The sequence below is a fragment of the Rhizobium sp. 007 genome, assembly GCF_015353075.1.
Taxonomy (GTDB): domain Bacteria; phylum Pseudomonadota; class Alphaproteobacteria; order Rhizobiales; family Rhizobiaceae; genus Rhizobium.
In genome coordinates this window covers 1,883,444-1,996,405 of the sequence record NZ_CP064188.1, presented here as the reverse complement: position 1 = coordinate 1,996,405, position 112,962 = coordinate 1,883,444, and the positions used below count along the sequence as shown (strand labels likewise).

The following is a 112,962-nucleotide window of genomic DNA, read 5'->3' as shown; positions in this document are numbered from 1 at the left end:
TCCGCCGAGCGATCTACATTCGCGCCACCCTGAGCTGATAACGCTTCCGGACGGAACCGATCTCCATCGGTTCTATACAACCGCATATGATCCTATCTATTTCGATCGGTCCGTCTTTGGCCGCTTCAATGCGCCAGACGGATCATACGGTGTGCTCTACGTGGCGCAGGAAATCCACGGAGCCTTCGCAGAGACATTCCTCCGCTCGCCAGGACACTCTTTGATCGATCCTGCCTTCCTGCATCGCAAGGCCTATGTCCGCATCCGTTTGGAGAAGGCCCTGAGGCTGATCAGGATGACCGGTCCTGGACTTGCAATCCTCGGCGCGACGGCTGAAGTGACTCATGCGGGTTTGCCATATGACGCGCGCGATGACATCGTCGATATTCGCTGACGAGGCCGGTGAGGTTCTCGTTAGAGCCAAGGTTTGCAACGTCGCCGACGTGGTATTTCGCCCGCACGTCAGTCCGGCATTGTAAGGAGAGATCGAGCGAATTTCCTCAAGGATAGGGCTTGAAGGGTTCGCCATTTACAGTCTCCATGGGTGCGTTTGCTACGCGACATTCATAAGTCGGGATTCATGATCTGCATAATGTATGGACATGTCGTCGGGAACGAGAACAAGGAGCCATCATGACCCACCCGAATTTTGATCTTTCTGGCCGCCGCGCCCTCGTCACCGGAGCAAGCCGCGGCATAGGTCAGGCAATCGCGATTGCATTGGCTGAGGCCGGTGCGGATGTGGCGATCACAGCGCGGGCGGTCGAGGGGCTCGCCGAAACCCGGGAACTGATCGAGAAGTCCGGCAGGCGCTCGGTGACGCTTGCCCAGGACGTGCGCGACGTCGAGGCGTGCAGAAGCGTCACGAGAGCGGCGGCCGAGGCGCTGGGCGGCCTCGACATTCTCGTCAACAATGCCGGGTTCGAGAATGTCCGGCCGTCCTTCGACGTGGACGAGGCGCTTTGGGAATCGATCCTGTCGACCAATTTGAAGGGGGCCTTCTTCTGCGCCCAGGCGGCCGGCCGGGTTATGGCGGAGGCCGGCGGTGGAGCTATCGTCAATCTCTGCTCGTTGACCTCCTATGTCGGAATTCCGACGGCCGCACCCTATGGCGCCTCGAAGTCCGGCCTTCTCGGCGTGACGCGGGCGCTGGCCACCGAATGGGCAGCGCACAACATCCGTGTCAACGCCATTGCGCCCGGCTATTTTCGCACGGCCATGACCGAGGTCTTCTACGAGAACGAGGACTGGCAGTCGCGCATGCTGGCCAAGATCCCGCAGCGCCGTTTTGGCAAGGAGAGCGACATCGGCGGCGTCGCGGTCTTCCTTTGCAGTGATGCTGCGGCTTACGTCACCGGCCACTGCATTCCAGTCGACGGCGGCTATCTCGCCTCGATCTGAGAGGGGCGCCAAGCGTCGCACGATGGTTCGTCCGATGGTGCAATCCCTCCCGGACACTCGTCGGGCGTGCTTGCCTTTCTGTTTGCGGACGACAAGACTGTCGGTGGATTTGAGCGTGCTTTTCGCACCTGCACAAATATTGGTCAGGCGACTTTATGGCGTAAAAAATACGCAAGCTTGATTGACGGTACTTGTACAAATATGTATAGACAACTTAACGCAAAACTCGGTCGGTTGCCTGTCGACCGGGACGGTAGAATGAAGCTTCGCGTCGGCCTCGTTCGTCGAACGGAGCAAGACAGGGGAATGTCATGGGCGTTGTTGCTGCCGAACTCCGTCCGGCTGAATCAACCGGTCAGATCGCTGTTTCCGTCAAGGATGTCGGCATGGTCTTCGGTGATGTCCATGCCGTCAGGAATGCCGTCTTCGACCTGCCGAAGGGACGGTTCTTAACCATTCTCGGCCCGTCTGGTTCCGGCAAGACGACTCTTCTGCGCATGATCGCCGGTTTCGACCGACCAACCAGCGGCGAAATCTTCATCAACGGCCAGCCGGTCAGTGCCGTGCCGCCCCACAGGCGCGCGATCGGCATGGTGTTCCAAAAGCTCGCACTCTTCCCGCACATGACGGCGGCCGAAAACGTCGCCTTTCCGCTCAAGATGCGCCGCCATGATGCGCGCACGATCCCGGAAAAGGTGGAGCGCTATCTCGATCTCGTCCGACTGGGTGGCTATGGCAGCAGGCGCATCAATGAGTTGTCCGGCGGCCAGCAGCAGCGTGTCGCCATCGCCCGCGCCCTGGTGTTCGAGCCGGACCTGCTCCTGCTTGATGAACCGCTTGCCGCGCTCGACCGCAAGCTGCGCGAGGAGATGCAGCTCGAGTTCCGCCGCATCCAGAAGGAACTCGGGGTGACGACGATCAATGTCACCCATGACCAACGCGAGGCCCTGGTGGTGTCCGACGAGGTCATCGTCATGAGCGGCGGCGAGATCCAGCAGAAGGCCCGTCCAGTCGACGCTTATCGTGCGCCGTGCAATGCCTTCGTCGCCAACTTCATCGGTGTCACCAATTTTATTGACGGCAAGGTCGTCGACCTGACTTCTTCACGCGTCGTGTTCGAGGCGAACGGCCTGCGCCTTGCCGGCGTGGTTGCCGATGCCGCGCTTGTTGCCGGTGCGCCCTGCAACGCTGCCGTTCGTGCCGAGCAGATCCGCATCGCACAAAAGCGCGGGAGCCTCGACGGTCTCGAAACGGTGGTGGACGGCCAGGTGGTCGACTGCATCTTTGAAGGCGAGCGCGTCGTCTACGAAATTCGGGTTCCGGGGCTGGCCGGCGTGCTGATGCGCGTCTTCGACCACGATCGCGAATCCCACTTGCAGTTCGGTCCTGGCGAAGAGGTTCGTCTCGGCTGGAATGCCAGAGATATGCATGTCTTTCAAAAATAACCCCGAGAAGGTCTAGCCAGAGGAGAATGTGTAATGTCGCATGAAAAGTTCCTGTCCGCGCAGATCCGCCGCCGGACGCTGCTTGCGTCCATGGCCGCAGCCGGCGCCTCGGCCGGCCTCTCGACGCTCGGCGTCAGCCGCGCCTTTGCCCAGGAGCCGGAAAAGCCGGCCGAAATCATCGTTCGCGCCTGGGGTGGTAGCTGGGTCGATGCGCTCAAGGCCGGCGTGTCCGACAGCTTCACCAAGATGACCGGCATCGCCGTTCGCCACGACCTGACAGAGGACAACGAGATCCAGCCGAAGGTCTGGGCCGCTGTTGCTCAGAAGCGTGTCCCGCCGATCCACATCAACTGGGACACGACGACGAACGCGACCAAGTCGGCGCTGCGCGGGGTGACCGAGGACCTGTCGGACTTGCCGAACCTCAAGAACGCTACCGATCTTGCCAAGCCGGTCGGTCTCGAGGGCTATCCGATCGTCAACACATACGGCTATGTCTACGTGCTCGCCTATCGCCCGTCTGCCTTCCCGAACGGTGCGCCGAAGTCCTGGAAGGACCTGCTCGATCCCAAGCTCAAGGGTCGCATCGCGCTCTACAATGATGGCATCGGCTTCCACTTCCCGGCCCAGGTTGCCGGCGGCGGCAAGCTCGAGGACATTCCGGGCAACATGCAGCCGGCCTGGGACTTCATTTCCAAGATCAAGGAGCAGCAGCCGCTGCTCGGCGAGGACCCGGATTTTACCACCTGGTTCCAGAAGGGCGAGATCGACGCCGCCTGCACCATCTCGACCAACGCTCGCGAAGCCAAGAAAAACGGCATCGAGATCGCGTGGGTCGTGCCGGAGGAAGGCGCCAAGTTCGATACTGACGGCCTGTGGATCCCAAAAGGCCTGCCGGAGAACGAGCTTTACTGGGCCAAGCAGTACATCAACCACGCCCTCACCAAGGAAGCCCAGCAGATCTGGCTCGACGGTCTCGGTCTGCCAGGCGTCGTCCCCGGCGTCAATCCGCCGGCCGATCTCGTGGGCGATCCGTCCTATCCGACCAAGGAAGAGGACTTCAAGCACCTGATCCGCATCTCGTCCAAGGTGCAGGTCGAGAACGAGAGCCAGTGGTTCGCCAAGTTCAAGGAAATCATGCAGGGCTGAAGCCTTGTCGGCCCGCCGCGTCCCCTCTGGCGGCGGGCACTCCTTCTTTCGTGAAACAGGATCGGTATCATGCGCGCTCCCCGTGCCGCATATCCTCTGACATGGCGCGTCATGGATGTGCTTGAAGGCCTTGCGGCCATCGTCTGGCCATCGAGTTTCCGGCGAGGCCTGCCTTATCTCTTGTTGATGCCGGCGGTTGTGCTCGTGGGGCTGCTCGTGCTCGGTCTCGTCCAGATCGGCGACACGAGCCTGAGAACACTCGATACCAATACCTTCCTAATGTCGGAGAACTACACGCTCGCCAACTACCAGCGCGTTCTGACGGAGAAATTCTTCGCGACGGTGGCCGGTCGCAGCCTCATGGGCGCGGTGATTGTCACGGCAATCACGCTGCTGTTCGCCTTCCCATACGCCTACCTGATGGTGCGCACGCCGTCGTCGGCGCTTCGCAGGTTCCTACTCGTGGCGCTCTTCTTGCCCTTCTTCATCGGCCAGGTGGTGCGCGCCTATGGCTGGCTCATCATTCTCGGCAACCAGGGAATGGTCAACGAGGCGCTCGGTCTCGTCGGTGTGCCGCCTATGCGACTGCTCTACAACTACCCTGCAGTTCTGTTCGGCCTTGTGCAATACATGCTGCCCTTCGCCGTCCTGATGCTGGCGCCTGCTCTGACCGCGATCCCGAGTGAGCTCGAGGCGGCGGCGGCCTCCCTCGGCGCCGACTGGGTTCGCACCTTCCGCCATATCGTCCTGCCGCTCTCCCGGCCAGGGCTCGTCGGCGCGGGGCTCGTGGTCGTCACGCTTTCCCTCACCGATTTTGCCATTCCCGCCATCCTCGGCGGCGGCACGCAGGACTTCATCGCCAACGCGATCTACGACCAGTTCTTCCGCACCTCCGACCAGGGTCTAGGGGCGACGCTGTCGCTTATGCTTGTCGCGGTGGGCTCCATCCTCGTCGGCGTCGTGTTCATGCTCTTCGGCGCGGGCACGCTCGCCATCGGGGGAGACCGCAAATGACCGGCAGCCGAAGCAAGTTCATCGTCATCTGGGCATTCGTCGCAACTGCGCTCGTCATGCTTTCAGCGCCCACTATTGTGGTGCTCGGGGCCTCCTTCACGGCCGGAAACATCATCACCTTCCCACCGGACGGATTGTCGCTGAAATGGTATGGCGCAATCGCGCAAGCGAGTGATCTCCGGCAGGCCTTCGTGCGTTCGCTGATCGTCGCCGCGATATGCACGGTGACCGCCATCCCCGTCGGCACGCTCGCCGGCATCGCACTCGCGAAGTACCAGGTACGGTTTGCTCGCTCCATCCAGATCTACCTACTGCTGCCCTTCACCATTCCGCTGATCGGCTCCGGCATCGGCATGATGCTCGTCTTCGGACAGATGAACGTCCTAGGCAGGCTGTGGCCGGTGGGTATTGCGTGCTGCGTCATCAACCTGCCCTTCATGATCTGGGCCGTAACGGCGAGTGCCAGCAACCTGTCGCCGGATCTCGAGCTGGCAGCGGCCAATTGCGGGGCCCCGCCGCTGCAGCGCTTCCTCTACATTACCCTTCCAGCAGTGCTGCCGGGCGTGATCACCGGGTCGCTGCTGATGTTCATCCTCGCGCTCAACGAGTTCCTGGTCAGCCTGCTGCTCGTCGATGCCCGAAGTGTGACGCTGCCGGTGCAGATCTACAATTCCATCCGCTCGATCATCACGCCCGATTTGGCTGCCATCTCGGTGGTATTCATCGCCTGCGCCGGACTTGCGATCGCGTTGCTCGACCGCCTGGTCGGTCTCGACATCTTCCTCAAATCGAAATGACCTCTTCGGCCCCCGCGGCCGGCCAGACATCAAGGACAAGACGATGACCAACGTGTCTTTCTACGATTATTCCAAGCTAAACGTCGAGGAAAAGGCGGCGCTGCTGCGCCGCTCGGAAACCGACATCTCGAGCTTCGTCGAAAAGGTCGCGCCGATCCTCGAAGCCGTTCGCACAGAGGGTGACAAGGCGCTTGCCCGGTTCGGCCGCGAATTCGACAAGGCGGATATCACCGAGGCCAATCTCAAGGTCACCGAGGCGGAGTTCGATGCGGCCTTCAAGCTGGTCGATGCGAGCGTCATCGAGTCCATAAAGTTCGGCATCGACAATATCCGCAAGTTCCATGAGGAGCAGAAGCCGGAAGCCATGTGGCTGAAGGAAATCCGTCCCGGAGCCTTTGCCGGCGACCGCTTTACGCCCATCCAGTCGGTCGCGCTCTACGTGCCGCGTGGCAAGGGTTCCTTCCCGTCGGTGACGATGATGACTTCGGTTCCGGCCGCGGTTGCAGGCGTCCCGAACCTCGCCATCGTCACACCACCCGCGCCGGACGGCTCCGTCGATGGCGCAACCCTCGTTGCAGCACGACTTGCCGGCGTCGAGACCGTCTACAAGGTCGGCGGTGCCCAGGCCGTAGCGGCGGTTGCCTACGGAACCGAAACCGTCAAGCCGGCGCTGAAGATCGTCGGCCCCGGCAGCCCTTGGGTTGTCGCTGCCAAGCGCTCGCTCTCCGGCGTCATCGATACCGGCCTTCCGGCGGGCCCGTCCGAGGTGATGATCCTTGCCGACGATACGGTCCATGGTGGACTTGCCGCACTCGACCTTTTGATTGAGGCGGAACACGGCGCGGATTCGTCGGCCTATCTCGTCACCCACAGCCGCCGGGTCGCCGAAGAGGCGCTCGCAGCGCTTCCCGAGCACTGGACGAAGATGACCGAGCAGCGCGTCGCTTTCTCCAAGGCCGTGCTCACCGGCAAGACGGGCGGCGTAGTGCTCACCTCCTCGATCGAGGAGAGCTACGAGTTCGTCAACGCCTATGCGCCTGAGCATCTGGAACTTCTGTCGGAAGAGCCATTTATCCATCTCGGCCATATCACCGAGGCTTCCGAAATCCTGATGGGCACCCATACGCCGGTCAGCATCGCCAATTTCTCCCTCGGCCCAAATGCCGTGCTGCCAACCAGCCGCTGGGCGCGCACCTTCGGCCCGCTGTCGGTTGCGGATTTCGTCAAGCGTAGCTCCGTCGGCTTTGTAACGGCATCCGCCTATCCGGAATTTGCCCGGCACTCGCACAATCTGGCAATCTACGAGGGCTTCTCTTCGCACGCTCTGGCCGTCTCGCCGGTGCGCGATGCTTACCTGAAGAAGGGCGCCTGAACATGAAGGCCGTGCGGCTTTACGATGCCAAGGTCCTGCGGGTGGAGGAAGTGGCCGAGCCATCGGCCCCGCCACCGGGCTTCGTCAATCTCCGGATCAGGGCCGCCGGTATCTGCGGCTCCGACCTTCACAACTACCGCACCGGTCAGTGGATCTCGCGTCGTCCCTCCACGGCGGGGCATGAATTCTGCGGCCGCGTGACGGCTGTCGGAGAAGGCGTCAACCATGTTGCGGTTGGGGATGTCGTCTCCGCGGATTCGCGCATGTGGTGCGGCACCTGCCCAGCCTGTATGAGCGGCCGCAGCAACGTCTGCGAGACGCTCGGCTTCGTGGGCGAGGTCTGCGACGGCGGCTTTGCCGAGGCGGTGCAACTACCAGCCCGGCTGGTCGTCCGTCACGATCCGCAGCTTTCGCCGCATATCGCCGCCATGGCCGAGCCGCTGGCAGTAGCGCTGCACGCCGTGCGTCGTCTCGCCGTCCCGGCCGGGGAACCGGTTCTCGTGATCGGTTGCGGCACGATCGGCGGGTTGAGCGCCCTTCTTCTCTGCCGGCTGCATGACGGCCCGCTGCTGCTGGCCGATCTCAATGCTGAAAGGTCGGCTCTCGTTGCCGAGGTGACCGGCGGCACGGTCGTTTCTCTTGACAAGGCGGAGATCGAAGCAGCACTTTCCGGCGGACGGCTGCGTCATGCCCTCGATGCCACCGGCAGCATCCAGGCGATTAAACTGGCGCTTGACATCATGTCGAGCGGTGGAGCGCTTGCGCTCGTCGGCATCGGCCACGGCAAGCTCGACTTCGACCCGAACATCCTAGTCGAGCGGGAGATATCGCTCATCGGCAGCCATGCCTTCGCCGGCGAGCTGCCCGAGGCCGTCGGGCTGCTCGTCGAGCTCGCGCCCGCGCTTCAACGCTTCATCGAAGTGCTGCCGGCGCTCGACGACGTGCCCGAGGCTTACGAACAGCTGTTGCGGGGCGAGGGCAAGGCCCTGAAGACGATCATCGAGGTGGCGGGCTAGTCCGGTCCGTCACATGATTCCGGATGCCAGCCTGTCAAGGCGGCGGTGGAGGCAGTGAACCATGAATGCACTTTCAGATTCCGCATCGCCGCTTTACGAGAAGGTGAAGGCATTTGTCCTCGGCAATATTGGCAGCGGCAAATGGGCCCGCAACAGCCGCCTTCCGTCGGAGAACGAACTCGTCTCGACGCTGGGCGTCTCCCGCATGACCGTCCACCGGGCGCTGCGCGAACTCACCTCCGAGGGGCATCTGCGCCGCATCCAGGGCGTCGGCACCTTCATCGCTCCGCCCAGGCCGCAATCGACGCTGATCGAGATCAGCAACATCATCACCGAGATCAAGGCGCGCGGCAGCCGGCACCGGGCCGAGGTGGTCGTGCTCGAGCGTATCGAACGACCGGAAGCCGAGCTTCTGCTCGCCTTCGAGTTCGAAACCGTGAAACCCGTCGACCATTCGGTCGTGATCCATTTCGAGAACGACCTGCCGGTCCAACTCGAGGAACGCTATATCAATCCCGACCTCGTTTCCGGCTATATCGACCAGGATTTCAGCACCCTCGCCACCTATGACTACCTGCAGAACGCCACCCCGCTGACCGAGGTGGAGCATCTCATCAGTGCCCTGCCGGCCGGCGAGAATCAGGCGCGCCTGCTGCACATTCGTCCCGCCGACTGCTGCCTGGTTCTGCATCGCAAGACCTGGACCGGGCCGGTCGTCGCTACCGTCAACACGTTCACCTATGTCGGCAGCCGCTATTCGCTCGGCAGCCGCTATCTGCACGGCGGCAAGTGACCGCCGATCCCCATACTTAGAACGACCCATCCGGAAGAATGTCATGAGCCAGACCATGAGCCGCACCGCGGAAATCAGGAAGATAGCCAAAGCCGGGGACCACAAGGCGGAACGATTGCTGGCCGAACTGCTGCGCGACCTTTTCGAGATCGAGCCGAAGAATGTCGTGATCAATCACGATCAGTACAGCCTCAATTCGCTCAACGGCTTCTTCGAGACCGCCGATGGTGCATTCTTCTTCAAGTTCCACCAGGAAGAGGGCGAGGAGGCCATGAGCGGCGAATATTACCGCGCCGACATCTTGGCTCGGGCTGGCTTGCCGGTGGACCAGCCTCTGCTGATGTCGGCGCTTCCGGGGGATCAGATCCTCGTCTATCGCCGTCGGACCGATCCGCGCTTCTCCGATGTGCTGCGGACGCTGGACCTGAAGGATGATGCCGCGGCGCGGAAAAGGGCTGTGGACGCCGAACGCAGGCTAAACGAAGCCGTGTTGAGGGTCTATCTCGACACGCTCCATCCGGTGAGCGCCGATGAGGTTGCGGCCGAGCCGATCCACCGGCTATTCTCCGAGCGGCTGATCGATCCGCCCGCCGGCACCTATCCGGGCGGGCGCATGGCGAGCTTTTATGTCGGCAAGGACTTCGTCTTTCCCAACTTGACGCTCGACTGGGAGACGTTTTCACGCTGCCGCATTTCGGTCAACGGCATCGAATACCGGGACAGCATCGGTGCCCTCTTCCATGCAGCGCACGAGCGGCTCGACCCGTCGCGGCTGGCGGATGCGGGCGGTGTTACTGCACATGGCGATGCCCATAACGCGAATGTCTGGTACGAGGAGCACGACGGGGAGGCGCGTTTGTCCTTCTTCGACCCCGCATTCGCCGGCGAGAACATTCCAACGCTGCTCGCCGAGGTGAAGACGACCTTCCACAATATCCTCGCCCATCCGCTGTGGCTCTATGATCCTGCCATGGCAGCCCATCACCACAAGGCCAGCGTGGTGCTTGACGGCGATCTGCTGCGGGTCACGACCGATTTCGAGCCGAGCCCGGTCCGACGCTCCCTTCTGGACGTAAAGGCCGAAGCTCTTTGGCGTCCCCTGCTTGGCGAACTGAAGGCGCGGGGCATGCTTCCGGCCGACTGGCGCCGGGTCATCCGGCTGGGCCTTTTCCTCTGCCCGACGTTGGTGATGAACCTGCGGGCCGGCGCCACGACCCATAACCCCGTTTCCTCGCTCATCGGCTTTTCCGTCGCGGTGATGGCCGGCAGCGAGCCAGTGGCAGGCGAGGATGCAGTTTCCCGCCTCCTGGATATGATCGATCCCGACAGAGGCTGACATGATCCTACCATCCTGGCCGTTCCGAGATGTAACCGAGATCAACTTGTCGCCCCCGGAATACCGCGGACCGGTCGGTCTGCGCTGCCTCAGTGCTCGAGAATGCATGTGCCGATCGAGGCGCCTGCTCGAAGGGCCGCAACGTGCAGGATAAATGAACACAACGCTTGAGCGCGATCGCCTATATGGTCGTTCGGTCGCATCCAGTCGGTCAGCCGATCGTGACTGACCGGCGCCCGGTGGTCTTCTCCAGGTCGTCATCGTACTCCGTCCTTACCCGCTCGAGTCGGGCGTCTTCCTGGTCCAGACCCCATCGGCGATCGAGAAAGAATTCGAGAGCTTTTCGTGTCTCGACGCAGAGCAATTCACCTTCGAAGCCGTATTCGGTCCGCACGACGGCCGCCTGCTCCGGTGTGAGGCCGGTTTTTGGCCCGAGCCATATCCTTGCCCGCGTGTTCCAATCCGTGTCGTCGGGGAATTGCTCTGGCGGCGCACGCGTCTGAAAACTACTGCCGGTGCTGACGCGAATGGGCAGATAGGTTCGATACGCCTCATGCTTGAAGCTGAAGGCTCTCACGTGAACTTTTTCGCCGTCTGACACGAAATGTGTGGGGACAATCCATTGTCCGGCATCCGCACCAGACGTCATCGACGTATACTGGACGTGAATCGCCCACCTGTTCCTCATCGCTTGATAAAGACGCGACACCACAGAAGCATCAGCGCGACGTTCCGGCTGGGGTAGGGCGACAGAGAGGGGCAGGTTGCTTTCAGCCAGCACGGCCGCAAAAGCCTCGTTCAATGTGGAAGGGACAAGAGGCTTGTGGTCGAGGGCTGCCAGATATGCCTTCCGCACAGGATCGTAGGTGGGAGGCGTATGCCTGGCGCGCTCAAGATAAAGGCGGAAGTCGAGGGCTGCCTGAGCGGTAGAGATGTCAAAGCGGTCGATCAGATCGCGCCGGTTGGCCATGCCACGCCACGTCAGACACTGATCGAGAAAGATCAGTCGCTCGCGCTGAGCATGTTTCAGGTCGTCGAATTCCATAGCGGGAAAAGTAGCTTGACTCGCGAGCGACTGTCCATCTAAAAATTATACATGTAAAAAATAGACGGATCTACTCATGCGACTGCTTCACACTGCGGACTTGCATCTCGGGCGTCAGTTCCATGGCATGTCGCTTGAGGATGACCATGCGGCGATCCTCGACCAGATCCTGCAAGCGATAAACACGCACCGACCCGATGTCTTCATAATCGCCGGCGACATTTTCGATCGCGCATCTCCTCCCGCAACCTCGGTGCGGCAATTCAATGACTTTCTCGGCCGAGTGGCGCGAGAGACGGAAGCGGCCGTGGTCATGATTGCCGGCAATCATGATTCTGGTGACAGGATCGGCGCCATGTCAGTCCTGACGGACGTACGGCGAGCATTGATCCGCGGACCGCTCTTGGCGGACGAAACACCTCTGATCCTGCATGACGCAGCTGGTCCGGTTGCCATTTCCGCCCTGCCATACGGCTACGAATTCGCCGCACGTGACTGCTTCGGCGATGAGACGATCGCAATGCCCGAACATGTCATTCGGGCTCAGGTCACTGCGGCGCGGCGGCATGTTCCGGAAGGAGCGCGCTGGGTCGTGGTTGCCCACGCCTTTGTAGAGGGCGGCAGTTCGAGTGAAGGAGAGCGGCCGCTGGCGCGGGTCGGTGGCATTGAGACGGTTCGCCACGACATGTTCGATGGCGCCCACTACGTGGCGCTTGGTCACCTGCATCTGCCGCATTCGGTTGGCATGCCGCACATCCGCTATGCCGGTGCGCCGCTGGCTTTCGGTTTTGACGAGGCTGGAAGCGTAAAGTCGATGAGCCTCGTCGATCTCGATGAACAGGGCAGGGAAGCGATCACCGCACTCCCATTCGCGCCTACGCGGGGCGTTAGGGTCTTGCGCGGCAAGTTCGCTGACCTGCTGCACGGGGAACCATCGACCGATTTCATCAAGGCAGTGCTGACGGATGATGCGCCGCTGATCGATCCGATGAAGCGTCTTCGCGAGCTATACCCGAATGCTTGTCAGCTGACTTATGCACGAGATGAGCGTGCGCTCGACATCATGTCCGAAATCAAGGTGCAAGCCACTCTGCATGATCCGGCAAAGGTCATTCGGGAGTTCCTGACGCAGGTTCGCAGCGAAGACCCGGTCGACGCGGAGCTGGCGTTGATCGGGTCTGCCCTTTCTGATCTTCGAAGCGTGGAGACGGAGGTATGAGGCCGGTCAGACTGACGATGCAGGCATTCGGTCCTTATGCCGGCAGGGTCGTGGTGGACTTCCGTGACGCAATTGCCTCGGGCCTTTTCGGCATCTACGGGCCGACAGGGTCCGGCAAGTCATCGATCTTCAGTGCCATGACCTTCGCGCTGTTCGGGGAGGCGGCTAAAGCTGAACAAGAGACAGCGTCGCTTCGCTCCGATCATGCTGATCCCGGCGTTCCGACCGAAGTCGAGTTCGTATTCGATATCGCTGACAAGCGCTATGTTCTGCGTCGGCGGCCGGAGCAGACCCGGCCCAAACAGCGTGGTGACGGTGAGACCCGGGATACCCATGAAGCCTGGCTTTTTGACGCGACCGGACTTTCACTCGAGGACATGACCGACGCGAACCCCGGCCAGGTCATTGCGGAAAAGAAGACCGGTCCAGTCAAAGAGGCTGTGTTCCAGCTCCTCGGCTACGGTGCTGAACAATTCCGGCAGATCGTGCTGTTGCCACAGGGCAAGTTCGAGACGTTCATGGCGGCAAAGACCGATAAGCGGCTCGAGATCCTGCGTGAGCTCTTTGATGTTTCCATGTATCGGCGCATGGCGGCAAAGTTCAAGGAGGATGCGGCGGCAGCTGAGCGGCGGGTTCGGCAAGAACGTGAAGTGTGCGCAGGGCGACTTTCGGCCGAGGGTTTTGAGAGTCCCGACGCGCTTGCGGCCGGTATTGGCGAGGCGCAAGTCGTCCATGACGCGGAAACCCTGAAGGAGATGGCGGCCGCACAGACGTTCGATGCTTCACGGACGGCACTTGCTGCAGCCCGTCAGCTCGAGGACCAGTTTCGAGCCGCCGAGAAAGCCAGGTCGGATGTCGAAGCCCTCATTGGAAAGGCTGAGCATATCCGTGAACTGCAGGAGCGCGTCGACAATGCCAAGCGTGCCCAGGCGCTCCTGGACGTCGAGCGCCACGCGAAAGGTGCCGGGACGGAAAGTCTCGAAGCTGAGGAAACAATGAGAGCGGCCGCGGAGGCAAACAACGCAGCGGCGGAAAAAGCTGGAGCCGCCGCCAGAATGCACGAAGAGGAACGGGAAAGATCGGGAGAAATTGAGGCCCTGCGGCAAGCGGTCGGTAGGATTGGACGCCATCAACTGACCCTTTCCGATGCAAGCCTTTATGCCCAAAAGGCGGATGCAGCCTTAAAGGCCGTTCAGCAGGCGAAGAAGGCTTTCGATCGCGTCGAGGCGCGTATCGAGGAAATGCGTGGCCGGAAACTCGAAAAGGAGCGGGCACTCGGATCCACTCGGGAGAATGATGCCGCGCGCCAGCGGCTAGTCCATCAGCGATTGCTCGTTGAAAATGAGCTTAAAACAGCCGAGCTCCATCAGACTGCTCTCGACGTCGCCGACAGGGCGCGCGTCGAAATGCAGGGGTTGAAAGCGGGGAACGAAGAGGCGGTCCAGTGGGCACAGGCCGCGCGGTCGCGCTTTGCCGCTGCAGAGGCTGCCCTTGCTGAGGCCCAAGCTATTCATTTGGCTGCCAAGCTTGCAGCGGGCGGGGCCTGCCCTGTCTGCGGATCGACCGAGCACCCTCTTCCCGCTGTCGGCAGGGCCGAGCATGCCGGTCTCGATCAGTCGTTTAGAGATGCGAAGGCCCAATGGGAGGCAGCGCAAAGGTCCGAGCAGGACGCTTCTCGCCTTTTCGCATCCGCGCAAGCGAAATGGCAGGAACGCCAGGAAAGACTGGGTGCACTCCCTAAGCCTGAACAGCCGGCCGCCGATCTGCGCACCGCGATTGCTGGCTTGGGCCGGCAGATCGAAGAGCTCGGCCCGGCGATCGATCTCGTCCAGGCTGAGGCCGCACTGACCACATTAGCGACCGAGATTGGCTCAACGGAACAGGAGCGCGACAGCCTCCGCACGGCGTTCGAGAGATCGAAAACCAATGAAGCGCTCGCGCGCGATAGGTTCGAGCAGGCGATCGCAACAGTTCCCCAGGACCTGCGGACGCCGGACGCTCTGATTGCCATGCTCGCCGAACATGAACGCCAGCTCGCAGCTCGAATGGATGCGGCAAGAGTTGCGGAGGATGCTGCACGCCGATCCCGTGAAGCCGCGATCATTGCCAATACGGCAGCAGACGCGGCCAGGCAGGCGTATGAGAATGCAATTGTTCGCCGAGATAAGGCCCAAGCGGAGTTCAAGGCCCGTCTGGCGAAGAGCGGCTTGACGGAACCTCAATTCAACGGTTTCAAGCAGCTGATTGGCACGATCGAGGCTGATGCTCAGGAGATCGCAGATTACCGCAATGCATTGGCGATAGCGCATAGCAACGAAGACACTTCGAGACGCGCGGTGGAGGGCCGCGAACGGCCAGATACCCGTATTTTGCAAGAGGCTTATGACACAGCAGACGAGATGCTCGATCTTGCCAAGACGGCGCGTGCCCAGGCGCAGGCGCGGCTACGGCAACTCGAGAAGCTTCAGCTCGATATCGCCGGTCAACTGAAGCGCCTCGACGAGATCGAAACTGAGACGGCCTCGCTCCGAACACTTGCAGCCCTGTTCAATGCTGAAAATCCGCTGCGGCTGGACCTTGAGACCTATGCGATCGGTGCGATGTTCGACCAGGTGCTGGTCGCAGCAAACCAACGGCTTGGTCCTATGAGCGGTGGCCGCTTCAGCCTCGAACGTGAAATCGAAGGTGGAGCAGGCCGCTCGCGCCGCGGCCTTGGAATCCGGGTGTTTGACGTACACACCGGTAAGGCACGTCCCACGTCGACACTGTCAGGTGGAGAGACGTTCATGGCCGCCTTGGCCTTGGCGCTTGGTCTTTCTGATATCGTCGAGAGCGTGAGCGGGCAGGTGCGGCTCGACACCATTTTCATCGACGAAGGTTTTGGGAGTCTCGATACCCAAAATGAGTCCGGCACGCTCGATCAGGTCCTGCAGGTGCTTACCAATCTCGTTGGTCAGAGGCGCGTGGTGGGTCTGATTTCTCACGTGCCATTGGTGCAGGAGACAATTCCGAACGGATTCTATGTGCGAAAAGAACCGCGGGGAAGTTTCGTCGAGGCACGAGGAATGAATTGAAACATGGCCGTGGCAGATGGTTGACCGCTTGTTCCGGGAGAGGAGAGACGACGTCTACGGTTTCCTTCTGACCCACCGGGACCTCAGCCAAGCTGTGTCATGGGCCGATGTGCTAGGCTTTAAACAGGTGATTCTAGTTTCATTTCCGTGGATGTGTGCCTATTAGCTCCTTCAAATGCAATTGCGGTTAGCATCAGGGTATTCTTTCGCAAAGCTTTCTTGCGACTTCCGCCACTCCGGCGGTTCTTTCTGGGATGAACTCCGCCTCGCAAAGATCATTGATCGTCTGACGCCGGCGGATGAGCCGGGACGCCGCGCCGTCGAAGAGATATTCGGCGGCATACATGCGGCTGTTGTAATTCGACGACATTGACGCCCCGTAGGCCCCAGCATTGTGGAACACCAGGAAATCGCCGACCTGGGCGGAAGCGCGATATCGGGAAGGGAATGACGAATCCATCTGACCCAGTTCAGCAGGTGTGGTTGCGCAAGCGTGACTTCGCTGCCTATCGTTAGCACCGCTCGGTGGCCTGCCGGCACGGCGACCTGTTGACGAGTGCGCTGCCATAACTGGACGAACGCCGGTGCGTGGCGCAGGAACTGCTCGCCAGCCGGCGTGAGAGACGCTCCGCCTTATTCCGAACGAAGAGCGGTCGGCCAAGCAGTTGCTCGAGGTTGCGAATACGCGCGCTGACGGTGGTCTGGGCAACATTCAAGCGTTCAGCGGCGCGAATAAAACTTCCCGTTGAAACTATTTCCAAGAACGTACGGGCGAGTTCAATGTCCATTGAAGAATAGCATAAACGTTGCGCTCAAATGTCAATCAAATTCGTTTGCTAAATACTGGTCGCCCGGTAAGCTTTGGTAATTCCAAGCGCTCCGTGCTGCACGCGTCAGTTGTCTTGGCCTGAACTCGTCTTCAAGCCCGCGCAGCATTGACACGCAGCACGACAGGACAAACCATGTCGATCAGAGAAGAGAGCGAGGGCGACCTCCTCACGACGCTTGGCGCGGTTGGCAGCAGATACTTCGTCTATCGCCGCGGCGGTAGTTTCGGACGAGCCAGTTGCGCGACCGGCACAACCCATATCGCGTGGCCGCCACCGACATCCACGCCAGTCGTCGGAAACACTCGCGCTATCGACAGGCGGTTTTTATCGATGCGCCAGCAAGATCTCCCCGAGTACGACGGCATCGTTGTGGATCGCGTCGTTCGCTCCGTAAGCAAGCGTGACGGGACCTTTCAGCGCCAGGTCGCGCAATCGATCGAATTCGTCGCGATGCTCCCGGATCTCCGTGGAATATCGGCTGCGAAATTCCTCCCAACCGGCTCGGTCGTGTCCGAACCATTTCCGCAAGTGAGTGCTTGGCGCCAGTTCCTTGGCCCAATAGTCAATTGCCGCATCGGTCTTCTTCACCGCGGGGCCACAAGGCGATTCTGTAAACTTGCTGATCGGTGCTTGAACGAAACATCCAGCAACAAAATTGCACGCAACAAGCTATTAAATTCGTTTGCTTAACGCGTCCAATGACAACAAGCTGCCGGGCAGAGATGGCGACCGGCAGCCGCAACATTGAGATCAAAGGCACCGCGAAACAGAGTTCGCCCTTCGCGCCGCCGAGGAGACCTCTAAAGCCAAGGGAGAAGACGAATGACTCCTAAGCAGACAAACACAACTGGGCCGGATTTGGTGCGAGGTATCGGACTTGCCGATCTTCCCGACGGCAGTAAGCTTGTCGGCCATTGCGGCGATGCGCAGGTGCTGCTCATGCGTCGCGGGCCGCAGATATTCGCCGTGGACGCACATTGTACGCACTACAACGGTCCCCTCGTCGACGGTCTGGTCTCCGGCGACACCGTTCGCTGCCCTTGGCATCACGCATGTTTCGACTTGAGGACTGGCGAGGCTCTGCGCGCACCGGCTTTCAGGCCGCTGGCATGCTGGTCGGTGGAGCAACGCGACGGCAAGATCTTCGTAGTCGGAAAGCGCAAGCGTGCAGAACCAACAACACGCGAGCCGTCTGCGGAAGCAATGCCGGGGAAGATCGTCATCGTCGGCGGCGGTGCGGCCGGCTTTGCCGCGGCCGAGAGGCTGCGGCGCGAGCAGTATCCTGGGAGCATTGTCATGCTCAGCGACGACGAAGCGCCACCTGTCGACCGACCGAACCTTTCAAAGGACTACCTGTCCGGTAAGGCGCCGGAGGACTGGGTCCCACTGCGGGGAGAGGGCTACTATTCGAAAAACCAGATTGACCTTCGTCTCGGTACGCAAGCGGTTCGCATCGATCCGCACACCCGTGAGGTCATCCTCGCTGGCGGAGGCTCGATTCCCTATGACAGGTTGCTACTTGCGACCGGTGCAGAACCCGTTCACCTGACCATTCCAGGCGCCGACCAGCCCCATGTTCATACGCTACGCTCGCTTGCCGATTGTCGGGCCATAATTGAGCAGGCCAAGACTGCCAAGCGCGTCGTCGTGCTTGGCGCCAGTTTTATCGGCCTCGAGGTCGCCGCCGCCCTGCGCTCTCGCGGAATGGACGTCCAAGTCGTTGCACCCCACAAGCAGCCACTGGGGCGGGTTATGGGTCCACAGATGGGCGATTTTATCCGGGCCCTTCACGAGAAGAACGGCGTCGTTTTTCACATGGAGGACATCGCGAGCAGTATCAATGGCAACGAGGTGGAACTTCGCAGCGGCAAAACGCTGCCCGCTGATCTCGTTGTCGCCGGCATCGGCGTACGACCGCGGACCAGCCTCGCAGAAATGGCAGGGCTGACTGTTGATCGCGGTGTCGCCGTGAATAGCTTTTTGCAAACCAGCGCCCCTGGAATTTTCGCGGCCGGTGACATTGCGCGATGGCCCGATCCCTATAGCGGAGAGGACATTCGCGTCGAACATTGGGTGGTCGCCGAGAGGCAGGGGCAAACCGCGGCGCTTAATATGCTCGGTCAGAATGAAAAGTTCGCAGCCGTGCCGTTCTTCTGGAGCCAGCACTACGACGTCAGGATCAATTATGTCGGCCACGCCGAACGATGGGATAAGATCACGGTCGAAGGGGACATCACTGGCAGGGACTGTCTGCTGCGCTTCAAGCGTGACGGACATTTATTGGCTGCCGCTTCGATTTCCCGTGACATCGACAATCTGACGATCGAGGTGGCGATGGAGCGTGAAATGGCGGCCCGCTGACGATGCACAGCCGCAACGGTTCGCACCGCCGCAGTGATGGAAATGGAGCTGACTATGTCGAGCTTACTTCACAATCTCGGTTCTGGCGTGCAAGTTGCACCCGCCAAGCACTACTCAAGGCTAATTAAGTTTATCGACGAGATCGCCAAGCATGAGCCTCACGAGACATCTACCTCGGTCGATATCTTCTCGAACGACAATAAGTGGTACTGCCAGATCCGCTGCGGCGAACAAAGGACTCAGCCAATGGGGCCTTACACCAAACGGCAGGCAGAGCGGGTTCAAGACGCTCGCAGGACACGAATCGCAGAAAAGGGCACCGCCTGGCTCATCTTCGAGCAAACCGATGGGGACTGAAGATGACGCATCCATCCAATTCGCTGCTGTGCGCGACAATCTGCGAAGTCGCACTTCAGGCACTGGAACTCTCCACGTCGTAAAAGACCATTTGCGAATATCTTTCAATTGAGAAAGATCAAGCTAGCGGCGCCCACCAAACCGGCATGCCTGCCGAGCTGCGCCGGCACAACCGGCACGTCGCGATAAGCGGGCATCGCTCGCTCCTGAATGGTGGCCTCGATGGGTTTTCGAAGGAGATCATAGCCATAGGAAATTCCACCGCCCATGACGATCATGTCGGGAGAGTAGAGATGGAGCAGATTGGTAAAGCCGATACCCAACCAGCGGGCTTCCCTGTCAATCAGCCCAAGTGCTGTTTCGTCACCGCTGCGCGCCGCCTCGACGACGTGTCGGCCCGTCACGTCGCCGTCGTGGGACAGCGTTCGCAGCGCCGAGCCGTCGCCTGGCTTTGTTAAAGCAGTAGCACGCCGGCCGAGCGCAGTACCCGACGCTACCGCCTCGAAGCAGCCCACCGCCCCGCAAAGGCATCGTTCGCTCTCGCTCGTGATGGTCATATGGCCGATTTCGCCTGCGAGCCCACGGCGCCCATGCACGATCCGGCCATCGGAGATCACCCCGCCGCCAATGCCGGTAGACACGGTGACGAAAACCAGCGAGGCCGCGCCGCGGCCGGCCCCGAAACGCCATTCGCCGAGAGCGGCGGCGTTCGCATCGTTCTCCAGCCGCACAGGCAGGTTTAAGCGGTCCTGAAGACGGCTCGCGAGGGGTACTTCGCGCCAGCCCGAGAGGGTCGGTGGTGCGGTAAGGATGCCCGCGACTGGATCGAGCGGGCCGGGCGCTCCGATGCCGATACCAAGCGGCTGGGCGTCGGGAACTTCCGAGCAGGTTTTCTCCGCGAGCATCGCGATCTGCTCGATGACCGCATCCGGTCCATCCTTCGCAAGCGTTGGCATGGACGCGAACGCCAGCAAATTGCCGCCGTCGCCAACCAGCGCGGCGCGCAGCTCCGTTCCACCCAGATCGAATGCAAGTGCAATCCTGCTCATCAGGGCTGGGTCTCCAAAGCATGCAGCCAAGCGATACGGCCCGGCAGATCCTTGTCGCCGAACGCCAGCGATCCGAGCACGACCGTCTCCGCCCCAGCTGCCCGCAACAGTGGAACGGTCTGTTCACGAATGCCGCCGTCTGCCGCAAGAACAATCGCCTTTTCGCGTCCGACACGCTTGATCAACGACCGCGCTTCGCGCAGTCGGTCGCAGGCTTTGTCCGAAAGGCTTTGTCCCTTGACGCCGATCGAGGTCCCGAGCAGCGTGAAGAAGGCGACCTTAGCGAGGAACGGTTCTGCCTCGGCGACCGAAGTTTCCAGCCGCAGTACGACGCCGGCTTCGGCCCCAAGCTGTCTTGCGAGTTCGACCGCGCGCAAACCGGCTTCGCCGGTCTCGGCATGAACACTAACGAGATCGGCACCCGCCTCGATGAACTGGCGTGTTTGCTCCTCGACAATCTCGGCCTCGACCATCAGATGCACATGAATAGGTTTTGCCGTCAGCTTGGCAATGCGGGCGACGAAATCGGGAAAGAACAGGAAGCCGGGCGTGAAGCGCGCGTCGGCAACGTCGATATGGTGAAGATCGACATAAGGCTCGATGCGGTGAAGGTCGCGCTCCATGTTGGCAAGATCTGCGGACCAGAGCGAAAACTCGCCGAGCAGTCTGTGCCGGGGCAATGCGGCGATGGCGCCGCCCGAGAGAGATTTCGCCGTCATAGGTGAGCAACGCTCCGATGTTTGAATTCTGTGTTGAGGAATTGCAGAATGACTGTTCGGACCGCGGCGAAATGAGCTTCGGTCGCCGCCGCCTTCGCAGGCACTTCGAGGAAATGCGCATTTGGAAGCGTGTCAGCCATCAATTGTGCGACGGCGAGAGGGTGAATGGCATCCTGCCGGTTGCCGAGGACGAGGGCGGGAATAGCGAGATTTGCCGCGTCCTCTTGCGAAACGCCGGTTCCATCCGAAGCGATGTCGCCCAGCACGTCAGCGAAGGCTGAGGCATCCGGGCGTTCGAAATAGCCGAGCAGGGAAGCAAGATTGTCCGGCGCTTCCACACGCAGATGTTGCGCCGTCGCCGACTTTGCAAAAAGCGCCTGCCCATCGGCAAGCGAACGGGATCGAAGCAATGCCGCGATCTCGCGGATCGGTGCGAGGTTGTCGGGGGCGCGGGCAAACGACCAGGCCGGGCGTACCAGGATGAGGCCCTTGACGCGTTCGGGATGTGTTTTTGCCAAATGCAGCGCGATGGCTGCGCCCAGGGAGATGCCGCCGGCGATGAACCGGCCTATCCCCTTTTCGTCTGCAGCGGCGACGACGTCGGCTGCAAACATCGCAATCGAGAAGGGGCGTCGCGTGCCAAGCGTCGAGCTGCCATGCCCGCGGCACTCAGTGGTGATCCGCCGCCAGTCGAGTCCCTGAGGGAGAGCCTGTGCGACCTGCGCCTCGCTGCCTCCGAGCCCGTGTTGAAAGACCAAGGCGCTGCCTGTCCCGCAGTCGTGGATTGAAAGGTCGGTATCGTCTCGTCTGAAGGTGATGTGCGTCTTCATCGGATCAGATCCGAAAGGAATCTGGCGACGGCGGGTGCTTCCACTGCCGCAAGGCCGTGCGTGACGAGCGGACCGTCGAAACCGGTCACGCGCAGACCGTCGACAAAGGCAGGGAAATCGACGATGCCCTGACCCGCTGTCGCGAAGCGGCCATCGGCATGGCGGTCCTTCGCATGGGCCATCGTCACATGACCAGCCGAGATATCGATCGCCCTTTCGACGATGTCGGACACTTCGGCTGGCGACGCCCGCTCGAAGAGATTTGCCGGATCGAGCACGATGCGCAGCCGCTTCGAACCCATCTCTCCGATCAGCCGCACTGCATCAGCGGCAGACGTGACGATGTTTGCTTGTTCCGGCTCGATGCCAAGAGCGATGTCGTGCCGCTCGGCGAACCCCAGCGCCTTTTCCATTTCGGCCGCCATATCGGCCCAGGCAGATGGAAGCGCATTGTCCGGATGATACATCCATTGATCCTGGGCATTGCGGCTGCCGGTGCAAAGCGTCACCAGCGGGATCTGCAAGGCTGCTGCTGTTTCGATCACTATCTTGAGCTGTTTAGACCCCATATCCCGCACGGATTTGTCCGGGTGGGCCATGTTATATGTGCCTGAAAGGGCCGCGAGCGAAACACCGGTTTCTCTGGATGCCGCCCGGATCGCGGCAATCGTTTCCGGTGCCACTGCATCCGGCATCGACGGCAGGCCGACACAGGCGAGATTGAACTGTGTCGTCGCAAAGCCACTTTCACGCACGGCTGACAGTACTCGCTGGGGATCGGTGCCGGGGAAGGTCTTTGCAAAGATGCCGAGCTGCATCAGACCGATCCCGTGACGGTTGCGAGTTCCACACGTTCGCCCGTTTCTACCGAGCGGGCGATGGCGACCATGGCGCGGATGGAGGCGATGCCGTCCTGGATATCGGCACCGCGCATCGGTGCGCCGTTCAGCACGGTATCGGCAAGCCCTTCCAGCTGCCTGCGGAAGAAGTGCCCATCGGCTCCCAGCGGCTTGCGGGTCGTGGCGTCCTTCTCGTGGAAGATCTCGACCTCACTCGCCCTGAGGTACCAGGGATTGAAGGTCTTGGCGATTACTGAACCATTTTCGCCATAGAGGTGGAAGCCCTCATGCCAGTCCATGCGCACCGCGACCGTCAGATCGAGATGACCGAGCGCGCCGTTGGCGAACTCGGTTTCCACGAACCAGCAATAGGCGTTGGCGCGCTCGAGAAGGCGGGCTCGGACCGCGACGATCCCGCCACACAGGAAACGGGCGGTATCGACGAGATGCGAGCCATGCGCCAGCATGAAATACTGGCGCAGGTCAGCCTTGGGATTTCCGGCGGGTTTTCTGGCGAACTTGCTGGTGATCGGCAGTGGCTGGACCGCGTCGGTATTTGTGTAGCGGTGGGTGGAGTCGCAGTACCAGGCTTTCAGCGCGAAAATCTCGCCGATATCGTCACGGACAAAATCCCGTGCAGCCTCCAGCGCTGGGTCGAAACGCTTCATGTGACCGACCTGCAGCACTTTGCCGGATCGCTTGACGGCGTCGGCGAGCGCCTGGCCTTCCTCGATCGTCAAACCCGTGGGCTTCTCGCAAAGCACATGTTTCCCAGCATCGAGCGCCTTGATCGACATCGGCACATGATAGGCGTCTGATGTGGCGATGATGACGGCTTCGAGCTCCGCGTCGGCAAGCATTGCGTCATAATCGGCATACATCTTCTGAGGCTCGTATGTCGCGCCCATGCGCGCAAGCAGGTCGGGCGCTGCGTCACATATTGCATAAAGGTCGGCATTCCTGGCCTTCGCGCAGGATTCGAGATGGGCGAACTGTGCGATCGGGCCGCAGCCGAGCACGCCCACACGCAGCCGACGGTCTTCCTTGCGGATCATGACTTCTTCCTCAGGCGCCGTAGCGGCGCATCGTTTCACGGTTCGTCCTGACGGCAGTCGCAGGGTCAGCGGCGGCTGTGTCCGATTCCTCTTCCAGTACCAGCCAGCCATTGAAGCGCGGCCCCGCAGCGACGATGTCGATCACGGCGGGCGTATCGCAGACCCCCTTGCCAAGCATGGCCCATTTGCCGTTCGCATCGACATCCTTCAGATGCAGATAGCGGATGCGGTCCTGATAGGTCCGCAGCGTATCGATCACATCCCCATGGCCGCGCAGGATATGGCCGGTATCCGGCACCCAGCCGACCAGGTTCTTGTCGATAAGCGAGAAGATCCGGTCATAATCGGCACGGTCGAACAGAAGCGTGTTGTGGTGCGAACTGGGATGCAGGGCGATATCCACGCCCGAAGCTTTGCCCAGTTCGCCAGCCCGATTGTAGAACTCCGCGGCGATCTCGAATTTCGCCTTCCGTGGTCCTTCGGAGACCACTGTCGCCGAGCCGATCGAAACGAGGGCGCCGGAAAAGACGGCCGCGAAATCGATCCAGCGCTGTGTGGTCCTGAGGTCGTTCTCGATCTCTTCCTTGACGGTAAAGCCGCTTTTCGAGCCCATCGCGAAAGCCACCAGCGTCAGGCCATGTTTCTGAAGGCTCGCGGCGAAATCATTGGGACTATCTGCGTAGTGGCCGATCATCGTGTCGGTAATCTCGATGCCCGCATAGCCGCCCTCGGCAATGGCTTCCAGCAGTTCGTCCGGACCGCCATTCCAGTTTTTCCCAAGCATTTCCCACGTGAATGTCTGGCAGCCAACTTTCAGGTCTTTGCTACTCATGCCAATTCCTTGATATCGTCCGGCGTCAGGCTTTCGATCATATGCCGCTGAACCGGGATGATCGGCGCCGTTGGCATGATGGGTGAGACGGGGGGCGAAACCCCACGCTCTGAAAGTGAGATCTGATGTGTCCACCATGCCAGCAGAGATCGCCTGGCGCCGCTGTTGAAACCCAAAACCACAAAGAGCAAGATGTTCACTGAAAAAGCACTGCCCCGCGATTCTCCTCCCCGCGCTCGCTAAGCGACGTTCGTTGCCCGTCTCAATTTAGTAACGTCTACCTCCCTGGCGAGCCACGCACCGCTGCCGGGTCTCTATTTCCGCATGTTTTATAAAAAATTATCGCGCGTCAAGAAATAAAATGTTTCTATGGCGCCTGTTCGTGGCAGCGATGCCCATCGATAATCGAAATATCTGAATTGGCGGGGGAGGCCAATTTATGAAAGCATATTTGGGAACCAGGCTGGGCATCGGCGTTGTCGGCTGCGGCAATATCTCGATGACATATCTGCGCAACGCTGCCCTGTTTGCCGGAGTCGAATTGAGGGTATGTGCCGACATCTCATCCGACATGTCGGCGCTGAGGGCGAAGGAATACGGCATCCGGGCAATGGAGGTCGATGCGCTGTTGGCCGACCCCGAAGTCGACCTTGTCGTGAACCTCACGATCCCGGCCGTCCATTTCGACGTTACGATGTCGGCGCTTTCTGCGGGCAAGCACGTCTTCACCGAAAAGCCGCTCGCCACGTCGGCTGCCGAGGGCCGCAAGCTTGTGGCCGAAGCCAGAAGTCGCGGTCGTTTGTTGGGTTCCGCTCCCGATACATTCCTCGGCGCTGCCGGCCGCCGTGCGCGAAGCCTGATGGATGCAGGTGCGATTGGCCGCCCGGTCAGCGGCACCGCCTTCATGTTTGGCCGCGGAATGGAGCATTGGCACCCCAATCCGCAATTCTACTATCAGCCCGGCGGCGGCCCGCTCTTTGACATGGGCCCCTATTATCTGACGATGCTCGTCAATCTGCTCGGCCCGGTGAAAAGCGTCATGGCGATGGCGACGAAAGGCCAAGAAGAGCGGTTGATCACCGCTGACGGCCCCTTCAAGAACACCACGTTCAAGGTCGGGACGCCGACCAGCGTGCTCTCGCTTCTCGAGTTTCAGTCGGGTGCGACGGTGAATTTCGGTGCGTCGTGGGATGTCTTTCGACACTCCAATCATCCGATCGAATTGCACGGCACGGAAGGTTCGTTGCGCCTGCCCGATCCTGATACCTTCGGCGGAACAGTTTCGCTTTCCGAGCGCGGTGCCGAATGGAAGAATTTCAAAAGCGAGGGGGAGCTGTATGGCGCGCCGAACTGGCCGTATAACGCTCCCGACCGCGCCAATTATCGCATGCTGGGCGTTGCCGATCTCGTCCGCGCGCTTGGCGAGGGCAGGGCGCCGCGCGCCTCCGGCGATTTAGCGCTTCATGTTCTCGAGATCATGGAAGCGACCCTGGCATCCAGCGAGAGCCGGAGCGCGGTCGCGGTTGCGGGCACAGTTGCGCGACCACCGTTGCTCGGCGAAGATGAGGCCCGCAGCCTGCTTGCTTGAGGTGAAGCGATGAAACATCGAGTGGATCCCGGCGCCGCGCATGTCCTGGCACTCGGTCGCGCCGCCAACCAGTCACCCTTTGAACTCGGGACAGCCAACGAGGCGCGCGCTGCCTATGACGCCGGTTGCCCGACATTGCAGGGCGATCGCGAACTGGTTGCCGCCATCGAGGACAGGACCATCGTTGGCACGGGCGGCCCGATCCCGCTCCGGATCTATCGCGGCGTGGGTGCTCCGATCGCGGACGCGCCGGCGCTTCTCTACCTTCATGGTGGCGGCTGGGTTGTCGGCACGCTTGAATCGCATGACGAGATTTGCCGGTGGTTTGCAAATATCGGTGCCTGTATTGTATTTTGCCCCGACTATCGGCTGGCGCCGGAGCACAAGTTCCCGGCGGGCTTGGAGGACTGCGTATCGGCTCTTGCCCATGTGGTGGAGCAGGCAAGTTGGCTTGGTATCGATCCTGACCGGATCGCGGTCGCGGGCGATAGCGCCGGCGGCAACCTGGCCGCTGTCTTATCACTTCTGTCGCGAGATGGCGCTGCGCGGAAAATCTCGGCGCAACTTCTGCTCTATCCCAACACCGATGCCCGACAGACAGCCGACAGCTATGTCAGGTTTTCGGAAGGATACGGTTTGACCACCTCGACGATGCGTTGGTTCCGGGATCATTACGTCCGCGATGCGGCTGATATCGTTGATTGGCGCGTCTCTCCCCTGATCGTCGACAATGTCGCGGGTGTGCCGCCGGCCTTCATCGCGATTGCGGGCCATGATATCCTCGCAGACGAAGGGGAGGCCTATGCCCGCCGGCTTGCCGAGGCGGGTATCCCCGTAATTCTGCGGCGTTGGCAGGATCAGATTCATGGCTTCGTTTCCATGGGGCGGCACATTCCGGCGGCGCGGCGGGCGGTGGAAGAGGCAGTTGCCGGATGGCGCAGCCTTGTCGATCACGCCGACTGACGCATCACCAATGTACCGTCGAATATGATTTTTCGGGCAATGACCTGTGCGGAATCATCGGATTCGTCCAGCATGGAAAGCAGCGTGTCGACGCTGCTGCGCGCCATGGCCGTGAAGTCCTGTGCCATTGTCGTCAATGGCGGGCAAGTATAGCGGCTGAGGGGGTGGTCGTCATGGGCGGCGATGCGAAGATCACTATCGCTCCTGCGGCCGACGCGTAGGCCGCGCGCATGGGCGGCTGCCATCGCGCCGAAGGCGAGGCGATCGTTCGCGCAAAGAATTGTCGTGCCCGGGAGCGTACCAGCCGTGATCAGTGCATCGGTCTGCTCATACCCCATATGTTCGAAATTCCAGCTGTAACTCTCAGTGTCGCCAAACACGACCGGTTCAAATCCGAGCGACTCCATCGTGGCGATATAGCTTGCCAGCCGCTCCCCGGAATTGTGATTGACATGCGGAATGTCGAAATATGTAGGCGGCTCGCCCGATCGACAAAGATAGTCGACAATTGTCGCAACGCTTTGGGCGTTGTTGTTGCCAATGAACGGCGTGTTGCCTTCGATGAACGTATCGAAGTAGACAATGGGAATGCTCTCCCGAAGTTTTTCGAAGATGCCAGGCTCGGAAGCGAGGCCTAGAGGTGCGATGATCGCGCCAGCAGCCTTCAATGACAACAGCGTGTTCACAGCCTCGGCTTCAAGATCTGGCAAGCCGTGGGACGAGATTACGATTGGCCAGTAACCTTCGCCGCGAACGAGTAATTCCAGACGGTTGACCATTTCGGCATAGAATGGATCCGTTATGACAGGCACGAGAATGCCAATGTTCCGCGTCCTCTTGCGATTGAGGTTGCGGGCATAGAGATTGGGACGGTAGTCGGATGCCGACAGCGCGTCCTCGATGCGTTTGCGCGTCATCGGCTTTACGCTGCTCGGGCTATCGAAATACCTCGAAAGCGTTGGACGAGAAACGCCGCAGGACCGTGCGAAATCGTCCATGGTTTTGATCGTCATCTTATCCATTGGCAATTCTGGTTGCACTGCGCCAAGGAACGTCTGCGTCAGCTGATGTCGCAAAGGCAATCAGTGTGAGGGCTTTCAAACGGCGTTTGTAGCCTGACAATATCGCATGCGCAAAATTTTTTGTTACATAAAGCACAATCGACAGCGTAGTGCCGCCTCTATACATAGCGCACTTCGACTCCCAGCTTGTCCAATCGACTGCGAATCCCATGCGGCATGCCCGTATCGGTAATAATCAAATCGACCCGTGAAAGCGAAAATGCCTTGGATGAGGCGCCAATATCCCACTTGCTGGAATCCGCCACAAGGATCACGCGCCTCGCCATGCGCACCAGATTTCGTTTGGTCCGTGCAATGTCTTCCGAGACATCGACGACATCGAATGAGTGATCGATTGCATGAGCGCTGAGAAACGCCTGGTGGGCAACGAGACCGCCCACGGCCTTGTCTGAATCCGAGACAATCGTGCTGACAGTGCTGGGAAAGACTCGACCGCCTATCATGTGCACGTCCAAGCCTGGCCGATACATCAGATGCTGCGCAATATTCATGGCGGTTGTGGCCACCACGACATTGTTGACCGGCGGCATTTGCATGGCCACCTGCAGCAGCGTCGAGCCGCTGTCAAACACCACGGACTGGTTGTCGATGATCTGGCGTGCCGCCATCTGAGCGATGCGTCGTTTGGCATCGAAATTGCGGTTCATACGTTCTTCGAAGGCTGCCGCGGGCGAACTGGCCGGCAAAGCTATCGCACCGCCATGTGTCTTGATGAGCAGCTTCTTGGCATCCAGAATTTCCAGGTCGGATCGGATGGTCACTTCGGATACGCCGAAATTTTCCGCCAGCTGGCTGGTGCGCGCTTGGCCGGTCCGCTGAAGTTCCAGCATAATCTGATGTCGCCGTTGTTCTGCAAGCATGTGTGATCCCGAATTGGCTTCCGAACAGGTTGCGGTGCCGATCTTTCGAAAATCGAAAATATGTGGTCGACCGTACTGTTCAAAGGACGAGCGAAAGGCCGAAGTTGGCATACGTTAGCGCGCGCAATCGTAAACTTAAATTAAAACGAAAGAAATCGAAATATTGAATATTCGTTTACTTTCGAGTTAGGGTCTCCCGCGAAATCGAACCTTATAAAGGACAGCATTGATATGGGCCTTGGAACCAAAATTCGCCTGTCACGGCTGTTTTCTCATCCGTCGGGGCATTTATTCGGTGGCGCCGTCGACCACTTCGTTGGCTATGGCAACGTCCGCGAGGGCGGTCTTGCGGATCTGCCGGGCGCCCTGAAGCGGGTGATGGCTGGAGAGCCGGACTATATCAGCATTCAGCCGGGGGCGGCGCGTCACTTGTGGCCGGCCTATGCCGGCAAGGCGGCGCTGGTTATTCAAGCCGGCTGCTTTACGCCGGACGATCGAATCCGTCAGTTGATCGCGACCCCTGAGGATGCGGTGCGCTACGGTGCCGATGCTTTGGCCGTTGCCATTCCGGTGCGCGGCAATACCGAAGGCGAATACATTCGCTGGCTTACCGATACGGTCAACGCCGCTGCTCGCTTTGAAATGCCGGTCGTTGCGCATGTCTATCCCCGCGACTATTCAGACGGCGGCAAGATCGTATTCACCCCCGACGAAATCGCCTATGCCGTGCGGATAGGGTTTGAAACCGGCGTCGACGTGATCAAGGTCGGATACACCGGGGACTTCGCTTCATTCCAAGAGACTGTCGCCACTTGCCCAGTTCCCATCGTTATCGCGGGCGGTCCGAAGGCGGATAATCTGCTCGGAGCCCTGACACAGACCTCCGATGCCTTGCGCGCGGGGGCAAAGGGTGCAGTGGTGGGGCGAAACCTTTGGGGGCACGGCGACACGACGATGGCGGCGCGCGCCTTCAAGCTGGTCATTCACGGTGGTATGGCGCCGCAAGAGGCGCTCGCGGCCGCGGGCGGTTGACAGGTGACACGCAACCTTCAGGTTCTGGGCTTTGGGGCCCTGGCGATCGACGATATCATCTACGTCGACCGACCGCTGAGTGCCGGCAAAGGGAAGGTGATAAATCGCACTCAGGACCACGGCGGCAATGTAGCGACGGCCCTTGTTGCGGTCGCAAAGCTGGGAGGGCGGGCCGGTTTCATCGGCTGGTTGAATGATCAGCCCCTCGCCGATGTCAGCGCCCGCGAGCTTGAGCGGCACGGAGTCGATATATCCTTTGCGCCGCGTCGCCCAGATGCCAGGCCCATACGTTCGGTGATCACGGTCGGACCTGAAGGCGACAGGTTTATCGCCTATGACGATGATGTGCCGCACGGAACCTCCGAGGCGCTGGCCGATAGCACCCTTGCGCAAGCCCAGGTGCTTTTGATCGACGGCTATGCCGTCAACGCCGATATGGTTGTTGCGCGCGCCCGTAAGCTGGGCTTGGCGGTGGTGGCAGACATTGAATGGGCGATCGGGCCGGCAACCGAACGATTAGTGAGCTTATCCAATCACCTGGTATTGCCATTGAAATTTGCGCAGATTTATTCTTGTGAAACCGACCCGAGGTTGATCCTGCGCAAGCTGTGGTCTGATGACCGGACAGCAGTCGTTCTGACCGACGGCGAACGAGGATCTTATATCATGCAGACGGGAGATGACGTTTTGTGGCATGTCCCGGCCTATAAGGTCAAAGCGGTCGACACGACCGGCGCCGGAGATTGCTTTCACGGCGCCTATGCCTTTGCCCTTACACAGGGAAAGCAGCCTGTCGCCTGCGCCGTTTACGCAACTGCCGCAGCGGCGATTTCCGTGACCGGCCCGGGTGGCCGTATGGCTCTGCCGGATCAAAGCGCCTGTCTCGCGTGGATGGCGAAGGATAATGCGCCCGTGCCCAGACCGATTGCGCCGCCAGACTGAGCGTTCATTACGCTGGTGCCCTGGAGATCGGAATAGCGCTGCGCAGATGACGGTTCGGTTCGATCTGCGCTCGCGCCGGGAGGGCTGTCCAGATGGATGGCGGTGATAGTGGGAGGAAGTGCCGTGGCTGTTGTTGTACTGGACAAGATTTGCAAGACCTTCGGAACGAAATTCCACGCAATCAAGGATCTTAGCCTGACGATAAATGATGGCGAGTTCCTTATCCTCGTGGGCCCTTCGGGATGCGGAAAATCGACGGCGTTGCGCATGATCGCGGGGCTGGAGGAGATCAGCAGCGGAACCCTGAGCATCGGTGGGGAGAATGTCGAGGATCTCGCGCCGAAGGACCGGGATATAGCGATGGTCTTCCAGAACTATGCCCTGTATCCGCATATGACAGTGTTCGACAACATTGCCTTCTCGATGAAGCTTGCGGGGAAAAGCAAGGAGGAGCGCACGAAGCGGGTCCATGAAATAGCAAAGACGCTTCAGTTGCATACGCTGCTCGACAGCAAACCGGCGGCGCTGTCCGGCGGCCAACGCCAGCGGGTCGCCATGGGACGCGCAATGGTGCGGGAACCGGCGGCCTTTCTCATGGACGAGCCCCTGTCAAATCTCGACGCCAAGCTGCGCGTGCAAATGCGGGCCGAAATCGTCAGCCTGCAAAGACAGCTGGGCGTGACGACAATCTATGTGACGCACGATCAGACCGAAGCCTTGACCATGGGCGACCGGGTTGCGGTCTTGAAGGGCGGCGTCCTTCAGCAGGTCGACACGCCAAAGACATTGTATAGTCGGCCAGTCAATGCCTTCGTCGCGGGTTTCATCGGCTCACCGTCCATGAACCTGTTCGAAGGCCGTTTGCAGAACGGCAGGATCAATCTTCCCACCTTTTCGATACCGGTGCCGACGACCGCATTCGAGCGCTCTCCCGGTTTGACGACGTTCGAGGGCAAGACGATCATCTTCGGCATCCGCCCAGAAGACCTTTACGACAGCAGCCTGGAATCCGGATCACGCTACGCGACGATTCCGGCAGCTGTAAGATCGATCGAGGAATTGGGCTCCGAACTGATCGTTCATTTGAATATCGAAGCGGTGCGTATCGACTCCGGCGACCCCGATGCCGTCGAGGACTTAAGCGGTGCAGCAAACGCCGTAGCGAAATTCGAAGCGGTCAGCTCGGTCCAGCCGGGCGCAATGATTGATCTGGCGATCGATGCGGCCAAGTTACACTTCTTCGACCCACAAACGCATTTGGCAATCTAAGCATGATCCGCGATAGCGGACCTGATTGGTGGGAGCCGCAAGACCGCATGCTTGCTTTGATGCTCACAACTGTTGCCGCCAAGCTCTTCGCTCTTCGCTCTTCGCTCTTCGCTCTTCGCTCAGCGGCTTGGCGTGTCCCGTATAGAGAGCCCAAGATTTCACGCCGTCTTGGAACCCTGTGACTTTGCAGCCGGAGGTCGGGTCCTTCTGTACTGCTCGATGGTAACCCGAGCGCATCTGATCGCAATCAGCTGGTCGAAGGCATTTTTGCGAGGTCTATGGCGCGCACGGTCCCGCTGAACCCCGCTTTTCTTCGATCAACGAGCCTTTCATTTGTTTTCCTTTGGGCGGGGTGGCTTTCATTTGTTTACGAAAGTAAAGAAATAATGCGACACGAGGAAGGTGTAGGTTAGAAAAAAAGCGTCTCGGGTTCCATGGACAAAGCCTAGAGTATTCAATGCCTTGCTGGCTTTTTGTTCCTCCCTGGGGCCCGCCAGCTTTTTCCGATGACAGTTCTTCATTGACAGCTAGACCCCGAAAGGAACCTACTTTGGTCTCGATCGGGAGGATCGGGCAAAATATCGTTTCTATGGGAGGGAAACATGAACGTCAGAAGATATATCATGGCGGCTCAGTCCGCTGTGGCGGTCTGGGCATTATGCGCCACCTGCGCCTTTGCTCAGACCAATCTAGAGTTCATTCAATGGTGGGAGCCCGAAATGCCCGCCGGTGCTCTGCGCAGCATCATGGACGATTTCGAGGCCGCAAACCCCGGCATTAAAGTGACGCTCGTCAGCGGCCCCTATTCCGCCACCCATGATCAGATCGTCGTTGGTGCCGCGTCGGGGACACTCAGCGATGTCGTTGGCCTCGACGGAGCATGGGTCAACGGCTTGGCAAAGCAGGGCGCAATCGCTTCGATGGACAGCCTGATGGCTGACGCCAAATATGATCAGAGCCAGATCGCCGACATTATCAAGGTCAACGGGCAAAGCGTCATGTTCCCGCTTGCCTCGTTCGTCTACCCGGTCTTCGTCAATCTCGATCTGGCAAAGGCCGCCGGCCTCGAGAAGGCGCCGACGAACCGCACAGAATTCGCCGATGCGGCGAAGAAGATGACCAATGCGGACAAGAACCAATACGGTTGGGTGCTACCGCTTTCGTTGCAAAATCCCGGCGGCATCCAGAATGACGTGATGTCCTGGGTCTGGGCATCCGGAGCATCCATGCTGAAGGATGGCAAGCCCGATCTGGAAAACGCCTCCGTGGTCGGGACACTTGAATATATCAAGTCGCTGCAGGACGCCGGCGTCATCGCGCCTGGTATTTTTGCCAAGAAGGAACAGGACAAGGTCGAAGAATTCGTCAATGGCCGCGTGGGTATGATGATCGATTCACTCGCTCACATCAATCTCATCCGCCAGCGAAACCCCAATCTCAAGTTCGGCATCTCCGCCCTTCCAGCTGTCGACGGTTATACCGGCAAACGCGGACTGCCGTATGCTTCCTGGGGTATCGGCATCAGCGACAAAAGCGAACACAAGGCAGAAGCCTGGAAGCTCGTTGAATATTTGATGAGCCCCGAAGTGAACAGCCGTCTCGTGTCGGTCGCCAATGCCTTCCCGGGAAATATCCACGCCAAACCCGATTTCTCGAAATCGGACCCGCTGTTTGAAGAAGCCTTCAAGATATTTCAAAGTGGGAAGCTGGCCAACGAATTCGTCGGACTGCCGGTGGCCGAAGATCTCATGCGGCAGATGAACGTTGAAGTTCAAAAAATGTTCGACGGTCAGCAAACCGCGAAGGAGGCGGCCGCCAACACGCAAAAGCAGTGGTTGGTCGAGTTCGACAAGTAAGGACGCCACCGACAATTTCGGCAGCGTGACAGAGTTTATCGCGCTGCCGATGCATCAGGACGAATTGATGCGTTTTACGATAGGCGGAAATCACATCTCATGAGCCTCGCCACAGAAACTATGATCCGGACGCCAGCCAAAACGCGCAAGCGTGGCATGCTGTCTTACAAAACGAGAAAGAGGCTTGTTCCCTTCTTCTATGTTGCCCCGGCGACGTTTCTGTTCTGCCTTCTGATGCTGTTTCCCATGATCACCGTCCTGCGCTATTCGCTGATGGACGGCGCGATCACGAAAAAGGACGCGGCTTTCGTCGGCTTGCAGAACTATGTGACGATCTTCAAAGATCCGGTTTTCTGGCAGTCGGTCGGGCAGACACTCTACTTCACGGTGATGAGCGTCATCTTCCATCTTCTGATCGGTTTGGCCTTCGCCCTTTTGCTAAACAGCCAGCGTGTCGATCCGTTGATCAGAAGCATCCTGCGGGTTCTCTACATTATGCCGTGGCTATTCACTGCGGTGATCATCGCCATCATCTGGCGACTGCTCCTGGATCCCAATGGGGTCATCAACAGCATACTGATGACGCTGCATATCATTAACTTCAAGGTCGAGTGGTTCTCTTCGACGAAAACCGCGCTGCACGCCTTGACCTTTGCGAATATCTGGGCGGGATATCCGCTCTATATGGTGAGCCTTCTCGCTGGTCTTCAGGGCATCCCCAAGGATCTCTACGAGGCCGCCGGCATTGATGGTGCTAACGAGTTCCAGAAATTCCGCTACATCACGATCCCGCAACTGATGCCGATTATCATCAGCATTGCCTTGCTGGATTTCATCTGGACAATGCAGGTCTTTCCCCTCGTATGGATGACGACGGGAGGCGGTCCGATCTACGCGACCGAGGTGCTTAGCACCTACACCTACAAACTTGCGTTTTCGAGTTACGAATTCTCCCGCGCGTCGGCGAGCGCAATCTTCATTCTGATCATCTCGATGGGCGCCACATACTTCTACATCAAACATCAGAAGGCCAGGTGACCGGCAATGGCAAAGCGTTCTCTCAGTCGCACCATATTACCGACCCTGCTGACATATCTCGGGCTCGCGGTTGGTCTGGTCTTCGCGGGCTTTCCGATACTGTGGATGTTTTTCACTTCTTTGAAGTCAAACACCGAGATCTTTGCCCTGCCGCCGCGGCTGCTTCCCGACCATTTCACGAACGTCGCCTACCTGTCGATCTTCAACGACCCAGCGAAGATTCGTTTCTTCCTCAACAGCTATCTCGTCGCGGGAGTGGTAACACTCCTGACGTTGCTGATCGCCATTCTGACGGCCTATGGCTTCAGCCGGTATTCCTTTCGGTTCAAAAATACGCTGAACGTGTTCATCATCAGCACGCAGACCGTCCCGCCGATCACGCTTTTGATCCCGTATTTCGGGATGGTGGTCGCCTTCGGCATTTTCAATACCTATTTTGCGCTGATTTTGACGTACATGGTCTTCACCCTGCCTTATGCGATCCTTCTGATGACCGGCTATCTCAATACCCTGCCAAGGGAGCTTGATGAGGCTGTGCTTGTCGATGGCGGGTCAAGTTGGACGGCGCTGTGGCGAGTGATCATCCCACTGTCAGTGCCTGGCATCGTCGCGACCGCGGTCTATACGTTTCTGTTGGCATGGAACGAATTCCTCTTTGCTCTGACTTTGACGAAGTCGATGGATATGCGGACTGTTCCCATTGGGATCGAGTTGCTTATGGGCCAGCATGCCTTCGAATGGAACGAGATGATGGCGATGAGCGTGCTAGGATCGCTCCCGCTTTTGCTCCTGTATCTGATCGCCCAGCGCTACTTCCTTGCGGGCATGGCAGCTGGGTCGGTAAAGAGCTAGCAGGCGTGCAGCCGGGCGGGAGCAATGTTTCACTGTTTGTGAATCGGCATGGGGTCCCGGCGCCGGTTCGAATATGAAACAATTGGTTTTGCTGAGGTGACGGGGGCATTGCACGACGCCTATTCACAACTACCGCTTGATGGCGTGATTCTCAGGCGGAAGGATGACTGTTCGGTTTGAGTGTGGTATCGACGGCCGGTGGTAGCGCTGCCCGAAAAAATCTCGCCGTCTTAAACATCGTCAATCAAACCGGGTGGGCAGCCCGCGCTGCCCCACATTCGCGTGTTGTTTTAATCTCCGACCGGACGCTCGCGCATGTCAGCGTGTTGAGTTCCGCTGTGATCTGAAACGCTTTTCCGTTCCGGACCAATCATGGGGTACACCGCCAAATGGCAGACGGGGTGAATTTCGAATGGAATTCCACATGATTGCGCTTCACCGAGCGAGACATCTGACCTGGTTGGAACAATTACGCAGCGGTTTCAAAACCAACATTCCCGTCAGGCCCGCGGCGCCCGTCCTGCGACCGCCCCAGCCGCAATGGTCAGGACGAATTCATCGAGTTCGCGTCCTAGCCGATCAGACGGCAAGCCGACGAAGCGCGCTTCCAGGCTGATGCTGATCACCCCATGCACCGCCCCGAACAACGTGCGAGCACGAATTGCTCTATCCTCTGCAGGCATGTCCGGCTGCAGTTCCGCGAGGGGCTCAGCGATCACGTCCATCAGGAACAGATGTTCATCGAGATGCCACTGGGGCGTTGGACTGCCTTCGGGCGGATAGTGATCGAACAGGGCTTTCCACAGATTGCGATGGGCAAGCGCAAACCTAAGATATCCCTGTGCCAAATTGCGCAGTCGATCGGTCGGGGTGCGGTTTTTGACTTCGGTGAGAGCCAACGATTCCTCCAGAGCTTTAAGCGTTGAGGAGTTGACCTGGATAATGAGCTCATTGAGGTCAGCAAAGACCGTATAAAGACCTCCCAACGCACAACCGGCCTCCTGGGTGACGTCGCGTGCGCGCAAGTTTGCTAGCCCTTCGTTGGCTATCCTGTTGCGTGCGGCGTCAATTAACCGGGCCTTCAGGTCCTCGCGTTTTTCTTCTCTTCGACTGGCCATTAACCACTCCAATTTGATTAGTGAACGTCGTTCAAAAAAAGCTTGAACAACGTTCACGATTATGGCAAAACCACTTCGTGAACAACGTTCATAAATGGGAGACTCCAAATGTTCAACTTAATTGTCACACTGCTGCGGGGCAGGGCGCATGACGCCGAACGTGCTTTTGCCGACCGTAACGCCATGCCTCTGCTTAGTCAGCAAACTCGCGATGCGGCCCACGCCATCCAGTCTGCCCGCCGCGTAGTGGCGGTGGCAATTGCACAAAATGAGCAGGAAAAGAGCCAACACACCATGATCCTGTCCCGGATCGCTGATCTCGAAACACGCACTCTTGTCGCATTGGAAAAAGGCAGCGAGGGTCTTGCCCGCGAAGCGGCCGACGCGATCGCCTATCTAGAAGCCGAGCGGGATGCGTCGGAAAAGGCCCAAGCCCAGTTCACAACGGCGATTGCCAAGCTGAAGGGGATCGTCCGTACCGCAGAAGCGCGATTGCAGGATCTGCAGCGCGGCGAGCGGCTGGCCCGTGCAACGGAACAAGCCCAGAAACTTGATCTCGCGGCTACCGGATCTGGTCTTGCTGCACTCGACGAGGCTGAGGAGACCCTTGCGCGCCTTCGCGCTCGCCAAAGCCAGAACGATACGATTGCCTCCTTGCTTAAGGAGATGGACAGCGCGCCTCGCTCTGCCGGGATCATCGAGAAGCTTGCCAATGCCGGCTGCGGTGCGCCGTTGCGGTCATCCTCTGACGATGTGTTGGCGAGGCTCCGCACGCGTATCAACAACGCTGCCTGATACGTACTTCACTTAACAGAAGGACCACGACGATGAACGACAGTTTTCAGAAGCATTCCTCCAGCTGGGTCAGCTTTTCATACATCTCCTTCGGCACGGCAGGTTTCATGCTTGCAGCCGGCCTTTACATGATGCCGCTCGACCTCTGGGGCAAAGGCTATCTCGCCATGGGCATACTGATGCTGGTAAAACGACGGTGAACATCACCAAGACGCTGCGCGATAACGCTGAGTCGGAGAAGTTGATCCGCAAGATCGAGGACGCCAAGACTGAAAAGCTCCTCGTCAATTTCAATCGTGGCAACGAAAGCTAAGACTTCTTGACCACACCACAGAGTTGTTTCTGTCTGCAACTTTTGCGTAACAACTCTGTGGCTTTCTCTTGCGATCTAACAGGGAAACAGCCATGCACGGCAATCTTATGACATCGAGGAAGTTCGCGCCGTTATTCTGGACGCAGTTTCTCTCGGCCTTCAACGATAATTTCCTGAAGCAGACGCTAATCTTCCTGATCCTTGCGCAGATGGCTGCCGAGGGGGCTTGGCTCGTAACGCTCGCTGGCGGAATCTTTATCATTCCGTTCCTGCTGCTTTCGGCGCTGGGCGGCGAGCTTGCCGACAAATATGACAAGGCGCAGATGGCCGAAATCCTCAAGCGTTGCGAGATCGCAGTCGCGGCGATCTCCGTCATTGGTATCGCGCTGTCGTCGATCTGGGTCCTTATGCTGGCTCTTTTCGGATTCGGGGTTATCTCGTCGCTCTTCGGCCCGATAAAGTACGGCATTCTTCCCGATCATCTCGAACGCAAGGACTTGCCAAAGGCCAACGCCTGGATCGAGGGCGGCACCTTCATCGCCATCTTGACGGGCACGATCGTTGCAGCGCTTGCCTTCACGAATGGCGAGAATGTCTGGGTGTTCGGACCGATGATGATGGGGCTTTCGGTGCTTTGCTGGTTCGCCGCTCGCATGATCCCTGCGACCGGTTCAAAAGCGCCCGATCTCGTTATCGACAGGAGTGTCTTCCGCTCGAGCGTCACACTCGTCAATGAACTGCGCGAAGACAAGCGAGTCTGGCGCTCGGCGCTCATGAATTGCTGGTTCTGGTTCGTGGGCGCATTCGTCATGTCGATGCTGCCCTTCATGGTTACGGAAATCCTTGGTGGTTCGGAGATCGTCGTCCCCGCCTATCTTGCCGTTTTCGCGATCTCCATTGCGGTCGGTTCAGCGATCGCCGGCTGGATGTCGGCAGGCCGCGTCGTCTTGCTGCCGGCGCCAGTCGGCACCGTCATAGTTGCACTCTTCGGAATAGATCTCGCTTGGAATCTGTGGGGCCTGCAGTCCGTCTCTCATGCTGAAACCATCACCGCCTTCTTTGCCGGCGCAAACACCTTGCGTGTGGCGATCGATCTCGCCGGTATGGCCATTGGGGGCGCATTCATGGCCGTGCCGACGTTCGCGGCGATGCAGGCCTGGGCAAACGAAGCCCGCCGTGCCCGTGTGATCGGAGCTGCGAACGTTTTGTCCGCGTTATTTATCACAACCGGGCTTGCGCTGGTCGCGATCTTGCAAGCCGTCGGTGTCTCCGTTCCGATGATCATTCTAGGTCTTTCGCTCATCAATGTCGGCGTTGCCTGGATGATGTTGAAGACGCTGCCTACCAATCCGTTCCGTGATTTCATTTCCATATTGTTCCGTGCCTTCCTGCGCCTTGAGGTGGAAGGTTTGGAGAACATCAAGAAGGCTGGTCGGGCACCGATCATCGCGCTCAATCATGTGAGCTTTCTTGATGGAGCTCTGGCGCTTGCAATAACGGAGGAAGAGCCTGTTTTCGCCGTCGATTACAAGATAGCTCAGGCTTGGTGGGTTCGTCCTTTCCTGAAGATGTGCAAATTCCTTCCGCTCGATCCGACGAAGCCGATGGCGACACGTTCTCTCATCAAGATTGTCAACGAGGGCAATGCGATCGGCATCTTTCCCGAGGGCCGCCTGACGGTGACCGGGACGCTGATGAAGGTCTACGACGGCGCGGCTATGGTTGCCGACAAGACAGGATCGATGATCGTGCCCGTCCGTATCGACGGGCTTGAGAAGAGCTACTTCTCGCGCCTTTCGGCTGGCCAAGTTCGCCGTCGCCTCTTTCCTAAGGTCAAAGTGACGATCCTCGAGCCGGTGAAGCTCGACGTTCCCGCAGACATCAAGGGCCGCAAGCGCCGTATCGCCGCAGGCGCGGCCCTGTACCAGGTCATGTCGATGTTGATGTTCCGTACGACGAACACCAATCTGACGGTCCTGGACCGTATCATCGAAACGGCTTTGGAAGGAGGTGGGGGAAAACTTGCAGTCGAGGATCCGATTAGCGGCCAGCTCTCCTATGCCAAGCTTCTCACCGGCGCTTCGGTTCTGGGTGCCAAGTTCAAGGCGTTGTTCCCCGATGAACAGACGCTTGGCGTCCTGCTTCCAAACGCCAATGGCACTGCTGCGACCGTTCTCGCTGTGATGTCAGCGGGCAAGGTTCCGGCGATGCTGAATTTCACCGCCGGCGCCGCCAATATCTTGTCAGCGTGCAGGGCGGCAGAGGTAAAGCAGGTTCTTTCCTCACGTGCCTTCGTCGAGCAGGGCAAGCTTGGTCCCGTGATCACCGAGCTCGAAAAAGAGATGAAGATCGTCTGGCTCGACGAACTGCGCACGACAGTTACCGTCGTGGACAAAGTTCGGGGCTTCCTCAACAGGTACACGCCGCTGGTCAAGCGCAGGGCCGATGATGCCGCCGTGATCCTGTTCACATCCGGTTCGGAGGGAACGCCGAAGGGTGTTGTTCTCACCCATCGCAATATTTTGTCAAACGCCGCCCAGGCGGCCTCGCGCATCGACTTCCATTCCGGGGATAAAGTCTTCAATATCTTGCCGGTGTTTCATTCCTTTGGTCTGACGACGGGAACCGTTCTGCCATTGGTCTCGGGCGTGCCGGTATATTTCTATCCGTCGCCACTTCACTACCGCATCGTGCCGGAACTGATCTACACTTCCAACGCGACCATCATATTCGGGACCGATACTTTCCTGAACGGCTATGCCCGAACTGCGCATCCTTATGACTTCCGATCGATCCGATACATCTTTTCGGGTGCCGAGCCCGTCAAACCATCGACCCGCGAGACCTATATGGAGAAGTTCGGCCTGCGTATCCTTGAAGGCTACGGTGTTACTGAGACGGCACCCGTGATCTCCCTCAATACGCCAATGTTCAACCGCTCAGGCACCGTCGGCAAGATCATGCCCGGCATGCAGTGGAAGCTCGAGCCGGTTCCGGGTATCGATGAGGGTGGTCGCCTTTTCATCCGCGGCGCCAATGTCATGGCCGGCTATCTCCGCGCTGAGAACCCTGGCGTGATCGAGTCGCTCCCTGATGGCTGGCATGACACGGGCGACATTGTCACAATCGACGATGATGGCTTCGTCAGGATCCGTGGCCGTGCCAAGCGCTTCGCCAAGATCGGCGGCGAGATGATTTCGCTCGCTGCCGTCGAGGCGCTTGCCGGCCAGTTGTGGGCCGGGGCCCTTTCGGTCGTTTCATCTATTCCGGATGCAAAGAAGGGTGAGCGACTGGTGCTGCTGACAGATGCGCCAAACGCTACTCGCGCCGAATTCGCGGCCTTTGCCAAATCCAGGGGAGCGATGGATATGATGGTTCCGGCGGAAATCAAAATCGGCAAAGTGCCAGTGCTGGGTTCGGGAAAGGTGGATTTTGTTGCAGCGAGCAAGATTGTCCAAAATTTGGAGCCATCGCACGCCGCGTGAAGCCTCACACAAGGCGTGTAAAAATTGCTGCTTCAGCATGCAAGGAATTGTAGGGGTGGGCGCTATGCAAAGCGGATTTTTGCGCTGATGGTCCTATTTGCGTAAGCGATGGGGTGGACGCCCCCAGTCGACGGCATCCGACGTGCCAGAATGGTTGCGTTGGAGCCGTGAGGGAAGCGTCCATGGAAGGGATTTGCATAATCGGCGGGGATTTGGCGAAGAGAACCATCCAGGTCCATGCAGGCGAGGCAGATGGCGCGGCGATTTTTCACCGGAAGGTCTCGAGTGGCAAGCTGCTGCAATTCTTGCCATCCATCGAACCCTGCACGGTCGCGATGGAGGCTTGCGCCGGCAGCCATCAATGGGGTCGCGATTTCGCAAAGCTTGCGCACGACGTCAAATTGATCGCGCCGATCTATGTCACAGTTAGCGCTCGCACCCTTCCTCAAGGATCGCCGCCCTCACGGAGAGCGGCGATAAATGAATCGTCTTGGGCGTTAGGCCGGCAGTTGGAAGATCCAGTTCGCGATCAGGACTATCGCCAGACCGCCGGCAAGTGCGACATAGGGAAGGATGCCCGCCTTTTTCGTGCCAAGGTCCTGACCTGTCAGGCCCAGATCGTCCATCGCTCCTGCAGGGAATTTGCCGCCGTCCCGCACATAATGGCGATAGGCAAAGACCGGGAGGATGACGGCGGCGAAGGCGAAGCCGACCCAAAGTGCGTTGGCATAACCCCAGACCTTTGCGCCGGCGCCTAGGAAGAGGGCATTGACGAAGGCGAGAACCGTGTTAAGGCCGATCAGCCAGCTCGGCGCCTTCCAGGGACGTTCGATGTGGCCGGAATCCATGCGATGGATCCAACCGGAGTTCAGGTTGAGGAAGTTGAAGATAATGTAGCCGACATTCGAGACGGCGAGCACGAAGAAGTAGCCGCCGACATCCGATGCGATCGCCAGAAGGAAGAGGTTGAAGGCGAAGTCCGTCCACATGGCACGGGTCGGCGCGCCGTTCTCATTCACATGGTCGAGGTATTTCGGCAGCCAGCCGTCTTTGGCGCCCTGATAGAGCGTGCGTGAGGATCCCGCCATCGCCGTCATGATCGCCAGGAAGAGTGCCATGATCATCAGGACGACGAGAAGCTGGGTGATAATGCGGCCCGCGCCGATCAACCCACCGAGGGCTTCCGCTACACCGGTACCGTCGATGATTCCAGGTGCCAGCATGCCGGCATGGCCGAGCACACCCTGGAAGGCGAAGGGCACGAGGAAGAAGAACAAGCAGCATGCCAGTCCGGAATAGAAGATCGCCTTGAAAGTATCGGTCTTCGGGTTCTTCAGTTCCCGGGTATAGCAGACGGCCGTTTCGAAGCCGTAAGTAGACCAAGCGGCGATATAGAGGCCGCCAAGGAAGAGTGTCCAGCCGCCGATGCTCCATGTACCGTCCACATCTGAATATGCCGCCGTCGGCGGAAGGAGGCCCGTGACGTTCGCAGCAACGATCTGACCGCTGAGGATAGGGTAGATGCCGATCAAAAGCAGCGGCACGAGCACGATGATCGCCAGCCACTTCTGCACGCTTGCGGTTTCCGAGATGCCGCGATGCTGGATGGCGAAGATGATCAGCATCAGGATGCCGCCGATGAAGAAAGTGGCGTTGATGTTGGCGGTAGCGAGGAACGGAATGCCGAAGCTTGCGAGTGACCAATTGCGGACCGCCGGCGTCAGCGCCGCTACCGCATCCGTGCTCAGCAAGGCTTTGATGGCATCGTCCGGCGTCGTGCCGGCATGGGCTGTTATGTATTCTGCGACGCGCGGGCTATCGGCCGTGATCGAAGCGGCATGCGCGGCAATCCAGTCGAGGGCTGCTTGCGAGTCAGCTGCCGGAATCGGAAAAAATGCATTGAGAATATAACCGGCGGCGATGGCGCAACCGAGCGAAAGCACCGGCGACCAGGCAAACCAGTTGCACCAGACCGAAAGCGGCGCAATGAACTTCGAATATCGCAGCCAGGCGGTCGCGCCATAAACGGAGGCGCCGCCGGATTTATTGCCGAACATGCCGGCAATCTCTGCATAGGTGAAGGATTGCAGGAAGCCCATGATCATGGAAATGATCCAGACGACAAAGGCGAGCTTGCCTGTCGTGCCTGCAATGCCGCCGATGGAGAAAAGGACGAGTGGCGGCACTCCCGCAGCCACCCAGAATGCACCCTTCCAGTCGAGGGCACGTATAAGCTTACCTTCGGTGCCGGCCGAAATCCCGGCGTCCACTACGTCTGTCATTGCTGAAGTTCCCCATTCGATTGTTCCGGACGTCTCTTCGTGCGTCTCCCTGAACGTGCCTCTCCCGGTATTTCCGGGGCCAGCCTGGTTTTTTGGCGATCCGCGTTCCCGCACGGATTCTGAGCTTTGACCCTTGATGCATAGTGAAGATATTTTCTTTTTAGTCAATATGGGTTTACTTTCCGACGGCATTTTGTAACGTTCTTTGGCGGGCGAAAGCGCGCTTCCAACCCCATGAGGGTCAAATGCGAGATCTCCATCCGGCGATGACCGGGGTGCGGCCGGCGTCCCCGAGCATCGTCCGCTATCGGGGCATTCAAGCGCTGCCGCAGGGCACGGAGCGCTACCGCGTCAAGGGCGGCGGCTCGTTGGTCGTGCGCGTCGAGGTCGCTGACCACGTGACCGTCACCGACATGGAAGGCGGTCAGCCTTGTGAGCTTTCCTTCGTCGATGAGGCTGGGCGCTTCTTGTCGGCAGGTCTCGGCGCGACGTTCACCAATGCCGTCGAGGGACTGAAGGCCATCCTGTCGACGGGGGAAGACAGTGCTATCCGTACCCGCGCTGCGCTTGCCCGTCGCGGCGCTGATCTTGCGGCGGCCGGTGCGCTACGTCTCTTCGGAGCGGCAGCGACGCCGGGAAGCTCCGCGGAATTCACCATCGCCCTGAAAGGTCTCTTGATTATCGCTGCTCCCGCAGGCGTAATGTTGCCGCAGGCGCAGGATACGGCGACGCCGATCGAGATTAGGATCAGGCGGAGCCAGCACATTCACGATTATTCCTCGGCCTTGCCCGAGCCGATGGCCGATCCGATCGAGGATATCCGCATCAAGGCGGCAACAGCCTCAGCCTATTTCGTCCGCGCTGGCGAATTCATTCAGATCATCGACGTCTATGGGCGGCAATGCACGGATTTTCAGGCTTTCGCCGCCCGCAAGGTGGATAAAGGCCTCGATCTGGCCCTGGATTCGACGGTCACCCGCACGCTGCTCGGCCGCAGCTACCCGATGCCCGGCCTGCCGTCAAAGGCGTTCGATCGCGATTTCGAACCTCTCGTGGAGATCGTCCAGGACACGGTCGGTCGTCACGACGCCTTCGCAACCGCCTGCAACTCTCGCTATTATGACGATATGGGCTATCCCGGCCACGTCAATTGCACAGACAATTTCAACGCCGCGTTGGCGCCCTACGGGATTGCGCCTCGCAAGGGCTGGGAAGCGCTCAACTATTTCTACAATACGAACATCGATCACAATAACCAGCTCTACCTCGACGAGCCTTGGTCGCGCCCGGGCGATTATGTGATGATGCGGGCGCTGACCGATCTCGTCTGTGTCTCCTCCTCATGTCCAGACGATATCGATGCCGCGAACGGCTGGGATCCGACGGATATCCATGTCCGAACCTTTTCCGGAAAAGAAAAATTCTCACGAGCGGTAGCCTATCGCATGACACCTGACTCCGACGCTGAACTGACGCGCGAAACCGCCTTCCACCCACGCCTTTCGGCACTCACGAGGGATTACGCGGAATATCGCGGCTACTGGCTGCCGAACCGCTTTTCCTCCGAAGGCCCCGTCGAAGAATATTGGGCCTGCCGGGAGAGGGCAGTCGTCATCGACCTCTCGCCGCTGCGAAAATTCGAAGTGACCGGTCCCGATGCCGAGGAACTGCTGCAATATTGCCTGACGCGCGACGTGCGTAAGCTGTCGACCGGACAGGTCGTCTATTCGGCCATGTGCTACGAAAACGGTGGCATGATCGATGACGGTACGCTTTTCCGTCTTGGCGACAAAAACTTCCGCTGGATCGGTGGTGATGATGCAAGCGGCATCTGGCTGCGCGAGCAAGCGGAAAAGAAAGGCTTTAAGGCCTGGGTCCGCGCCTCAACCGACCACATGCACAATATCGCTGTGCAGGGACCGAAGAGCCGCAACATCCTGAAGGAAATCCTCTGGACGGCGCCGCGCCAGCCGGCGATCGGCGAACTCGAGTGGTTCCGGTTCACGGTTGGGCGCATCGGGGACTTCGAAGGCGCGCCTGTCGTCGTCTCGCGCACCGGCTATACGGGCGAGCTCGGTTACGAGATCTTCTGTCATCCGAAGGACGCGCTTAAAGTGTTTGACGCGGTTTGGAAGGCAGGTGAGCCGCATGGCTTGAAGCCTATGGGTCTCGAAGCGTTGGACATGGTGCGCATCGAGGCGGGGCTGATATTCGCCCATCACGAGTTCACCGACCAAACCGATCCATTCGAGGCCGGCATTGGTTTCACCGTGCCGCTGAAATCCAAGGCGGATGATTTCATCGGCCGCGAAGCGCTGATTCGGCGCAAGGAGCATCCGCGTCATCTGCTGGTTGGGCTCGACGTGCAGGCCAATGAGGCGGTTGGCCATGGAGATTGCGTCCACATCGGCCGCGCTCAGGTGGGTGTGATCACCAGCGCTACCCGCTCACCTATCCTCGGCAAGACCATCGCTCTCGCCCGTATCGACGTCACGCATGCGTCTGTTGGAACGGCGGTGGAAATCGGCAAGCTGGACGGCCACCAGAAACGCTTGCCGGCGGTCATAGTACCGCTCTCGCATTATGATCCTCAGAAGACGCGGCCGCGCTCTTAAGCTTCAGCCCGACTTGAGCTGGGCGTTTGAGATCGCGCGGGCGGCCTCCTCAGAGGCGTTGGCAAGCGCGCGCATTTCGGCTGCAAGCACGGCAAAGCCTGACCCTGCCATACCGGCACGTGCCGCCTCGATGCCGGCATTGACGGCAAGCAGTTTCAAGTAGCGCAGTGATTGCAGGATCTCATTGGTTTTCGATGCCGTGACGCGCATATCTGCCGTTTGCTCGTCGATACGCTGGTAAAGGGACTCAATGTTTATGATGCTGCCTTCGAGGTAGAGCAATTCGCCTTTTTCGTCCCAAACACCGCCGCCGGTTTCCGTCACCCAGATGAAATTCCCGTCCCGATGGCGGATCCGGTACTCCATCGTCCAGTCGGTACGCCGTTCGAGCGCCAGGCCGACGACCTGGTCCATGATCGGCACATCCTCTTCACACATGATGGAGGTGAAGGTCCGCGTCCGGTTGCCGATGATCTCGTCAGCGGGATGGCCGAAGATGCGCTCGATGCCGTTCGTCATCTCCAGCATAGTGTAGTTTTCGTCGGCACGGCAGCGGTAGAGAAATCCGCTCATGCGGCTAAGAATGCTCGTTTGAAAATCCATCACGGCCAGGTTCGAAGTGAGTGCAGGTGAAATTGCTTCGTCTCATTTCAAAAACCCACGAAAGGGTCGCGATGAACGACCTTTTCGCGGTTAAGGGAGGACTTGGAATGCGTCAGTTGCGCAGATACTCTTCCATCGAATCGTCGAGAGCTTCAACCCAGGGCGTATGGTGCCTCGGCGACATATTTCCGGTCATCAGTGATCGATAGGCGTGATCACGAAAGCCCATGATACTTTCCGCCTTATGGTGTTCCCATTCCATGAAGGTTCTATTCGTGCCTTCGATGTCGAAGCTCGGGTAGTCGGTCTCGGCGAGCAACTCCTTCACGTAGTCTCCCTGATACCAGATCATCTGCTCGGCATCTTCGAGCGTCTCCTCGCGGGCACGCCACATGTCGAAATTCGCCTTCAGTTCTGCTTCCGGCGGCAGCTTGATGCGGCCCATCATGACGTCGCGCGCCCACCAGGCTTGTACGTCGAACATGTTGAAGGTGTAAAATTGGTCCTGCATGCCGATGTAGAAGAGCTGTGGGTTCTTGTCGAAAACAACGCCCTTGTAGAGGCCGTCTGCCCAGAGCCGGTTGGCAGTCTTCAGTCGTAATTCGTCCGGCAGAAACGGAAAGTGGTGCTGGTAGCCGGTGCAGAGGATCAGCGCATCGACTTCCTTCATGGAGCCGTCGAGAAAATGCGCAGTCTTGTTTTCGAGCCGGGTCAAGAGCGGCCGCTCCTCGAAATTCTCCGGCCAATTGAAGCCCATAGGCTTCGACCGGTAGCTCGTCGTTACCGACCTGGCGCCGTATTTCCAGCATTGCGAACCAATATCCTCGGCCGAATAGCTACGGCCGACGATAAGGATGTCCTTGCCCTTGAATTCCAGCGCGTCACGAAAGTCGTGCGCATGTAAAACACGGCCGTTAAAGGTCCTGACACCCTCAAAATAGGGAACGTTCGGCGTCGAGAAATGACCGGTCGCAACCACGACATAATCGAATTCCTCGTCATACATGCGGTCCTCGATGCGGTTGTGGGCCGTCACCGTGAATTTCTTCGTCTCCTCGTCGAAGCGCACCATGCGCACGGGCGTGCTGAAGCGCACCCAATGGCGGACATTCGCCTTTTCGACACGGCCCTTGATGTAATCCCAAAGCACCGCGCGTGGAGGATAGGAGGCGATTGGTTTGCCGAAATGCTCCTCAAAGGAATAATCGGCGAATTCCAGGCACTCCTTCGGTCCGTTCGACCAGAGGTAGCGATACATGCTTCCGTGGACCGGCTCGCCATATTCGTCAAGCCCCGTGCGCCAGGTGTAATTCCAAAGCCCGCCCCAATCTGCCTGCTTTTCATAGCAGACGATCTCCGGGATTTCAGCCCCGTTCTGGGCAGCCGATTGGAAGGCGCGCAACTGTGCCAGCCCGGAGGGACCGGCGCCGATAACGGCAACTTTTGTCATGAAGCATTCCCCTCTTGGTATATTGCATTGCTTCGGCGCATCGTTGCGCGTCAATCCGGGAAGATGCCGGGGCTGGTGGGCGCCCCGTCATCATATTTCGCAAGCCAGTTGATCGTGTCGTCGCGGTAGCGGGTGAGCCCCTTGTAATCGATGAGTTCCGGCGGCAGGGTTCTCAGCACGCGTGGCATGCGTCGCGCCCATTTCGGCACGGTGACCAGCTCGCCCATGCTCATGAGGTAGCAGCGGATGACAAAGAGGATGGCGTTCGAACGCGGCAGGCGCCACAGGCTCTGCAGCTCGACGCGCAGATGTACCTTCTCGCCAACATTCTCTGGTGTCACGGTCGTGCGATCCGGCCCCCATTTGTGGTAGTTTTCTGGGCTGGTATCAAGCCGTGGATTGATCGTCATCGTCCAGTTGAAGCGGCGCGTCGGCTTGCCCTGCTGCAGGTTCAGGAGGAATTTTAATGCGCGCTCGAAGACGCCGATCTGGTGGGCGAGTGGCACGGGTCCGTGCCACTCCATGAAATTCATGCCGATGTCGAAATCGAGCGACCAGTCGGCCTGGGTCGTCACCATCCCTGCATCCATCCAAAGATTGCCGTCGCGCTGGTCTACGATGCAGAAATCACCCTGCGCCTGCCGCGTGATATATTCGAAGGGCTCGTATGGCAGCGTCGAGGCATCGCCGAAGGTGAAGGTGTCGTCGATGCCGAGCGGCCGGTTGATCCAGCGCCACTGGTCGCCATTCCTCGTGAGGGAGAAGTGCTCGGGATAGCCAGCTGCCTGCTCTTCCATCAGAAGCTCGAGCGTATCCCACTGCGCACTCATCATATGGGGGAGGGCCTGATAGCGGAGCGGATCCTCCTTCAGCACCAACGTCCGGTCATGCATCTCGGCGACATAGTGCTCATCGACGTCGATCAGGTTTTCGAAGACGGTACCCGGTCTGCCGAGCACGTGCGGCTCCATGTTGACGGAATACATGTACTCGTCGCGATCGAAGGGGAACGGGAAACGGCTGATGTTCTCCGGGCTGTTCCGGTAGCTGAAATCGTCGCGGAAACTTTCCTGCTTGAAGGCGATTGCCATGTCGTTCTCCTTGTTCCGCTTTCAGGGCCGCTAGAGGTCGAGATGCAGCGTTTTCCCCTCGAAGCGGGAGACGCAGATCATCACCTTGCGGCCGGCCGCTTTTTCCTCATCGTTCAGATAGACGTCGTGATGCAGCAGCTTGCCATCGCAGGTGACGACCCCCGTCTCGCACTGACCACAGGCACCACCTCGACATAGGAAAGACGCATCGACGCCCGCCGCTTCGATGGCCTCCAACATGCTTTCGTGATGGCCAACCCTCACGGTCTTGCCGGAGCGCACGAGCTCGACGGTGAAAGGCTTGCCCGGCAACGAGGAAAGGAAGCGCTCCGAATGCAGGTTCTGCTCCGGCCAGCCGGCCTCGATCCCGGCCCTTAAAACGCCGTCGATCATTCCCGATGGGCCGCAGACATAAAGATGCGTGCCGAGCGGCTGGCTGTCGAGCAGACGGCCGAGCGGCATCGTTATGCCTTCGGCGTCGCAATAGATCTTGATCCGTTGCGAGCCGTAGCGCTCGGCCAATTCCTTCCAATAGGCACCGCGATCGCGCGTGCGCACGGCATAATGCAGCTCGAAATTGGCGCCTTCGCGGGTGAATTGCTCCATCATGGCGATGAAGGGGGTGATGCCGATACCGCCGGCGATCAGCAGATGCTTGCGGGCCCGCCAATCCGGCTGGAAAAGGTTGACCGGATAGCTGACCTTCAGCTCGTCGCCTTCCTTGACCCTTTCATGCATGAAGGTGGAGCCGCCGCGCGAATCCTCGACATGCAGCACACTGATCTCATAGGCCGCGCAATCATGCGGTGGCGACATCAGCGAATAGGCGTTGCGGCGCACATGGCCGTCATCATGCATCGAGACAATGATATGCGCACCGCCTGAGAAATATGGCATCGGCTTACCGTCCAGCCGCTCGAAGCGGAAGCGCTTGATGCGCTCGGCAACCGGCGTCACCTTCGTCACGCGGACGGGGACTTCAGTGCCACCACTCAAAGGAACAACTCCTCTGGATCGGGCGCGCTGCCCCGGTCTTCCGCATCGATGTTGACGCCCTGAAAGGCACCGAGCCGTCGCGAATAATGATCACGCACGAGAAGTGTCAGTCCGCAATGGCTGCAGGTGAAGGGGCTCGCAGTCACGTCGTCAGTGATCCCTTTGCAATGCACGCACTGGACACGCCGCGCCAGCGAGCCGCGATGTTCGGTGATGATCGAGGCGTAATCCATGCCATGTTCGAGCCCCACCGTCATTGCCTGCCCGATGAAACCTTCCGTTCCAGCGATATAGAGGCGAATGCCCATGTGGGCGGTTGCCAGCAATCCCTTCAGCCGGAACAGGAGCGTCGCAATCGTCGGCGCCGTCCAAAAGACATCTGTGCCAAGGCCGAGTAGCGCCGTGTCATGGCCTTTGCCCTTCGACCCGCACGCGACATAGAGGATTTCGCTCCGTGACAGGATCGTTTCGTCGAAGGCCGGTTTCTGGTCGATGAGCGCGGTCGCACCCTCACCTTCGAGCGCGAAGATATGCCGCTTGGCATGCGGCTCGATGGTCAGACCTTTGTAGACCGGACGGCTCTTGATGCCTGCAACGAGCATGGCGCGCTCCCTAACCTAAGGCGGTCCGCTTCTTCTTTTCAGGATCGTCAAAGGGAAGCGTATGCGCGCTGGCCATGGCCTTCACGCTCTTGCCGCGCACTTCGAGCTTCGTGTCATGAACAGCCTTGTCGACATCGAGGCGAGCGATCGCCATGGATTTCTTCGTCAGCGACGAATAGCTCGGGCAGGTGATGACGCCGACCTTTTTGCCGTCGGCCCACACCTCATCGCCGAGATCGGCCGGGCCATCGGCATCAATCAGCATGCCGAAGATCTTGAAACGTTCCTTGCCTTTGAGGCGCGCGTGCTCCTCGGCACCGCGGAAGCCGGTCTTGCCGGGACTGACGGTGAAATCGAGGCCAAGTTCCCAGAGGCTGTCGCCGGGGGGCTGATCGGCAAAGGGATACATCTGCGAATTGTCATAGGGATAGAAGAGCAGATAGCTTTCGACCCGCAGCATGTCGAGCACGCTGAAGCAGCAGGGAATAATGCCCATATCCTTGCCCTCTTCGACGACCCGGTCCCAGACCATGACAGCATCCTGGCCGCGCACGAAGATCTCGTAGCCGCGCTCACCGGTATAGCCGGTGCGCGAGATCATTACCGGAGCGCCGAAGAGCGTCGCTTGCAGGTGATGGAAATATTTGAGGTCGCGGATGCCGGGCACATATTTGGCGAGGTAGTCGACCGCCAAAGGTCCCTGGAGCGAGAGATCATGTAGATCGTCGTCGAAGAGCACCGCACAATTGCGGCCAGCCGCCTGCTTGACGACCTCCTCGTGACCGGACCCGGAGCCATGCACCAGCATCCAGGAATTCGGGCCCGTGCGGTAGACGATGCAATCGTCGGTGAAATGACCGCGATCATTTAGCATCGTGGCATAGACCGAGCGACCGGGATAGATCTTCGTCATGTCGCGGGTGGTGACGTAGTCAAGCACAGCGATGGCATGGGGGCCGACCAGATGCACCTTCCTCAAGCCGGAAACATCCATGATGCCCGCCTTGGTGCGGACGGCGACGTGCTCTTCCGACATGTCCTTCTCATAGGTCCAGGCGGTTCCCATTCCGCTCCAGTCCTCAAGCTTCGATCCGAGAGCGCGATGCCGATCCGCCAAGGCGGAGAAACGCCAAGATAAAGCCATTCCCGTTCCCTCTTTTTTCTTCTACGGAATATTTGTTTCCTGACTATATTCGTCTTTTGCGTCGTGGCAAGCCTGCCTGAGCACGGATTCCTTCAAATCTTCAGCGGCCGTCTGCCCGGCGGTGCGTTGGGCGGAGATGACGATGTTGGCAATCGGACGCCGCCCGGAACCGGGATGATGGTGCTTGCGACGGTTGAGGGAATTCCTCGACGGTGAGCTCACCGCCGAGCTCGGGCCTCGCCCTTGTCCGGTGCGCCAATAGGGTTGATGCCGGCTTCGACAACCGCGGCGACCGGCTTGACTCGTAGCTGCTAGGGCTTGCCCGGAAGACCGGATTTCGTTCGCGTTCGGAAAAGGACCAGCGGGTCTTTGTGGTCAACTTGTAAGAATAGTTTGTTCTTTTGGAGCAATCTATCCCGTCTTGCCCCGCTGGGGATAACAGATGATTGAGAGGTAGCGGCTCGGCAGTTTGACCAGCACTTCCGGCCCGTGCGGCGCATCGGCGTCAAAGAACAGGCTGTCGCCCGGCTGCATCGGAAAAAGCTGGTCGCCGTGGCGATAGACGACTTCGCCTTCCAGCATGTAGAGAAATTCCATGCCCTCATGCTGAAAGGTCGGGAAGACGTCGGAATCGGCCGTCAGCGTGATGAGATAGGGTTCGACGATGACGCCGCTGGAATTGTTGTCGATATGTCCGAGCAGATTATATTGATGTCCCGCCCGCGTGCCGCGCCGCTCGAGCTCGATGCCTTGGCCGGCTTTGACGAAGACGGCATTATGCGGCTCCTCGTAACGCCGGAAGAAGGCGGTGAGGGGCACGCCGAGGGCGCGGGAAAGCGATTGCAGCGTAGTGAGCGATGCCGAGATATTGCCGTTTTCGATCTTCGAGAGCATGCCGAGCGAAATACCGGTTGCGGCGGCAAGATCGGTGACCGTGATGCCGAGCCTCTTGCGATAGGCGCGAACCTCGTGGCCGATCGCCATTTCGAGGTTGTTTTCCTTCGGTTCGCGGACAGCATGCGGATCCTGGGAAAGAGCGATCCGATTCCCGTGCGGCTGCTCCGCTTGGCTCAATTTGTCATCGGGCTTGGCCTTCATGCACCGTCCTTTCGCGTTTTCCTCTCCCCGGAAATCCTATCGCCGTAGTGAAATTTTCTCAACCGTGAAGAAAGTCAGGATCTGCGATTATGGCTGGCCCCATACCAATGGAGTGCGATAGGCGGCGCTGACATGCTGTTTAACTTCTGTGCTTCGCCATGGAACGATCGAGATGGAGCGGGCGGCAGTCGATGCAATAGGCGGCGCGGGCCGGCGCCACTAGATTCAGCCGCATTCGCCGCAGAGAAGCGGCACGATGGCGCTCGATCCTTTGCGGTTGTTTCGAAGTCAGTTAGTCTCTCTACATGAGGACACCGATCAAACGAGACGATCTCGAAAGCCTTCTTGCAACGGCGGTTGGCTGGTTCAAGAGAGAGCAGGACGTCGTGGGTATTTTCCTCGGAGGGTCGGTCGCTGCTGGAAGCGCCGACGCCTATTCCGATATCGACTTGCGCATAGTCGTGCAACCCGAGCACCATTTGCACTATGTGGAGAGGCGCAGGGAAATTCCAACGCAGTGGCCGGGTTTTCTCTTCAACGAATGGCTTCCCAACACGCAGCATTGCGTGTCGCATTTTCAGCCATTCGGGAAGATCGACATCTTTTATTATGATGCCGCCAAGCTGACACCTTCGCCCTGGTATCGGCTGCCGATCAGGATTTTGCACGACCCCAAAGGCATCGTTACCGATCTCGTGAAGCGATCGGAAGAGCTGCCGTTCTTGGTCGGAGAGAGCGACGTGGACCTTTCAATTAGCAAGGGCTTGGCGGCGGCTCATGAGACATATCGGCGGGCGAAGCGTGGCGAACTGTTTTACGCGCAGACGCTCTTGGACGAACTGCGTCACCACGTGATGCAGGCCGACGATTGGCTGCATGATCGAACTCCTGAGACGACAGTGATGGCGAATTTCGACAATCGAGCGAGTGGGGAGGTACTTAGCAGTCTCGCGACGTCCTATTGCCCATGCCTAGACGAGGCGATTTTGGCGGCATTGTCCTCGCTCGCTCGCGCCTATCGCAATCAGGTGCTGGCGCTGCATGAGAAGTTTCAACTTTCCCGACCGCTGAGAAATGATGTCGTGGCTCTTGATATGGTCGCGTAACTGCATCCGCTTTAGAGCACTGCAGGCCCGCGTTCGTGCTCTATCGGACCATCAAACACTTTCACGGTCCCGTTCGGACTTAATTATGTGGATGAGAGGATCCTCGGCAGATACTGCTGAAATGGACCGCAATAGCGCTTTCGGCGTCATCTCATCGATGTTCAATGCGCTAGAGCGTCCAGTCCTCCCAACTTTGGACTTCGCCAGCTTTATCCTCGCGGCAAATCGTTTCCAGCGCTAACGAGGCACGACTAGAGTGCCGTTGTTTATGCCGCAGGATTGCAAATTGGCGGGACGGCAGAGGGAAGCGCGCCTTTACCAGCAGACCTTGCGCCAAGAGGGGCGCGGCTACCGCTCCCGACACGACAGTCGCACAGATGCCCTCTCTTGCTGCCGATATTACCGCCTCATTCGACGGCAGCTCAAGCGCAACAGCCAGGTCTGCAAAGCTTATTCCGGCATTGGAAATCGCGATCTCGAAAGCCGATCGGGTTCCGGACCCCTTTTCTCGCATGACCCATTTTGTGCCCGAAACCAGGTCCGCCGGTGCAACCGGTTTGCCAGTTGCCCAAGGATGGCGCGGACCGACGACAACAAGGAGTTCGTCCTCGGCCAGAGACTGAAAAGACAGCGCCGGCTCCTCGACGCCGCCTTCGACAAAACCGACTTCGGCCAATCCATCGACAACCGCCCTTGCCACCGTGGTCGTATTGCCAATTATCAGTTTAAGGTCGATGCCCGGGTAGCGGATCTTGAAACGCATCAGCATCGCCGGTAGCCAATAGCTCGCAATCGTCTGGCTGGCAAAAACCACGAGTTCACCCTTTTGCAACCCGCCGAGATCGGACAAGACGAGGGCTGCAGCCCTTGCGCGGGCGAGCGTCGCTTTTGCCTCTCCGAGAAACACCCGACCTTCATATGTGAGCTCTATGCGGCGTCCGACGCGATGGAAAAGTTCGACGCCATAGGAGGCCTCGAGATTGCGGATTGCCGAGCTGACGGCCGATGGTGTGAGGCCGATCACGAAGGCGGCCTTGGTCAGATGCTCCCGTTCCGCAACAGCGACGAAAATGGAAAGTTGCTCGAAAGTCATGATTCAATCCGTTCGATTTTACCGAACGAACCCTACTGAACTATTCAATAGAAGTCGATGATCGAGTGTGTGACAGTATAGCCATTCCGCAAGGTCCTACCGATGCTCATGTCAGCCTCACGCTCCCTATCGCTTCCTTCAGCCCTGCCGGGACTCGTCCTTTGTGCCGCGGTCGCGCTCGCTGCGCATCTCGTTGAGCAACTGCAGATGATGATTTTCGGTTTGCATTGGATTGAGAGCCTCGTGTTTGCCATTCTGGTCGGCATTGCCGTTCGCTCTTCGGTCTGCCTGCCGCAGAGTTTCATTCCCGGCATCCAATTCGCCGCCAAGACGCTTCTCGAGATTGCGGTGGTGTTGCTGGGCGCGTCGCTCAGCGTGGCTGCAGTCCGGCAGGCTGGACTGCCGCTTGTCGGCGCAATTGCCATTCTGGTTGCTCTGTCTTTGGCAGGCAGCTTTCTCATAGGGCGCCTCTTGGGGCTCTCGGCCAGCCTGGCGACGTTGGTTGCTTGCGGCAACTCGATCTGCGGCAACTCTGCGATTGCCGCCGCAGCGCCCGTGATCGGCGCCACACCGGACGACATCGCGGCCTCGATAGCCTTTACCGCGCTGCTTGGCGTCGCTGCAGTTCTGACGCTGCCAGTTATTCACATGCTCTTTGGTCTCACCGCCGTACAATATGGCGTTTTCGCAGGACTGACGGCCTATGCGGTCCCGCAGGTATTGGCGGCCACGGCCTCTGCCGGAGCCGTCAGTACCCAGGTGGGCACGCTCGTCAAACTGATCCGCGTGATGATGCTCGGACCCGTCATCCTTCTGCTTGGCGCAGTTCATGGCCGCCGCCTTGGCGGCTCCGCAGTCAACATTCGCCATATTCTCCCATGGTTCATCATCGGTTTTGCAGCCATGGCGGTGCTTCGCTCCCTGGATGCCATCCCGGCCCCGCTGCTTTCCGGCATGTCGGCTGCCTCCACCGCCTTCACCGTCACCGCCATGGCCGCTTTGGGTCTCTCCGTCGATATTCGGTCCAGCGCCCAGACCGGCAGCCGGGTACTGGCGGTGGCGGCGCTGTCGCTGTTGGCGCTGGCGGCTCTTGGCCTGTGTCTGATTGGGCTGCTGAAAATTGCCTGATCGAGGCAATATGCCCAAAATACTTGCAAAGATTCCGGTTGCCTTCGAAACGATCAGCGGCTAGCCTGTATATACAGGTGGGGCGGAAACATAGATCGTTCATGCGGGTCATCTCTTCACAACAAGCTGCGGATCTTCTCGAAGACGGGATGACTGTCGCTGCTTCGGGTTTTGGAGGATGCTGCCATCCTGAGGCCATCACGGCCGCTATCGAGAAGCGCTTCCTCGCCTCTGGAAAGCCCCGCAACCTGACCCTTTTGTTTGCTGCCAGTACGGGCGATCGTCAGACGCGCGGCATGGGGCACTTTGGCTATGAAGGCCTGGTCGCCTGCGTGATTGCCGGGGGATGGCGCGGAACGCCGCGCCTTGGAAGGCTTGCGGTCGAGGGAAAGATCGAAGCGCATTGCTGGCCGCAGGGCGTCATCGCGCAGCTCTATCGGGCGATCGCCGCCGGTCAGCCCGGTGTGGTCACCCATATCGGGCTCGGCTCTTTCATGGATCCGCTTCATGACGGCGGTCGCATGAATGCGACGACGCCGCGTCCGCTCGTCGAGCGTGTGTCGTTGCGCGGCAAGGAATGGCTGCTTTATCCGTCGGTACCGCTCGACTGCGTGCTCTTGCGCGGAACGACGGCCGACGAAGACGGTAACATCACCCTCGAGGACGAGGCCTTCCCACTCGACGTGCTCGCCATGGCACAAGCAGGCCGAAATTCCGGTGGTATCGTCATCGTGCAGGTCAAGCGGATTGCCGCGCGCGGCTCGCTGCAGCCGAACGATGTTCGTATCCCGGCAATGCTGGTCGATTATGTCGTCGTCTGCGAAGATCCGGTCCAGCACGGCATCAGCTTCGCCGAGACCGACAATATCGCCTATACAGGGCGCGTCCGGATGGCGGTGAGCCGCCTAAAGCCGGCGCCGCTGTCGGTCGATAAAATTATTCAGCGACGTGCCTTCCTGGAGCTGGCGCCGCTGAATTTTCCAACGATCAACCTCGGCATCGGCATTGCCGCCGGGATCGGCCGCATCGCGAGCGAAGAGGCATTCGACGATTATACGGTGACGATCGAATCCGGTGTCATCGGCGGCGTGCCGGCCGAGGAACTGTCCTTTGGGGCCGCCATCAATCCGACCGCCATCGTCACGCAGGCATCGCAATTTGACTTTTACGATGGCGGTGGTCTCGATATCGCCTTTCTCGGTATGGCCGAAGTAGATAGGCATGGCGCGGTCAACGTCAGCCGCTTCAATAATTCTATCGTCGGGGTCGGCGGATTTACCAATATCTCGCAGACGGCCAAGCGCATTGTCTATCTCGGCACATTTTCGGCTGGTGGCGCGCAAATTACTGTCGCCGACGGCAGGCTCGACATCGTGCAGGACGGAAGAGTTTGCAAGATCGTCGACGATGTCGACCAGATCAGTTCGAGCCCTGCCTTTGCGCCGGAGGACCAGTCGCAGCTCGTCGTCACCGAGCGGGCTGTCTTTCGTGTGATCGAGGGACGCCTGACGTTGACGGAGTTTGCCCCCGGTATCGATCTTGCCGCGCATGTTCTCGACCGTCTGCCGAAGGGCGTCGCGGTGTCGGACCAACTAAGGCAAATGGATGCGCGCCTGTTTTCGACCCGTGCGATGAAGGATTTTGTCCCATGAAAATCGATGGAGCAGCCATCATCGTCACGGGCTCGGCAACCGGCGTCGGGGCTGCATGCGTGAAGCAATTCGCCGAGGGCGGTGCCCGGGTGGTCGTCAACTACAGCCGCAGCAGAAAAGAGGCCGATGAGACCGGCGATATCTGCCGCAGTCTGGGCGCTCAGGTCGAGGTCGTCCAGGCTGACGTTGCCGATGACGCGGCTTGCCGCCGGATGGTCGCGACCGTCGTCAATCGATGGGGGCGGCTCGACGCCTTGGTGAACAATGCCGCAATGACGGTCAAGTCCGATCCTTTCGATCTGGAGACACTGTCGGCCGCAGATTTTCAAAACGTTTTCGGTGTCAATGTCATCGGCGCTTATCAGATGTGTCGGGCGGCGGTGCCCGCGATGCGTAACAGCGGCGGCGGTGCGATCGTCAATGTCTCATCCAACGTTGCCTTTACCGGGGGCGGCAGCTCGCTTGCCTATACGGCCTCCAAAGGCGCGCTCAATGCGCTGACCTTGGCCTTGGCGCGCACCTGCGGTCCCGATATCCGTGTGAACGCGGTTTGTCCCGGCATCATCGATACGCGCTGGATGCGCGACACACTCGGGCCAGATACCTATGAAGCCGTTGCCAAGCGATTTTCGGAAACCGCGCCCCTCGGCCGTGTCGCAACACCGGAAGACGTTGCAGGCGCCATTGTCTGGCTTGTTCAGGGTGCGGACTTTGTCACCGGCGAACTGCTTTCCGTTGACGGCGGAATCCGCTTGTCAGGTGGGGTTCGCAAACCCGCTACATCCGGGGGAGCCGCAAAGTGACGATCTCGGCTCAATCCATCCTCGACTTTCCAGTGCCGGAAGCGACCCAAGTGGTTAGCGCAAGGGATGCCATCCTTTACGCCCTGTCGGTTGGCTACGGCACCGATGCCCTTGACGATCAGGCACTGAAGTACGTCTATGAACGCGATCTCGTGACCGCGCCGACCCTTGCCAATATCGTGGCGCACCCCGGCCCATGGATGCAGCAGACGGGCGTCGACTGGACGCGTTTGGTGCATTCCGAACATCGCCTGACGATCCACCGGCCGGTTCCCGTCGATGTGCCCCTAATCTCTCGTTCGCGCGTTTTGTCGGTGGTCGACCGGGGCGTTGAAAAAGGGATGTTCGTCAGCGTCGAGCGCCTGATCGCAACCGCTGACGGTGATCAGCCAGTTGCGACGATCGTCCAGACAAACGCGTGCCGGAGCGACGGTGGATGCGGATCGGTGGGATCTGCGCCTGAACCGCTGTCCAAGGTCCCGGACCGAGCGCCGGAGCTTGAATTCAATGTCGACATCCCGGAAAATGCCGCTCTGCTTTACCGCCTGAACGGCGATCTCAATCTGCTGCATGTCGACCCGCAGGCAGCCCGCAGGAGCGGCTTTGCCCGGCCGATCCTGCACGGGCTATGCAGTTTCGGCTATGCGGGTTGCGCCATCGTCGCTGCCGTCGATCCAAGCATGGCTACGGGGTTAAGCTCGATCGCAGCGCGTTTCAGCGCGCCGATCTTTCCCGGCGAAACGATCACCTTGCAGATGTGGCGTAACGATGCCGAAGTCCGCTTCAGGGGCCGCGTTGCGTCACGGAGCGCTACCATCCTCGACAATGGCATCGCGAGGTTGTCATGACGAAAGCGGTCAAACCGGCCGCCGGCGAGGCGCGCCACTATATACGGATCAAGGAGCAGATCCTGGCTGAGATCGCCGAGGGCAAGCTTCAGCCGGGAGACCGCGTATCTTCTGAAAGCGAACTCGTGGCGGCATTCGGGGTCAGCCGCATGACGGCGAACCGGGCGCTACGGGAGTTGATGTTCGAGGGTGTTCTCAAGCGGTCGGCCGGGATCGGAACGTTCGTGTCGCCAAAGCACCTCGACGTGGATCTCCTGCAAATCCGCAACATAGCCGACGAAATACTTGAACGGGGTCACAAGCATAAGGCGGCGATCGTCGCGGTCGGCTTGATGAAGGCGGATGCCAACGTTGCCGACGCGCTTGAACTGACCCTCGGCGCCGAAGTAATGCATTCGCTGATCGTGCATATGGAAAACGACCAACCCATTCAGGTCGAGGAGCGCTACGTCAATCCATTGGTCGCGCCTGACTATTTGTCGACCGACTTCCACAGCATGACGCCGCACGAATATCTGACGAAGGTGGCTCCGATAACGGCGTTCGAACATATCGTTCAGGCCGTCAAACCGGATACGGCGGTGCGCAAATATCTTGGCCTGAAGAACGATTACCCTTGCCTGCGGGTCTTTAGAAGAACCTGGTCGGGTGAGGCCGTCGTGACTTGTGCGCTGTTGTATTATCCCGGCGCGCAATACCGGCTGGAAGCACGGTCCACCAAGGGTCCTCCTAAACCCGTCGCCATTCTCGGAGAGAAAAAGTGACCGCCATCAACTCTCCATCGATCATGTTCAGCGCGGCACCGCCGACGATCGAGGACATCGCAGCGGTTGCCCGTCGTCACGCAAAGATCGAGATATCCGCCGAGGTCGAGGCCCGGATTGCGGCCGCACGAGCCGTCGTCGATCGCTATACGGAAAGCGATCTGCCGGTCTACGGCCTGACAACAGGACTTGGAGCGGGTGTCGATACGCGACTTGCAACGGACGATCTGGTGGCGTTCCAGATGCGTGTGCCGCAAGCCCGCTCGGTCGGTGTCGGAAAGCCGCTTGCAAAGGAATCCGTGCGCGCGATGATGGCCGTTAGGGCAGCCGGCATGGCGGCGGGCGGTTCCGGCGTCTCGCCGAGCGTCTTCCACGGTCTGATCGCCGCCATCAATGCGGGTGTTCACCCTGTCGTCCCGTCACTGGGTTCGATCGGTGCAGCGGATTTGGCTCCGCTTGCTCATATGAGCCGGGGGCTTCTGGGCTTTGGCGATGTCGAGCTCGGCGGCGAAGTGCTGCCGGCCGGTATCGCTCTTGAAAGAGCGGGCCTGAAGCCGCTCGAACTAGCACCGAAAGACGGGCATGCGCTCGTCGTGGCCAACAGCCTCTCCATCGGCCTTGCCTGCTTGGCGCTCGAAGACATCGAGCGGCTCTTCGGTTGGTCTCTTAAGGCGATTGCCATTAACTTTGAAGCGTTTCGGGCCAATGTCAGCGCCTTCGACGATCGCGCTTTGGCTGCGAGACCGGCCTTTGGACAGCGCCATGTCGCCTCTGAGCTCATGGAGATTCTTTCGGGCAGCTCCTTGCTTGCTGCCGATGCAGCAAGACGTCTCCAGGACCCCTTGAGCTACCGCTGCACCCCGCAGGTCTGGGGCGCATTGAGGCATGCGATCGATGAGGCAAGGCAGGCGACGGAAATCGAGCTCGTCAGTTCCAGCGACAATCCTGTTGTCATCGCATCTGAGGGTGTCATCCTTTCCCACGGCAATTTTGACATGACCGCTTTTGTGCTCGCCTGGGAAAGGCTGGGGCAGGCCATGGCGCATTGCGCGGCAGGTACCGCGCATCGGATCATGAAGATCATGTCGCCGGGCATGTCCGACCTCCCACGCTTCCTGACGCCAATGGGCCAGAGCCGCACCGGTTTTGCGACCGTACAAAAGACTGTCTCGGCTATGGAAGCCGAAATCCGCCATCTGGCGATGCCGGTTTCGCTCTCGCCCATTCCTGTTGCCGATGGCGTCGAAGACCAGGCGTCGATGGCTCCGAGCGTTTTGGCAAAGGCGCAGGCGATCGTCGAGCGCCTTCGCTATCTGGTCGCCATCGAACTGATCGCATCGGTACAGGCCGTCGAGCTGCGAGGCGTCTCAGGCGAATTGGGCAAGGGATCGGCACAAGCCTATGCTTTTGTGCGCAACTATGTCCCCGCGCTTGAAGAGGATCGCGCGCAAGCGCCGGACTTTGCGACGATTGCCGCAATGATCGGGCTTGGCCCGCAATAAGCCCGGTTCGCCACTGCCACGACAAGAAGGGCAGGGCGCCGAGTGATCATGCTGACGGTCAATCTGAAAGATTCCGTCAGTCCGTTCGTTGAAAAGTCAACCAGAGGGAATGATTATGAAAAATTGGACAAAAGGCATCCTTGCAGCCGGCATCATGGCAGCCGCCATGTTCCAGCATGCATCCGCACAGACCATCAAGGTCGGCAGCAAGAATTTCACCGAGCAGTATATCCTGGCCGAAATGTACGCCGCCGTTTTGGAAAATGCCGGTTTCACCGTCGAGCGCAAGATTAACCTTGGTGGCACGCTGATTGCTCATCAGGCATTGGTGGCCGGCGAGATCGATCTTTATCCGGAGTACACCGGCACAGCCCTGGCTTCTGTCGTCAAGGGTGAGATGTCGACCGATGCCGACAAGGTCTACACGCAGGTCAGGGACTTCTACGCCAAGCAGTTCAACCTCACATGGCTAAAGCCGAGCGGCATTAACAATGGTTACGTCATTGTGGTCCGGCAGGAAACGGCGCAGGCCAACAATCTGAAGAGCCTGTCGGATCTCGCCAAGGTTTCCAAGACCCTGGTCTTCGGCGGCGGTGCTGAATTTCCAGATCGCGCCGATGGCCTGCCGGGCCTGAAGCGTGTTTACGACGCGGAGTTCAAGGAATTCAAGCAGTTCGCCAAGCTTGGTCTTCGTTATGACGCGCTGGAACAAGAGGACATTGACGTCGCCAACGGCGCGGCGACCGACTGGCAGATCGGCTCGAAGAAGCTCGTGCCGCTGGCAGATGACAAGGGTCTGTTCCCGCCTTATTACGTGGCCCCTGTTGTCCGCCAGGACGTGCTGAAGACCAATCCGAAGATTGCCGAACTCCTGGAAGCGGTCGGAGCCCATTTGGATAACGAGAAAATGCGGGTTCTCAATGCCAAGGTCGAAACCGATCACGAGGAATCCGAGGACGTGGCGGTAGACTTCCTCAAGGAAAACGGCCTGCTGCCGAAATGATTGTGACGCCCTGCGCGCGGGTATCAATACGGCCGCGGCCTGGCGCGGCGGCCCTTTCACAGAATTTTCGAAAATTCCTCCGTTCAGCAGCCGGACAGGAATGTGGAGAAGCGGGAAATGCAGGAAATCTGGATTGACTATCTCAACGCCCTCGATGCCAAGTCGCTGGCGCTGACGAATGACGAGATTCTCGATGCGGTGTCGAAGGCGCTGGATGCACAGGGCAGGGGCGAAACCGTCATCGAGCCGCGTGTTCATCTTGTGCCGGAGAGCTCTGATAAAGGCCATTTCAACGTGCTTCGTGGCTATGTCAAAGCGCTGAACTATGCCGGCGTCAAAGTCGTCGGCGATTTCGTCGACAACTACAAGGTCGATCTGCCTTCAGAGCTTGCGGTCCTCAACCTGTTCGATCCGAACACCGGCGTGCCGAAGGCCGTCATCGATGCAACGGCAATCACCGACATGCGCACCGGCGCCGTGACCGCCCTTGGTGCAAAATATCTCGCCCGCAAGGACAGCAGAATACTCGGGCATATCGGTGCCCGCGGAACCTCTTACTGGAATGTCCGCCTTCTCGATCATCTCTTCGACTTCGATGAGATCCGCGTACACTCGCGCCGCCCGGAAAGCCGCGATGCCTTCGCAAAGCGGCTTGAGACGGATCTCGGCAAGAAGATCATCGTCACCGACAACTGGGAGAATTGCCTCAAGGGTGCCGACATCATGGTCGAGGCAAGCCGCCTGCCGGAACCGGCGCCGCTGTTCAAGACGGGATGGGTGAAGAAGGGAGCTTTCGTCGTGCCCTATGGAACGATGAGCGCGCTTGAATTCGATCTGACCGACATCATGGACAAGGTCGTCGTCGACGATTGGGGACAATGCGGCCCGGGCAAGCCTTTCGGAGCGCTTCGCCGTCACGTCGACGAGGGCAAGGTGACGGCCGACAATCTGCATGCCGAAATCGGCCAGATCGTCTGCGGCATGAAACCCGGCCGGGAAAATGACGAGGAGACAATCCTGTTCTGGCACCGCGGCCTTAGCACGACGGACGTGGCGCTCGGCGCCGCTATGGTGAACAAGGCAAGAGACATGAACATCGGCCAGCGTCTGCGGTTCGCATAAACTGCCATGGTCATGTCCAAGCCAATCGCCTGTTCGAGAATGTATAATCTCAGTGCGCGCATGCGCGGGCTGTGGGACGCGCTTTTTGCGCTCGTCAGCGTGCATTCCGGAATCGCGCTCGAGATCATCGCTCATGCAGCTCCAGCACCCTTGTCGGAGTTATGGACAAGGCCGGATATGGGAGCGGTCTTCATGTGCGGCTATCCGTTTTCGCGCATGCCGGAGGGCGCAAGACCGACTGCCCTTGCCGCGCCCGTCTCGAGCGAGGCATGGTCTTCGGACCAGCCGCTCTATGCCAGCCACATCCTCGTCGCCTCCACGGGGCCCGTAAACGCGGTGGCGGATCTCGCTGCGGCACGCTGGGGTTGGACCGTGCGCGATTCCCAATCGGGCTATCACGCGGCGCGTTCCTACCTCGCTGGCCAGTTCACGGGCAAGATGAAAGAGAGCGCGGCGGTCGGACCACTGCTCAACCCGTCAGGCATCGTTGCAGCTCTCAGGGATGGCAGGATCGAGGCGGGCGCCATCGACGCTTACGCCTTCCAATTGTTGTCAATGCATGAACCCGACGCGATCGATGGTCTTCGCATTCTTGCGACGACCGATCCGCTTCCCGCTCCCCTATTGGTTGCCGCAAAAACATTGCCCGGGGACATGGTCACGGCATTACAGCGGAGCCTCGTGACGTTGCATGAAACGCCTGACGGAACGGCGGTTCTGGGAGCACTCGGCCTCAGACGATTTTCGGCGGTCGCTCCGTCTGCCTACGATGTACTGCCGCAGAGAGCCGGCGCCGCCGATCGCAGATTGGGGATCACATGGTAGACGGTGGCGAACGAGCGCCCGGACACGGAGGTCTCGACGATGAAATGGGTCCCTAAACACCTCGATCGGCTACTCGAAGCGCTGCTGGAGCACCTGTATCTCGTTTTTTCCTCAGTTGGGATTGCCCTGGTGATCTCGATGATCGTCGGGATATGGGCTGCAAGGCGGCCTCGGAGTTTTGCCGTTATCGTCGTCTTGACCGGTATCCTGTTCGCCGTGCCGAGCCTGGCGCTGTTTGCGCTTCTCATTCCCGTCATGGGTATCGGGGCGGCACCCGCTATTACCGGACTTGCCGCCTATTCGCTGATGATCCTGATCCGCAATATCGGCATGGGGTTCCAGGCTATTCCGCGTGACATACTAGAAGCCGCCGATGGCATGGGCTACGGCACGGCGCGCCGGATATGGGAAGTCGAGCTGCCGCTGGCGATGCCCTATATCGTCGGCGGCATCCGCATTGCCATGGTGACGGTAATCGGCATCGGTACCGTTGCCGCCTATATCAATGCCGGCGGCCTGGGCGTCATCATTTTCGAAGGCATCGATCAGCGATTTCCCGAAAAGATAATCGCAGGCGGGCTGCTGACGTCATTTCTGGCGCTCTTTGCCGACTATTTTTTTGCATCGTTCGAAAAGCTGCTGCGCCGTCGCAGTGGAGGTAAAGCAGCATGATCGTCATCGATGCATTCAGTTGGATCTTCAACAACTCCGGCGCCTTCTTCAACGCTTTCCATCGCCATCTTCTGATGTGCGTCCTATCGCTCGGCATAGCCTTTGTCATTGCCGTGCCGCTCGGATTTTCGGTCGCACGGGCACCTCGCGCCGCCTTCGCGGTGGTCAATATTGCCGGCGCTCTGCGCTCTATACCGAGCCTCGCGATCCTGTCCGCGACGATGCCATTCCTCGGCATCGGATTGTTGCCGTCTATGATCGCCCTCGTCGTCCTTGCCGTACCGCCGCTGTTGTTGAACACGATCATCGGTATCCGCGAGATCGACACTTCCGTAATCGATGCGGCAAAAGGAATGGGCATGAGCACCGGGCAGATGCTGCGGGAAATCGAACTTCCTCTGGCCGTTCCGTCGATTCTGTCAGGTGTCAGGACGAGTGCCATCCAAGTCATCGGCGGTGCGGCACTGGCCTCCTTCATTGGTGGCGGCGGACTTGGCGATTTCATCAATGCCGGCATTGCGATCATGAACATGCCGCGCCTTCTTGTCGGAGCGGTTCCAATAGCCCTGCTCGCAATCTTTGCGGAATTGGCGTTCAGCGCTCTGGAGCGCATCTTCACTCAACGGCGCTAAGCGGCGGAAAACGGATATCAGTATGATTCATCTCGATCATGTTACGAAGAATTACGACGGAAGCGGCCAGCATGCGGTCGACAATCTCGATCTCTTGATCGAGACCGGTACGACGGTTGCTATGATCGGCCCTTCGGGCTGCGGCAAGACCACGACCATGCGCATGATCAATCAATTGGAGACGCCCACGACGGGACGCGTGCTGGTCGATGGCAAAGATATCGCCCGCGTCGATCAGAAAGAGCTACGGCGCAGCATCGGTTATGTCATTCAGCAAGTTGGTCTCTTTCCGCATATGTCGATCGCACGCAATGTCGCAACCGTGCCGCGCCTTCTTGGCTGGGATAAGGCGCGCAGTGATCGTCGGGTTGACGAGCTCCTGGATCTCGTAGGCCTCGATCCGGCCATCATGCGGCAGCGCCTGCCACACGAATTGTCAGGTGGGCAGCGTCAGCGCGTCGGGTTCGCGCGCGCTCTCGCCGCCGATCCCGCAATCATGCTGATGGACGAACCGTTCGGCGCGATCGATCCGATCACCCGCGTTCGACTTCAGGACGAATTCCGCGATATTCTCAGGAAGGTGAAGAAGACGGTGGTCATCGTCACGCATGACCTCGACGAGGCAATCAAGATGGGTGATCGCATTGCGATCATGCGCGATGGCCGCCTCCTTCAATATGACACCCCGCAAGAGGTCCTTGCGCGTCCGGTCAATAAATTTGTCGAGAATTTCCTCGGCCCCGACCGAGCCATAAAAAGGTTGAGCTTAATCCCAGTATCGATGATCATGACCACGCCGGAACCGTTCAAGGGGGACGCCGAAATCGCCGCTGATGCCACGGTTCACGACGCCTTGGCGCTCATCCTCTCCGGCGAAATGCCGGGTCTGCACGTCAGAGCCGCCAACGGAACGCTTGCGGGATATTTGTCTCGTGACACCTTATTACGCGCCAATCGGCTCTAGTCTGCGCACACCCATGAACTTGTTTCACACTGTTAACATGCTTCGACGATTTCATTAAATCTTGCCGGTCGGTTCAACCCGAAGTTAATTTGAGGTTTCACGCTCATCCACTATCCATCGCCAGCCCCTACAGCATGGTGATTGCGTCCAATCTCGACGACACTTTGCGAGGGGCGAGTATCGTGTTGATGTTCGGAACATGGCGCAATCTCATTGCCTCCGAGCTGCCTCCCGCCGGTTTCCTGCCGTCGATGCAGGGCGTTGCGGGTCTCGCGATGACGAATGCCGACAGGCGTCGGTCGGAGGCCGAAGTTGTGTGCGCCGGCGCGGAGTCCAGGCCTATCGCCATCGCCAGAATGGAGAATGCGAAAAGTGCGAGGCCGACGAAGTAGTCGGATATAGCATGCCGACGGCGGTCCAGACGCTCTTCCAGATAGTCCGGCTTTTGATCTCTGTCTTCGTCGTGCATGACAAACTCGCGTGGTTGGTTCTAGGGGTAAGGTTCCGCAAGGAGGGTCTCCAGGCATTCGTTGCGGAACCCGTTTCCGCCTATAAAAAGCTGCATCTCCCCTTGTTCATGAAGGGTTATTGTTCTTGAACGGCAGTTGCCGGATCCGTTTGCCGGTAGCGGCGAAGACGGCGTTCAGAACGGCCGGTCCGGCAACGGCGATGGTCGGTTCGCCAACGCCTCCCCAGAAGCCGCCGGACGGCATGATGATTGTCTCGACCGCCGGCATCTGCTCCATCCGCATCACCTCGTAGGTGTCGAAATTCTCCTGTTCGACGCGGCCGCCATTGATTGTGCATTCGCCGTAGAGGCAGGCGGAGAGACCGTAAACGAAGGACCCTTCGACCTGGCGTTCGGCCTGGGCGGGGTTGACGATATGACCGGGATCCGTCGCGGCGACGATGCGGTGGATCTTCAACTGTCCGTCGGTGATGGAGATTTCCGCGGCGGCGGCGACATAGCTGGCAAAACCCATGATCTGCGCGAGGCCACGGTATATGCCTTGCGGCGCCGGCGTTTCCCAGCCGATGCGCTCGGCAACGGCTTCCAGAACCGCCAGATGCTTCGGGTGGTCGGCCATCAGCTTCCGGCGGAAATCGAGGGGATCGATTCCGGCCGCATCGGCAAGCTCGTCCAAGAAGCTTTCCACGTAGAAGGCATTCTGGTTGAGGTTCACGCCACGCCAAAAGCCGGGCGGTACTGGAGGATTGCGCATGGCATGGTCGATGAGCAGATTTGCGACGGTGTAGCCGAGGACACCTTCGCTGCCGCTGGCGTTCAGCCCCTGGAACACGATTGGATCGTGACCGTTCTCACGAAACATCTGGGGACGGAGCGAGGAGAGGATGGACTGACCGCTGATACGCATGTGAAGCGCCGTCAGATTGCCGTCGGCATCAAGCGCGGCCCGCATCCTGCACTGCGTCGTCGGGTGATAGGAGCCGTGCAGCATGTCCTCCTCGCGCGACCAGATCAGCTTGACCGGCGTGCCCGGAAACTCCTTGGCGAGCGTGACCGCCTGGCGGACATAGGATTCGTTGGCGCCGCGCCGGCCGAAGCCGCCGCCGAGATGCAGTTTGTAGACCTCGCATTGTCCGATCGGCAGGCCGGAGGCTTCCGCCACGTTGACAAGGCTGCTTTCGCCGTTTTGCGTCGGCACCCACACCTCGCATTTATCTCGCGTATATCGCGCCGTCGCGTTCATCGGCTCCATCGTGGCATGGGCCTGATAGGGAAAGGAATAGGTTGCCGTGACGACCCGCGCTGCTCCCTCAAGTGCTGCGGGCGCATCGCCGATCGAAGTGCCGACGAAGGCCTCGTCGGCATCGAGGCCTTCGGCGAGCATTGCGGCGATGGAGGCACTGGTAACGGCTGTGTTCGGACCATCGTCCCAGACGACCGGCAACGCGTTGAGCGCCGATTGCGCCTGCCACCACGTCTCGGCAACCACGGCCACGGTTGTCTCATCGACCTGCACGACCTTGCGCACGCCCGGCCTCGCCGCGACGGCGGCGGCATCGAAGCTTGCAATCTTGCCACCGAACACAGGGCAGGCCTTCACCGCGGCGTTCAGCATTCCGGGCAGTTGCACATCGGCGCCATAGATCTGCCTTCCGGTGAGCTTGTCGGCGGTATCGAGCCGCGGAAGCGGCTTGCCGGCGATCTTCCAGTCCTTCGGGTCCTTGAGCGCGATAGTGCTTGGAACCGACATCTGTGTGGCAAGCGCCGCCACGGCGCCATACGACGTCGTACGTCCGGAAGCGGGATGGGTGATGATGCCGTTGTGGACCGTGCATTCGGAACTCGGGACATTCCAGGTACTGGCGGCGGCTGCAATGAGCATTTCGCGTGCGGCGGCTCCGCCCTGCCTGACGTATTCGTGCGAGCCGCGAATCCCCTGGCTGCCCCCGGTCGAGAAACTGCCCCAGACGCGCTCGCGTCGAAGGCTCTCCCCGGGCGTCGGATATTCGGTCGTAACCTTGGACCAGTCGCATTCGAGCTCTTCCACGACTAGCTGCGCCAGTCCCGTGAGCGTGCCTTGTCCCATTTCCGAGCGGGCGATGCGGATGACGACAGTGTCGTCCGGATGGATCAGAACCCAGGCATTGACTTCTGGCAATATATCCGATGCCGCCTGCTCGGCATTTGCCGACAGCGGAATCTGAAAGCCTAGTGAAAATCCGCCGGCCGCCGCGGCCGTACCGATGAGAAACTTGCGGCGTGATAGCGTGACCACATCATTCATCGTTCTACCCTCAGCCTTTCTGCGCGGCACTGCTGTTTGCAGCGGCGAGCTTGATCGCAGCCCGCACCCGGTTATAGGTGCCGCAGCGGCAGATATTGGTGATTTCCGCGTTGATATCGTCATCCGTAGGATCCGGGGTCGTGTTCAGCAGGGCGGTGGCCGCCATGATCATTCCGGCCTGACAGTAGCCGCATTGCGGCACGTCGAGCGCGAGCCATGCCTGTTGGACCGGATGGGAGCCATCCGGGGAAAGCCCTTCGATGGTGACGATCTGCTGGTTTGCGTCAATCGCGCTGACCGGCATAGCGCAGGAGCGCGTGGCGGCGCCGTCGATATGCACTGTGCATGCGCCGCATTGCGCAATGCCACAGCCGAACTTCGTGCCGGTCAGGCCGGCCTGTTCACGCAAGACCCATAAAAGAGGCGTTTCCGGATCCACGTCGATATCGCGGGCCACGCCGTTAATGGTGAGTTGAACCATGACATGCTCCAATCTCTTGAAAGAAAGTCCCAGATGCGATGGCGGTTTTGCCCGCCATCGCACGCCGCTCGATCAGGATGCAGGGGTGGTATCCTGGTCAGCCGGCGTTGCGCTGCGCGTCCGATCCGGACTGGTCGGCCGGAGGAACTGGCTGCGATTGCGAGCTGGCGGACTGGAGCCGGGTGCAACCGGACCCTTGAGCCAAGGCAGTGCCTGCCGCCGCAAGAAGGCCGACGGAGGCTGCGAATGCGATGAGAAAATTCTTCATGGATGCCTCACTTCTGGTTGAAGTTTGAATTGCCTGAGACGGACGGTCCGATCTCGGGCTGCTACCGGAGCTTCCGCTCCGTCTTTTCCCCGCCTGGCGCATCGTCCTAGTTGGCGGCGGAAAGGCTCCGCAGATAGGCGATGATCGCCGATCGCTGCGCCTCGTCACGAATACTGACGGTCATCGTCGTGCCGGGAACGACCTGCCGCGGATTGGCGAGAAAGGCCTGCAGCCTCTCTTCGTCCCAAACGATGCCGGACCCGCCGAGCGCTTTCGAATAACGTGCGCCTTCGATGGTTCCCGCCGACCGGCCGAGAAGGCCGGAAAGATGCGGTCCCATCCGGTTTTCGCCGCTGTTGGCACTGTGGCAGGTGCCGCAGCGGGTGCGGAATAGCCTTTCGCCCTCCGGATTGGCCGGCTCCTGCGCCAGGCCCTGGCCGGCAGCCGCGAGCGAGAGCGAGAACACCAGCATTGAACCGAGACAGATTGGTTTCATCGAAAATCCTTACGTCATTGCGTCTTGCATCGTTGGGACTGCCCGGATGCAGATGAACGGCTGCTTTGCTGCAGATCGTTTCGACGCTTGCAGGCTAGGGGCGGTTTGTCGCAGAGATGTGCCAGACGGGCAGGAAAATTGTCGCGAAATGTCTCAAGCCGTCCGAATTGCATCCATACGCGCTTGGGGCCGGACCGAAGACGAATGCGCCAGTTCAGGCTATTCCTTGGAAGGGCGAGCAATTCGCCAGGTAACCGGATCGCCGGTTTTGACAAACTTTGATACACTTTTGGAGATGCCCGGATTTTTCCGTCATTTTATATTGCGTTCATGTCTTCATCCTATGCGCGAGGCGCTCCATGCAATCGGCACCCCATATCGTCGTCGTAGACGATCACCGGGACATCCGTGACCTTGTCGGCAAGTATCTTTCCCAGCAGGGCTACCACGTCAGCGTCGCCGAAAGCGGCGCGGCGCTGCGGCGAATCGTCGAACGCGGCGCCCCGGACCTGATCGTTCTCGATGTCATGATGCCGGGCGAGGATGGTCTGTCAGTCTGTCGCCAGCTGCGCGGCACACTGGAGATACCGATCATATTCCTGACGGCGATGGCGGACGATACCGACCGCATCATCGGGCTGGAGCTCGGCGCCGACGACTATCTCACCAAGCCCTTCAACCCGCGGGAGCTTCTGGCGCGCATCAGGGCGGTGCTGCGCAGGGTCAATAGCCTGCCGCCGCAGCAGCGCGAGACGATCAAGGCGAAAACCGTGACCTTCGATCAATGGCGGCTCGATGTCGGGCGCCGGGAACTCATCGGCGAGGACGGCGTCGGTATCGCGCTCAGCACCGCGGAGTTTCGCCTGCTAAAGGCCTTCCTGGAACATCCGGGCCTCGTCCTCAGCCGCGACCAGCTTCTCGATCTGACCGTCGGCCGCACCGCTGATTTTTTCGATCGCAGCATCGACAACCAGGTCAGCCGGTTGCGCAAGAAGATCGAGTTCGATCCGAAGAATCCCGCCATCATCAAGACCCATTGGGGTGGCGGCTACAGCTTTTCTGCGGAGGTGGCATCCGGATGACGCGATGGTGGAAAAGGAGCCTTGCTGCCCAGTTCATCGGCTTCATGCTGCTTGCGCTCGTTATATCGCAGGCCCTTGCATTCCTTATCTCCTGGGACGAGCGCGACAAGGCCCTGCGGGCGGCCGCCAAGGGCGAGTTCTTCAGCCGCACCGCATCGCTTGCGAGGCTGCTCGAATCCCTGCCTGTTCCCCTTCGCCAGGACGTCCTGCTTGCCAGTGGAACAGGCTATTCGCGCTTCTGGATTTCCGCCGGCGATCCGGCCGATGCGGACCAGTGGCGGACGGTGGCAGTAGCACAGCTTGCAAAACCATTGCCGAACCTGCCCGACTCACGTCGGAATTGGCAGGTGCAGCCGAGGGACCTGCCAGCGAAGCTTGGCTATGAACCCGGCCTCTTCGCGGCTGCAAACGCTTCGGATGACTGGACCACCTTGGCGTCTGGACCATGGTCCCTGCCGCATCCGGCGAAGTTCCTCTATTTCGATCAAACGAACGGAATGGGGCTTGCCGTCCGGCTCAGCGACGGCAGCTGGTTGAATTCCGCCTATCACAAGGTGATGCCGAGCACGCTCTGGAACTCGCAATCGCTGTTCTCGCTCGGGATAACGGCGATTGTTCTTTCGATCATCGGTGTCTTCACTGCCAATCGCATTACCCGGCCGCTGCGAGGGCTTGCCTCGGCCGCCGAGGCTCTTGGGCGGGGCGAGACCGTGGAGAAGCTGCCCGAATCCGGGCCCGACGACATCCGCCAGACAGCGGAGGCGTTCAATCGGATGCAGTCGCGGCTGCATCGTTTCGTTGAGGATCGGATGCGCATGCTTGCGGCGATCAGCCATGACCTGCGCACGCCGCTGACATCCTTGCGTCTGCGCGCCGAATTCGTTTCGGATCCCGACGTACAGCAACGCATGCTGGCGACGATTGACGAAATCCAGACGATGACGGAGGCGACGCTTGCCTTTGCACGAGGGGAGGCGACCGTCGAGGAAACCAGGACGATCGAGCTCAACGCGCTTGTTGGAAGCCTTTGTGACGACCTTGCGGAACTAGGGCAGAACGTGGAATTTTCCGAAGGCGCGAAGATCAACTATCGCTGCCGCCCCGAAGGCCTTCGCCGGGCCATCCGCAACTTGGTCGAAAACGCGGTCCGTTACGGCGGCGAGGCCAGGGTCCATCTCTTTCATACGCCTACGACGATCGACATCGTCGTCGAGGACGACGGCCCCGGGATTCCCCAAAACGCAACCGAACAGGTGTTCGCGCCCTTCTTCCGCCTCGAGCAGTCGCGCAGCCGCGAGACTGGCGGCGTCGGGCTGGGGCTTTCGATCGCCCGAGCCATCGTCCGCCACCACGGTGGAGATATCGTACTTTCCCAGAATCGGCCGGCGCAGAAGTGGCCGGGGTTGCGGGCGTCTGTCTCTCTGCCCAAGGTGATGTCTGGTTGAAGTCGATGGGTAAGGTAGCAGTTGCCGCCGAAGTTTACGCCAGTCGATGACTGTATCTCATTTGACGTGTGCTACCCGCCGGCCTTAAGCCCGTGCCGTATTAGCTCGCTGATAGCCGCTTTGTCTTCGCATCGAAAAGATGCACTTTCGTGAGATCGGTTTTACGGCGATGACATCGCCTGCTCGCAGGTCAAGCCGCTCTCGAACGTGCCCATTGAGTCTCGGCGCCTGGAGGTTCGATCACCGAACCTTGGCGCTTGTTTCTCCCTGATTGGCCAGGCGGTCTGGACGGATGCCATAGATGACTTCTTTTCCTCTCGCCATCGACACATTCCCAGAACCGGCGCCTGCGCCTCCATCGGCAACGAATTCGAGTGGTCCCGAAGCGCTGATCGTTCCTTGATAAAGTTCATACCAGGCGAACCGACGAAACCGGCAACGAACAGGTTTGCTGGTCGGTCATAGAGCTCGAGCGGCGATCCAATCTGTTCGACGTAACCATCTCGCATTACAACGATCCGGTCGGCCGTCGTCATCGGAATGACGGGTCTTTAGTTCAAATCCTGTCAAGGCAATTCATGATCCTATGGCAGCTGAGAGCCGGTCACAGCGACGTAAAGTGCATAGAGCGAGCGGGTGGCCGCGATGAACAGCCGGTTGCGTTTGGGCCCGCCGAAGGTGAGGTTCGCGACGGTTTGCGGTACGCGGATCTTGCCGATCAGTTTGCCCGTCGGGTCGAAGCAATGCACGCCATCACCGGCGCTCGACCAGAGGTTTCCGTTCACGTCTGTGCGGATGCCGTCTGGAATGCCGTTGTCGATGAGGCAGAAGACACGGCCGTTCGCGAGCCGACTGCCATCGACCACGTCGAAAGCGCGGATGTGACGCGGTAGGCTTTCGTCATGGCTTGCTGCCGAATCCGCCACGTAGAGGATTGTCTCGTTGGGCGAGAAGGCAAGGCCGTTCGGCTGGATGAAATCCGTGACGACCGCCGCAAGCTCGCCGGTCGTCGGATCGAGCCGGTAGACGTTGCGGGTCGGTTGCTCCGGCTCCGCGCGATAGCCTTCGTAGTCCGACATGATGCCGTAGGTGGGATCGGTGAACCAGATCGTGCCGTCGAACTTCACCACCACGTCGTTCGGCGAATTGAGCCGTGCGCCCTCGAAACGGTCGGCGAGCACGGTGATCGAGCCGTCGACCTCGGTGCGTGTGACGCGGCGCGTACCATGCTCACAGGAGATGAGCCGTCCCTGCCTGTCGCGCGTATGGCCGTTGGTGAAGTTGGACGGTTGCCGATAGACGGAGACGCCGCTCTCGGGTGTCCATCGCAACATGCGCTGGTTGGGAATGTCGCTCCACAGGAGTTGGTTCGCGTCGTTGAACCAGACGGGACCCTCCGCCCAGCGGCAGCCGGAATAGAGTTCGTCGAGACCGGCGCTCATCACGATCATCTGCCGGAAGCGCGGGTCGTGGATTTCGTAGATGTCGGCCTCGGCCATGGCGGTCTTTCCGTTTATCGCATGCCAGGCCGGCGACCGCCGGCGAGCATGATGACGCTGATGATGATGAGGCCGGTCATGATGAGGCGGATGCCCGCGCCGAGCCCGTAGGTGTTGAGCATGGAAACGACCAGGAACATGAAAAGCGATGCGCCCCAGATGCCCGGCACGTTGGAATCGCCGCCGGCGACCGCCGTGCCGCCGATGACGACGACGGCGATCGACATCAGGAGATATTCCGAGCCCATGTTGAGCGCTGCGCCGCCGGAGAAGCAGGCGAGCAGATAACCTGCGACCGATGCGAGCACGGCGCAGAAAAGGTAGGTTACGAAGCGCGTGCCGTCGACCGGTATGCCCGCCATGCGCGCGGCCGGCATGCTCTGGCCGATTGCTGAGATCCAGCGCCCGTAGATCGTCTTCTCGAGCAGGAACCAGGCGAGGATCGAGATGAGGAGCGCGACGATCGCCACGTTGGGCGCGCCGAGCGTGTTCGACGTGGTGAACTCCGCAAGCACGCTCGGAGGCTTGATGCGCAATCCCCGATTCGTCCAGATCGCGGCGGACTGCACGATGAAGCTCATGGAAAGCGTCGCGATGATCGGCGGAATGCGCAGCGCCTTGATGAGCGCGTAATTGCAGAGGCCGACGACCAGGCCGATGACGATGACAACAAGAAGGCCGGGCAGGATCATGCCGTTTTCGACATTCATAAGCTTCAGCGCCACCGTGCCGGCAAGCGTCATGGTGGCGGGAACCGAGAGATCGATGTTGCCGGGACCGAGCGTGATGACGAACATCTGGCCGATCCCGACGATGACCGAGAAGGCCGCGAAGGTGAGCGCGGCCTGCGATAGGCCGAGCGTGCTGGCGCCGAGCGTCACCATGATCGTCAGGAACCACACGATAAAGGCGGCAAACCACGACCAGATCCAGGGTTTGCCGAAAAGGCGCAGGAGGGGGGTCATCGGCGTTTCTCCCGCTTCTCGAGGCGGTTCAGCATCAGGCGGAGCGCGAGCACAATGATCAGGATCGCGCCCTGAGCCCCGATCTGCCAGTCCGGCGAGATGCGTAGGAAGGACAAGAACGAGCCGGCGAGCGTCAGCGTCAGCGCGCCGATTACGGCACCGATAGGGGAGACGCGGCCGCCGATGAACTCGCCGCCACCGAGGATCACGCCGGCGATCGACAGCAGCGTGTAGCGCAGCGCGATATTAGCATCGGCTGAGGTGGTCAGGCCGACGAGGGCAATGCCAGCAAGAACCGCGAAAAAGCCGGCAAGGCCATAGGCGGCGGCGCGCGCCCCGACAATCGACCAGCCGGCGCGCTCGACAGAGCGCTGGTTGCCGCCGATGCCGCGGATAAGCACGCCGAGCGAGGACCGCATGACGACGAGATGGGCGACGGCGGCGACGACAATGCTGGCGACGATAGCCATCGGCGCCAACGGGGGCTTGACGGTCATCAGCCAGCGCACCCAGTCCGGCGCCTGCCCGCCCGGTGACGGCAGCAGCAGTACTGCAAGGCCGCCCCAGACGAAGCTCATGCCGAGGGTCACGACAATGGACGGCAGGTTGCGCAGATGGATGACGACGCCGAGCGCCGCATAGGTCGCGATCGCGCCGGCAAGGATCAGAACGCCGGTCACGGGGGCATCCCGCAGAAAGGTCGCGGTTACGCAGGCGATGAAGCTGACGAAGGTGCCCATCGATAGATCGAGATCGTTCACGGCCATCACCAGCATCTGGGCGATCGTCGCGAGAGCGATGGGCACAGCCAGGTTGAATAGCAGGTTGAGCCCGACATAGCTCATGGCGCGGGGCTGCAGCCAGAAGACGGCGGCGAGCAGCATCGTCAGCGACAGGGCGGGAATGGCAAGACGCATGGCGTCGGACGAGAGCCGGAACGTCATGCGGCGACCCCCTCGAAGGAGGCGGCGATAATGTTCGTCTCGTTGACGGCGTCGCCGGCGAGTTCGGCCGCGATACGGCCCTCGCGGAAGACGTAGACGCGGTCGCAGAGGCGGACCTCGTCCATCTCCGTCGAGTACCAGATGAAGGTGCGGCCGTGCGCCGCTTCCTCGCGGATGATCGCGTAGACCTCCTGCTTGGTCCCGATGTCGACGCCGCGCATCGGATCGTCCATCAGGACAATCGGAGCGCGCGTCGCAAGCGCGCGCGCGAAGAGTACCTTCTGCTGGTTGCCTCCGGAAAGCGACAGGATGCGGTTGTTCATATCGGGCGTGCGGATCTCGATCCGCCGCTTCCAGTCGGCGCCTTTCGTCCCCTCTTCGCTTGTGAGGATGAGGCCGCGCCGGGACAGGTCGCCGAGCGATGCGATGGAGAAGTTGCGCAGGATGCTCCACAGCTCGAAGACGCCGTTGAGGCGGCGGTCGCCGGCGACGAAGGTGACGAGCGGATCACGCTCAGGCAGCCAGTTGCCGGACTGGGAGGCATGCAGGGCGAGCAGGAGCTCGGTCTGCCCGTGGCCCGCCAGACCCGCCAGTCCAATGATCTCGCCCTTGCGCGCCATGAAGGAAAGACCCGCTGCCTGATGAGACAGAATGAGCGGAGCGGTGGACTGTTCGCGCGCCGAGCGCTGCCCGGTCTCCTCTTTCGCAACGGTGCCCATGGCTTCCACGACGCCATGATGGTCGAAGCCGTGCGCCGGACGTTCGGCGACAACGCGGCCGTCCTTCATGACGACGATGCGGTCGGAGGTTTCGAGGATCTCGTGCAGGATATGCGAGATGAAGATGACGGACCCGCCCGCGACAACGAAGCGGCGGACATGGTCGAGCATCTGGCGAGCAAGGCTTGCATCGAGCGACGAGGTCGGTTCGTCGAGGATCACTAGCCGCGGCGGAATGCCGGCGTCGGAAAACGCCATGGCGATCTCGACCATCTGCCGCTCGGCGATCGAGAGATCTCCCACGGTCCGGGTGCTATCGATGCCATGGCCGGGAAAGACGGTGTCGAGGCTCTTCTCAATGATTTTTGCGGCACGCCTCCGCCAGCCAAAGCCACCGAGATCGCGATGCATGATGCGCGCGTTCTCGACGATGGAGAGGTTGGGGCAGAGCGAAAGTTCCTGGAAGACGCAACGCACGCCGCGGGCACGCGCGACGTTGATGCCATAGCGCTCCAGCCGCTCGCCGTCGCTCGCGACGATTCCTTCGTGCGGTGTGAGGCCGCCGTTGATCACGCTGACGATCGTGGACTTGCCAGCTCCATTATGTCCGACGAGCCCGACGCATTCGCCCGGCATGACATGGAGCGTCACGCCGTCGAGTGCCCTGACCGCGCCGAAGCTCACCTTGGCGCCATCGACTGCGATCACGGCCTTCAATACGTCATTCATGCTGCCCGCCTGCTCGCAAAGAATGCCACGCGGCCATTTGCGGCCGCGCGGCAGTCGCCGGGAGATTTACTTTGCCGACTCGATGACCTTGACTGCATCTTCCTGCGTGTATTCGACGTTGGCGACGCCGCCGGCCTGGGTATTGGCGAGGTTCGTTTCGAGATTGTCCTGGTCGATGCGCAGGAAGGGCACGACGAGGTCCTTCTTGACCTCCTTGCCGTCGAGGATCTGCTGGGCGACCCAGAAGGCAAGCGTGGAGACGCCCGGCGCAATGGATACGGACATGGTCTCGTAGCCCTTCGCGTCCTTCTGCTCCTTCCACCACTTCAGTTCGTCTTCGCGGTTGCCCATAACAATGATCGGCATCTTCCGGTCGGTCGCGGCAATCGCCTGGGCCGCGCCATAGCCGTCGCCGCCCTGCGTCACCACGCCGACGATGTCGGGCAGGCTTGGCAGGATGCCGGCAACAGCCTTCTGCGCCACGTCCTGCGCCCAGTCTCCGTGAACGGAGCCGACTACCTTGAACTGCGGAAACTGCTTGGCGCCCTCGTGGATGCCCGCCGAAATCTCGTCGTCGACGAAGACACCGGCAAGGCCGCGGATCTCGAGCAAGTTTCCGCCGTCTGGGAGCTTCTTAGACAAGTACTCCACCTGGCTGCGGCCCATTTCCTTGAAGTCGACGGCGATGCGCCAGGCACAGGGTTCGGTGACGATGCCGTCGAAGGAAACGACGGTGATGCCGGCGTCGCAGGCTTCCTTGACCGCGCCGTTTAGCGCCGTCGGCGAGGCGGCGTTCAGCACGATCGCGTCATAGCCCTGCAGGATCATGTTCTGGATCTGCGCGGCCTGTTCCGTCGCCTGGTTCTCGGCGGTGGTGAAAGCGTCGGCTGCGGCAACGACGCCAGTCTTCACGGCCTCGCCCGTCACCTTTCCCCAACTCGTCAGCATGGCTTGGCGCCACGAGTTGCCGGCATAGTTGTTGGACAGGGCGATCTTCTTTGCCGAAGTCTCGGCAAAGGCGGAAACGGGCATCGCGGCGCAAGCTATAGCGGCCGATGCCAGAAGCATCTTACGGATTGTCATGTCTCTCTCCCTCATGATCGCGCCGGTCAGCGGATCGCTTCACTCCTGCCTGCCCAAAATGGGTTCGAGTGAAAATTGTTCTTGCACTGAGCATCCTCCTCTCAGTAAGGGCAGGATGCGGGAGATCGACCGGCCTGTATAGGGGCAAGGCGGCAAGTCGTTTGCGGGTTTTGCGCAACAAGCTGCGGGTTTCCGCAAGACGGCGGCGCTTCCGCGGGCGCTTACTGCGAAGCGATCGCGGCGGGTTGAGGAGCCTGCTGCCGTCTCGGGGAGGAAATGACAATGCTGCATCTCGCACCCGCAGCCATGTTCGACCACTATCTCGGCATTTCCCGGCTGCTCGCGGGCCAGCTCGACTTCCGCTCGGCCATCCGTTCAGTCGCGGCCGAGGTCGCCCATATCATCCCGCACGATCATCTCGATGTCTGTGTGCTCCTTGAGGGCGGCAACTACCACACGGCCTACGAGACGGGCATCGAGACTGCCTGGGGCGACCTTGCCGGCGCGCCGGTGGTCAACAGCCCCATCCGCTCGCTGCTCTGGGGCGAGGTGGACTTTCTCCTGGCGGACGACGCCATGACGGACCCGCGTTTCCATTTCGAGGGCGCGTTCAAGCGGCCGATCGTCGAACAGTCGCTGAGGAGCCGCTTGCATGTACCGATGAAGGTGCAGGGCACGATCATCGCGGCGCTCTCCTGTTCGTCGCAAAAGGCAGATGTCTATACGATGGAGGATATCGAACGCGCCCGCATCATCGCCGACCTGCTGACGCCCTATTTCTTCGCGCTGCAGGCGGCCGAGCAGGCGCAGCGCTCGGCCATCGTGGAGGCGGAAGCCCGCGCCCGCGAGGAGGGGTTGCGACAAGGCGCGCTGAAGCTGACCGAAGCACTGGAGCAGGAACGCCAGCGGATCGGCATGGACCTGCACGACCAGACGCTCGCCGACCTGACGCGGCTCGCCCGCCGGATCGATCGGCTGTCGCGCAACGCCGAGGTGGCGCCCGAGGCGCTGGAGCCCATCTCCCGTTCCCTCCAGCATTGCATGCAGGATCTGCGGCAAATCATCGAGCAGGCAAAACCCTCCGTGCTCCAGCTCTTCGGCCTCGCCCAAGCGATCGAGCATCATCTGGACCGATCGACCCGCGACACGGGATCGGGCATCGAATGGGGCCTCGTCGACGAGACGCACGGCGCACTGGAGCGACTGGAACCGACTGTCAGCGTCGCGCTGTTCCGTATCGCGCAGGAGGCGATCAACAATGCGGTGCGCCATGCCGCCCCGCTGGCCGTCATGGTTCGGCTCGAGGCCGACGACGACCGGCTGTCGATCGAAATCTCCGACGACGGGAGCGGGCTCGCCAAGACGCGGGGACGGATCGGCGGAGGCATCGACAACATGAAGACCCGTGCGCGGCTCATCTCGGCGCGCTTCACGACCGGGCCTGGCCACAACAATCGCGGGACTGTGGTGCGCGTCGTGCTGCCGCTCGTGCCGCACGACCCGGCGAGCGGGTCAAACTGAGGAGAAGGGCACGATGAAGGTTCTGATCGTCGAGGACGACCCGCTGCACCGGTCCTATCTGCACGAGGCGGTCAACGCGGCCCTGCCGGAATGCGACACGGTGATCGAGGCGGAAAACGGAACCGTCGGCGAGAAACTCGCCCGCGACCACAAGTCGGCACATATCGTCATGGACTTGCAGATGGCGAGCCGCAACGGCATCGAGGCGGCGCGCACGATCTGGAAGGAGCGGCCGGAGACCCGCATCCTGTTCTGGTCGAATTACTCGGACGAGGCCTATGTGCGCGGCGTCTCCCGCATCGTGCCGGACGGCGCCGCCTATGGCTATGTGCTCAAATCCGCCTCCGACGAGCGGCTGAAGCTTGCGCTACGCTCGATCTTCATCGAGAGCCAGTGCGTCATCGACCGCGAGGTGCGGGGCCTGCAGCAGAAGAGCCTCGGCCAGACGAACGGCTTCACCGATTCCGAATACGAGATCCTCGTCGACATCGCGCTGGGCCTCACGGACCGGGCCATCGCCAAGCGTCGGGGCCTCTCGTTGCGCAGCGTGCAGAACCGCTTGCAGCAGCTCTACGACAAGCTGGACGTCTACCAGACCGCCGGCGACGACCACGAGGACGGCCGCTTCAATCTCCGCGCCCGCGCCGTTGCGGTCGCTTTCCTGCGCAAACTCCTGAACTACAGCGCTCTCGAGCGGGCTGAGGCAGAGGTGCAGGAGTGGCTTGATGGATTGCATGAAAGCCCGCGCGACAGGCATCGCAGGCGGGCTCGAACCTGAACTCGCGGTAGCTATCGACCATTATGGTCGACCGCTGATGGTTCGCACGAGTTTCGAGAAGAATTCCCGGCGACCCCGTTGCCGCTCTCCTGATTGAACTGTCGATCCAAATACTACCCCGGCGGGCTAAAGCTGCCCATGTCTGCAGTTTACGGCGTGGTCGCTCCGCCAGGACCCGCGGGCGGTGGATAATTGACCGTCTCAAATCGTGTTCTGGCGGCAATCTGAAAACAGTCAGCCTTTTGAATTGTTCGGCGCCGCAGGCGCGAACACACTTTGGAATGCATGACGACCACAGGCGACGGTCTCGCAGCATATTCGCGCTGTTGGTTCGAAAACGACCTCGGATTGGCTTCGTTTCAAAGGATATCCGGTCCGCCGGGACGACCCGCCCATCCAGAACGGTATTTCGACTTGCTGGCCACGGCCGGTCGTTCTTTTGCGATCACGCCACGGAGCAGGTGAGAAGCCAAAAGGCCCGGTCCGTTGTCAAGCTCCTTCATCATCGCGCTGGGTGCGCAGATTGGAGACAACGCGCCGGTTCTGCACCTTGCACGAGCGCTCCGCGCAATCGCGGACTTCGCGGTCCTTGCCGTAACCCTTGGCCCACATGCGTCTGGCGTCCACGCCCTTCGAGGCGAGATAGGCCATTGCCGCATCGGCGCGCTTCTGCGACAGCGCCACCATTTTGGACGCGGAACCGGAATCGTCGGCAAAACCCTGCAATTTGACCAGCCAATTCGGGTTCTTGTTGAGCCAAGTGGCTTGGTTATCCAACGTCGCCATGGCGACGGAATCGAGCGTGGCGGAGTCCTGCGTGAAGTAGATCCGTCGACCGGCATTGAGGATAAAATCCTCTTCGCTGCCAGCCGTGATGTTCTCGAAACCTGGCGCGGGATCGTTGGTCTGACCGGTCATCGGCGCCGCGGCAGGTTCTTCCATGGAGGCGATATCGGTGGTGGTGCAGGCGGCGAGCATCAAGAGCATGGCCGCGGCAACAACGCTCCTCGTGTATCCGATGGTAGCAGACATCTGGATGATATTCCTCATTGGACCGGGGCTATTTCGCCAACCTGAGCGGCATTTTCAGCCTGGTCGGCAATATGCGGCAGAACCTGCACAGCGGTGCCGACGGGGCAACGCTGGTAAAGATCGATGGCGTCTTCGTTGAACATGCGAATACAGCCGCTGGAGGCATCCTTGCCGATGCTCGCCGGCTCCAGCGTCCCGTGGAAGCGATAACCGGTGTCGACGCCGTCGCGAAGCAGGTACATGGCGCGGGGGCCAAGTGGATTCTTCGGTGATCCTCCCGCCACGAATTCGGGCAGTTCGGGATGGCGCTTGCGCATCTCCGGCGGCGGTGTCCAGCGCGGCCAAAGCGACTTACGATCAATCGTGGCGCGGCCAAACCATTTGAAGCCCTCGCGGCCGACGCCGACGCCGTAGCGGATGGCTGTCTTGTTCTCCATGATCACATAGAGAAAATGGTGCCTTGTATCGACAACAACGGTGCCGATCGGCTCGCTGCTGAAATATTTGACAACCTGGCGGTGCCACCGCTTATCGATCTTGGCGAAGTTGGTCTTTCGGAACGTCACGCCATTGTCGACGGCGGTTCCGGCAAAATAGGAAGACGCCTGGGCGAATGCCGGTTTTTGCACCGCGCCGGTGCCAAGTAAAGCCAAACCACCAAGTAACACATCCCTGCGGGTCCACACCATCGGCCATATCCCCCTCAAAGCCAAACAGCGAAGTGTCAGTAAATCAGATTTTGAATTGGCCACAACAGAAAACTCCGTTCCTGCTAACAGGCCGTGGTCGAGTTTCGGCTGTTCTGTATCTGTTTCGTTTTATCGTTACTTAGGAGGTTGCAACCAACAAACGCAAGGATCACTTGAACGGATAGACGAAGTTGTCAGCGGTCGTGACGCTGCGTCAAAAATATCTGTCATGTTTGCGAAGGCCACCCGCGCCTGTTCGACTGCGTGTCGCCCGGTAAAATCCGAATACTTGATTTTCACGGTCACCGTCTTGCCGCTGATCTCTGCGCCTCGCAGGTGCCTCAGACCTTCGGTAAGCGGCTTCAGCTCCGCCGTTGCAACGTCGAATTCGTCAATATCCTGGACGAAGGTATCCTCGGCGCTCAGAGATTTTCGGATCGGCTCGCCGTCGCATTCCGATGGAGGAGGCGAGTTCAGGCTGCCCTTGACGGCAGAAAAGTGAATCCCCATCTGCGGGCTAACCCGTTGGTCCGGGCCCCTCTGGCGAGAGCCTCGGCACTCTTGCGATGTCGGACCGTTTTCCGACAACCAGTGCCGATTGGGGGTTATCTTTGGATCTCTCGTTTTTGCTTGTCGAGTGGCTGGGAACGCCGCGAATGTATTCGCGATCCTCGGACTCCGAACCCTCTATTTCGCCCTCGCGGCGATGATCCATCGCTTCCGTTATCTGAAGCCTGCGCTTGCCGTCGTCCTGATCTTCATCGGCTCGAAGATCTTCGTCGCCGATCTTCTCGCTCTTGAAACGTTCCCGGCCGCGGTGTCGCTCGGCATCACCTTCGCCATCATCGTCGCCGGGGTGGTCTGGAGCCTCCTCAAGACGCGGGATCAGCAGCAGCTTGCATGATCGGCGCTGCTCATAGGAACACCGTTAGCTACCGAACCGGAAGGAAATAGATATGTTCTCGGATTTCATCGGCTGGATTTTTGCCGTTCTCGTGGTCGATCCGCTGCAGGCTCAGATAGTGGAACAAGCCGAGCGCGCGAAGCTTCCCGTGGAGATCGTTCGTCAGTCCCAATCCTGCCTCGCGTCTCAAGGCCCGCAGCTGATCGATCGTGCCGCCGGCGACTACGGCTGGGCGGCGGCTACTGTCGTCAACATTGCGATCGGCCGTACATCGCCGGCGGAGCTTCTCGATAACCAAGACCCGCAATGCGCAGCCCTCCTTCGCGTTTTGGGGGGTGCCGGCGAGGATGCGTAATGCGCGGTTCGGGTTTGAAATGGCTTGAGTAAGATGTTCGAACAAGACGGGCACAAACAGTCGCGCGGAGTGGCCTCCGCGCAACTGAGGAAGATGCTGGAACTCGCCAGGGCGAAAGGCGGCCTCTCCATCGGCGAGGTTTTGGAATCCATGGGGCCGGCCGGCATCGCTTTCACGGTCCTGTTTCTGGCAATCCCGGCCCTGACGCCGATACCTGGCCCGTTCGGCATGGTGTTCGGCACGACGCTTGCTCTGGTCTCGCTCCAGATTAGCGCGGTCCGTCGGACGGTGTGGTTGCCTGCCATCGTCAGAAACCGTCAGGTTTCGTTCGCGACGCTTGATCTTATGGTCCGAAGAGGTGATCGGTGAACCCGGACGACCTGAAGCGGCTGGCGCGTGCCGCTCGCGATGGGCCGTGGTAGCATAAGCTCGCGATCTTGCGAGCGCTTCCGCGCACGCTGTCGGCCGCTACGACGCTGTCTCCGTCGCGCGAGCCCTCATTCCGAACCGAAGCTGATCGTCGCCGATGGGCCGGTCTTAATGGTAGACACTTCACTTCGCATGTCGATCGTCAACCTCTTTCGCGGTGTGCGGAAATGGGGATGTATGCGCCGGCGCGGAGTATTGATGCTGCCTTCCCAAAATCGCCATGCAAGAACGGTTACAAAGCCGACGGTTATGCCTAAATACTCTGACATCTTCATCGATCCCGAACTCAGATGCTGCTCTCACTCCGCAATGTCAGAAAATCCTATGTGACCGCAGAAGGACCTCTTGAGATCCTGAAAGGCATCGATTTCGATCTCAATGCTGGCGAAAGCGTCGCGTTGACCGGGGAGTCCGGAAGCGGAAAGAGCACCCTGCTTCACCTTGTCGGCGGGCTTGACTATCCCGATGTCGGACAGATCCTTTCAGCGGGCCGAGATATTGCCGCTCTGGATGATCGGGAAAGGGCCCAGTATCGACGTTCGGCGGTCGGGTTGGTGTTTCAGCAGTTCAACCTGATTCCGTCGCTCGATGTCGCGGCCAACATTTCCTTTCATGCAAAGCTTGCTGGCCGGCACAATCCTACCTGGGAGCGGCAGCTCGTAGAAAATCTTGGCATCGAGGCACTTCTCGCCCGATACCCCGAGCAGCTTTCCAGCGGCCAGCAGCAGAGGGTGGCGATCGGCAGAACGCTTGCCGCGCGGCCGCCCCTGGTTCTCGCCGACGAACCGACCGGCAATCTCGACGAAGCGACCGGGGACGCGGTGCTCGGCATCATGCTGTCGCTGACGAAGAGTGCAGGTGCTGCGCTGTTGATGGTGACGCATTCTTCGAGGCTGGCACAGGTGCTCGACCGCAGCGTTCATCTCAGTGGCGGAAGGATCGCCTGATGCTCTGGACCGCCGCAACGGCTCTCGTTTCGCATTGGCGGCGTCGGCCTCTTCAGCTTGTTACGCTTATCCTCGGTCTTTCATTGGCAACCGCGCTTTGGTCGGGTGTCCAGGCGATCAACGCAGAGGCACGGGCGAGTTATGCCCGGGCAGCCTCCGTGCTCGACCAGAATGAACTGACGCAACTCGTACCGAGTAACGGCCATTCCGTTCCCCTAAGCACGTATTCCAAATTGAGAAGGGCAGGCTGGAATGTCTCGCCCATTATCGAAGGCGACCATCGCTTCGGAAATGTCCGTGTGCGGCTTATCGGCAGTGATCCGTTGACGATGCCAGCGCAGGCGCGGGGCTTTAAAACCGGGGAATGGAATGACCTGGCTGCCTCCATGGTGGATCCGGGTACCCTCGTGGTTTCCAAGGCGACCGCCCTGAAGCTCGAGGGGCAAACGCAGATGCAGGTCGAGGTGTCGCCGGACCTGCCGGACGGAGCCGCGTTCACCGATATCGCCGTCGCCGAGCAGGTTCTCGAAAGACACGGTGAGTTGAGTCGTCTCGTCGTTGCGCCGGAACAGCGACCGAATCTGCCTTCGCTTGACACTCTCGCACCCGAGGTCGCAGTCAAGCCACCGGGCGACCGGCCGGATGTCGCCCAGCTCACCGACAGCTTCCACCTCAACCTCACGGCATTCGGTTTCCTCGCGTTTGCCGTCGGTCTGTTCATCGTCTACGCGACGATCGGCCTGGCGTTCGAGCAGCGCAGAGCGACCTTTCGGACCTTGCGCTCTCTCGGGCTTTCCATGTCGTCGCTAAACCTCCTGCTGATGACGGAGCTTCTGACGCTGGCCTTCCTTTCCGGGCTTATCGGCGTCGTGATCGGATATTTCGTGGCCTCCCTGTTGCTCCCCGGTGTAGCGGCAACCCTTAAGGGGCTGTATGGGGCGAGCGTCCCGGGTGCGCTGACCATCCGGCCGGAATGGTGGGCAACAGGGCTGGGAATAGCGATCGGCGGAACGATCGTGTCGTCGGCCCAAAGCCTCTGGCGGGTCCGGCGCATGCCGTTGCTGGCTGCAGCGCAGCCTCGTGCCTGGGCCCGTGCGACGGCAATCGGTATCCGATTGCAGCTTTTGGGCGGGTTGGCTCTGCTGATCACATCGGCCACTTTGGCGAGTGTCGGACACGGGCTGATCGCGGGCTTCGCGGTCCTGGCTTGCCTCTTGCTCGGAGCGTCCCTGATGCTGCCGGGCATGCTGTCGGCGTTTCTTGCTATCATGCAGAGAAACTCGTCACGCGTGCTCGTCACGTGGTTCTGGGCCGATACGCGGCAACAGCTGCCTGGGCTTAGCCTGGCCCTGATGGCGCTGCTTTTGGCGCTCGCCGCCAATGTCGGTGTCGGCACGATGGTCTCCAGCTTCCGCCTGACTTTCATCGGCTGGCTCGACCAACGGCTGGCGGCCGAGCTTTACGTCACGGCGCGAGAGGAGAACGAAGCGATGCGCTTGCGGACATGGCTGCTGGACCATTCGACGTCGGTTCTTCCCATCTGGAGCGTCGAGGGTGAGGTGCTTGGAGACAGGCTGCAGATCTTCGGCGCGGCAGCAGGCGATCCGACCTATCGCAACAACTGGCCGCTCCTGTCGGGCACGATCAATGTCTGGGACCAGGTCGCCGCAGGGCAAGGGGCGCTCATCAACGAGCAGCTCTGGCGTCGCAAGGGGCTCGCAATTGGCGATAGTCTGGTCTTACCCGGCGAATGGAAACTCCCGGTCGTCGGGGTCTATTCCGACTACGGCAATCCAAAAGGACAGGTCATCGTCGGCGTCGAAGCCCTGGCGGCACATTACACTGACGTTCCAAAGCTGAGGTATGGCGTGCGTGTTCCGCCGGTCGACGCCCCGGCGCTGAAGGAACGCCTGACGACCGAATTCGGTCTGCCTTCTGAAAACATCATCGACCAGGCTTCCCTAAAGCGGCAATCTCAGGCGGTCTTCGACCAGACGTTTGCCGTGACTGGCATGCTCAATCTCTTCACCCTCGGCGTTGCAGGTTTTGCGATGTTCTCCAGCCTGCTGACCTTGTCGGGCATTCGGCTGCCGCAGCTTGCACCTGTCTGGGCGATGGGGATCAGGCGGCGCGATCTTGCCTTGCTCGAAGTGCTGCGCACTCTGGCGTTGTGGCTCGCGACCTTCGTTGCCGCGGTCCCCGTCGGCCTTGCGCTTGCCTGGGTGCTGCTGTCGATTGTCAATGTCGAGGCTTTCGGCTGGCGGCTGCCGTTGCGGATTTTTCCGATGGACTGGCTCGTCCTAGGGTTGGTGGCGCTGGCTGCGGCGATCCTGTCTGTCTTTATTCCACTCCGACGGCTGGCGACGGTCGCGCCATCGGATTTGCTGAGGGTATTTGCCAATGAACGCTAGAGGTCTTCTGGCCGCCTTTGTTTTCGTAGCCACGGCAATCTCCGTTCCTGCCGCCGCTATTTCGCAAGGGTTTGCCGGACTGGGCTCGACCGCCGAGGGCTTCGCTGTTCCACGCCCCGGCATACAACTCCGCTTTCCGGCAGATCACGGCCCCCATCCTGAATTCCGCATCGAATGGTGGTACATTACTGCAAACCTTGAGAGTGAGGACGGGACGCAGTACGGCGTACAATGGACGCTTTTCCGCGCCGCCCTGGCGCCGAAGACCGAGGGCGGCTGGTCCGATCCTCAAGTCTGGATGGGCCATGCCGCGATCACCGCGAAAGATCGGCATCTCTTGGCTGAAAAACTCGCCCGCGGAGGGGTCGGCCAAGCAGGTGTCGTGGCCGTACCCTTTTCTGCCTGGATCGATGATTGGGAAATGAAAGGCCTGCCCAAACCGGGCGCCGACCAGCTAGACAAGGTTAGCCTGCACGCAACCGGAAAAGATTTCGCCTACACGCTCGAACTCTGGGCCAGCGGTCCTCTCGTGCTGCAGGGAGACCAAGGCTATTCGGTGAAGTCGGCCGAAAGGCAGGCGAGCTACTACTACTCGCAGCCATTCTATGAGGTGTCGGGTTCTCTCGACATTGCCGGCAAGACCGTCCGGGTCAGCGGCAAGGCATGGCTTGATCGGGAATGGTCTTCGCAGCCCCTCGCTAAGGATCAGACCGGATGGGAGTGGTTTTCGCTCCACCTGGATTCCGGCGAAAAGGTCATGGCGTTTCGGCTCCGCGACGGCCGCGGCGGCTACACGTCGGCGAACTGGATTTCGTCGGATGGCAAGCCTACCCCTCTGCCGCCTGGATCTCTGCAGATAACCCCTTTGCGAACAGCACGCGTCGGCGACCGGGATGTCCCGGTTGCATGGCGCGTCCGGATCCCCGAGCGCGGCTTCGACGTCACGACTAGCCCTTTGAACGACCATGCATGGATGGCGACTACCACGCCCTATTGGGAAGGTCCAATTTCATTCAACGGAAGTGCTGGGGGGCATGGCTATTTGGAAATGACGGGATACTAACGATGATCGGCCGCGATATGCGCGGCCGAACTTTATGTCGCGCCTCGGGCCGGAGACGTCGAGATAGCGTCGAAGCGCCCCACCCTCCCAGGCGACAGGTTCGAAGCGTTCATCTGCACATACAGCCTCGCTGAAATGCAATTACGCAAGTCTCGCGGTGTTCCACTAGGCTGTGATCGCATTCGGCGCATCGGATCTCTCACTTCGTCCAACTTGCTTCAGCTCACAGAAGGGTAGCGAGGAGGATGCCACTGCAAATTAGCAAGGCGATGCCGCTCAGCAGATTGAGGGTCGCTCCCTGGAAAACGGCCCTTGAGAGGCTCCGGCTGAAGAGCCGGACCAAGAGCGTCAACGCAGCAAAGTAGCATAAATTAACTATCTGAAAAATCGCGCCCAACGCATAGAATCCCAGTAAGGTTGGCTGGTGGCCGAGCGGTAGAAATGCGGGAAAGAAGCCTGCGAAAAATATAATCGGTTTGGGATTGGAAAGCGTCAGCGCAATTCCCTTGGCAAATTGGTGCCGAGGCGGAACAACTTGACCGCGTTTGTCCATGCTGCCCTGGGAACTCAACGCCTGCCTGATCAGCCCTATTCCGATGTAGGCTACATAAGCTGATCCAAGGACCTTGATTGCATCAATTAGAAAAGGCCATTGGGCGACGAGGGCCGCAAAACCTAGGCCTGCACATGTAATAAGGACTATGTCGCCAACGACAATTCCCGCAATGCCTCCGGCGGCGGCGGCAATGCCCCGTCCGGCCTGTCCCATCACATAGAAGGTTGCTGGGCCTGGCACGAGGATTACGAGGCTAGAGGCAAGCACGAACGAAGCGATCGTTTCCATTGCGAACATGCTGGGCCTACCGTCCGTGCTCGAGCTGTGCGGCAATAACACCGGGCAACCACTGGGAAACATCTGGCGCTTTGTAGCCGAGAGAAATAGCCCTCGCGCTCGACATCGCGTAATCGGCCGGGAAGTCATATGGACTGAGTACTGCGGCGCGGCTAATCCCGGTCATGGACTCCGATTGAGCCTCTCTTCCCATGACTGATGCGACGGCTTGATGTATCTCCAGAGCCGTCAACGTGCCGTTCGCGCATGCATTGATCGCACCAGTAAAGGTCTGCTGCCCAGCCCAGTAAAGAAAGTCGGCAATTCCGGCGGGATTGAAAAACGAACTCTTGCCCTTGTTGATCGAATAGAAGAGCGGCCGGCCGCTGGATACCCGATCAACATAGCTTCGAAGCCGGCCGGTGAAATCGTCCGGCCCAGACAGAATATGCCCGATCCGAACGCTGACCACCGGCAATATGCCAGACTGATGAAACCAAACCTCAGCAGCGCGTTTGGCCTCCCCGTAGAGGCTTTCGGAGTATGTCTCGTCGCGCCAGGGAAAATCGGGATTTGTGCGCTCGTTGCTTAGATCGATGAGATCTTCGTCGAACGGCGCTTTTTTGGCCCAGAGCAATTGCGCATAGACCTCGATGGTCGACGCCATGATGTAACGGCCCACTCTCCCGGCGAAGACAGATTCCGATATCCGAGCGTCGAGCGGACTGTAGCACATCTGGTCGAAGATGACGTCATAGTCTCCTCTTCCAGCGAAAGCACGGTCCATGGCATCTTCGTCGCGCCGGTCCACCGTGACGCGGCTAACGGTAGACCCGAAGTCGTCCGAGGTGATCCCCCGGGTCGCCACGGTTACGTTGAGGCCAGCTTCGAGAAGCCGCCTTACCAACAGCCGGCCGAAAAAACGGGTTCCGCCAATGACTAAGGCATTTTTTTGCATGGTGGTTGTAGCTCCTGAATTAATCCTTGATTCCCATGCATCTGTTGACTGCGCAACCGACAAATACTAAGCCAATGAATAAGAATTTCTATGTCTTTATGGACTGACAAATGCGCAGCCTGGCGGGACTTATTGACTTCGAATGCGCCGCGCGCTGGCAGAGCTTCAAGCTTGCGTCGCTTGAACTTCATAAGACGCCGGCTGCCGTGAGCCAGCAGATCAAGACTCTTGAACAAACGCTGGGCTTCCCCCTGTTCGAGCGGCACCCGCGCGGCGTGACGATTACCGATAAGGGCAAAGAACTTGCCGAGACTGTTGCCAAGGCAGTTCTGCTACTCGACCAGAAAATAAACGACCTTGCTGATGGCGGCGGCGACCGGGTGCTACGGGTTTCGACGACTCATTCATTCGCAATGAAATGGCTCATCCCAAGACTTCCGCGCTTCAACCTCGCCTATCCAGAGGTCGACTTTAGGCTGGAGGCGACAGATGAACCGGTACCGTTGAACTCGGGCAAATGTGACGTCGTGGTACGACATGCCAGGTATGAACCGCACGCGGCAGACGACCTGACGTTCCCGGATCGCTTCGTGATGGTCGCGAGCCCAAGCCTTCTTGAAAGGACAGGGCGCCCGGACCTCTTGATCGATGACATAGATGGCCTTCCAATAATCTATGAAGGTTCAACGCACCCTTGGATGCTATTGCTGGAAGCGCGGGGCATGCTTGGGAAGACATTGTCTTTCACCCGAGCCTTTAGCCATGCTGGGTTGCTCGTCCAGGCGGCGGTTTCGGGTGACGGGGTGGCACTGGTATCTGCAGCGATCGCGTCTGACGACATTTTGGCGGGCAGACTTGTTATGGCTGCCGATCTGTTCGTTCCGTCGTCCTACTGCTACAGGGTGCTGACTGCCTCCTCTAGTGCCACTAAGATCCAGGTGAAGCATTTCCGATCATGGATCGGCGAGGAAATGAGGCGATGCACTTAACCATGAGTCCGTTGCTCTACGAGTTCCCCAGATTCGTGATCCCTGCGGAAATGGCCGAGAGAACATGGCTGACCAAATGGATCCACCGCCACTGCACTCGATACTTTTCCCCAATTGTATGCCTCGCATGAGAAAAATGCTCGGAAGTTTGACCCCTTTCGGCGCAGAATATTGACCCTTGCGGAGGCAGGGTATCTCATTTCTTCGATTGCTGAATTTAGCGGGCTGTTGGGGTCAATGTTCAATGCAGACGGCGAACGTCTATGCCGAAACACACTCGTCAACCATGCCTTCGCGGCGGAGCCGTCATTCAGGCGTTTCTCCAGCTCTTGAATGCTCGAAAACACCTCGTCGGACGTGGGCGGAGTTTCAAAATCATGGCAGACATGCGCTCGTAGTCCGCCTCCAGCCGCTTGTGCACGTCGGCGCTCGGCACCAGCCGATAGGTTGCAGGCATGGCCGGTCGTATCGATGATCGGGCGCCCGAAACTTTAGCTCCTTGTGCTGTCGGCTCGCCTCGGCGAGCTCGCGCTTTGAAGCCGTTGCGACACCATAGTCGGCATGAGTCCAGATCTGATGGACATCGAAATACTGGCGCGAGTGCCGGTCGAGGTCGGGCACTGTGCGCGACGAGTCCGTGTCAGGGGGGCACTTCTTGGTCATTTCTGTCATGGCGGGCAGAGCCTTCGCCACTCTCCGCCACTATTCCACCGCCATGACGCAAAGGTAGGCTGGATTGCGGAACGTCCAGAAGCGGCAAAAATTATCTTTTGTTAATTACAGGTCTCGCTGACAAGGTTCTATCCTGTCTCGCTGCAGGTCGAGAACCGCCGGCGATGAGTGACCACCGCGACACGACGGAACTGGACGACACTGCAGACGGGAGGATGAAAAGACAATCGTCCTCCAAATTCGGGAGATGCAAAATGCGCTCTTTGATCGTCAAGACGGCGCTCACCGCCATCCTTATATCTGTCCCACTAGCAACCGCCTTCGCTGCGTCCCATGCTTCCCGTAATTCGCACGGTGTGCGCGCCGGCGAGCATGATCGTCGCGATCATTGGGTTCGGACCGAGCCCGGCGACGATGACCCGCTGGTGGATCCAATGCCGATGTTCATCCCCGACAGCCGATTGCACACCATACTTGCTGAGATCCGTGCCGCCGACGGCCGTATCGCGGCTGACAGGGGCCGAAGGCTGCTCAGCGCCGCTGAAGTTCGTGATCTCCGTTCGGAAGAAGCCGCGATCCACAGGCAAGCCATCCAGATGGCTCTGAGCGACGGCATGATATCCCCGTTTCATTATCACGTGATAGAGCATCAGATCGCCAATCTCGATGGAGCGATTTCACGCGAGGCCCGCCACGCCTGACCGCTATCATCGCGCACCTGAAAGCCGCTCCTCTGGGCGGCTTTTCTCTTCCTTATAAGTGTTTTGAACTGGCAAGGTCAGATGTGGCCGGCGCCGATCGTGGCCGCGCTCAGCAAGCGGCCAATTTTTGCAAGCCGTGGCGGCGGGTGGCTCTGCGTCTCGGCTGCCAATCGCTTGAGTGGGCTGAACTGGCCGACATTCGCATCGGAGTTTGAGACATTCTTCGTGACAGAGGGAAGTTGCAACAATATACAGTCAATGTCGATGAAGAAGGACATGGCGATATTCCGATGAAAGACTGGCGACCCGACCTCAGCCGCAGCAACAGCCCCCGCTACATGGCCATCGCCGACCTTATCGAGAGGGATTTGCGCAGCGGTCATCTGGCCATCGGTGATCGTCTGCCGCCGCAGCGCGAGTTGGCGAAACATCTGCATATCGATTTCACCACCGTCGCGCGTGGTTATGCCGAGGCGCAGAAGCGCGGCCTGGTGGATTCGCACGTTGGCCGCGGCACGTTCGTCACTGGCGGGGCCGACAAGGAGCGCCGGGGCTTTGGGTCCGACACCGCCCCGGATCCGCGCCGTACGTCTGCAATCGACCTTTCGATGAATATGCCGCCGGAGCCAACCGATCCGGAATTGATCACGCGGATGCGCGAGTGCATCTCGGCGGTGACTTCCAGCCTTATCCCGCTTCTGCGCTATCAGGGATTTGGCGGCTCGGGCATGGACAAGGAGGCTGCAGCCGCCTGGCTCAGCCGTCGCGGCCTTGTCCCTTCGCAGGAGCGTATTTTCGTGACGCCCGGCGCTCACCCGGCGCTGCTGGCGATTTGCGGCCTGCTGGCAAAGCCCTCTGAAACCATCCTGTCGGAATGCATCACCTATCCCGGCATCCGCTCGATTGCGGCGCAACTGCGTCTCAATCTTTCGGGTTTGCCGATGGACGCTGACGGCATTTTGCCCGACGCCTTTGCCGAAGCCTGCGAGAGAATGAAACCCAAGGGGCTCTATCTCAACCCGACCCTGCAGAATCCGCTTACCCTGACTATCCCAGAGCGGCGGCGCGAAGAGATTTGCGCGGTGGCGCGCAAATATCACGTCCCGATCATCGAGGATGACGCCTATGGCTTCATTCCGCTGCATGCGCCGCCGCCGTTTGCAGCAATGGCGCCGGACCTCACCTGGCATATCGGCGGCTTGGCGAAATGCATCGGCGCCGGGCTCCGGCTGGCCTATGTCGTTGCACCGGATACCAAGGCGATCTGGCCCTTCGTCAGTGCCATGCGTGCCAACAATGTCATGGCGTCGCCGCTCAACATGGCGCTTGCCACGCGGTGGATCGAGGATGGCACCGCCGATGCCATCCTTCGATTCATCCGCAAGGAGGCAGCGGCACGCCAGGAACTGGTCGCAGCCATCCTTCCGCCCGGTAGCTATCGTGGCGATCCCATCAGCTTCAACATCTGGCTGCCGCTGACGAACGGCTGGACGCGGTCGACCTTCGGTAGCCACATGCGCGCCTCGGGCATTGGCGTCGTTGCCAGCGATGCATTTACGGTCGAAGGTCAGGCGCTGGAAGCGGTGCGCGTCTGCCTTGGTGGCCCTATCGACCGCGAAAAGCTGCGGGGTAGTCTTGAATTCATGGGGCACGCACTCGAAGGCTCGCCTGAACTCGCGGCGTCCTTCTTCTAGGTTGTTCCGCATGTCAATTGATCCGAAGTGAGAGCACCGCGGCAATATGCCATATCGCACCAATTGGAGAAATGTACTTATTTTGAATGCAGTCAATGAATTCAGTCAATACATGCATACGTGCATGCACTGTATAAGGATCGTTCGTCATGCAAACGGAGTGGCCACCAATTCCGCCGACGACAACCGGGCTCAAAGGACGATGCCCGCGCTGTGGCCAGGGGCACATTTTCAACGGCTTTCTGAAAATTAGGCCCGAATGCGAAGTCTGCGGCCTCGACTACGGTTTCGCCGATCCGGCGGATGGTCCCGCATTTTTCGTCATCTGCTTCGCTTGCGTGCCAAGTGTCCTGCTCGGCGTGTGGCTCGAGATCCAGTACAGCGCGCCCTTGTGGGTCCATCTGCTGGTCACCGGTCCCTTTATGCTGGCTACTTGTATCCCGCCCTTGCGGCCGCTGAAGGGATGGTTGGTCGCCAGCCAATATTTCTACAAGGCGGAAGAGGGCAAGCTAGCCCGCACCTCTCCTGCGTCGAAAGAGGTTTAAGCCCCGTTCCCGCCGCATACGCAAAACTGGCTCATGCTATTGGCAGCCGGGCACACTGAATTCGAAACCTCGATCAAGCTACTTGAGAGCAACGCGCATAAATCGGCGGCGTTACTCAAGCTCAATTCAGATCGCTGCCCGTGGTTCGAATACGCTCAAGGCGAGCGCGGGAGCGTTAGCTGCTTCGCCAATCTTCTTATACGAGCGTTGGCGCCGCGTCTCAGCGTGAGCTATCCATGGCGCGCTCATGTTGACTCCGTCTTTCACTCAGCTCAAAAGAACTCTTGCCTACAGAGGGAGATAACTGATGGCTGACGAGAACAATACGGGCTCCATTACCGAAGTCGCAGAGAAGGATGCAACGGCAAAAGTGCCGGCGCCTAAAAAGCCGCGCGCACCACGGGACCAGAAGGCCTCTGCCGGAGCAACGGTAGCTGCATCACTTGGGAAGACTGCGCAGCTGCCGAGTGGTCGCAGGAAGCGTGCCGGGCAGGCAAAGCTGACGCCCCAAGAAACGCAAATCACTGGCAAGAGCACGAGCAAGGACGCCATCAAGGACACCGGTAGAAAGCGGACGCCAAAGCAAATCGCGCAAACAGCCAAGACGCCGCTACCAGCTCTCGATGAGATGGCAGATCTTACTCAGCTTGAAGAAGAGAATAAAAGGCTTCGCAAAACCCTGGCAGATAAGCTTCGCGCGGAAAATACCGATCTGCGCAAGCGGCTCGGGCTCGTCTGATCGACTAGGGTGGGAGCGATTGGGCGATCGACGGTAGAAAAACTCGCCGGCCCCAGTCGCGAGCCCGGATCTAAAGCTGCGGCAACGCCCTGCTGCGGATTGCTCGAGGTTGAAGCACTATGAAAACACCATGGAAATTCCTTGCTCAATTAGCGTCGCGAAGACGGCCGACAGAAACACGAGAGAGTTCGGTTGGGAATGATGCTGATACCGAGGCGAGCGAAAGCGGCGTACGACACGCCTCGGCGCTTTCGTCAGACTCAACGGAAGTATCTGTTCGTCCTGACCACAATGAGAATCCTGCTGTTGATCTAGTGGCAACGACGACTTCAGATGAACCCGACAGCGATCTCGATGTTCCCCAGGCAATCTCGCCGCCAAACGATGGGGAAGAGGTCCAGAGGCCCACTCGTCATGAGATTAGCCGACCCGGTGCCGATGCGCATGCGTTGGTGCCGGAAAGCAAGCCAAGTAAAAAATCTCCACGAAAACCGCGGACAAAGCGGCCAGAACGCCGCCCGAAGAGAACCCGCGCCGACATGGTTTCGGGGAGCGCTACCATCGCAAACAGTGATCAAAGCGCGCAATCCTCGTCCCCTCGAGAGGCTTTCTTCGATGAGGTGGCAAGCCTGGACGAGGAGATCACGCAACTGAGAATCCAATTAGCGCAAAAGCTGCATTTGCAGAATGTTCAGCTTGTAAGGATGCTTGAGCGATTCGACGGATCGTGAGCCTACCTATCTCCTGGCGGTTGCCCGGACAAACCGGGTGGCCTGGATGGCAGAGATATCACTATCGACGATCCGCGCTCCGAGAGGATCACGCCAACATCTCCGCATAGCTGTCGCGGCAGTGGCTTGCAGAAGGCGCTCTCCACTGGCGGGCGGTGCCGGAGAGCGCCTTCCTTCACGCAGCGGCATCGCAATAATCACGCGGTCGGTTGTCGCTGGTCGATGATCGCTCCGATGCAGGCTGCAAGCGTGAGCGCTACGGCCGCAAAAGATGCCCATGCCTCCGGCGCTCCCATGCTCCAGAGGGTTAGGCCGCTCAAGAAGCACCAGAGGAGGGGGATCGGAAGGAGCAGAGGTAAGAACTTGCTGCGGGCGAGAAGCAGAAAGCCCAACGTTCCGATCGCTGTCGGATCGGGCGCGACGCCAAAGATCTCGGACGAGGTCCAGACCCGTCCCTGCAGCGGCGCAAGCAGCGGCTGCCCGGCGAGCGCGAAGGCGAGAAGCGCATATCCCGTCCAGGCGGCGGGTCCGCGCCGGCAAAAGACAAGACCGTTAAGCAGCGTGCCGATGACGAAGAGCAGGAGGGCCTCAACGGCAAATGCGGGTGCGACGTAGGCGGCGGTCCAGTTTATGGTCGCGTAACGGTTCCATAGAAAAGACCATCCGACGAGGGCCCAAAGGATCGCGAGAACGAGCGCGACGAAGCGCCCGGAGGCAGAAGACTGTCGCACGATAAGGGTAACCATTGCAAAGCCGGAAGCCAGTGTGAGCACCTGTAGCGGCCATAGGATCGCATTGTGCAACTCGAACATCCGCCAGTAGACGCGTGGCGAAAAGAGCAGAAAATCCTCAAGGCTGTAGGTCCACCATTCCGACATCAAAGATCCTGCACATGGGCAACCATGCGCTCGCGAGTGGCGGCATCTGGCAAGGGGCCTGTCGCCGCCGCGACGTTCTCACGCACATGGTCGGCACGGGTCGTTGCTGGGATCGCGACGGTGACGGCCGGGTGGGAGAGAATGAATTTCAGGAGAAACTGAGCCCAACTCGATACACCTAGTTCGGCCGCCCATTCGGGCATAGGTTCGCCGTCGAGCCGGCTAGTCAGCGCGCCTTGCCGGAAGGGCCGGTTGATGATCACGGCAATTCCACGTTCGGCCGCCAGCGGCAGGATCCGCTCTTCCGCCTCGCGATCGATGATATTATAGGAGAGTTGCACAAAATCGATGGCTTCGTGCCGCATGATCTGTTCAACAAGATCATGACGGCGCCCTTCGGAGGTCGTAATCCCGACATAGCGCACGGAGCCAGCCGCCTTCATTGCGAACAGGGTTTGCAGATGCGCCTCCCAGGCAAGGAGGTTGTGGACCTGAATGAGGTCGAAGCGCGGCACATCCCAGAGACGGCGGGATTGCTCGATCTGGCTTGGACCGTCAGCGCCCGCGGACGTCCAGACCTTCTCCGCGGAAAAAAGCGCCGCCGGTTGCCCGAGCTTTTGCAGGCCATGGCCGATGACTGGCTGCGATGATCCGTACATGGGCGAAGAGTCGATCATGCGTCCGCCAGCCTCGAAGAAGGCTGCGATGACGTCCGCGCATTCGTCCCTAAGCGTCGGATCGTCGCCGACATTGAAGGTGATCCAAGTCCCAAGTCCGACGGCCGGAATCGCCTCGCCCGTCGAAGGGATGCGGCGCGCGACAGGCCGCTGATCCTGGGAATGTGCCAAGAGCGGCGGGAAATTTATTGCGGCCATCACAGCTAGGGAGGCCTGCACCAGCATTCGACGTGTCGTCAGCATCCGGTCTCCGTGATATCGGCGGCAACTGGCGAACCCCATGAGGCGATGGCCGATCTCGATCGTCTCGGGCTTTTACCGGGATTTTAGAACGTTGCCGAGGGTCTGCAAAGCGTCGGCCGCAGCCGATAATATAATGATACCCGCCGGCAGTCGTTGTGGACTTCGCCGAGCAACGGCTTTCAGCGACTCTATGGCGGAATGGAATGTCGCGAGGCGCACGTCGTATCATCTCGGACGCGGACGCATGCGCCCTCGCTAGGACGCGAAGCCGAGCCGCCGGACACGTTGCCACAATCTCGCCTATGCCCACCGCCCAGGAGCTTGTCTTCAGAAAGTACCGTCTCGAGAGTTGGCCAAGGCTGGCAGCCACGAGTTCCCGTTCCGCGGCGCCGAATGGACCGAAGGCCCGCCGAACCGGGCCTTCGAGCTGAAGCCGGTGAGGGGCATTGAGTTCCGGTTTGGATTAGGGGTTGCGTGAAACAAGGGCAATCTGCGCCGCGTGAGGTAACTTCGCTCTTAGATGATGCGCGATTGACTCCGACAACCTTTGTGCGACTGTGCGCGAACCGGAATCACTTGCCAGAAAATGTCCGCAACCATGACACCCGAACGATTTTCCGAATGCCTTCTGCACATCCGTTGGACGCCGATCAACATTGCGTCCGCGCTTCAATGCGAGTTGTCATGGATCGAGGCGCTTGAAGCGGGAAACGAGGAAATTCCAGAGGGTCTGGCAGCTTGGTTGGAGACGCTGGCGCAAGCACACGAAGCTCTGCCGCCACCAAAGACATATCGCGGCAAGAGGTCTCAGTTATAAGCAGGGCGCCGGAACGGTATAGCGCTGTGAAGCTTGGCGCACTTGCATCCGACATAGGTGCGCCCGTACAGGCCTCCTTAAAACGTTCTCTCGCCCGCGCCGGGTCGACCGCCACTCTCCATCTCGATGAAATCTTCCTAGATTCCTGCAGCCGTATGCTCCTCTTCGTCACATGCTTGCTTGTGAATTTTCCCAGAAGTTTGACCCCTTTCGGCCCAGAACATTGACCCTGGCGGAAGTAGGATATCTCATTTGTTCGATTGCAGATTTAAGCGGGCTGTCGGGGTCAATGTCCAATTCATACGGTGGGGTCAAACGCTATGCCGAAACACACTCCGACTGCGGCAAGGAAGAATAACTATGGACAAAGTTATGGGAGCCGACCTCCGGGAAAGTACTATCAGGAGCCCGCAATCGAGATCGAACGCTTAGCGTCCGCCAACGATAGACCAGAAATGACGCGGTACCGTGCCTCCACAAGATTGTATATTCCGAAAGCTGCCAACCCAAAGGCGACGGCGATGTAGAGGAAGGATCCTAACGGAAGCTGGAGGAGCCATTCCAGGGCATCACCCATGCTTCCGGCTTGTCCCGGATCCACTCGGAAACCTGCATATGCGAAAAGTACGCCGGTAACCACAAACACTACGCCGCGAGCGACGAGACCGTAGATGCATACCAATGTCACGATACGCTTGCTATCAGGTATCTGAACGTAGCGCTCGAACTTCCTGGTGATGCCCTTCACAGCCGTCACGATCCCGCCGATGACCAAGCCAGCCCCAACGGCGATCGCAAAGTAGGAACCGAACGGCTGCGACATAATCCATCCTGCCAGACCCTTCTCACCGGAACCCTCGCTACCTCCTCCCAGGAACAAGGCATTCCCAAGTGCGTATCCGGCTAGCCCGAGATAGGTGATGGCGCTGCCGAGGAGCGCGGCCCGGATCGCCAAAGCCTTTCCGTCCCTCCCGTGGCCGTCGCTATCCGCTAGGGACTGGGCCAACCTCCAGGCAACAAATCCTAGCAGACCGAGGCCAATCAATCCGACCCAGACGCGGCCGAGCGGCTGGCCAAGGAGCGTTGAAAGCGCGGACTTCGTTTCTGGTCGGCCCCCCTCCATGCCGGAGAAGAGGGCGAGCCCTGCCACAAGGAGAAAGACCACGCCGCGCGCCGCATACCCGCCTTTGGCAAGTACATCAAATCGAAATTCTTTGGTCATCGGCGTTCCCTGTCCGTCGCAATGCGCGATGTTAACGCGCCAACCCTCCGAAAGTTTGCTGTTCGCAGAGGTCCCCATGGATCGTAGACATCGACCTCCTTTGGTGGATAGCTAGTGGACCTGTGCCGTCACTGCCTTACAGGCATGGAGGATGCGATGCTGCGCAAGGGCGAACGGACGTTCGTGGTACGGGAAACGGGAGGTTTCGTCGCGCACCTCAACATGCCGGGGTGGCTGAATCCGAAGCCGACCGATCATGGCCAAGGCCCTCTCGCCATGGTCGTTGAATCCATCCTCGATCCTGGTCGCCTGATCGAGATGCACGAGCATAAGAACGACGAAATCATTTCCTGGGTGCCCGAAGGCGTCATGCGTCACAACGACAAGGCCGGTGGCCGACTGGTAATCGATCGCGATCATCTCATGGTGATGAATGCCGGAGTAAGCTTTTGGCATTCCGAAGAGACGCTGGCATCCGATCCACCTCTGCGGATGCTGCAGATATTTGTTCGCCCTCGGGCGGCCGATCTCGAGCCGAAGATCCAGCACGGACCGATCCCGGTGACGGCGGCAAACTCCTGGCGGCACCTGGTCGGTCCGGAAGGGGAGGAGGCGCCATTTTATGTCCGTAACGCGATCGACTTCTTCGACGTGCGGCTGGATTCGGGCGCACGGGTGAAGTTCCCGCAAAAGCAAGGCCGGGACCTCTATTTTTACGTCTTCAGCGGTTCCGTGGTCGTCGATACGCAGACCTTTGCCGGAGGAGAGCAGGGGCTTCTTTCATCTGATGATAACCCCGAATTAGAGGCGAAGGCTTCAAGCAAGTTGGTCGCCTTTCTTCTGGATTCGAACGCACCGGTCACGAAGCGCGGGACTGTTGGCGACCATAAGAAGATCCCGTCGTCAATCGTCATTCGGGCGTTCCTGCGATGGCGGAAACTTCGCCACAGGTGGCGTCTTTTCGGATCGTGATCGACCGGAGATCGCTGCCTCAGGTCTCTTGCTGCATTTCCCGACGTTCCAAGGGTCGCGGAACAAACAGGCAGGCTGGAACGATCAATAAGGCAGTCACCAGCATGACCAAGAAGGTAGAATGTAGTGCATGCTGAAGGACGAGCCGGAGCTCTTCTGCACTAGCGACGACGGCACCCGTGCCATTCAAGAGCGCCCGCAGTTGCTCCGGCGTTATCGCCTGGCCGCTGGCGGTGTGCGCCAGGCCATATGTCAGTACTGCACCGAGCACGGCTGCGCCGAGCGTGCTACCGAGGTTGCGCGAGAAGACGTTCGAGGCGGTAGCACTGCCGCGCTCAGACCAGTTCACGCTTTCCTGAGTGAGGATCAAGGCACAGATGTTGAGCAATCCCATGCCGAAACCCATCACCAATGACCCAGTGCCAGCCAGGACAGCCGAACTCGAGGGCGTCAGCAGAACCAGCAGGCACGTGCCCGCCGGAATGCAGACGCTGCCGGCGATCATGATGGGTCGCAAACCGAAGCGGGCAAACTGACGGGATGCGATCGTTGCACCGCAGGGCCAACCCAGCAGCAACATGGTCAACGCGAAACCTGCCACGAGAGGCGAGCGGTTGAGAACCGTCTGCACGTACATCGGAAGGAAGGTCGTCAGACCCATGATCGACATACTTGCGAAAAAGACCGCCAGATTTGCGAACGCTATCGGCCGTTTCAGCCACAGGTCCGGAGCGACCATGGGCGCCTCGGCACGACGCTCCTGCCAGATGAAAGCGGCCAGAGTGACGATAAAGACGACGAGGGCAGCGATGGCTTGGCCGGAAACGGCACTTTCCATTTCCGTCAAAGCAATCATCAGTGAGGAAATCGAAACGGCGAAAAGTGCGGCGCCGAGCACATCGACAGAGACCACTCGGCTCCGCTTCTCCTCGTGCAAAAACAGTATGAACCCCAATGCGGCGAGAAGTCCGACCGGCACGTTGATCCAGAATACCCAGGCCCATGGGAGATTGTGAATGATCAGGCTGCCGAGGAGCGGGCCGACGACGGCCGACAGCGCCCACACGCTTGCGAGGTAGCCTTGGACCTTGCCGCGCTGGTTTCCGGGAAAAAGATCGGCAACTACCGTCATGGCGACGGGCTGAATCGATCCTGCACCAATACCCTGGAGCAGCCGAAAAGCAATCATCGACGGCATCGACCATGCGAAGCCGGCAAGCACGGATGCGAACAGGAACAATCCGATACCCAGGAGGATCATCGGTTTGCGGCCATAAATATCCGCGAGCTTGCCGAATACAACGGTTGTCGCCGTCTGCGTCAGCAGGAATGACGAGAAAACCCAGGAATAGAGGTTGATCTGCCCCAGCTGGGCGGCGATTTGCGGCATCGCCGTCGAAACGATCGTTGCTTCGATGGCAATCATCGCCATGCTTGCCATGATCGCGACCACAACGAGCCCGCGATGGGAAGTTTTTTCAGGCATAGATGGCTCTTCAGAAAAAAGGGGGGCCGTGAGGGGCTTGGCAGCGATGACGGGCTATTGCATGAGGACCTAACTACTCCTCAGGTCCCTCGCGTCAAGCAACGATTTGAGCGCTACCCAGGCTGCCAAGCAATATCTATTCCTGCCGATCATCAGCTCTTGTTCGCAGGCAAGCAGAGACGCGTTGGACTTAAATTGCGATGGAATCAGAGAGTTGCTGACCAAAATCAGGTACGAAAGCACCATGGATCGCAAGTGAATCGCCGGATTCGACTGAGCAGACTGACGTCAGCTTGGAGATGCGTCTTAAGCGCGCGGATGACCGAACAAAGCGAAACTCCTCGACATTATTCCGTCCATGCGCGTTACCGATCAATCACTCGCGGTGGATTGGATCAATCCAGCGGACCTCTTCCGGCTTTTCGACCGGTTCGATATCAAGGTTGACGACCACCGGTTCCTGGCCCGAGCGGACGAGGACGCATTCCAGGGTCTCGTCCCGACTGGCGTTGATTTCTTGATGGGGAACGAATGGCGGCACGTAGATGAAATCGCCAGGACCAGCTTCAGCCGTATACTGAAGCTCCTCTCCCCACCGCATCCGGGCTTTGCCCTTGACCACGTAGATGATGCTTTCGAGATCGCCATGATGGTGAGCGCCGGTCTTGGCATTGGCATGGATCGTCACGGTGCCGGCCCAGATCTTCTCCGCTCCGGCGCGCGCCTTGCTGACGGCGGTGGCGCGGTTCATGCCAGGTGTCTGCGCCGTATTCGGATCGAGCGAATTGCCGGGAATGACTTTGACACCATTCTCGCGCCAATGGTCTTGCGCATGATGGTGCTGGTCGTCGTCGTGATTGTGGTCGTGAGTCACTCTATTCTCGATTCTCGTCTGTTTTGGGATCTGGTTTGCTCGGTCAGGCGGCCTCCCGTAGGTTGAGTTTGCGAACAGCGTCGATGACATCGGCAGGCTCGGTGCGGACCAGCCGGCCGGGTCTGACATCTGATCGACAACAATGGTCGCCTGCATCGGCAGTTCCCAGTGCCGGTACACCGTTCACCTCGCCGATCGGAGAACCACTGGCGATCGAAGACCGCTTCGCTGGTTCGTCGAGAGTGTAGATGATACCGAAGCGGTGACCAAGCCTATTGTCCGTATCGCTGGCGTTCGGAAAATCGAACTTGTGGCGCTCGCCAATCTCGGCCGACCTTAATCAGTTCGAGTGGTTCGACGGTATCGCCGGCCTTGACGAGACCGTCGCGGTTGCTCGTGTCGACCAGCAATTGACGCTGATCGACATTGATCTTCAGTTTATCGGGCGCCATCTGGTGCGTCGGCAGCTCACGTCTTACCGAAATCGAGGCGGCGCGGCACTATGGCAGCCGCTTCGTGACCGCCGCGGGATCACGCCCGGCGAGTCGAAGCCGCCGCTCTCCGCATATTCCAGACGGATCGCGGATCGTCGTCACCCTCGTCTGCGACGGCCTCGATCCCGGCATCACCCGCCGGCACATGACCTGACCGCGAGACTAGCAGGAACTATGGCATCCGCTCGTGCGGCTCCATTGGGTGCTTGCAGGAGCGGACTGCCGTTCCTATCTCAATTGCGGGAGCGTAAGAGGAGTGAAAAAAATGGCCCCGTCATCAGTTGAACCTTCCTGTTACGAAATCGAGATATTGCCGCCGCAACGATGCGGGCCGTCGCAGAGCTCCTTTATCTGTCTGTGTTGCCGCCGAAGCCAGCTTATGGACCCGGACGGCTGCGGAATCTGCGACGATTGCCTGAGCCCTGGCCTGCTTCCTGAACGCCCTTCGGCAGTTCACAGCACGATGTTCTCCGAGAAGGTCGCCCTATCACGTGTAGGGGGTGGCGAGAACAACTAAAAGATGACGTGTACATCAACGACAAACTAATAGTTGACGACGCGGCTTAGGTCAGTTATATGACTGATTGTCGAATTTTGCTTGCTAGCTTGGTTATCGCGCGATTGGCACCGCGGCCTGAACGAACTTCCTTTCAAAAATCGCTATCCCGTCCGCATCGCTTGGCGCTGCGGTTCTTCAATATTGCTATGAAAGGGTTCATCATGACCACTGGCACAGTTAAATGGTTCAATTCCACCAAGGGCTTCGGCTTCATTCAGCCGGACAACGGCGGCGCTGACGCCTTCGTTCACATCTCTGCCGTCGAGCGTGCCGGAATGCGCGAACTCGTCGAGGGCCAGAAGATTGGTTTCGATCTCGAGCGCGACAACAAGTCGGGCAAGATGTCGGCCTGCAATCTTCAGAACGCTTAAATCGATATCTGCTTTCCTTTGACCACGGATGTACTGGCACTGCCGGAAGCAGGTTATCAATTCGGGGCCAGGCGATTTGCCTGGCCTTTTTGCTTTCGCTCGCGCGTCGAGCCTGCCCTATCGGAGCCAAGATGACAGAGACCTACAGCAAATCTCGCCAACAGGCGGAGATTGCCTTCGGCAGTATCCAGACGCAGTTCTTCGCAAAGAACAAGGCGGTCGAAGAGCTCGACTCCGTTGCCAAGTCCCGAGAGGCGAAGACCTTACGGCTTCGTGAGGCGCGCCTTGCAAGGGAACTCAATGACCCCGTGTTGGCAACCTCCGCCCTGCTTGCAAAACGCGCCAAGGCCAGATGACCGCTATCACACCCCCATTTGGATGAAAAATAACGAGCTTTCAGACCGGCGCGCCGAAGCTGCGGGGGCCAAGTCAGCTCAGCTTAACGCATATCGTGTCGCAACGACTGTGGCCGAGCCCGATCGGGGTGGCAAGGCAAGGCCGAGCGCACGACGGTTGCTGCGGCGCGGGATGCTCGACGCCTCGAGCGCACGCGACTGAAGCTCGATGAGCGGAGCCGCCTGAGATGGAAGCAACTGGCTGCTGCGCTAGCCGAAAATCATACCCGGGAGAGCCGAAAAGGTTCGCATCGCAGGTATGCCAACCGCAAGGCAAAACAAGCGTAGTTGATCGGCGGCGCTCGGAGATCGCCCTCGCTGAGACTTCCCCGCATCGCACTGTCTTGAACGTGAAGCACCCTGGAGATGCACTTGTGCGGTTGGGGGGGCACCAACTGCATTGGCCAGAGGCTTGCTGACAGTTCACTCACACCAAAGGAAGCTTCAATGGCACAGGATACGAAGGAACTTCAGTCGATCAATACGGCCTGGCAGATCGCTATCCAGGAAATTCTGCGCATGGTTATCAGAGACATGTATCACGGCGGCGGCGAGGCTTCATTCAAGACGCATATCAAGCGTATCGAAGAGGCAGCCGTGGAAAGCATTTACACGGACCTGAGGCTGCGGGGGACAGATGAATGGACGGAAGTCCTGGTCAAGGAAAGGGCGAGTAATTTCGTTACGACCCTGCTGACCTCGTTTACATATGATCGGGCATGACAACAGCTGCTGGCAATCTCCAGCCGGCTCTGCCGTGAGCAGTCCGGGAGCAAACGAGCTAATGTCATCCTCTTCAGGCCGCGCCGGCCACGCGGCCTGTGAGCTGCTTCTGAAATTGTCTGCAACGATCGTCGGTCAGGCGGATGTGGAAGTGGAAAGCGGGGCTTCCCGATCGTCGTAGCATGCCCATGGCGCACCCGTGCCGCTCTGACGATCGTGGCATTGGGCAATCTCCGGATCCGGCTCCATCGTCTGCATGGATTAACGGGCCTTGTACTTCGCGTCGAGATCATCCATGGCTTTCACATTACCGGCAGACCGACCGTTCTCGTCGAAGGTATGGGCAAGAAACGCATCAGCGATCGACTTTGCAAGCTCCGTTCCGATGACGCGAGCTCCCATCGTGATAATCTGCGCATTATTGGAAAGCGCGGCGCGCTCGGCAGAATAGGTGTCGTGCGTCAGGGCGGCGCGGATGCCCGGAACTTTGTTGGCCGAGATGCAGACGCCGATGCCGGTGCCGCAAACGAGGATCGCTTTGTGGTAGGTGCCGTCGATGACGCCTGAGGCGACGCGGTCCGAGAGGTTGGCGTAGAAAGGATCGGCACCGGCGCTGGTGTGCGAGACTTCGTGCACTTCGAAGCGGTCTTTTAGATGGTCGGCCAGTACTTTGGCGAGGCCTTCGCCGGCGCTGTCTCCTGCAATGGCAAGCTTCATGCTTCTTTCTCCTCAGAGTTTGGCGGCGCATTTTGTCAGGATGTCGAGGTAGCCTTCGACATTCCAGGCCGAACGGCCGATGAAGAGCCCGTCGATATGCGGGCTCACGATCAGTTCTTCGCAGTTCTGTGGGTTGACTGACCCGCCATAAAGGCAGGGGATCTTCCGGCCGAGCACAGCTTCGGCAACGGCGATTATTTCAGACTGGCGGGCATCTGCGTAATCCGCAGTCGCCGGAATGCCGTTTTCGCCGATCGCCCAGACGGGCTCGTATGCCAGCAGGATCTCGGCGCTCTTCTGGCCGCTCGAAAGTTTCGAAAGTGCAACACGCACCTGGGCCGCTAGGATTTCGGCAGCCTTCCCGCTTTCACGGTCGGAGAGCGTCTCGCCAATACAGATCAACGGAATGAGACCGTGGCGAACGGCCGCTTCGGTCTTCAGGCCAACTGTCTCGTCGGTCTCTCCAAAATGTTCGCGCCGCTCTGAATGGCCGAGCTCGACGAGATCGAGATCGCAGTCCTTCAGCATCACCGGCGAGACTTCGCCCGTCCAGGCTCCCTCTTCGGCCCAGTGCATGTTCTGCGCGCCGACCTTCACGGACGTCTTGGCAAGCATCGCCTTGACCTCGCGTACCGCCGTGAAGGGCGGAATCACGAAGCGCTGGATGCGCGGGTCGCGCGCGGCATCCGCGGCTTCGAGGCCGCGCGCGAAATGTTGAGCTTGCGCAAGCGTCTTGTTCATCTTCCAGCTGGTGCCAATCCAGAAGCGCGGTTTTTCGGTCATGTCGGATCCTGCGTTGATGCGATGGTGAGCGTAATGCCCGCCTGCTCGAATTCCGCCAGGAAAGCAGCATCCGGTGCGATGTCGGTTATAACGGCGTCGAAATCGGCGAGATCCGCCATGACATGCAGTGCGGTATGGCCAATGCGCTGGTGGTTGACCAGGAGGCAGGTCCTGGCCGACGACGCGATCATCGCCCGCTTGGCGCGCACGACGTTGTCGTCCATGTGGTAGGCGAGCCTGCCGCTGACGGCCGGTGTGGAAATGAAGCCGATGTCGGCCCTTAGTCGCGACAGTGCCTCTTCGGTGACGACGCCGAGATAGGCGTTGAACTTCGCCGAATAGATGCCCCCGAGCGCGATCAGCGTGATGCCGTTTTCGCCTTTCAGCCGCTCCATGATCGCCGCGTTGTTGGTGATCAACGTCAGCGGACGCTTCTGCAGCAACATTTCCCCGAGCACGGCCGCCATTGAGCCATCGTTTACCATCACGGTCATTCCCGGCTCGACCAGTTCCAGCGCGGTCTGCGCCATTGCGAGCTTGGCCTCGGTGCCCTGGCGCTCGCGAATGCGAAAGTCGCTTTCGAACTGCATTCCGGCATCGATGGTCGCGCCCCCCCGAACCTTGCGCAGGACACCCTCCTGCTCGAGATCGTCGAGATCGCGATGGATCGTCATCTTCGACACGGCGAAGCGATCGGCAAGGTCGTCGAGATCGACGGTCTTGTTTTCGACGAGCAGGTTGACGATCAACTGCTGCCGCTCTTCCCGCCTCATCCCGGTCTCCGCCCTCGTTTGATATCAAAATAACGATTATCTCGTGATAATCAACACTACTTGTGTTATTTTGCGATGAAAACTTGTTGTCTTGATATGCTACTCCAACAGTGCCTGCGCGGTTCGCTCGTCCGTTATAAGCCCGAAAAGGCGGCGGCTGTTGAGAATTGCCCGGATGGCCGGCACCTTCGCCTGTCCACCCGCCAGCGCCACAAGCCGCTCGCTCGTGGTTTTGGGGAATGACGCGGAGAGCGTGCGCGCTGTTAGCGTCGTCTCAAGGATGTGGCCGTCGGCGTCGAAAAAGTGCCCGAGGATTTCGCCCACACCGCCTGCGGCGGCAATGTCCTCCATTTCACGGGGCTCAACCACACCGGACAAAACAAGCTGCGCCTCTGCATCGACAGTCCCCAGGCCAACGAGCTTCAGATCGGCGTTGTTGGCCAGATCGAAGACTTCTTTGACGGCACGCTGCGCCTTCAACACTTCGCGGTCCTCGCCGGTATTGGCGAAGAAGGGAACCGGCATGACATAGGCATGGGTACCGGTCTTTTCGGCGATACGGTGCATCACGTCATAGGGATTGGCGCCGTAGTTTCGTGTCAGGCCGCCAAGCAACGAGACGAAGCGCAGGCTCTTCGCGTTCACCCTCGGCATATACTGGACGGCGGCGGAAAGCGTGCGGCCGTGACCAAGGCCGATGACCGTATTGTCGCCGCGCTCGATCTCGCGCTTGAGATAGCCGGCGCCTGCATGGCCGAGAGCGCGAAGCGGTAAGCCTTCCTCGCCGAGATCGGGTGCGACCTCGCAATATTGGAGCCCGAACCGTTCGGAAAGCCGCATCTCCAGCTCGACGCATTCGACGATATCCCCGTCGATGGTGACTTTGACGACGCCATCGGCAACCGCTCTCGCGATCAGGCGATGCGCCTTTACCGATGGCACGCCGAGGCGCCGGGCGACGTCGGACTGCGTTAGCCCGCCCGCATAGTGAAGCCAGGCAGCACGCACGGCCAGCGTATCATCGGCGTCCGTCATCACGGTTCCCTTTCGAATGTCACAGGCGGCGATTCCGCCGCATCGCAGTGCTGCCTTTTAAAGATGCCCGCCTTAGATGTTCAAGTCGGCGACGCCAGTATCGATATGCGGCGCCCAGAAGGCGACGCTTTCGGCGATCTGCGGGATGACCTGACGATCGTTCGGCTCGCGTTCCTTGAAGGAGAGTTCCAGGCAAATTTCATTGTCCTTCGCCCCACCTTCGGCAAGTGCCTGGAGCAGAGGCGCGGGCTGAATGCGGCCCTTAGCATTGAATTCTGCAGTAAAGGGCCGGTGTCCGCCCTTGTCCATCAGGCTCTGCTTGATGTGGATGATCGGCGATACCGGCGGGACGGCGCGTGCCCAGGCATAGGGGTTGTAGTCATCGGGGTTGGGGGAGGTGATGTCGCCATGATCGATATCCGCCATCATCCACATCGGGATGGCCAATCCGGCGGCTGCCAGCCGCTTTTGCAGCGACAGGCATGCGGCAATCGTCTCTCCGAACTCGCGACCGATGCTCATCGGTTCCCAGAAGATGCAGGAAAGGCCTGCGGCGCGTGCGTGGTCGGCTATCTCGGCCCAGCAGTCGATCGCGATCTTGACCAGTTCCTCGCGTCTGACCGGATCGTCGAAGTCCTTGTAGGTGAAGATTGCAAACTGCGTTCCGACGGAGTGGCCGCCGAGATCGGCGGTGATGTCGGCAAAAGTCTTGAACCATTCAATGTAATAGCGGCGCACATCGGCATCTGGATGTCCGAAGTGGTTGAGGCGACCATAGGGCCCCGTCATGCCTGATGTGATCCGCACACCCGTGCGCTTCAGCGCGGCGTTCATCGTGCGCGCCAGACGGCGGATCACGGGCGCCTGCCAGCTCGGATTGATGAATTCGTGGGTCAGCTGGAGGTCGCGGATCCTCAAGTCTCGCGCGACCGTCTCGATGAGGTCGTCGGGGTCTGCGAAGCGGTTCACGAGTGGATTGGTATTGAGCGAAAGGGTCAGCGGCATGGCAATATCCTTCAAGCTGCGGCAAGGCGGATTGAAGCAAACCACTCGTCAAAGGCTGCACGTTCCGCTTCGCTCAGATGCAGGTAATGCTTGGTGCGGCGGTAGAGGATGTCTTCGGCCGTCGCGGCCCATTCCGTCGCAACGAGATAGCGGGCCTCGGCCTCATAAAGCTGCCCGCCGAAATGCCGCCCGAGCCCTTGGATGCCAGTCGCACCCGCAATCACATTCTTCGTGCGGGCGCCATAGAGACGGCCGTAGTGATGCACGAGCTTGCGCGGCATCCATGGATAGGCATCGCGCAGGCTGTTGGCGAAGGTCTCGTAGTCGGCATTCGGAATTTCGCCGCCGGGCAACGGCGCCTTCTCCGTCCAGTCTCCGCCCATGTTCGGAAAAATATGCCTGAGACGTTGCATGCCCCGTTCGGCAAGTTCACGGAATGTGGTGATCTTACCACCGAAGACGTTGAGCAGAGGAGCGCCGCCCGTCTCGTCGAGATCGAAGACATAGTCGCGGGTAACGGCGGACGGATTGCCCTTGCCGTCGTCGAAAAGTGGACGAACGCCGGAGAAGCTATGCAGCACATCCTCCCGGCGTAGCTTCTCCTTGAAGTAGCGATTGACCGCCTTCAGCAGATACTCGATTTCCGCATCGTCGGCGGACACATCCTCGGCGCGGCCTTCATAGGCGATATCGGTCGTCCCGATCAGCGCCTTGTCGCCCTCATAGGGGTTGATGAAAATGACGCGCTTGTCGTGGTTCTGGA

General features: G+C 59.7%; 105 protein-coding genes and 8 pseudogenes (2 of these 113 only partly in view). 63 read left to right on the top strand and 50 right to left on the bottom strand.

The features are described from left to right. Positions 1 to 394, top strand: the 3' portion of a protein-coding gene (locus tag ISN39_RS30475; protein ID WP_194731637.1) for an RES domain-containing protein. Its footprint begins 14 nt before the window's first position; the window shows 394 of its 408 coding nt (coding positions 15-408); the start codon falls outside the window, past its left edge; it ends in the stop codon at positions 392 to 394. Positions 395 to 407: 13 nt separating this feature from the next. Here the strand turns inward: ISN39_RS30475 and ISN39_RS38045 are convergent. After that, positions 408 to 529, bottom strand: a pseudogene (locus tag ISN39_RS38045) (histidinol-phosphate aminotransferase); the annotation flags it as partial. A 104-nt stretch (positions 530 to 633) separates the two neighbouring features. Between ISN39_RS38045 and ISN39_RS30470 the strand changes: the two are divergent. The 9 genes from ISN39_RS30470 (at position 634) to ISN39_RS30430 (ending at position 10,323) form a co-directional block, all read left to right on the top strand. Further along, the gene (locus tag ISN39_RS30470; protein WP_194731636.1) at positions 634 to 1,401 is read left to right on the top strand and encodes a glucose 1-dehydrogenase; all 768 of its coding nucleotides are present in this window, start codon (positions 634 to 636) and stop codon (positions 1,399 to 1,401) included. A 311-nt stretch (positions 1,402 to 1,712) separates the two neighbouring features. Continuing rightward, the gene (locus ISN39_RS30465; protein ID WP_194731635.1) at positions 1,713 to 2,846 is read left to right on the top strand and encodes an ABC transporter ATP-binding protein; all 1,134 of its coding nucleotides are present in this window, start codon (positions 1,713 to 1,715) and stop codon (positions 2,844 to 2,846) included. 33 nt (positions 2,847 to 2,879) lie between these two features. After that, positions 2,880 to 3,995, top strand: a complete 1,116-nt coding sequence (locus ISN39_RS30460) for a PotD/PotF family extracellular solute-binding protein (protein ID WP_074071309.1) — start codon at positions 2,880 to 2,882, stop codon at positions 3,993 to 3,995. A 69-nt stretch (positions 3,996 to 4,064) separates the two neighbouring features. Beyond that, entirely contained in the window at positions 4,065 to 5,009 is a 945-nt protein-coding gene (locus ISN39_RS30455; protein ID WP_194731634.1) for an ABC transporter permease, read from the top strand. Next, the gene (locus ISN39_RS30450) at positions 5,006 to 5,806 is read left to right on the top strand and encodes an ABC transporter permease (RefSeq protein WP_074071311.1); all 801 of its coding nucleotides are present in this window, start codon (positions 5,006 to 5,008) and stop codon (positions 5,804 to 5,806) included. The genes ISN39_RS30455 and ISN39_RS30450 overlap by 4 nt, the downstream gene beginning before the upstream one ends. A gap of 43 nt (positions 5,807 to 5,849) precedes the next feature. After that, positions 5,850 to 7,178, top strand: coding sequence for a histidinol dehydrogenase (gene hisD, locus ISN39_RS30445; RefSeq protein WP_194731633.1), 1,329 nt, complete (start codon positions 5,850 to 5,852; stop codon positions 7,176 to 7,178). Between the two features lie 2 nt (positions 7,179 to 7,180). Next, positions 7,181 to 8,194: a zinc-binding dehydrogenase gene (locus ISN39_RS30440; RefSeq protein ID WP_194731632.1), complete on the top strand. Its 1,014-nt coding sequence runs from the start codon at positions 7,181 to 7,183 to the stop codon at positions 8,192 to 8,194. 61 nt (positions 8,195 to 8,255) lie between these two features. After that, complete coding sequence (gene hutC, locus ISN39_RS30435) at positions 8,256 to 8,987, top strand: histidine utilization repressor (protein ID WP_194731631.1); 732 nt, start codon at positions 8,256 to 8,258, stop codon at positions 8,985 to 8,987. Between the two features lie 115 nt (positions 8,988 to 9,102). After that, complete coding sequence (locus ISN39_RS30430; RefSeq protein WP_194731983.1) at positions 9,103 to 10,323, top strand: hypothetical protein; 1,221 nt, start codon at positions 9,103 to 9,105, stop codon at positions 10,321 to 10,323. Positions 10,324 to 10,534: 211 nt separating this feature from the next. Here ISN39_RS30430 and ISN39_RS30425 read toward each other — a convergent pair whose 3' ends face one another. Continuing rightward, entirely contained in the window at positions 10,535 to 11,368 is an 834-nt protein-coding gene (locus ISN39_RS30425) for a hypothetical protein (protein ID WP_194731630.1), read from the bottom strand. A gap of 76 nt (positions 11,369 to 11,444) precedes the next feature. Between ISN39_RS30425 and ISN39_RS30420 the strand changes: the two genes are divergently transcribed. Then, positions 11,445 to 12,587 carry an exonuclease SbcCD subunit D gene (locus ISN39_RS30420; protein ID WP_194731629.1) on the top strand — a complete coding sequence of 381 codons (1,143 nt, stop codon included), beginning with the start codon at positions 11,445 to 11,447 and terminating at the stop codon, positions 12,585 to 12,587. Beyond that, complete coding sequence (locus ISN39_RS30415; RefSeq protein WP_194731628.1) at positions 12,584 to 15,661, top strand: AAA family ATPase; 3,078 nt, start codon at positions 12,584 to 12,586, stop codon at positions 15,659 to 15,661. Before ISN39_RS30420 ends, ISN39_RS30415 begins: the two co-directional genes overlap by 4 nt. 193 nt (positions 15,662 to 15,854) lie before the next feature. Here the strand turns inward: ISN39_RS30415 and ISN39_RS30410 are convergent. The 3 genes and pseudogenes from ISN39_RS30410 to ISN39_RS30400 form a co-directional block, all read right to left on the bottom strand. Next, positions 15,855 to 16,085, bottom strand: a pseudogene (locus ISN39_RS30410) (hypothetical protein); the annotation flags it as partial. Positions 16,086 to 16,087: 2 nt separating this feature from the next. Beyond that, positions 16,088 to 16,449, bottom strand: a pseudogene (locus ISN39_RS30405) (LysR family transcriptional regulator); the annotation flags it as partial. 366 nt (positions 16,450 to 16,815) lie between these two features. After that, positions 16,816 to 17,079 carry a DUF488 family protein gene (locus ISN39_RS30400; RefSeq protein WP_246763473.1) on the bottom strand — a complete coding sequence of 88 codons (264 nt, stop codon included), beginning with the start codon at positions 17,077 to 17,079 and terminating at the stop codon, positions 16,816 to 16,818. 234 nt (positions 17,080 to 17,313) lie between these two features. Here ISN39_RS30400 and ISN39_RS30395 point away from each other — a divergent pair, with 234 nt between their 5' ends. Beyond that, positions 17,314 to 18,852, top strand: a complete 1,539-nt coding sequence (locus tag ISN39_RS30395) for an FAD-dependent oxidoreductase (protein WP_194731627.1) — start codon at positions 17,314 to 17,316, stop codon at positions 18,850 to 18,852. Positions 18,853 to 18,906: 54 nt separating this feature from the next. After that, the gene (locus ISN39_RS30390) at positions 18,907 to 19,209 is read left to right on the top strand and encodes a hypothetical protein (protein WP_194731626.1); all 303 of its coding nucleotides are present in this window, start codon (positions 18,907 to 18,909) and stop codon (positions 19,207 to 19,209) included. 104 nt (positions 19,210 to 19,313) lie between these two features. Here the strand turns inward: ISN39_RS30390 and ISN39_RS30385 are convergent, their stop codons facing one another. Genes ISN39_RS30385 through ISN39_RS30360 form a run of 6 tightly spaced genes read right to left on the bottom strand, consistent with a single transcriptional unit; the run spans position 19,314 to position 24,533 of the window. Then, positions 19,314 to 20,258: an ROK family protein gene (locus ISN39_RS30385; protein WP_074071331.1), complete on the bottom strand. Its 945-nt coding sequence runs from the start codon at positions 20,256 to 20,258 to the stop codon at positions 19,314 to 19,316. Then, a complete protein-coding gene (locus ISN39_RS30380; protein WP_194731625.1) occupies positions 20,258 to 20,977 on the bottom strand; it encodes a ribulose-phosphate 3-epimerase in 720 nt (239 codons plus the stop codon). Before ISN39_RS30380 ends, ISN39_RS30385 begins: the two co-directional genes overlap by 1 nt. Then, positions 20,974 to 21,807 (bottom strand): alpha/beta hydrolase, encoded by an 834-nt coding sequence (locus tag ISN39_RS30375; protein ID WP_194731624.1) that lies wholly within the window; start codon positions 21,805 to 21,807, stop codon positions 20,974 to 20,976. Before ISN39_RS30375 ends, ISN39_RS30380 begins: the two co-directional genes overlap by 4 nt. Continuing rightward, complete coding sequence (locus ISN39_RS30370; RefSeq protein WP_194731623.1) at positions 21,804 to 22,625, bottom strand: sugar phosphate isomerase/epimerase; 822 nt, start codon at positions 22,623 to 22,625, stop codon at positions 21,804 to 21,806. The genes ISN39_RS30375 and ISN39_RS30370 overlap by 4 nt, the downstream gene beginning before the upstream one ends. Next, complete coding sequence (locus ISN39_RS30365) at positions 22,625 to 23,701, bottom strand: Gfo/Idh/MocA family oxidoreductase (protein ID WP_194731622.1); 1,077 nt, start codon at positions 23,699 to 23,701, stop codon at positions 22,625 to 22,627. Before ISN39_RS30365 ends, ISN39_RS30370 begins: the two co-directional genes overlap by 1 nt. Before the next feature lie 10 nt (positions 23,702 to 23,711). Beyond that, positions 23,712 to 24,533 (bottom strand): sugar phosphate isomerase/epimerase, encoded by an 822-nt coding sequence (locus ISN39_RS30360; protein ID WP_194731621.1) that lies wholly within the window; start codon positions 24,531 to 24,533, stop codon positions 23,712 to 23,714. A gap of 439 nt (positions 24,534 to 24,972) precedes the next feature. Between ISN39_RS30360 and ISN39_RS30355 the strand changes: the two genes are divergently transcribed. Both ISN39_RS30355 and ISN39_RS30350 read left to right on the top strand, forming a co-directional pair. Continuing rightward, positions 24,973 to 26,121: a Gfo/Idh/MocA family oxidoreductase gene (locus ISN39_RS30355; RefSeq protein ID WP_194731620.1), complete on the top strand. Its 1,149-nt coding sequence runs from the start codon at positions 24,973 to 24,975 to the stop codon at positions 26,119 to 26,121. A gap of 9 nt (positions 26,122 to 26,130) precedes the next feature. Then, entirely contained in the window at positions 26,131 to 27,084 is a 954-nt protein-coding gene (locus ISN39_RS30350; protein WP_194731619.1) for an alpha/beta hydrolase, read from the top strand. Here ISN39_RS30350 and ISN39_RS30345 read toward each other — a convergent pair. Beyond that, complete coding sequence (locus ISN39_RS30345) at positions 27,072 to 28,106, bottom strand: LacI family DNA-binding transcriptional regulator (RefSeq protein ID WP_074071340.1); 1,035 nt, start codon at positions 28,104 to 28,106, stop codon at positions 27,072 to 27,074. The two genes, ISN39_RS30350 and ISN39_RS30345, sit on opposite strands and share 13 nt — an antisense overlap. A gap of 158 nt (positions 28,107 to 28,264) precedes the next feature. After that, positions 28,265 to 29,026 (bottom strand): DeoR/GlpR family DNA-binding transcription regulator, encoded by a 762-nt coding sequence (locus ISN39_RS30340; protein ID WP_022713936.1) that lies wholly within the window; start codon positions 29,024 to 29,026, stop codon positions 28,265 to 28,267. A 231-nt stretch (positions 29,027 to 29,257) separates the two neighbouring features. Between ISN39_RS30340 and ISN39_RS30335 the strand changes: the two genes are divergently transcribed. The 6 genes from ISN39_RS30335 (at position 29,258) to ISN39_RS30310 (ending at position 36,015) form a co-directional block, all read left to right on the top strand. After that, on the top strand, positions 29,258 to 30,058 hold the full coding sequence (locus ISN39_RS30335; RefSeq protein ID WP_022713937.1) for a class I fructose-bisphosphate aldolase: 801 nt from the start codon (positions 29,258 to 29,260) through the stop codon (positions 30,056 to 30,058). Between the two features lie 3 nt (positions 30,059 to 30,061). Beyond that, positions 30,062 to 31,000 carry a PfkB family carbohydrate kinase gene (locus ISN39_RS30330; RefSeq protein WP_194731618.1) on the top strand — a complete coding sequence of 313 codons (939 nt, stop codon included), beginning with the start codon at positions 30,062 to 30,064 and terminating at the stop codon, positions 30,998 to 31,000. A 123-nt stretch (positions 31,001 to 31,123) separates the two neighbouring features. Beyond that, positions 31,124 to 32,269, top strand: coding sequence for a sn-glycerol-3-phosphate ABC transporter ATP-binding protein UgpC (gene ugpC, locus ISN39_RS30325; RefSeq protein WP_074071343.1), 1,146 nt, complete (start codon positions 31,124 to 31,126; stop codon positions 32,267 to 32,269). A 602-nt stretch (positions 32,270 to 32,871) separates the two neighbouring features. Beyond that, a complete protein-coding gene (locus tag ISN39_RS30320; RefSeq protein WP_194731617.1) occupies positions 32,872 to 34,125 on the top strand; it encodes a sugar ABC transporter substrate-binding protein in 1,254 nt (417 codons plus the stop codon). Positions 34,126 to 34,224: 99 nt separating this feature from the next. Beyond that, positions 34,225 to 35,163 (top strand): sugar ABC transporter permease, encoded by a 939-nt coding sequence (locus tag ISN39_RS30315; protein WP_194731616.1) that lies wholly within the window; start codon positions 34,225 to 34,227, stop codon positions 35,161 to 35,163. A 6-nt stretch (positions 35,164 to 35,169) separates the two neighbouring features. Then, the gene (locus ISN39_RS30310) at positions 35,170 to 36,015 is read left to right on the top strand and encodes a carbohydrate ABC transporter permease (RefSeq protein WP_040114897.1); all 846 of its coding nucleotides are present in this window, start codon (positions 35,170 to 35,172) and stop codon (positions 36,013 to 36,015) included. Between the two features lie 500 nt (positions 36,016 to 36,515). Here the strand turns inward: ISN39_RS30310 and ISN39_RS30305 are convergent, their stop codons facing one another. Beyond that, positions 36,516 to 37,133, bottom strand: a complete 618-nt coding sequence (locus ISN39_RS30305; RefSeq protein WP_194731615.1) for a TetR/AcrR family transcriptional regulator — start codon at positions 37,131 to 37,133, stop codon at positions 36,516 to 36,518. A gap of 108 nt (positions 37,134 to 37,241) precedes the next feature. Here ISN39_RS30305 and ISN39_RS30300 point away from each other — a divergent pair, with 108 nt between their 5' ends. The 3 genes and pseudogenes from ISN39_RS30300 to ISN39_RS30290 all read left to right on the top strand — a co-directional run bounded on the left by ISN39_RS30300 (position 37,242) and on the right by ISN39_RS30290 (position 41,726). Beyond that, entirely contained in the window at positions 37,242 to 37,928 is a 687-nt protein-coding gene (locus ISN39_RS30300) for a PspA/IM30 family protein (protein WP_194731614.1), read from the top strand. A gap of 32 nt (positions 37,929 to 37,960) precedes the next feature. Continuing rightward, positions 37,961 to 38,241: pseudogene (locus ISN39_RS30295) on the top strand (YiaA/YiaB family inner membrane protein). Between the two features lie 92 nt (positions 38,242 to 38,333). After that, entirely contained in the window at positions 38,334 to 41,726 is a 3,393-nt protein-coding gene (locus ISN39_RS30290) for an acyl-[ACP]--phospholipid O-acyltransferase (RefSeq protein WP_194731613.1), read from the top strand. Between the two features lie 497 nt (positions 41,727 to 42,223). Here the strand turns inward: ISN39_RS30290 and ISN39_RS30285 are convergent, their stop codons facing one another. Next, positions 42,224 to 44,008, bottom strand: a complete 1,785-nt coding sequence (locus ISN39_RS30285) for an APC family permease (protein ID WP_194731612.1) — start codon at positions 44,006 to 44,008, stop codon at positions 42,224 to 42,226. A gap of 245 nt (positions 44,009 to 44,253) precedes the next feature. Here ISN39_RS30285 and ISN39_RS30280 point away from each other — a divergent pair, with 245 nt between their 5' ends. Then, entirely contained in the window at positions 44,254 to 46,623 is a 2,370-nt protein-coding gene (locus tag ISN39_RS30280) for a DUF1989 domain-containing protein (RefSeq protein ID WP_194731611.1), read from the top strand. A gap of 3 nt (positions 46,624 to 46,626) precedes the next feature. Here ISN39_RS30280 and ISN39_RS30275 read toward each other — a convergent pair whose 3' ends face one another. The 7 genes from ISN39_RS30275 to ISN39_RS30245 form a co-directional block, all read right to left on the bottom strand. After that, positions 46,627 to 47,226, bottom strand: a complete 600-nt coding sequence (locus tag ISN39_RS30275; protein WP_194731981.1) for a PAS domain-containing protein — start codon at positions 47,224 to 47,226, stop codon at positions 46,627 to 46,629. Positions 47,227 to 47,338: 112 nt separating this feature from the next. Further along, a complete protein-coding gene (locus tag ISN39_RS30270; RefSeq protein ID WP_194731610.1) occupies positions 47,339 to 48,676 on the bottom strand; it encodes an NAD(P)/FAD-dependent oxidoreductase in 1,338 nt (445 codons plus the stop codon). A gap of 50 nt (positions 48,677 to 48,726) precedes the next feature. Next, on the bottom strand, positions 48,727 to 49,767 hold the full coding sequence (locus tag ISN39_RS30265; RefSeq protein ID WP_194731609.1) for a DUF3445 domain-containing protein: 1,041 nt from the start codon (positions 49,765 to 49,767) through the stop codon (positions 48,727 to 48,729). A gap of 30 nt (positions 49,768 to 49,797) precedes the next feature. Further along, entirely contained in the window at positions 49,798 to 50,763 is a 966-nt protein-coding gene (locus tag ISN39_RS30260; protein ID WP_194731608.1) for a PDR/VanB family oxidoreductase, read from the bottom strand. Next, positions 50,760 to 51,365 (bottom strand): dimethylamine monooxygenase subunit DmmA family protein, encoded by a 606-nt coding sequence (locus ISN39_RS30255; protein ID WP_194731607.1) that lies wholly within the window; start codon positions 51,363 to 51,365, stop codon positions 50,760 to 50,762. Before ISN39_RS30255 ends, ISN39_RS30260 begins: the two co-directional genes overlap by 4 nt. A gap of 10 nt (positions 51,366 to 51,375) precedes the next feature. Then, complete coding sequence (locus ISN39_RS30250) at positions 51,376 to 52,509, bottom strand: aminomethyltransferase family protein (protein WP_194731606.1); 1,134 nt, start codon at positions 52,507 to 52,509, stop codon at positions 51,376 to 51,378. Between the two features lie 411 nt (positions 52,510 to 52,920). Next, a complete protein-coding gene (locus ISN39_RS30245; RefSeq protein ID WP_194731605.1) occupies positions 52,921 to 53,607 on the bottom strand; it encodes a helix-turn-helix domain-containing protein in 687 nt (228 codons plus the stop codon). A gap of 305 nt (positions 53,608 to 53,912) precedes the next feature. Here ISN39_RS30245 and ISN39_RS30240 point away from each other — a divergent pair, with 305 nt between their 5' ends. Next, complete coding sequence (locus ISN39_RS30240) at positions 53,913 to 54,713, top strand: nucleotidyltransferase domain-containing protein (RefSeq protein WP_194731604.1); 801 nt, start codon at positions 53,913 to 53,915, stop codon at positions 54,711 to 54,713. Positions 54,714 to 54,882: 169 nt separating this feature from the next. Here ISN39_RS30240 and ISN39_RS30235 read toward each other — a convergent pair whose 3' ends face one another. Next, positions 54,883 to 55,806 (bottom strand): LysR family transcriptional regulator, encoded by a 924-nt coding sequence (locus tag ISN39_RS30235; protein ID WP_194731603.1) that lies wholly within the window; start codon positions 55,804 to 55,806, stop codon positions 54,883 to 54,885. Positions 55,807 to 55,908: 102 nt separating this feature from the next. On the opposite strand from ISN39_RS30235, the gene ISN39_RS30230 reads away from it, so the two are divergent. The 12 genes from ISN39_RS30230 to ISN39_RS30175 all read left to right on the top strand — a co-directional run bounded on the left by ISN39_RS30230 (position 55,909) and on the right by ISN39_RS30175 (position 67,721). Then, positions 55,909 to 56,934, top strand: coding sequence for a putative sulfate exporter family transporter (locus ISN39_RS30230; protein ID WP_194731602.1), 1,026 nt, complete (start codon positions 55,909 to 55,911; stop codon positions 56,932 to 56,934). 101 nt (positions 56,935 to 57,035) lie between these two features. Continuing rightward, the gene (locus ISN39_RS30225; protein WP_194731601.1) at positions 57,036 to 58,586 is read left to right on the top strand and encodes a CoA-transferase; all 1,551 of its coding nucleotides are present in this window, start codon (positions 57,036 to 57,038) and stop codon (positions 58,584 to 58,586) included. After that, positions 58,583 to 59,389, top strand: a complete 807-nt coding sequence (locus tag ISN39_RS30220; RefSeq protein ID WP_194731600.1) for an SDR family oxidoreductase — start codon at positions 58,583 to 58,585, stop codon at positions 59,387 to 59,389. The genes ISN39_RS30225 and ISN39_RS30220 overlap by 4 nt, the downstream gene beginning before the upstream one ends. Next, a complete protein-coding gene (locus ISN39_RS30215; protein ID WP_194731599.1) occupies positions 59,386 to 60,237 on the top strand; it encodes a MaoC family dehydratase in 852 nt (283 codons plus the stop codon). Before ISN39_RS30220 ends, ISN39_RS30215 begins: the two co-directional genes overlap by 4 nt. Continuing rightward, a complete protein-coding gene (hutC, locus tag ISN39_RS30210; RefSeq protein ID WP_194731598.1) occupies positions 60,234 to 61,001 on the top strand; it encodes a histidine utilization repressor in 768 nt (255 codons plus the stop codon). Before ISN39_RS30215 ends, hutC (ISN39_RS30210) begins: the two co-directional genes overlap by 4 nt. After that, positions 60,998 to 62,503, top strand: a complete 1,506-nt coding sequence (gene hutH / locus ISN39_RS30205; RefSeq protein WP_194731597.1) for a histidine ammonia-lyase — start codon at positions 60,998 to 61,000, stop codon at positions 62,501 to 62,503. Before hutC (ISN39_RS30210) ends, hutH begins: the two co-directional genes overlap by 4 nt. Before the next feature lie 115 nt (positions 62,504 to 62,618). Then, positions 62,619 to 63,506 carry a glycine betaine ABC transporter substrate-binding protein gene (locus tag ISN39_RS30200; RefSeq protein WP_194731596.1) on the top strand — a complete coding sequence of 296 codons (888 nt, stop codon included), beginning with the start codon at positions 62,619 to 62,621 and terminating at the stop codon, positions 63,504 to 63,506. A gap of 117 nt (positions 63,507 to 63,623) precedes the next feature. Next, on the top strand, positions 63,624 to 64,628 hold the full coding sequence (locus tag ISN39_RS30195; protein ID WP_194731595.1) for an ornithine cyclodeaminase family protein: 1,005 nt from the start codon (positions 63,624 to 63,626) through the stop codon (positions 64,626 to 64,628). A 6-nt stretch (positions 64,629 to 64,634) separates the two neighbouring features. Further along, positions 64,635 to 65,453: a PhnD/SsuA/transferrin family substrate-binding protein gene (locus ISN39_RS30190; protein ID WP_194731594.1), complete on the top strand. Its 819-nt coding sequence runs from the start codon at positions 64,635 to 64,637 to the stop codon at positions 65,451 to 65,453. 39 nt (positions 65,454 to 65,492) lie between these two features. Further along, positions 65,493 to 66,125 carry an ABC transporter permease gene (locus ISN39_RS30185; protein ID WP_194731593.1) on the top strand — a complete coding sequence of 211 codons (633 nt, stop codon included), beginning with the start codon at positions 65,493 to 65,495 and terminating at the stop codon, positions 66,123 to 66,125. After that, on the top strand, positions 66,122 to 66,757 hold the full coding sequence (locus ISN39_RS30180) for an ABC transporter permease (RefSeq protein WP_194731592.1): 636 nt from the start codon (positions 66,122 to 66,124) through the stop codon (positions 66,755 to 66,757). The genes ISN39_RS30185 and ISN39_RS30180 overlap by 4 nt, the downstream gene beginning before the upstream one ends. 22 nt (positions 66,758 to 66,779) lie before the next feature. After that, a complete protein-coding gene (locus ISN39_RS30175) occupies positions 66,780 to 67,721 on the top strand; it encodes an ABC transporter ATP-binding protein (protein WP_194731591.1) in 942 nt (313 codons plus the stop codon). A 127-nt stretch (positions 67,722 to 67,848) separates the two neighbouring features. On the opposite strand, the gene ISN39_RS30170 is transcribed toward ISN39_RS30175, so the two are convergent. The 4 genes from ISN39_RS30170 to ISN39_RS30155 form a co-directional block, all read right to left on the bottom strand. Further along, positions 67,849 to 68,190: a hypothetical protein gene (locus ISN39_RS30170; protein ID WP_194731590.1), complete on the bottom strand. Its 342-nt coding sequence runs from the start codon at positions 68,188 to 68,190 to the stop codon at positions 67,849 to 67,851. A gap of 106 nt (positions 68,191 to 68,296) precedes the next feature. Further along, the gene (locus tag ISN39_RS30165; protein ID WP_246763472.1) at positions 68,297 to 70,474 is read right to left on the bottom strand and encodes a molybdopterin cofactor-binding domain-containing protein; all 2,178 of its coding nucleotides are present in this window, start codon (positions 70,472 to 70,474) and stop codon (positions 68,297 to 68,299) included. Between the two features lie 10 nt (positions 70,475 to 70,484). After that, positions 70,485 to 70,955: a (2Fe-2S)-binding protein gene (locus tag ISN39_RS30160; RefSeq protein WP_194731588.1), complete on the bottom strand. Its 471-nt coding sequence runs from the start codon at positions 70,953 to 70,955 to the stop codon at positions 70,485 to 70,487. A gap of 374 nt (positions 70,956 to 71,329) precedes the next feature. Continuing rightward, positions 71,330 to 71,695: a c-type cytochrome gene (locus tag ISN39_RS30155; RefSeq protein WP_194731980.1), complete on the bottom strand. Its 366-nt coding sequence runs from the start codon at positions 71,693 to 71,695 to the stop codon at positions 71,330 to 71,332. A 383-nt stretch (positions 71,696 to 72,078) separates the two neighbouring features. On the opposite strand from ISN39_RS30155, the gene ISN39_RS30150 reads away from it, so the two are divergent. Together ISN39_RS30150 and ISN39_RS30145 are read left to right on the top strand one after the other, a co-directional pair. Further along, positions 72,079 to 72,801 (top strand): response regulator, encoded by a 723-nt coding sequence (locus ISN39_RS30150; protein ID WP_074071349.1) that lies wholly within the window; start codon positions 72,079 to 72,081, stop codon positions 72,799 to 72,801. Continuing rightward, the gene (locus tag ISN39_RS30145; RefSeq protein WP_194731587.1) at positions 72,798 to 74,246 is read left to right on the top strand and encodes an ATP-binding protein; all 1,449 of its coding nucleotides are present in this window, start codon (positions 72,798 to 72,800) and stop codon (positions 74,244 to 74,246) included. The genes ISN39_RS30150 and ISN39_RS30145 overlap by 4 nt, the downstream gene beginning before the upstream one ends. 100 nt (positions 74,247 to 74,346) lie before the next feature. Here the strand turns inward: ISN39_RS30145 and ISN39_RS37705 are convergent. The 6 genes and pseudogenes from ISN39_RS37705 to ISN39_RS30115 form a co-directional block, all read right to left on the bottom strand. Continuing rightward, positions 74,347 to 74,782 (bottom strand): annotated as a pseudogene (locus ISN39_RS37705) (sugar ABC transporter ATP-binding protein); the annotation flags it as partial. Positions 74,783 to 74,830: 48 nt separating this feature from the next. After that, positions 74,831 to 75,745 (bottom strand): SMP-30/gluconolactonase/LRE family protein, encoded by a 915-nt coding sequence (locus ISN39_RS30135; protein WP_194731586.1) that lies wholly within the window; start codon positions 75,743 to 75,745, stop codon positions 74,831 to 74,833. A gap of 14 nt (positions 75,746 to 75,759) precedes the next feature. Further along, a complete protein-coding gene (locus ISN39_RS30130) occupies positions 75,760 to 76,710 on the bottom strand; it encodes an ABC transporter permease (protein ID WP_074071352.1) in 951 nt (316 codons plus the stop codon). After that, positions 76,707 to 77,654: an ABC transporter permease gene (locus ISN39_RS30125; protein WP_074071353.1), complete on the bottom strand. Its 948-nt coding sequence runs from the start codon at positions 77,652 to 77,654 to the stop codon at positions 76,707 to 76,709. Before ISN39_RS30125 ends, ISN39_RS30130 begins: the two co-directional genes overlap by 4 nt. After that, positions 77,651 to 79,102, bottom strand: a complete 1,452-nt coding sequence (locus ISN39_RS30120; protein ID WP_194731585.1) for a sugar ABC transporter ATP-binding protein — start codon at positions 79,100 to 79,102, stop codon at positions 77,651 to 77,653. The genes ISN39_RS30125 and ISN39_RS30120 overlap by 4 nt, the downstream gene beginning before the upstream one ends. A gap of 66 nt (positions 79,103 to 79,168) precedes the next feature. Then, the gene (locus ISN39_RS30115) at positions 79,169 to 80,185 is read right to left on the bottom strand and encodes an ABC transporter substrate-binding protein (RefSeq protein WP_092584620.1); all 1,017 of its coding nucleotides are present in this window, start codon (positions 80,183 to 80,185) and stop codon (positions 79,169 to 79,171) included. Between the two features lie 282 nt (positions 80,186 to 80,467). Between ISN39_RS30115 and ISN39_RS30110 the strand changes: the two genes are divergently transcribed. Further along, a complete protein-coding gene (locus ISN39_RS30110; RefSeq protein ID WP_194731584.1) occupies positions 80,468 to 81,706 on the top strand; it encodes a sensor histidine kinase in 1,239 nt (412 codons plus the stop codon). 13 nt (positions 81,707 to 81,719) lie between these two features. Next, the gene (locus tag ISN39_RS30105; protein ID WP_092584618.1) at positions 81,720 to 82,484 is read left to right on the top strand and encodes a response regulator transcription factor; all 765 of its coding nucleotides are present in this window, start codon (positions 81,720 to 81,722) and stop codon (positions 82,482 to 82,484) included. 489 nt (positions 82,485 to 82,973) lie between these two features. Here the strand turns inward: ISN39_RS30105 and ISN39_RS30100 are convergent, their stop codons facing one another. From ISN39_RS30100 to ISN39_RS30090, 3 genes are all read right to left on the bottom strand, one after another. Beyond that, the gene (locus ISN39_RS30100; RefSeq protein ID WP_194731583.1) at positions 82,974 to 83,516 is read right to left on the bottom strand and encodes an OmpA family protein; all 543 of its coding nucleotides are present in this window, start codon (positions 83,514 to 83,516) and stop codon (positions 82,974 to 82,976) included. A gap of 14 nt (positions 83,517 to 83,530) precedes the next feature. Next, positions 83,531 to 84,205, bottom strand: coding sequence for a L,D-transpeptidase (locus tag ISN39_RS30095; RefSeq protein WP_194731582.1), 675 nt, complete (start codon positions 84,203 to 84,205; stop codon positions 83,531 to 83,533). 135 nt (positions 84,206 to 84,340) lie between these two features. After that, positions 84,341 to 84,715: a hypothetical protein gene (locus ISN39_RS30090; RefSeq protein WP_246763471.1), complete on the bottom strand. Its 375-nt coding sequence runs from the start codon at positions 84,713 to 84,715 to the stop codon at positions 84,341 to 84,343. A gap of 145 nt (positions 84,716 to 84,860) precedes the next feature. On the opposite strand from ISN39_RS30090, the pseudogene ISN39_RS30085 reads away from it, so the two are divergent. From ISN39_RS30085 to ISN39_RS30060, 7 genes and pseudogenes are all read left to right on the top strand, one after another. Then, positions 84,861 to 85,109: pseudogene (locus tag ISN39_RS30085) on the top strand (TerC family protein); the annotation flags it as partial. Between the two features lie 52 nt (positions 85,110 to 85,161). Then, complete coding sequence (locus ISN39_RS30080; RefSeq protein ID WP_194731581.1) at positions 85,162 to 85,464, top strand: hypothetical protein; 303 nt, start codon at positions 85,162 to 85,164, stop codon at positions 85,462 to 85,464. Positions 85,465 to 85,497: 33 nt separating this feature from the next. Continuing rightward, positions 85,498 to 85,833: an exopolysaccharide biosynthesis protein gene (locus tag ISN39_RS30075; RefSeq protein ID WP_246763470.1), complete on the top strand. Its 336-nt coding sequence runs from the start codon at positions 85,498 to 85,500 to the stop codon at positions 85,831 to 85,833. Positions 85,834 to 85,942: 109 nt separating this feature from the next. Further along, a pseudogene (locus ISN39_RS36935) lies at positions 85,943 to 86,058 on the top strand (ABC transporter ATP-binding protein); the annotation flags it as partial. A 125-nt stretch (positions 86,059 to 86,183) separates the two neighbouring features. Next, positions 86,184 to 86,840: an ABC transporter ATP-binding protein gene (locus tag ISN39_RS30070; protein ID WP_194731580.1), complete on the top strand. Its 657-nt coding sequence runs from the start codon at positions 86,184 to 86,186 to the stop codon at positions 86,838 to 86,840. Then, the gene (locus tag ISN39_RS30065; protein ID WP_194731579.1) at positions 86,840 to 89,251 is read left to right on the top strand and encodes an ABC transporter permease; all 2,412 of its coding nucleotides are present in this window, start codon (positions 86,840 to 86,842) and stop codon (positions 89,249 to 89,251) included. Before ISN39_RS30070 ends, ISN39_RS30065 begins: the two co-directional genes overlap by 1 nt. Then, the gene (locus ISN39_RS30060) at positions 89,241 to 90,314 is read left to right on the top strand and encodes a lipocalin-like domain-containing protein (protein WP_194731578.1); all 1,074 of its coding nucleotides are present in this window, start codon (positions 89,241 to 89,243) and stop codon (positions 90,312 to 90,314) included. The genes ISN39_RS30065 and ISN39_RS30060 overlap by 11 nt, the downstream gene beginning before the upstream one ends. A gap of 223 nt (positions 90,315 to 90,537) precedes the next feature. Here ISN39_RS30060 and ISN39_RS30055 read toward each other — a convergent pair whose 3' ends face one another. Further along, on the bottom strand, positions 90,538 to 91,158 hold the full coding sequence (locus tag ISN39_RS30055) for a LysE family translocator (protein WP_194731577.1): 621 nt from the start codon (positions 91,156 to 91,158) through the stop codon (positions 90,538 to 90,540). Between the two features lie 16 nt (positions 91,159 to 91,174). Next, positions 91,175 to 92,104: an NAD-dependent epimerase/dehydratase family protein gene (locus tag ISN39_RS30050; RefSeq protein ID WP_194731576.1), complete on the bottom strand. Its 930-nt coding sequence runs from the start codon at positions 92,102 to 92,104 to the stop codon at positions 91,175 to 91,177. 110 nt (positions 92,105 to 92,214) lie between these two features. Here ISN39_RS30050 and ISN39_RS30045 point away from each other — a divergent pair, with 110 nt between their 5' ends. Then, complete coding sequence (locus ISN39_RS30045) at positions 92,215 to 93,093, top strand: LysR substrate-binding domain-containing protein (RefSeq protein WP_194731575.1); 879 nt, start codon at positions 92,215 to 92,217, stop codon at positions 93,091 to 93,093. Positions 93,094 to 93,929: 836 nt separating this feature from the next. Next, positions 93,930 to 94,466 carry a hypothetical protein gene (locus tag ISN39_RS30040; protein WP_194731574.1) on the top strand — a complete coding sequence of 179 codons (537 nt, stop codon included), beginning with the start codon at positions 93,930 to 93,932 and terminating at the stop codon, positions 94,464 to 94,466. Between the two features lie 77 nt (positions 94,467 to 94,543). Here the strand turns inward: ISN39_RS30040 and ISN39_RS30035 are convergent, their stop codons facing one another. Next, entirely contained in the window at positions 94,544 to 94,744 is a 201-nt protein-coding gene (locus tag ISN39_RS30035; protein ID WP_194731573.1) for a hypothetical protein, read from the bottom strand. A gap of 12 nt (positions 94,745 to 94,756) precedes the next feature. Between ISN39_RS30035 and ISN39_RS30030 the strand changes: the two genes are divergently transcribed. The 4 genes from ISN39_RS30030 (at position 94,757) to ISN39_RS30015 (ending at position 98,175) form a co-directional block, all read left to right on the top strand. After that, positions 94,757 to 96,160, top strand: a complete 1,404-nt coding sequence (locus ISN39_RS30030) for a PLP-dependent aminotransferase family protein (RefSeq protein WP_194731572.1) — start codon at positions 94,757 to 94,759, stop codon at positions 96,158 to 96,160. A 149-nt stretch (positions 96,161 to 96,309) separates the two neighbouring features. Next, positions 96,310 to 96,705, top strand: coding sequence for a DUF983 domain-containing protein (locus ISN39_RS30025; RefSeq protein ID WP_194731571.1), 396 nt, complete (start codon positions 96,310 to 96,312; stop codon positions 96,703 to 96,705). A gap of 307 nt (positions 96,706 to 97,012) precedes the next feature. Continuing rightward, positions 97,013 to 97,444, top strand: a complete 432-nt coding sequence (locus tag ISN39_RS30020; RefSeq protein WP_194731570.1) for a SyrB-like regulator — start codon at positions 97,013 to 97,015, stop codon at positions 97,442 to 97,444. A 119-nt stretch (positions 97,445 to 97,563) separates the two neighbouring features. Beyond that, complete coding sequence (locus ISN39_RS30015; protein WP_194731569.1) at positions 97,564 to 98,175, top strand: hypothetical protein; 612 nt, start codon at positions 97,564 to 97,566, stop codon at positions 98,173 to 98,175. Positions 98,176 to 98,372: 197 nt separating this feature from the next. Here the strand turns inward: ISN39_RS30015 and ISN39_RS30010 are convergent, their stop codons facing one another. Together ISN39_RS30010 and ISN39_RS30005 are read right to left on the bottom strand one after the other, a co-directional pair. Further along, complete coding sequence (locus ISN39_RS30010) at positions 98,373 to 99,053, bottom strand: DUF6064 family protein (protein WP_194731568.1); 681 nt, start codon at positions 99,051 to 99,053, stop codon at positions 98,373 to 98,375. Then, positions 99,053 to 99,973 (bottom strand): aldo/keto reductase, encoded by a 921-nt coding sequence (locus ISN39_RS30005; RefSeq protein ID WP_194731567.1) that lies wholly within the window; start codon positions 99,971 to 99,973, stop codon positions 99,053 to 99,055. The genes ISN39_RS30010 and ISN39_RS30005 overlap by 1 nt, the downstream gene beginning before the upstream one ends. A gap of 391 nt (positions 99,974 to 100,364) precedes the next feature. Between ISN39_RS30005 and ISN39_RS30000 the strand changes: the two are divergent. Beyond that, positions 100,365 to 100,448, top strand: a pseudogene (locus ISN39_RS30000) (transcriptional regulator); the annotation flags it as partial. 123 nt (positions 100,449 to 100,571) lie between these two features. Next, the gene (locus ISN39_RS36925) at positions 100,572 to 100,790 is read left to right on the top strand and encodes a hypothetical protein (RefSeq protein ID WP_074073006.1); all 219 of its coding nucleotides are present in this window, start codon (positions 100,572 to 100,574) and stop codon (positions 100,788 to 100,790) included. 400 nt (positions 100,791 to 101,190) lie between these two features. On the opposite strand, the gene ISN39_RS29995 is transcribed toward ISN39_RS36925, so the two are convergent. Beyond that, positions 101,191 to 102,012 (bottom strand): DUF1206 domain-containing protein, encoded by an 822-nt coding sequence (locus tag ISN39_RS29995; protein WP_194731566.1) that lies wholly within the window; start codon positions 102,010 to 102,012, stop codon positions 101,191 to 101,193. A 156-nt stretch (positions 102,013 to 102,168) separates the two neighbouring features. On the opposite strand from ISN39_RS29995, the gene ISN39_RS29990 reads away from it, so the two are divergent. Further along, positions 102,169 to 102,984 carry a pirin family protein gene (locus ISN39_RS29990; RefSeq protein WP_194731565.1) on the top strand — a complete coding sequence of 272 codons (816 nt, stop codon included), beginning with the start codon at positions 102,169 to 102,171 and terminating at the stop codon, positions 102,982 to 102,984. 19 nt (positions 102,985 to 103,003) lie between these two features. On the opposite strand, the gene ISN39_RS29985 is transcribed toward ISN39_RS29990, so the two are convergent. Together ISN39_RS29985 and ISN39_RS29980 are read right to left on the bottom strand one after the other, a co-directional pair. Then, positions 103,004 to 104,470, bottom strand: a complete 1,467-nt coding sequence (locus ISN39_RS29985) for an MDR family MFS transporter (RefSeq protein ID WP_194731564.1) — start codon at positions 104,468 to 104,470, stop codon at positions 103,004 to 103,006. Between the two features lie 376 nt (positions 104,471 to 104,846). Further along, positions 104,847 to 105,344, bottom strand: coding sequence for a cupin domain-containing protein (locus ISN39_RS29980; protein ID WP_022714004.1), 498 nt, complete (start codon positions 105,342 to 105,344; stop codon positions 104,847 to 104,849). 426 nt (positions 105,345 to 105,770) lie between these two features. Between ISN39_RS29980 and ISN39_RS29975 the strand changes: the two genes are divergently transcribed. From ISN39_RS29975 to ISN39_RS29960, 4 genes are all read left to right on the top strand, one after another. Beyond that, positions 105,771 to 105,992 (top strand): hypothetical protein, encoded by a 222-nt coding sequence (locus ISN39_RS29975; RefSeq protein ID WP_156886575.1) that lies wholly within the window; start codon positions 105,771 to 105,773, stop codon positions 105,990 to 105,992. A 566-nt stretch (positions 105,993 to 106,558) separates the two neighbouring features. Continuing rightward, positions 106,559 to 106,768, top strand: a complete 210-nt coding sequence (locus ISN39_RS29970; RefSeq protein ID WP_003588915.1) for a cold-shock protein — start codon at positions 106,559 to 106,561, stop codon at positions 106,766 to 106,768. Positions 106,769 to 106,899: 131 nt separating this feature from the next. Beyond that, positions 106,900 to 107,124 (top strand): hypothetical protein, encoded by a 225-nt coding sequence (locus ISN39_RS29965; protein ID WP_074071378.1) that lies wholly within the window; start codon positions 106,900 to 106,902, stop codon positions 107,122 to 107,124. 486 nt (positions 107,125 to 107,610) lie between these two features. Next, entirely contained in the window at positions 107,611 to 107,886 is a 276-nt protein-coding gene (locus ISN39_RS29960; protein WP_074071379.1) for a hypothetical protein, read from the top strand. 261 nt (positions 107,887 to 108,147) lie between these two features. Here ISN39_RS29960 and ISN39_RS29955 read toward each other — a convergent pair whose 3' ends face one another. The 6 genes from ISN39_RS29955 to ISN39_RS29930 form a co-directional block, all read right to left on the bottom strand. Then, entirely contained in the window at positions 108,148 to 108,603 is a 456-nt protein-coding gene (locus ISN39_RS29955) for an RpiB/LacA/LacB family sugar-phosphate isomerase (protein ID WP_194731563.1), read from the bottom strand. A 12-nt stretch (positions 108,604 to 108,615) separates the two neighbouring features. Next, a complete protein-coding gene (locus ISN39_RS29950; protein ID WP_194731562.1) occupies positions 108,616 to 109,386 on the bottom strand; it encodes a triose-phosphate isomerase in 771 nt (256 codons plus the stop codon). After that, positions 109,383 to 110,159 (bottom strand): DeoR/GlpR family DNA-binding transcription regulator, encoded by a 777-nt coding sequence (locus ISN39_RS29945; RefSeq protein WP_194731561.1) that lies wholly within the window; start codon positions 110,157 to 110,159, stop codon positions 109,383 to 109,385. The genes ISN39_RS29950 and ISN39_RS29945 overlap by 4 nt, the downstream gene beginning before the upstream one ends. Before the next feature lie 99 nt (positions 110,160 to 110,258). Then, positions 110,259 to 111,194, bottom strand: coding sequence for a sugar-binding transcriptional regulator (locus tag ISN39_RS29940; protein ID WP_194731560.1), 936 nt, complete (start codon positions 111,192 to 111,194; stop codon positions 110,259 to 110,261). Between the two features lie 72 nt (positions 111,195 to 111,266). Continuing rightward, positions 111,267 to 112,199, bottom strand: coding sequence for a TIM barrel protein (locus ISN39_RS29935; RefSeq protein ID WP_074071384.1), 933 nt, complete (start codon positions 112,197 to 112,199; stop codon positions 111,267 to 111,269). A gap of 11 nt (positions 112,200 to 112,210) precedes the next feature. Beyond that, positions 112,211 to 112,962: the 3' portion of a glycerol-3-phosphate dehydrogenase gene (locus tag ISN39_RS29930; RefSeq protein WP_194731559.1), read on the bottom strand. Its footprint extends 760 nt past the window's final position; only the last 752 of its 1,512 coding nucleotides appear in the window; its start codon lies beyond the right edge, outside the window — the gene reads right to left on this strand; the stop codon is at positions 112,211 to 112,213.

Excerpts from the sequence above, each read along its gene's own strand:
- ISN39_RS30470 (WP_194731636.1), top strand. The coding sequence starts at position 634 with ATGACCCACCCGAATTTTGATCTTTCTGGCCGCCGCGCCCTCGTCACC.
- ISN39_RS30465 (WP_194731635.1), top strand. The coding sequence starts at position 1,713 with ATGGGCGTTGTTGCTGCCGAACTCCGTCCGGCTGAATCAACCGGTCAG.
- ISN39_RS30460 (WP_074071309.1), top strand. The coding sequence starts at position 2,880 with ATGTCGCATGAAAAGTTCCTGTCCGCGCAGATCCGCCGCCGGACGCTG.
- ISN39_RS30455 (WP_194731634.1), top strand. The coding sequence starts at position 4,065 with ATGCGCGCTCCCCGTGCCGCATATCCTCTGACATGGCGCGTCATGGAT.
- ISN39_RS30450 (WP_074071311.1), top strand. The coding sequence starts at position 5,006 with ATGACCGGCAGCCGAAGCAAGTTCATCGTCATCTGGGCATTCGTCGCA.
- hisD (WP_194731633.1), top strand. The coding sequence starts at position 5,850 with ATGACCAACGTGTCTTTCTACGATTATTCCAAGCTAAACGTCGAGGAA.
- ISN39_RS30440 (WP_194731632.1), top strand. The coding sequence starts at position 7,181 with ATGAAGGCCGTGCGGCTTTACGATGCCAAGGTCCTGCGGGTGGAGGAA.
- hutC (WP_194731631.1), top strand. The coding sequence starts at position 8,256 with ATGAATGCACTTTCAGATTCCGCATCGCCGCTTTACGAGAAGGTGAAG.
- ISN39_RS30425 (WP_194731630.1), bottom strand. The coding sequence starts at position 11,368 with ATGGAATTCGACGACCTGAAACATGCTCAGCGCGAGCGACTGATCTTT.
- ISN39_RS30420 (WP_194731629.1), top strand. The coding sequence starts at position 11,445 with ATGCGACTGCTTCACACTGCGGACTTGCATCTCGGGCGTCAGTTCCAT.
- ISN39_RS30415 (WP_194731628.1), top strand. The coding sequence starts at position 12,584 with ATGAGGCCGGTCAGACTGACGATGCAGGCATTCGGTCCTTATGCCGGC.
- ISN39_RS30395 (WP_194731627.1), top strand. The coding sequence starts at position 17,314 with ATGACTCCTAAGCAGACAAACACAACTGGGCCGGATTTGGTGCGAGGT.
- ISN39_RS30390 (WP_194731626.1), top strand. The coding sequence starts at position 18,907 with ATGTCGAGCTTACTTCACAATCTCGGTTCTGGCGTGCAAGTTGCACCC.
- ISN39_RS30385 (WP_074071331.1), bottom strand. The coding sequence starts at position 20,258 with ATGAGCAGGATTGCACTTGCATTCGATCTGGGTGGAACGGAGCTGCGC.
- ISN39_RS30380 (WP_194731625.1), bottom strand. The coding sequence starts at position 20,977 with ATGACGGCGAAATCTCTCTCGGGCGGCGCCATCGCCGCATTGCCCCGG.
- ISN39_RS30375 (WP_194731624.1), bottom strand. The coding sequence starts at position 21,807 with ATGAAGACGCACATCACCTTCAGACGAGACGATACCGACCTTTCAATC.
- ISN39_RS30370 (WP_194731623.1), bottom strand. The coding sequence starts at position 22,625 with ATGCAGCTCGGCATCTTTGCAAAGACCTTCCCCGGCACCGATCCCCAG.
- ISN39_RS30365 (WP_194731622.1), bottom strand. The coding sequence starts at position 23,701 with ATGATCCGCAAGGAAGACCGTCGGCTGCGTGTGGGCGTGCTCGGCTGC.
- ISN39_RS30360 (WP_194731621.1), bottom strand. The coding sequence starts at position 24,533 with ATGAGTAGCAAAGACCTGAAAGTTGGCTGCCAGACATTCACGTGGGAA.
- ISN39_RS30355 (WP_194731620.1), top strand. The coding sequence starts at position 24,973 with ATGAAAGCATATTTGGGAACCAGGCTGGGCATCGGCGTTGTCGGCTGC.
- ISN39_RS30350 (WP_194731619.1), top strand. The coding sequence starts at position 26,131 with ATGAAACATCGAGTGGATCCCGGCGCCGCGCATGTCCTGGCACTCGGT.
- ISN39_RS30345 (WP_074071340.1), bottom strand. The coding sequence starts at position 28,106 with ATGGATAAGATGACGATCAAAACCATGGACGATTTCGCACGGTCCTGC.
- ISN39_RS30340 (WP_022713936.1), bottom strand. The coding sequence starts at position 29,026 with ATGCTTGCAGAACAACGGCGACATCAGATTATGCTGGAACTTCAGCGG.
- ISN39_RS30335 (WP_022713937.1), top strand. The coding sequence starts at position 29,258 with ATGGGCCTTGGAACCAAAATTCGCCTGTCACGGCTGTTTTCTCATCCG.
- ISN39_RS30320 (WP_194731617.1), top strand. The coding sequence starts at position 32,872 with ATGAACGTCAGAAGATATATCATGGCGGCTCAGTCCGCTGTGGCGGTC.
- ISN39_RS30315 (WP_194731616.1), top strand. The coding sequence starts at position 34,225 with ATGAGCCTCGCCACAGAAACTATGATCCGGACGCCAGCCAAAACGCGC.
- ISN39_RS30310 (WP_040114897.1), top strand. The coding sequence starts at position 35,170 with ATGGCAAAGCGTTCTCTCAGTCGCACCATATTACCGACCCTGCTGACA.
- ISN39_RS30305 (WP_194731615.1), bottom strand. The coding sequence starts at position 37,133 with ATGGCCAGTCGAAGAGAAGAAAAACGCGAGGACCTGAAGGCCCGGTTA.
- ISN39_RS30300 (WP_194731614.1), top strand. The coding sequence starts at position 37,242 with ATGTTCAACTTAATTGTCACACTGCTGCGGGGCAGGGCGCATGACGCC.
- ISN39_RS30290 (WP_194731613.1), top strand. The coding sequence starts at position 38,334 with ATGCACGGCAATCTTATGACATCGAGGAAGTTCGCGCCGTTATTCTGG.
- ISN39_RS30285 (WP_194731612.1), bottom strand. The coding sequence starts at position 44,008 with ATGACAGACGTAGTGGACGCCGGGATTTCGGCCGGCACCGAAGGTAAG.
- ISN39_RS30280 (WP_194731611.1), top strand. The coding sequence starts at position 44,254 with ATGCGAGATCTCCATCCGGCGATGACCGGGGTGCGGCCGGCGTCCCCG.
- ISN39_RS30275 (WP_194731981.1), bottom strand. The coding sequence starts at position 47,226 with ATGGATTTTCAAACGAGCATTCTTAGCCGCATGAGCGGATTTCTCTAC.
- ISN39_RS30270 (WP_194731610.1), bottom strand. The coding sequence starts at position 48,676 with ATGACAAAAGTTGCCGTTATCGGCGCCGGTCCCTCCGGGCTGGCACAG.
- ISN39_RS30265 (WP_194731609.1), bottom strand. The coding sequence starts at position 49,767 with ATGGCAATCGCCTTCAAGCAGGAAAGTTTCCGCGACGATTTCAGCTAC.
- ISN39_RS30255 (WP_194731607.1), bottom strand. The coding sequence starts at position 51,365 with ATGCTCGTTGCAGGCATCAAGAGCCGTCCGGTCTACAAAGGTCTGACC.
- ISN39_RS30250 (WP_194731606.1), bottom strand. The coding sequence starts at position 52,509 with ATGGCTTTATCTTGGCGTTTCTCCGCCTTGGCGGATCGGCATCGCGCT.
- ISN39_RS30245 (WP_194731605.1), bottom strand. The coding sequence starts at position 53,607 with ATGAAGGCCAAGCCCGATGACAAATTGAGCCAAGCGGAGCAGCCGCAC.
- ISN39_RS30240 (WP_194731604.1), top strand. The coding sequence starts at position 53,913 with ATGAGGACACCGATCAAACGAGACGATCTCGAAAGCCTTCTTGCAACG.
- ISN39_RS30235 (WP_194731603.1), bottom strand. The coding sequence starts at position 55,806 with ATGACTTTCGAGCAACTTTCCATTTTCGTCGCTGTTGCGGAACGGGAG.
- ISN39_RS30230 (WP_194731602.1), top strand. The coding sequence starts at position 55,909 with ATGCTCATGTCAGCCTCACGCTCCCTATCGCTTCCTTCAGCCCTGCCG.
- ISN39_RS30225 (WP_194731601.1), top strand. The coding sequence starts at position 57,036 with ATGCGGGTCATCTCTTCACAACAAGCTGCGGATCTTCTCGAAGACGGG.
- ISN39_RS30220 (WP_194731600.1), top strand. The coding sequence starts at position 58,583 with ATGAAAATCGATGGAGCAGCCATCATCGTCACGGGCTCGGCAACCGGC.
- hutC (WP_194731598.1), top strand. The coding sequence starts at position 60,234 with ATGACGAAAGCGGTCAAACCGGCCGCCGGCGAGGCGCGCCACTATATA.
- ISN39_RS30200 (WP_194731596.1), top strand. The coding sequence starts at position 62,619 with ATGAAAAATTGGACAAAAGGCATCCTTGCAGCCGGCATCATGGCAGCC.
- ISN39_RS30195 (WP_194731595.1), top strand. The coding sequence starts at position 63,624 with ATGCAGGAAATCTGGATTGACTATCTCAACGCCCTCGATGCCAAGTCG.
- ISN39_RS30190 (WP_194731594.1), top strand. The coding sequence starts at position 64,635 with ATGGTCATGTCCAAGCCAATCGCCTGTTCGAGAATGTATAATCTCAGT.
- ISN39_RS30185 (WP_194731593.1), top strand. The coding sequence starts at position 65,493 with ATGAAATGGGTCCCTAAACACCTCGATCGGCTACTCGAAGCGCTGCTG.
- ISN39_RS30180 (WP_194731592.1), top strand. The coding sequence starts at position 66,122 with ATGATCGTCATCGATGCATTCAGTTGGATCTTCAACAACTCCGGCGCC.
- ISN39_RS30175 (WP_194731591.1), top strand. The coding sequence starts at position 66,780 with ATGATTCATCTCGATCATGTTACGAAGAATTACGACGGAAGCGGCCAG.
- ISN39_RS30170 (WP_194731590.1), bottom strand. The coding sequence starts at position 68,190 with ATGCACGACGAAGACAGAGATCAAAAGCCGGACTATCTGGAAGAGCGT.
- ISN39_RS30165 (WP_246763472.1), bottom strand. The coding sequence starts at position 70,474 with ATGAATGATGTGGTCACGCTATCACGCCGCAAGTTTCTCATCGGTACG.
- ISN39_RS30160 (WP_194731588.1), bottom strand. The coding sequence starts at position 70,955 with ATGGTTCAACTCACCATTAACGGCGTGGCCCGCGATATCGACGTGGAT.
- ISN39_RS30155 (WP_194731980.1), bottom strand. The coding sequence starts at position 71,695 with ATGCTGGTGTTCTCGCTCTCGCTCGCGGCTGCCGGCCAGGGCCTGGCG.
- ISN39_RS30150 (WP_074071349.1), top strand. The coding sequence starts at position 72,079 with ATGCAATCGGCACCCCATATCGTCGTCGTAGACGATCACCGGGACATC.
- ISN39_RS30145 (WP_194731587.1), top strand. The coding sequence starts at position 72,798 with ATGACGCGATGGTGGAAAAGGAGCCTTGCTGCCCAGTTCATCGGCTTC.
- ISN39_RS30135 (WP_194731586.1), bottom strand. The coding sequence starts at position 75,745 with ATGGCCGAGGCCGACATCTACGAAATCCACGACCCGCGCTTCCGGCAG.
- ISN39_RS30130 (WP_074071352.1), bottom strand. The coding sequence starts at position 76,710 with ATGACCCCCCTCCTGCGCCTTTTCGGCAAACCCTGGATCTGGTCGTGG.
- ISN39_RS30125 (WP_074071353.1), bottom strand. The coding sequence starts at position 77,654 with ATGACGTTCCGGCTCTCGTCCGACGCCATGCGTCTTGCCATTCCCGCC.
- ISN39_RS30120 (WP_194731585.1), bottom strand. The coding sequence starts at position 79,102 with ATGAATGACGTATTGAAGGCCGTGATCGCAGTCGATGGCGCCAAGGTG.
- ISN39_RS30115 (WP_092584620.1), bottom strand. The coding sequence starts at position 80,185 with ATGACAATCCGTAAGATGCTTCTGGCATCGGCCGCTATAGCTTGCGCC.
- ISN39_RS30110 (WP_194731584.1), top strand. The coding sequence starts at position 80,468 with ATGCTGCATCTCGCACCCGCAGCCATGTTCGACCACTATCTCGGCATT.
- ISN39_RS30105 (WP_092584618.1), top strand. The coding sequence starts at position 81,720 with ATGAAGGTTCTGATCGTCGAGGACGACCCGCTGCACCGGTCCTATCTG.
- ISN39_RS30100 (WP_194731583.1), bottom strand. The coding sequence starts at position 83,516 with ATGTCTGCTACCATCGGATACACGAGGAGCGTTGTTGCCGCGGCCATG.
- ISN39_RS30095 (WP_194731582.1), bottom strand. The coding sequence starts at position 84,205 with ATGGTGTGGACCCGCAGGGATGTGTTACTTGGTGGTTTGGCTTTACTT.
- ISN39_RS30090 (WP_246763471.1), bottom strand. The coding sequence starts at position 84,715 with ATGGGGATTCACTTTTCTGCCGTCAAGGGCAGCCTGAACTCGCCTCCT.
- ISN39_RS30080 (WP_194731581.1), top strand. The coding sequence starts at position 85,162 with ATGTTCTCGGATTTCATCGGCTGGATTTTTGCCGTTCTCGTGGTCGAT.
- ISN39_RS30075 (WP_246763470.1), top strand. The coding sequence starts at position 85,498 with ATGTTCGAACAAGACGGGCACAAACAGTCGCGCGGAGTGGCCTCCGCG.
- ISN39_RS30070 (WP_194731580.1), top strand. The coding sequence starts at position 86,184 with ATGCTGCTCTCACTCCGCAATGTCAGAAAATCCTATGTGACCGCAGAA.
- ISN39_RS30065 (WP_194731579.1), top strand. The coding sequence starts at position 86,840 with ATGCTCTGGACCGCCGCAACGGCTCTCGTTTCGCATTGGCGGCGTCGG.
- ISN39_RS30060 (WP_194731578.1), top strand. The coding sequence starts at position 89,241 with ATGAACGCTAGAGGTCTTCTGGCCGCCTTTGTTTTCGTAGCCACGGCA.
- ISN39_RS30055 (WP_194731577.1), bottom strand. The coding sequence starts at position 91,158 with ATGGAAACGATCGCTTCGTTCGTGCTTGCCTCTAGCCTCGTAATCCTC.
- ISN39_RS30050 (WP_194731576.1), bottom strand. The coding sequence starts at position 92,104 with ATGCAAAAAAATGCCTTAGTCATTGGCGGAACCCGTTTTTTCGGCCGG.
- ISN39_RS30045 (WP_194731575.1), top strand. The coding sequence starts at position 92,215 with ATGCGCAGCCTGGCGGGACTTATTGACTTCGAATGCGCCGCGCGCTGG.
- ISN39_RS30040 (WP_194731574.1), top strand. The coding sequence starts at position 93,930 with ATGAGTGACCACCGCGACACGACGGAACTGGACGACACTGCAGACGGG.
- ISN39_RS30035 (WP_194731573.1), bottom strand. The coding sequence starts at position 94,744 with ATGTCCTTCTTCATCGACATTGACTGTATATTGTTGCAACTTCCCTCT.
- ISN39_RS30030 (WP_194731572.1), top strand. The coding sequence starts at position 94,757 with ATGAAAGACTGGCGACCCGACCTCAGCCGCAGCAACAGCCCCCGCTAC.
- ISN39_RS30025 (WP_194731571.1), top strand. The coding sequence starts at position 96,310 with ATGCAAACGGAGTGGCCACCAATTCCGCCGACGACAACCGGGCTCAAA.
- ISN39_RS30020 (WP_194731570.1), top strand. The coding sequence starts at position 97,013 with ATGGCTGACGAGAACAATACGGGCTCCATTACCGAAGTCGCAGAGAAG.
- ISN39_RS30015 (WP_194731569.1), top strand. The coding sequence starts at position 97,564 with ATGAAAACACCATGGAAATTCCTTGCTCAATTAGCGTCGCGAAGACGG.
- ISN39_RS30010 (WP_194731568.1), bottom strand. The coding sequence starts at position 99,053 with ATGTCGGAATGGTGGACCTACAGCCTTGAGGATTTTCTGCTCTTTTCG.
- ISN39_RS30005 (WP_194731567.1), bottom strand. The coding sequence starts at position 99,973 with ATGCTGACGACACGTCGAATGCTGGTGCAGGCCTCCCTAGCTGTGATG.
- ISN39_RS36925 (WP_074073006.1), top strand. The coding sequence starts at position 100,572 with ATGACACCCGAACGATTTTCCGAATGCCTTCTGCACATCCGTTGGACG.
- ISN39_RS29995 (WP_194731566.1), bottom strand. The coding sequence starts at position 102,012 with ATGACCAAAGAATTTCGATTTGATGTACTTGCCAAAGGCGGGTATGCG.
- ISN39_RS29990 (WP_194731565.1), top strand. The coding sequence starts at position 102,169 with ATGCTGCGCAAGGGCGAACGGACGTTCGTGGTACGGGAAACGGGAGGT.
- ISN39_RS29985 (WP_194731564.1), bottom strand. The coding sequence starts at position 104,470 with ATGCCTGAAAAAACTTCCCATCGCGGGCTCGTTGTGGTCGCGATCATG.
- ISN39_RS29970 (WP_003588915.1), top strand. The coding sequence starts at position 106,559 with ATGACCACTGGCACAGTTAAATGGTTCAATTCCACCAAGGGCTTCGGC.
- ISN39_RS29965 (WP_074071378.1), top strand. The coding sequence starts at position 106,900 with ATGACAGAGACCTACAGCAAATCTCGCCAACAGGCGGAGATTGCCTTC.
- ISN39_RS29960 (WP_074071379.1), top strand. The coding sequence starts at position 107,611 with ATGGCACAGGATACGAAGGAACTTCAGTCGATCAATACGGCCTGGCAG.
- ISN39_RS29955 (WP_194731563.1), bottom strand. The coding sequence starts at position 108,603 with ATGAAGCTTGCCATTGCAGGAGACAGCGCCGGCGAAGGCCTCGCCAAA.
- ISN39_RS29950 (WP_194731562.1), bottom strand. The coding sequence starts at position 109,386 with ATGACCGAAAAACCGCGCTTCTGGATTGGCACCAGCTGGAAGATGAAC.
- ISN39_RS29945 (WP_194731561.1), bottom strand. The coding sequence starts at position 110,159 with ATGAGGCGGGAAGAGCGGCAGCAGTTGATCGTCAACCTGCTCGTCGAA.
- ISN39_RS29940 (WP_194731560.1), bottom strand. The coding sequence starts at position 111,194 with ATGACGGACGCCGATGATACGCTGGCCGTGCGTGCTGCCTGGCTTCAC.
- ISN39_RS29935 (WP_074071384.1), bottom strand. The coding sequence starts at position 112,199 with ATGCCGCTGACCCTTTCGCTCAATACCAATCCACTCGTGAACCGCTTC.